Origin of the sequence: Stenotrophomonas sp. SI-NJAU-1 (genome assembly GCF_020883215.1) — a bacterium.
GTDB lineage: Bacteria > Pseudomonadota > Gammaproteobacteria > Xanthomonadales > Xanthomonadaceae > Stenotrophomonas > Stenotrophomonas indicatrix.
This window is the reverse complement of sequence record NZ_CP086598.1, coordinates 2,545,465-2,660,087: the sequence shown is the minus strand read 5'-3', so window position 1 is coordinate 2,660,087 and position 114,623 is coordinate 2,545,465. Positions and strand designations below refer to the sequence as shown.

Genomic DNA, 114,623 nt, shown 5'->3' with positions numbered 1-114,623 from the left:
CAGCCAGCTGACCAGCGCCCGGGCGATGTTCGATCTGTGGATCGAAGTGGCCGAGGAGGCCTACGCCAAGGTCGCCATGTCCGAGCCGTTCCAGCAGGTGTATGCCTCGCTGGGCAACGCACAGATGCGCCTGCGCGCAGGCCTGCAGCGCGAGGTTGAACAGATGAGTGAACGCATCGGCCTGCCCACCCGCAGCGAGATGGATGCCGCCCACCGTCGCATTGCCGAGCTCGAGCGCAGCCTGCGCCGGGTGCAGGCACAGGTGGCGGCGCTTGCCGGTACCGATGCCGTCGATCCGGTTGCCCAGCCAGCGCCTGCCAAGGTCAAGCCCGTCGCGCGCAAGCCTGCAGCGAAGAAGGCTGCTGCGAAGAAAGCTGCTGCGAAGAAGCCGCCAGCGAAGAAGGCCACCACCCGCGCGACCACGCGGAAGTCGTAAGCCATGAAAGGACCGCTGGGCTTCAACGCCGATGACCTGATGCAGGAGACCTTGGCCATGCAGCGCAAGCTGATGGAAGGGTTGAAGCTGTTGCCGCAGGTGGAGGATGTCGACTATGGCGCCACCGCCCGCGAAGAAGTCTGGCGCGATGGCAAAGTGGTGCTGTATCGCTTCGTCGGCGAGAACGCGCCGGTGCGGCGCACACCGCTGCTGATCGTGTACGCACTGGTCAACCGCCCGTACATGGTGGACCTGCAGGCCGATCGGTCGCTGGTGCAGAAGCTGCTGGCATTGGGCCAGGACGTTTATGTGCTGGACTGGGGTTATCCGGATCGTTCCGAACGCTACCAGACGCTTGAGGACTATCTGCTGCGCTACATCGATGGCGCGGTGGATGCGCTGCGCGCGCGCTGTGGTGGAACGGTCAACATGCTCGGCATCTGCCAGGGCGGCGTGTTCGCCCTGTGCTACGCCGCACTGCGGCGGCAGAAGCTGGGCAACCTGATCACCATGGTCACCCCGGTCGACTTCCAGACCGCCGACAACATGCTGTCGCACTGGGCACAGCAGGTGGATGTGGATCTGCTGGTGGATACGCTGGGCAACATCCCGGCCGATCTGATGAATGCCAGCTACCTGATGCTCAAGCCATTCCGCCTGAACGTGCAGAAGTACGTGGGCCTGCTCGACATCCTCGATGACAAGGCCGCGCTGGAGGATTTCCTGCGCATGGAAAAGTGGATCTTCGACTCGCCGGACCTCGCGGGTGAAGCCTTCCGCGAGTTCATCAAGCAGTTCTACCAGGGCAACGGCCTGGTCAACGGCACCGTGCGCATCGGCGAAGAGGCGGTGGATCTGTCGCAGGTGACCCTGCCGGTGCTGAACATCTACGCCGAACAGGATCATCTGGTGCCACCGGATGCATCGCGCGCGATGCGTGGCCGGCTGGGCACGCAGGACTACACCGAATCCAGTTTCCGCGGTGGGCACATCGGCATCTACGTCTCCGGCCGCGCGCAGCGCGAAGTGCCGGCGACCATCGACAATTGGTTGAAGGAACGCGGAGCATGAAGTACTCCCCTCTGCTCGCGCTAGCTCTGGCCCTGGTGCCAGGTGTTGCCGGCGCTGCACCGAGCGCCGATGCGCGCCGCGAGATCGCGCAGTTGATCGGAAGCCTGGATGGCTCCCAATGCCAGTTCCAGCGCAATGGCAGCTGGTACGGTCCGGCCGATGCACGTTCCCACCTGCAGCGCAAGTACGACTACCTGCTGAAGAAGGACATGGTCGACACTGCCGAGCAGTTCATCGAACGTGCGGCGAGCCAGAGCAGCATGAGTGGCAAGGCGTACCGGATCCGCTGCCCCGGCCAGCCCGAACAGACCTCTGCGGCGTGGTTCGGCGCCCGCCTGCAGGCGTTGCGCCAACGCACGCCGTAGACACGGCAGGCGCTACAGTGGCCGCAGCCAGTCAGCCGGGAGACCTCGCCATGAACGCTGTGCCGCGCACCCTGTCGCGCTCGCTGAACGACCGCATGATTGCCGGTGTGATGGGCGGCATCGCCCATCGTTTCGGCTGGAACCCGACCCTGGTGCGGGTGCTGTACGTGGTGGTCTCGCTGGCGTCGGCCGCCTTCCCCGGCATCCTGGTCTACCTGCTGCTGTGGCTGCTGATCCCCAACGAGGCGGATTGAACACCGCGTCCCGGCCCTGGCCGATCTGGCTGCGCGCGCTGCAGGTGCTGGGCGCGCTGTGGACCGTGCCCAATACCCTGATCGGCCTGCTTGGCGGTCTGGCCGGGTTGCTGGGTGGTGCGAAGATGCGCTGGAGCGGTCGTGATTGCGCGGTGGTTTTCGATCACTGGCCCTGGGGCCCGGGCGGAGCGATCACCCTGGGCAACGTGATCCTGCACACCGGCCACGATCTGGGCATGTGCTGCCGTACCTACGCGCATCAGGCGGGGTGGGGCGTGGAGCCGTTGATCCGGCTGGATGACCATGAGCGTGCGCATGTGTACCAGTATCTGGTGCTGGGGCCGCTGTACCTGCCGGTGTATCTGCTGTGTGGTGGTGTCAGCGCGCGTAATCCGTTCGAGCGTGCGGCCGATCATTACGCGCGGTTCGGGCACGGCTGGTGGCCGTAGATTCCAGCCAACGGCGCAGCCCCTCGTGGGTGGGGCGCGAAATGCGATTCATGTGATTGGGCCGGGCGGGGTGGGTTCGCGGGACACGCCGTAAACCCGTCCCTGGGGGCTCGATGGCGCCATCCATGGCGCCAACGGTCCCGCGAACCCACCCCGCCCGACCCCTGACAGCTTCCGCGCGCATCCAGCCAAGGAGAAGAAAGAGAACAGCAAGAGCGGGTCGCGCGCTGCGCTTGCTCGTATAGAGCCGAGCATGGGCTCGGCTCTACAGGAAACGGCCGGTCAGGCCGCTTTTGCTTTTGATCTTCTTTTTCTTTTCCGTGGGTGGCAGACCGCAGAAATCTGTCAGAGGGCGGTCGGGTTGGGTTCGCGGGGGTGTCCGCGGCATGGATGCCGCGGCCAAGCCTCCAGGGACGGATTCACGGCGTCCCCCGCGAACCCAACCCGGCCGACCCACCTGCGGCTTTTGCATTCCGCGACCAACCACACCCACCCACGAGGGGCTGCGCCGTTGGCTGAAAACCCTTCCATTCGTTATTCGGAAGTTAAAGATCCGTAAGCATACTGCTGCTATCCCGCAGTCATCTGCATGCAACTGATCGTCATTAGTCTTCGTGACGTTCCAGTCAGCTTGGTCGCGGTAAGCTCTATCCCGATGAGCCAACAAGTACCGCTCATCGTGTGCAGTACGCAGTAGCAATTTGGAGGAAGACATCACATGGCAATCGTTCTTTATGTCGGTGGTAGCAAGGATGGCGAGAAGGGCGTGGTGCCCTACGGCTTCAGCAAATCCCGCGCCGATACCGCGCTGGGGCCGGAGTTCTACACGGAGCGGTTCATGGAACTGCAGGGTGTCGGCAAGGTCCGCCTGATGGCGCTGGAGAGCCTGCGTGACGACATCGTCATGCAGCGTGCCGCCCGCCACTACCGCTGACCTTCGCAGTACGCGGCAGGACGCGCTCCACCATCGCGCGTCCGCGCCGGCATCCCAGCCCCGGGGCCAGTCCGAGCCCTTTTTGCCAGGATGCCGGCGTCCCATCCGGACCCGCCGCCTGAACCGCCGCTCTGTCAACGCCTTGTCCCTGCCGCCCGCGCATTGCAAGAATGGGCCTTTCCCGCAATGCGGCCCAGGCCGGAAACAATGCACGACGCCAAGCACGCCCAGCGCCAGCTCGCCCAGCAGATCGCCCAGACCATCGCCGATGAAATCGGTGCCCAGACCGCACAGGTCAGCGCCGCCGTCGGCCTGCTCGATGAAGGCGCCAGCGTTCCGTTCATCGCCCGCTACCGCAAGGAAGTCACCGGCGGCCTGGACGACACCCAGCTGCGCAACCTGGAAACCCGCCTGACCTACCTGCGCGAACTGGAAGACCGCCGTGCGGCGGTGCTGGCCAGCATCGGTGAGCAGGGCAAGCTCAGCGATGAGCTGCGCAACGAGATCCTCGCCGCCGACACCAAGAGCCGGTTGGAAGATCTGTACCTGCCGTACAAGCCCAAGCGTCGCACCCGCGCGCAGATCGCCCGCGAAGCAGGACTGGAGCCGCTGGCCGACGGCCTGTTGGGCGACCCGACACAGGACCCGCAGATCTTTGCCGCCACGTTCGTGGATGCCAACAAGGGCGTGGCCGATACCAAGGCCGCGCTGGAAGGGGCCCGCGCGATCCTGATGGAGCGCTGGGGCGAGGACGCCACGCTGGTTGGCGAGCTGCGCAGCTGGTTGAGCGAGCAGGGCGTGATCCGTGCCCGCGTTGCCGAGGGCAAGGAAACCGAGGGCGCCAAGTACCGCGATTATTTCGAGCACGCCGAGTCGTTGGCGAAGATTCCCTCGCACCGGTTGCTGGCGTTGTTCCGTGCACGCCGCGAGGAGATCCTGTTCCTGGAGCTGGACCCAGGCAAGGATGCCGAGGCCGGACATCAGTACGCCGAAGGGCGCGTGGCGCACAACGCCGGTATCCGCGATGCGGGGCGCCCCGCTGATCGCTGGCTGCTGGACGCGTGCCGCCTGACCTGGCGGGCCAAGCTGCACATGCACCTGCTGCTGGACCTGTTCAACCAGGCCCGTGAGAAAGCCGAAGCCGAAGCCATCGCGGTGTTCGGTGACAACCTCAAGGATCTGCTGCTGGCCGCACCGGCCGGCCCGAAAAGCGTGCTGGGCCTGGACCCGGGTATCCGCACCGGCTGCAAGATTGCCGTGGTCGACGCCACCGGCAAGCTGGTCGCCACCGACACCATCTACCCGCACGAGCCCCGCCGGCAGTGGGAGCAGTCGCTGCAGACGATCAAGCAGCTGTGTGCCAAGCACAACGTGCAGCTGATCGCGATCGGCAACGGCACCGCCAGCCGCGAGACCGACAAGCTGGCCGGTGAAGCCATCAAGGCGCTGGGTGACAACGCGCCGCAGAAGATCGTGGTCAGTGAAGCCGGGGCTTCGGTGTATTCGGCGTCGGAAACGGCGGCCAGGGAATTCCCGGACCTGGACGTGTCGATCCGTGGTGCGGTATCGATCGCGCGTCGCCTGCAGGATCCGCTTGCCGAACTGGTGAAGATCGAGCCGAAGGCGATCGGCGTGGGGCAGTACCAGCACGACGTGGATCAGTACCGCCTGGCGCGTGCGCTGGATGCGCGCGTGGAGGACTGCGTGAATGCCGTCGGCGTGTACGTCAACACGGCGTCGGCTGCACTGCTGTCGCGGGTTTCGGGCCTGACGCCGACGGTAGCCGAGAACATCGTGCGCCACCGCGATGACAACGGTCCGTTCAAGCGTCGCAAGGACCTGCTGAAGGTGTCGCGCCTGGGCGAGAAGACGTTCGAGCAATGCGCAGGCTTCCTGCGTATCGCCGATGGCGATGAGCCGTTGGATGCATCGTCGGTGCATCCGGAAGCCTATCCAGTGGTCGAGCGCATCGTCGCCAGCACCGCGCGCCCGATCAAGGCGCTGATCGGCGACGGCAGTTTCCTGCGCGGCTTGAAGGCCGAGCAGTTCACCGACGAGACATTCGGTGTGCCGACCGTGCGCGACATCCTCAAGGAGCTGGAAAAGCCGGGCCGCGATCCGCGCCCGGAATTCAAGGCGGCCCGGTTCGCCGATGGCGTGGAGGACATCAAGGACCTGCGCGAGGGCATGGTGCTGGAAGGCGTGGTCAGCAACGTGGCCGCGTTCGGTGCGTTCGTCGATATCGGCGTGCATCAGGACGGCCTGATCCACATCTCGGCGCTGTCTGATACTTACGTGAAGGATCCGCGTGACGTGGTCAAGGCCGGCGACATCGTCAAGGTGAAGGTGCTGGAGGTGGACGTGCCGCGCAAGCGCATTGCCCTGACCCGGCGTCTGGACGACACGCCCGGCCAGGCGACCAGCCGCCCGGGCAGCCGTGACGAACGCAGCCAGGGGCAGGCGCCGCGCCGCGACGCCGGCAACCCCGGGCAGGGACGTGGCCAGGGGCGCAACCCGGGCAACGGCGGACGCCCGGCACAGGCCGCGCCGCCAGCCAACAATGCCCTGGCCGAGGCGTTCGCCCGGGCCAAGCGCAGCTGAGTCCGCCGTCCCCCTCCCGGCGCGATCCGGGCGGGGGACTTGTCGATGTTCCCCGGCAATGCGCACACTTGCGCCGGAAGGGGCGCCTGGGCCCCTGCTGTCGCTGGGGAGGCCATGCCGTCAGCACCATCCGCCCTGTTCCGAGACCGCTGTGGCTCCTTGCCACGGCCTGCGGGCAGCTGCGTCGGCAGGGGAGGCGGCTGATGGCCGATCAGGGCAACAGCGGCAACGCACTGCTGGAGCGCCGGCTGCAGGAACTGGCCGAACAGCGCCGCCGCCTGGCGATGATCATCGAGGGCACTGCGGCTGGCACCTGGGAATGGAACGTCCAGAGCGGACAGATGCGGGTCAATGAACGGTGGGCCGAGATCGTCGGCTACCGGTTGGGCGAACTTGAACCGATCTGCCAGAAGACCTTCATCGCGCTGGTCCATCCGGATGATCTGGCGCTGTCCGATGCGGCCCTGCAGGAGCACTTCGACGGCCGCGCCGAAAACTACGCCTGCCTGCTGCGGATGCGTCACAAGAACGGCCAGTGGATCTGGATCCACGATCGCGGGCGGGTATTCGAGTGGGACGGGCAGGGTCGGCCGCTGTGGATGGCCGGTGCGCACGCCGACGTCACCGAACTGCAGCAGGCGCGCCAGGATGCGGCAGAGATGCGGCAGCGCCTGCAGGCGGTGGTCGACGCCTCCGACGAAGTGGCGGTGATCGCCACCGACACCGCCGGCATCATCACCCTGTTCAATACCGGCGCTGAGCGCCTGCTCGGCTACCGCGCCGAGGAGGTGCTGGGACACTGCGATCCCGGTATCTTCCATGATCGTGCGGAAATGGCTGCCTATCTGGCGCCGCTGGTCGATGCCGATGGCAAAGCACCGACTGTTTTCCAGGCGTTGACGGCGCAGGCACAGGGCAAGACGTTCTCGCGGCAATGGACCTTCCTGCGCAAGGATGGCCAGCGTCGGCAGGTACGCCTGTCAATCAGCCGCATGGATGGCGCCGATGGCGAGCGCATCGGCTATGTCGGCATGGCCATCGACATCACCGAGATCCTGCAGGCGCGCGCCGAGGCTCGTCTTGCGGCGGAAAAGTTCGCCGGTGCGTTCACCTCGGCGGCACTGGGCATGGCGCTGGTGTCGCTGGAAGGGCGCTGGCTGGATGTCAACGATGCGCTGTGCCGCATTCTCGGCTACACGCGGGAGGAACTGCTGCAGGTCGATTTCCAGCGGTTGACCCATCCGGCCGATCTGCAGACCGACCTGGCCCTGGTGCAGGATCTGCTGGCGGGGCGACGCACGCACTATCACCTTGAGAAGCGCTACCTGGGCCGTGAGGGCAACACAATCTGGGCACGGCTGTCGGTATCGCTGGTACGCAATGAGCGCGGTGAACCGTTGCATTTCGTGTCGCAGATCCAGGATGTCAGCGCCCAGCGCAGCAGCGAGCAGCGCCTGTTCGAAAGCGAGCAGCGCAGCCGCATCACCCTGGATGCGGTTGCCGACCTGGTACTCAGCGTGGCCCTGGATGGCCGCATCGAATATGCCAACGCGGCCGCCGTGCGAATGCTTGCCGGCGATGGAGCGCTGTCGCTGGCCGGGCATCTCGTGCAGGACGTGCTGTCGTTGACCACCGAATACGCACCGCAATCGCAGCTCGACGTCAGCGTGCTGCTGGATCCTGAAAGCAACGCCGTGGATCTGCATGCCGATCTGCTGCTGCAGATGGGCACCGCCGTGGTGCCGGTCGACCTGACCCGGGCCTGGCTTCGCGACGACGAGGGCCAGGTGCGTGGTGCGGTGTGGGTCCTGCGCGATGACACCCAGCAGCGTGCACGCGAGCGCGAGGCACGGCACCTGGCGGAGATGGACCCGCTGACCGAACTGGGCAATCGCCGCGGCTTCGAAGTGCATCTGCAGCAGGCGATCACCCGGGTTGAACGGACCGGGCAGGCGGCGTCACTGATGTACATCGATCTGGACCGGTTCAAGCCGGTCAACGATACCTTTGGTCATCTGGCCGGCGACGCCGTGCTGTGGGCCGTGGCCAGCGTATTGCGCCATGGTGTACGCGACTCGGATGTGGTGGCGCGCCTGGGCGGTGACGAATTCGCGGTGATCCTGTCCGGGTGCAGCCCGCGGCGAGCGGCGCGCATTGGCGGCGAGCTGCTGCATACCCTGGCCAACCTGTCCATTCCCTGGGACCAGCACCAGCTGCGGATCGGCGCCAGCATCGGCATCGCACCGCTTGCCGCCGGCATGAGTGTGGACCAGGCCGTCGCCGCCGCCGATGCCCAGTGCTACCGGGCCAAGGCGATGGGTCGCAACAATGTGCAGGTGCAGGGCGAAACCGGTGAACTGCCCGCTAGCTCGCCGGCGGACGGCGGCGACCTCAGCGATGGCTGATCTCAGCCTGTGAGAGGGGCGCGGCGAATACTGCGCCAACGCCCCACCTTCGCAGGAAAACAACATGACGTCCTGGAACCTGAGTGCAGTCCGTGCTTATGCGCCGGCCGTTGTCGGCTGGTCCCTGGCTCTCTCCGGCTGGCTCCGGCTGGAGCAGCTGCGCAACGACCAGCAGGCCCGGATGCTGGTCCCCGTGGTGCAGTGGGGCGTGGCGCTGATGCTGCTGGTCACCCTGGGCTGCATCGTCGCCACCAGCCTGGTGCTCTGGCGCGCTGCGCGTCGTGATGCGCGGCAACGCCCTTGATCTGCACGCAGCGCAGGCAGGCGGCGGACGGCTACAGCGCAGCCGGATCCATCAGCAGGAACGTGCCCGGACTGCGCTGGTGCGCATCGATCAAGGGGACCAGGCGGCGGAAGTGCTCGGTTGCGCAGTGGGTATCCAGCGCTGCGCGATCCGGCCATTGTTCAATGAATATGAAGTGACCGGGATCCTTCTGGTCGACGAACAGGTCGTAGGCGATGCACAGCGGTTCGCTCCGCGTGCAGGCAACCAGCTCGCGGTATAGCGGCAGGACGATTTCGACCGCTTCAGGATGTATGTAGTCCTCGGCGATGACCTTGAGCATGCTGGAACTCCCGTGCAGGAAACGCAGCATTGTAGGCGCGCGCCGCAGGGCCTCAGCGCAGCACCTCTTCGGCATCCACCAGCTGCACGTCGTGCATCATGTTGAGGTAGGCCTCGTAGTAGCCTTTGTGCGAAGCGCCAACGATGGCCAGCAGGCGCGTTCCCGGCCGCTGGCCCAGCACTTCGCGGATGTTGGCGACCATGCGCAGGTTGCGGGTTTCCCAGTAGCCCACATAGTTGCGGCCAAAGCCCTGCGGTGAGGGTTCGACCAGTGCAGCACCGAAGTCGGCCTGGTAGGCCTGCATGCCGACGCCGGGGCGGTTGTAGGCGCGGTACAGGTCCAGCACGCCATCCAGCTTGCCGATGTTGGCATACAGCGGCTCGTCGGCGTCCCGCCGTGCGTTTGCCTGCGGGTTGTCCCACGCCTTCATGAGCGCTTCGCCTGCCGCCTTTTCGTGTTCGGGTGGGGTGGGCGAATCGGCGGTGTGGTCGTCCACCGCCCACAGGCGTTCCAGCCCCAGCCGGGCGGCGAGAATGGCCGCCACCAGGTTGGTTTCATTGCGACGGGTCAGGCTCTTGTCGAGAATCTCGACCAGCGCAGCATCCAGCCCGTCGCCGGCGACGCGCTCCTGCACAGGCAGGCGCAGCCATTGCACCTGCGCCGATCCGCGCTCGCCAGCGGCCAGGAACACCGCGGCCAAGTGTCGACGCTGCGCGGCTGTCGGGCGTGCCGGCCATGCCGACAGCAGGCGTCCCATTTCGGCATTCGCGCTGGGCACGTCGAAGCCGGTGGCGACGCGGGCCGCGTCGGTGTCGAAGCAGTAGGTTTCGACGCTTTCGGCATAGCGGCTGGGATTGCGACGCATGAAGTCGCACTGCAGGCCGGACAGGTTTTCGGTGGCAATCGCCTCCGGGCGCCAACGTGCCAGGCGCTGCAACAACGGCTCCAGCATGGCCGGCTCGAAGGTCTTTGGCAGTTCCGACAGATGTGCTGTACCAAGCACAAGTACTTCGTTGCGGCGACCGGCCGGTGGCCCCTTCAGCTGGTCGGGATGGAAGCTGGGGCGGAAGCCCGCGTCGCTGGCCAATGCCCCGGCACTGCACAGGCTGAGGATGATGATGGCGCTCAAGCGTCGAAGCATGTTGCGTCCCAGGGAAAGTCCAGTCAGTGGGCGCATGCTGCCGGCAGCGCGCAGGCATGGGATGTCCCGATGGTCATTGCAACCTTCTGTGTGCCTGCCGCATCCCCTTTCCGTCGGCGCTGGTCCAGAATGGTGGCTGGAAGACTTCCGGAAGCGCGTCATGGATGAAATCGCCACCATCGCAGCTGCAGGTGCCGTGCTGGGGGCCCTGGCAGGCTGGATCGGGCAGGGCAGATGGCGGTGGCAACTGTTGCGGCTGGCACCGTTGCTGCTGTTGCCGTTCGCGCTGTACATCCTTGCCACCCGCAGCTGGATCCTGGGCGGCGGCGGGCCGCTGGCGGGGCCGTCCCTGCTGGTCGTCTGCGGCAGTCTCGGCTACCTGCCGGCGGTGCTGGCAACGATGCTGCTGCGCTGGGTTCTGCGGCGCGCTGCCGACCAGGGGCTGGCCCCCTAAAGTTGTTGGCCGTCGCGCCGTTACCTTCTCTGGAACCCGCTGCAGGCTCCCGCCGCCGGACCCGAGGCTGCCTCCGATGGGCGGCCCGTGCCGTGTGCCTCGCCGCTGTTTGATGACGATCGCAGCTGCCGTACTGTTTTCTGCCAGTCGCTCGAGTGACGCCGCTTGGCGTCTGCACGTCCCAGGCAATCGAAGTTGCCGCCGGGCATCCCGCCCGGCGGGTCGCAACCGCTACCCGGACACCGAGGATCAGACGATGCTTATCACAGGCTCCATGGAAGGTGCTCATGCGCCGGTCGAAGTGCTCACCCGTTGGTCTCCCCTGCGCGCGCTGCGGGGGGTGTTGGGCATGCAGCGCCGTGCTGCGGAGGTGGCCGAACAACATCGGCGGCACGTCGAGCTTGAGGCCCAGGTTGCCGCACTGCATCGGGTGCAGGCAGTCATCGAGTTCGCCCTCGACGGCACGATCCTGCAGGCCAATGACAACTTCCTGCAGGCAGTGGGATATCGCCTGGATGAAATCCAGGGCAGGCATCACTCCCTGTTCGTCGACCCCGAGCATGCGCGCAGTACCGGATACAGCGACTTCTGGGCGCGGCTGGGCCGCGGTGAGTTCGATGCAGGGCAGTATCGACGCTTCGGCAAGGGGGGACGAGAAATCTGGATCCAGGCCTCCTACAACCCGGTGCTTGATCAGCACGGTCGGCCGTACAAGGTGGTCAAGTTCGCCACCGACATCACCGCGCAGAAGCAGCAGGCGGCCGAATCGGCGGGGCAGCTGGCGGCCATCGACAAATCGCAGGCAGTCATCGAATTCAGCATGGATGGCCGCATCCTGGCGGCCAATGCGAACTTCCTCGCCGCCACCGGCTATACGCTGGAAGAAGTGCGTGGGCAGCATCATTCGCTGTTCGTCGAGCCTGATCACCGGGCCAGCGTCGAGTACCGGCGATTCTGGGAAAAGCTCGGCTCCGGCGAGTACGACGCCGGCCAGTACCGGCGGCTGGGTAAAGGTGGCCGCGAAGTGTGGATCCAGGCGTCGTACAACCCGATTCTCGATGCCAGCGGGCGACCGTTCAAGGTCGTCAAGTACGCCACCGACATCACCGCACAGGTGCATGAGAGCCAGGCCATGCAGCGCGCCGTAGCGCAGACGCGCGAAGTGGTGGCGTCGGCAAAGGAGGGCGACCTGACCCGGAGCATCGGCATGGCCGACAAGACGGGCCCGATCGCTGAGCTCTGCGGTGGCGTCAACGCGCTGGTCGAAGCGATGGCCGCGATCATCGGTCAGATCAAATTCGCCGCAGATACCATTGCGATGGGTGCGAGCGAGATCGCCCAAGGCAACAACGACCTTTCCCAGCGTACCGAACAGCAGGCTGCCTCTCTTGAAGAAACCGCGGTGTCGATGAAGGGGCTGGCCGAGACCGTGCAGCGCACCGCGAACAACGCGCGTCAGGCCAGCCAACTGGCGGGCGGCGCCGCCGATGTGGCCGCACGCGGTGGCCAGGTGGTGCATGATGTGGTCTCGACGATGGCGGTGATCAACGCGTCCTCGCGTCGCATCGTCGACATCATCGGTGTGATCGATGGCATTGCCTTCCAGACCAACATCCTGGCGTTGAACGCGGCGGTGGAAGCGGCGCGCGCCGGTGAGCATGGCCGTGGTTTCGCCGTGGTCGCTACCGAGATCCGCGAGCTCTCGCAGCGCTCGGCCGGTGCCGCAAAGGAAATCAAGCAGCTGATCGATGCGTCGGTTGCCAACGTCGGTACCGGAACGGCGCAGGTCGAGAGCGCCGGGCGGACCATGGACGAGATCGTGGTCGACGTGCGTCGCGTCAGCGACCTGATGACCGAGATCAGCGCGGCTGCGCAGCAGCAGAGCGATGACATCCAGCAGATGAACCACGCGGTGGATCTGATCGATCAGGGCACGCAGCAGAATGCAGCGCTGGTGGAAGAGGCCTCAGCGGCCGCGCGCAGCATGGAAGAGCAGTCTTCGCAGCTGCTGCAGACGGTGGCAGGGTTCCGCGTGCACGCGGGGGCTGGAGCAGGGCATGGCCATGGCCTGAATGCCCCGGCGCTGCGGGTGGTGTAGGGCGCCGACCCGGCCAACGCCGCGGTGGCTTGCTCTGGAACGGCAGCAAACTCCGGGATCGCCCGTCTCTGCTCAGTCACCATGTCCCTATCGGCGATGCGTGGTCGACATTCTCGACGATCTACCCAGGTACCTTGATGGCTGGGAAGGGCCTACCCAGGCACCGGACTGATTCATGAGCCCGCTCTGGCGGCCAAGGTGTGATCGCACTCGACCAAGCGGGCGTTGCTGACAGCTTGGCGCCCTCCGCATTGGGCACAAGCGAGCAGCGTACCGCCCGGTATGGATTGGAGGTCGGGGCCTGTCGAGTGAGTGACGTGCTGGCAACTGTTACACCGGACGCTGATGGCGATGACGCTTTGGATATTCCCCTGCTGATCGCGCATCGGGTCGATGTTCAGAACGTAGAAAAGACCTGTGTCTGGCATGGCCGTGTACCGAAGAGTCAAAGCATGCTGCAGGGTGGAGCGGGTTGATCTTGTGACGAGAGTGCGGATTCAGCAAGAGTCTTGGAGCTGAAGCGCTATGGATTCTGCCTAAACGGACAGGCCGAGGGCGCTGGTCGACCCTTGTGCAATCGCCGCTTGATCAACCAGGACCGGCCAATGCGCTGGACGCCCGAGCGTCAAACGTTCTTCTGCAGAAAGTCTGCGAATCTGGCCAGGCTGATAGCCTGCCGATTGGGGCACTTGGGGCAACTGAGAATTGCGCCACCGGGGAGATCGATCAGGCCTTCGTTGGGCCGCCCGGTGAACCGGCACGAGCATTCCAGACAACGACACACCACCTGGGTTACCTGCAGCAGACGGCCGCTGTCGTCTTCCTGCCCGAAAACATCGCTGAGGAGGAACAATCCGGTGTCGGCCATGCTCGAATCCTTAACGCCCGTTTTCCATGGAGTCGAAGTCTACAACTTCCTTGATGCTGGAGTTTTGCGTTATGCGCCGGCTCGCGATCACAGCCAAGCCAGGCTTCGCATTGAACCATTTGGCCGATGGCGCATCCAAGGCGGAGCGTGGACCCATGCCTTGCCCAACGGAAGCTGCCAATGTCCAGGATCTGCCGTATCCGGTTACTTGCCCTTCTCGCGGTGACTGCCCTTTGTGGGGCTCCTGCCATCTCCGCGGAGACCATCGCGGTCCCGTTCGAGCTGGGCAAGGACCATCGAATATATGCCGAAGGCACGATCAATCATTCGCCCCCCCTCCGTTTCCTGGTGGACACGGGGGCGGACGGTATGGCCGTGTCGGTCGCTACAAGCGAACTGGCTGATATGAAAATCGACGATCAATCCGAAAACACCGGCGCGGACGGCACGACGTTGGTTGACTACAGTACGAACAACACGGTTGCTCTCGGCGGTGCCAGCAGAACGTTGGGCGCCGCAGTAATCGACGTCTATCTGCGTCCCAACGGGAGGGTGGCGCTGCAGCAACTGCGGCGGTGACAGGACGATCGAGAGGGGAAGTGAGGAGGAGAATTGGCTGGAGTCGGCTGATTCACGACTCCATTACGCCATTCTCTCTGGAAGCCTCGCGTTGCAGGGCTTTGTGGTGCCGGTGAAAGGACTCGAACCTTCATGGGGTCACCCCCGGCTGATTTTGAGTCAGCTGCGTATACCATTCCGCCACACCGGCAGCAGCGGGCTAGTGTACCCGAGCCGGGCAGGCGTTCATAGAGGTGCGGGCGAACGGGGCTGAAATGGCTTCAAATTGTCGGGATCGGCCCACTGCTGTCTATACTGGCAAGGCTTAACAGGCACGGAGCGATAGCCTATGTCAGCGTTGCAGGACCTGCGGGTGCTGGTAGTGGAGAACGACGAGATGAGTGCGGCGCTGCTGCAGATGCAGCTGGTGCATTCCGGTGCTCTGGTCGTTGGTCTTGCCGCGTCCGTTGCCGAGGCACTGCGCCTGCTGGAAGAGGCCAGCCCTGACGTGGCCCTGCTGGATTACCGGTTGGCCCACAACGAGACCAGTGAACCGGTCGCTGCGGCGCTGGCCGCGCGCGGGGTGCCGTTCGTGCTCGCCACCGGCATGACCGCCGAACAACTGCCGGTCGCGATGCGATCGGGTGTGCTGTTGATCAAGCCCTATCTGTCGGCGGAACTGTCCAAGGCATTGGTCCGCGCAGTGGGGCGTTCCAGCGCCAACGCCTGATCCGACCGCTCAGGCGGCTTCTGCGTAGACATAACGGATCTCCTCGCGGTCGTCGAGGATGGCGTACTGCGCCGCCAGGTTGTCCGGGTCCGGGTTGAGCCATGCGTCCAGATGCTCGGCGCGGATCGGCAGTACGCCCCGGTCATGGCCGGCAGTGGCAACATCGATTGACGGTCCATCGGTGATGGTGGCGAACGACAGCAGGCGTCCTTCCGGGCCCTCCCATTCCGCCCACAGGCAGGCCAGCAACAAGTCGCGCGGCGGATCAGGGCGGAACTCCAGCACCACGTCCTGTTCCTGCTCGTCGTTGTGCAGGGTGCGGCCGGCAATGGCGTGGCGAGGGACGTGCTCGTAGAAGGCCTGTACCACCACCACGCCGTGGCGCAGTCCGAAGGCCCCGCGCCAATAGCCTTCCAGGCTGTCCCGCCGCGCATTGTAGGTGCCGGGGTAGAGGACATCGTTGCGCGCGGGCTTGTCCGGAAGCCGGCATTGATAGCGCATCGGCTTGATCACGCGCCGGCCATTCTCGCTGACCATCACCGGCGCGTAGGTGCCAGGAAAAATACGGTTGTCGCGTGGCAGCAGCTGTTCCCGGTGCAGGTCGTCCAGTCGCGCCTGCGCCCGTTCGATGCGGTTGCCGGCAACGCGCAGGTCATTGCGCGCCTTCTGCGTGGGTCGAGTGGCCAGGGCCGCATTGGCGATGTCGCGACGCTCAAGCTGCCGCTCCAGCTCGGCCTGCAGCTGCTGCCGCTCCTGTGCATGCCATTGCTGGATCTTCGCCACGATGTCGCGGCCCAGTTCGGTGCGCGCACCGGCAAATCCGTCGTCCATCGCTTTCGGCGTTTTCGGTCGTTTCTTGCCGGGATCATGCGCATAGAGTTCGGCGAACTCCTCCAGGGAGAGGACGGCGCCGAACTCGCGCACCAGCTTGGCGTAGTCGGCGCGGATCAGGGCGGAATAGCACATGGGACTCTGCCGGAAGAGGGGTCGCAGCAGCTGCGACGTGGATGCGGCAGGATAGCTCGACCTTACAGGAGACGCTGCATGATTGATCCAGAGACGATCCAGTTCCGTCAGGCGGTGCCGACGGTCGAGGACTATTGCCAACTGCGCGCACTGGCCGGCCTCAGTGCCAAGACAGTAGAGGCGGCGACACGGGCGCTGCCCAATACCATCTTCGGAGTCTGTGCCTACCAGGGTAACGAGCTGGTAGCGATGGGCCGGATCGTCGGCGATGGTGGTTGCCACCTGCAGGTCTGCGATATCGCCGTGCTGCCGCGCCTGCAGGGGCAGGGTCTGGGCAAGGCGGTGATGCAGCGTCTGAGCGACTGGATGCAGGGCAACCTGCCGCCGTCGGCGTATGTGAGTCTGTTGGCCGATGGCGAGGCACATCGGCTGTATGCGCAGTTTGGCTTTGCGCCGACCGCGCCAGCGTCGATCGGCATGTATCGCCGGTTCTGAAGTGCGGTCACCAGGGAATCGCAGGCAAAGAAAAACCCCGGCCGAAGCCGGGGTTTCAAAGATTGGCGTCCCCACGGGGATTCGAACCCCGGTCGCCACCGTGAAAGGGTGATGTCCTAGGCCTCTAGACGATGGGGACGCACGAAAAACTTCAAGTTGTGGAACTTTCGACGGCCTAATGCCGAAAGTGGTGGAGCCAAGCGGGATCGAACCGCTGACCTCCTGCATGCCATGCAGGCGCTCTCCCAGCTGAGCTATGGCCCCATGAAACCAGGATTCCTGCTGGGAGCAGGGTCCTCTTTGAAACTGGCGTCCCCACGGGGATTCGAACCCCGGTCGCCACCGTGAAAGGGTGATGTCCTAGGCCTCTAGACGATGGGGACGCACGAAGAACTTCAAGTTGTAGAACTTTCGACGGCCTAATGTCGAAAGTGGTGGAGCCAAGCGGGATCGAACCGCTGACCTCCTGCATGCCATGCAGGCGCTCTCCCAGCTGAGCTATGGCCCCGTGTTACCGAGCCGCCTATCATACCGGCCTGTTCACATTTGTGGAAGCTTTTTTTGAAGCTTTTCATCGAATCGTTCATCGCCACAAGGGCAGGAGCGCTCCGACGCCACAACCTGAATGCCGGTGGGCGGTGAACAAAAAAGACCCGGTTATCGGCCGGGTCCTCGTTGTTCATGATGAGTGGCGTCCCCACGGGGATTCGAACCCCGGTCGCCACCGTGAAAGGGTGATGTCCTAGGCCTCTAGACGATGGGGACGCAGATCTCATCAATGTTCTTTGCGACCTTTCGACGGCCTAATGCCGAAAGTATGGTGGAGCCAAGCGGGATCGAACCGCTGACCTCCTGCATGCCATGCAGGCGCTCTCCCAGCTGAGCTATGGCCCCACGTCGCTGAGGAGCGAAATAATAGCTGTGCCCCCGGGGGTTGGCAAGCGCTTTGTTGCACTTTTCTACACGCAACGCGCGATGGCGTGGATGCGGTTTTCGCGTGCCGGGCAGCACAGGTGTCGACGCAGACGCCAGGCGCTCAGCGATCTTCCCCAGCCAGCGCGGCCAGGATCGGGCACTGGTCGAGCGCGCCATGTCCGGGGCAGGCATCGACCAGTTGCGAGAGGGCGCCATGCATGCGCTGCAGTTCGGCCATCCGCAGTTCGATGTCCTGCAGTCGTATCCGCGCGGTGTCACGCACGCTGCCCATGTCCTGCGGAGGATGATCGCTGAGGGAAAGCAGTTCACCGATCTCGTCAAGGCTGAAGCCCAGCGCCTTTGCCCGGCGGATGAAGCGCAGGCGTCGCAGATCCTGCTCACCGAAGATGCGGTAGCCACCGGGTGAGCGTGCCGCCTTGGGCAGAAGCTGCTGACGCTCGTAGTAGCGGACGGTGTCGATGGGGACGCCGGCCTGGCGTGCCAGCTGACCAATGTTCACGGCGGACTCCTCTGGGCCTGCCGTGCATAGTCATCCCTGGACTCTGGTCCAGAGTCAAGGCACGGGTCGCATTGCCCATTCAGCACACTTTGCAACTTTCTTCATAGCCCCCGGGGCAAAGCAGTTCCTACCCTGCGCCTGAACCGGCCGCTCGACGGCCTGAACCGGAAGAGGAGGTGGGGAGTGGAGGGAATCAGCAACGAAGGATTCGTCGAGGTTGCGGTGGTTGAATACCCCGGAGGCGACCCGTCGGCTGCATCGGTGCTTGCCGAAATGGCGCACGTCGCCAATCGTCTGGCCCAGCAGCAGCGGCGGCCCTGCAAACGGGTACTGGTCACCCGCTGGATTGTGCCTGCCAGCAATACCGGCGTGCATCGCATTGCCGGCGCCGAGATGCTGGACGCGGCAATTCCCGCGGTGATCGCCTTGCCGGGCCAGGTCAGTTGCGGCGCGTCGCTGCGCGCCGAGGATGTCCTGCTGGACTGGTTGCGGGCCCACTACGACGGCGGCAGCCTGCTGGCCGCCGCAGGAGACGGGGTCAGTGTGCTGGCACGGGCCGGTCTGCTGACCGGGCGTACGGTGTCCGGCCCTGACCTCAACCGCCATCCGGCGCTGCAGGTGCAGGTCGGCGGCTGGGCACCCAGTGAGCGGGCGCTCGTCGATGATGGCGATCTGCTCACCGTGGGCGGGGCCCAGGCCTGGCGTTTCCTCGGTCTGCGCCTGCTGTACCGGCTGCACGGCCAGGGCGTGGCCAGTGCGGTGGCACAGCAGTTGGGGATAGTGGTGCCAGTGGGGATCCAGCAGGATCTCGAGCGGTTCAGTGCCAACTTCGCCCATGGCGACCGTGACGTGCTGAAGGCGCAGCGCTGGCTGCATACCACAGCTGCACGAGGGGCGACGCTCGGGGCGATCTGTGAGATCTCCGGCCTGGAGCCGCGCACCCTGCAACGTCGCTTCCTGAAGGCGACCGGGCTGCGGCCCATCGAGTACTGCCAGCGACTGCGCGTGGCCAAGGCGCAGACGTTGCTGCAGCAGGGCGCCAGCATCGATGAAGTTGCCTGGGGTGTGGGGTACGCCGATCAGAGCGCATTCCGCCGGCTGTTTCTTCGCATCGTTGGCATGACACCTGCCAACTATCGTCGGCAGGTCTGCAACAAACGCCGCGATCGTCCGCTGACGCCCGCCGTGGCCGGCAGCCTGCGGGGGCTGCGCGCCCCGCCGGTCACGCAGCTGGGGCGCAACGCCGCCTGATGAACGCTGTTGGGGGCGTCGTGCTTGCATCGCGGGCACGACGCTTTGACCATGCGGGTCTATGCAGGCGAGAGCGGGTGAGCTGATGTCGAGTGTTGGGCCGGTGCCGATGCCGGTGGTGTTGATCCTGATCTTCCTGTTGCTGGCGATGGCCATCGCGCGGGCCTGGTCGCGTGCTGAGCCTGGCCAGGCTCGGCCACCTGCAGCCGGGATGGTGCTGGACATGCTGCTGGTTGGCCTGCTGTGTGGCCGGCTGTCCTTTGTTGCCGCGCATTTCAGCCTCTATCGTGAAGCTCTCTGGAGCGTGCTGCAGATTGCCGATGGTGGGTATCACCTGCCCGTTGTAATTGGCGCTGGATTTGCCTGGGCGCTGTGGCGACTGCGCAGGCATCGCTCGTTGAGGGCGCCGGTGCTGGCAGGTGCGCTGGCCGGGCTGCTGCTGTGGGGCGGTGCAAGCCTGGGGCTCTCGTACTGGCAGGCAAAGCAGATGCCCCTGCCGACACTGCAGGTGGTCGACCTGCAGGGCAGGGCGATTGACCTGCAGCAGTTTCACGGCAGGCCGCTGGTGCTGAATCTGTGGGCCAGCTGGTGCGGCCCGTGTCGCCGGGAGATGCCGGTACTGGCGACGGCCCAGCAGAAGCATGCCGGTATCCAGTTCGTCTTCCTCAACCAGGGCGAGACCCTTGCCGAGGTCCAGACCTTTCTAGCCGCTGAACACATCTCGCTGGGCAACGTCCTGCTGGATGAGTCATCGGCTGCCTCTACCTCGCTGGACGTCCGGGCTTTCCCCTCCACGCTCTTCTTCGACGCGCAGGGGCGGTTGCAGGAACTGCATCTCGGCGAACTGACCCAGGCCGGTCTTGAACACAAACTGCGCCGGCTGCGGTAGCCTGCGCTGGCATCCCACTACGGAGTTTCCATGTTGTCGATTTCCCCGCGCATCGCGCATACGCTGATGCTGCCGGCCATGCTGGCGCTGGCTGCCTGCAGCCAGGCACAGACCCCACCGGGCAAGGGTGCCGCTGCACCGGCAACGGCTTCGGCAACGGCAGCCGCCAGGAAGGGTGAGTTGCCAGCTGTCCTGAAGGGCATCGAGAAGCATGGCTTCGAGGTGGTCTCCGAATTCGGCGCGCCGGGCGGCCTGCGCGGCTTTGCCGGCATGGTTGGTGGCCAGCAGCCGGCGGCGGCTTACGTGACCGCCGATGGCAAGCATGTACTGGTGGGCAGCCTGTTCGACGCCGAGGGCAACGAAGTTGCAGCCGAGACGCTGGAGAAACTGGTGGCCGCGCCGATGTCAGCCAAGATGTGGAGCAAGCTGGAGGCCAGTGCCTGGGTACGCGATGGCAAGGCCGATGCGCCGCGCGTGGTGTACACCTTCAGTGATGCCAACTGTCCTTACTGCCACAAGTTCTGGGAGGCGGCACGGCCCTGGGTGGACGCAGGAAAGGTGCAGTTGCGCCACATCATGGTCGGCGTGATCCGCGAAGACAGTCCGGCCAAGGCAGCGGCGATCATGGCCGCGCGTGATCCCAGTGCGGCACTGCTGGAGAACGAGCATCAGTTCGATCGCGGTGGCATCAAGCCGCTGCCCAGCATCAGCCGGGACATCGCAGCCAAACTGGATGCCAACCAGGTGCTGATGGTGGAGATGGGCTTCCAGGGTACGCCCGGCATCCTGTTCCAGGATGCGCAGGGCCAGGTGCAGCGACGTGCCGGCCTTCCGCAGGGCAACGATCTGCAGGCGGTACTCGGCCCACGCTGAGGCGCCCGGCTGCTGAACCGAGCAACAGGCCCACATGGCGACATGTGGGCCTGTTGCTTTCTGCGACAGTCCTGGCGAAGAAGGCTGCGCACCTCACGAACAGATGTCACGTCTGAATCGTGACTGACATCAAGCAATTCGCCTTGATCCCAATCAAGGCCAAAAACGACAGTAGAACTAGCCTTGGCGCATGGAATACAGCGTCACTGCGCTATGGATGCCGCACACGTCATGCCCTCGAGAGGGTATGCGCGCATTGCCATTCACGACGTTCTCACCCAGCGCTTGTTACCCAGTCCGCTGCGGTCGCCCCCCCTTCGGCAGCGCTGCCGCAGTGCAAGCGACTCCGGCGCTGTCTGGGCAGCTGGGGCGGTGTCATCGCCCTGTTGCCTGCATCGCGCAGGCTGGTGCCGCTCGTAGACGCAGTACCCGCATTTCCAGCAATGGCTTGTTGAGGCCGTGGCGGCGCACGCGCGCTGCTCGGCCAGGCAGCGGAAGTTCCAGTCCGGGGAGGATGCAATGCGCTTGGCGGTACTGAGTATGGGGTGTCTGGCGGCGATGACAGCGATGCCGTTGCACGCACAGGATGATGCGCAGGCGTTGCGTCGGGAAATCGATGCGATGCGGCAGACGCTGCAGGGCATGCAGCAGCGTCTGGACCAGCTTGAACGACGTGGGGAGCAAGCGGCTGCGGCGCCCGTTGCAGCGTTGCCGGCGAAGCCTTCCGGGGCGCAGGCAACTGTAGTGGTGCCGAACAACGACGTGCTGCACCCGACCCAGGTTCCGGGCGTGGCGCCGACCGTGCTGCCGCAGCGTGAATCGGTGGCCGATCCGTCAACGGCGGCCTCGCGCCCGGACAGCGCCGCCGGTCCGACCGATCCGGACCTGAAAGGCTTCTTCGCCATTCCCGGCACCGACACCGTGATCCGCATCGGTGGCTACGCCAAGCTCGATGCGATTGCGGATTCGCGCGGCGCCGGGGACGAGGATCAGTTCATTCCCTCGTCGATGCCGGTGGGCGGCAATCATCGCGACGTGTCGAACTTCAACCTCCATGCCAAGCAGACGCGTTTCAGTTTCGAGGCGCGGCGGCCGACCACCCATGGCAACCTGCGCTTCTATCTGGAGAACGACTTCTTCGGCAGCAGTGACGGCTACGAGTTCCGCCTGCGCCACGCCTATGGCCAGCTTGGCAACACCTATGCGGGCTACGGCTATTCCAGCTTCATGGACCCGGACAGCCTGCCCGACACACTGGATTTTGCTGGACCCGGCGGCGCCGGCTACCTGCTGGTGGCGGGCATCCATCACAGCTTTGCACTGGGCAAGGGCAACACCCTGACCCTGGCCGCCGAAGACCCGGACACCGAGCTGTCCGGCGCCAGCGATGCCATGGCGGCGGTCAATCGACTGCCGGATGTGAGTGCCATCGCGCGCACGGAGCGTGACTGGGGCCACCTGCAACTTGGCGTCGTGGCGCGCAATCTGGCCTACGACGGCGATGCCCGCCGTGACCGCGTCTTTGCCGGTGGCGCGCAGCTCAGTGGCTCTGCCTCGGTGGGGGAACGCGATCTGTTGCTGTTCGGCGCGCTGGGCGGCCGCGGCCTGAGCCGCTATACCGCCGATCTCACCGGTTCCGGTCTTGACGCCGTGGTAGGTGCCGATGGGCGCCTCGATGCGCTGGATCTGCACGGTGGCTTCGTCGGCTACACGCATTACTGGTCTGATCTGTGGCGCTCGAACCTGATCTACGGCCAGCTGACACTTGAACGCAATGCGGCACTGCCGAGCGATGCATTCCGGCAAAGCCGCTATGGCGTGTTCAACCTGATCTGGAGCCCGGCACCGTCGTGGACGATGGGCATGGAACTGCTGTACGGCCGCCTGCAGCAGCAGAGCGGAGCGCGCGGCGACACGGTCCGGGTGCAGGGCAGCCTGCAATACAACTTCATCAAGTAAGCGCCAGCGGCAGTACGCCAGCGCAGCCATTCCCCACGCCCGGATTCACCGGGCCCATGCCAGGTTCAGGAGATCGTCATGGCAGAAGCAAAGAAAATCGGGGTGGTCGGAGCCACCTTCCTCGTCGCCGGCAACATGATGGGCTCAGGGGTGTTCCTGCTGCCCTCCAGCCTGGCCAAGATCGGTACCGCCTCGATATGGGGGTGGCTGATCACCACGGCCGGTGCGCTGCTGCTGGCCTTCGTGTTCGCCAAGCTCGGCAAGCTGGCGCCCAAAGCGGGCGGCCCGTATGCGTATGCGCGCGATTGGTTCGGCCCGTACATGGGCTTTCAGACCAATACCATCTACTGGTTCGCCAACTGGATTGGCAACGTCGCCATTCCCATCGCGGCGGTGGGCTACTTCAGCTACTTCTTCCCGATCCTGTCCGAGCCGCTGGTGCGTTGCATCGCGGTGCTGATCCTGGTGTGGGCGCTGAGCTTTGCCAACGTGATCGGCCCGGCATTCGTCAGCCGCGTGCAGACGGTCACCACCAGTTTCGCGCTGGTGCCGATCCTGGGTATCGCCATCTTCGGCTGGTTCTTCTTCGATGCCGACATCTTCAAGGGCGCCTACAACGTCTCCGGCGAGTCGAACTTCGGTGCCATCTCCAGTGCGGCGGCGCTGACCCTGTGGGCCTTCATCGGCGTCGAGTCGGCCTCGGTCACGGCCGGCGTGGTTGAAAACCCGGAGAAGAACGTGGCCCGCGCCACCCTGGCCGGTGTGTTCCTGGCCGCCATCGCCTACATCGCCAGCTCGTCGGTGATCATGGGCATGGTGCCCAACAGCGAGCTGCAGGTGTCTGACGCGCCGTTCGCACTGGCGGCGGCCAAGGCCGTCGGTGGCTGGGGTGGTGCGCTGGTCAGCCTGTGCGCCTTCATCGGCGCCGCAGGTTCGCTGGGCGGCTGGATCCTGCTGACCGCGCAGAGCGCCAAGGCGGCCTCCGATGATGGCCTGTTCCCGAGCATCTTCAGCAAGACCAACAAGGACGACGTGCCGGTCAAGGGCGTGCTGATCGTGGCCGTGCTGATGACCCTGGCGGTGCTGGTGACCTCCACCTCGAAGACCGCCTCGGCCCAGTTCGACGTGATCACTTCGGCGGCGGTCGTGCTGACGCTGCTGCCGTACATCTATTCATGCGTGGCCTGTTACTTCGTGGTGGAGCGGTCGCACACGCTGGTGCATACCGGTGCGTTCTGGACCCTGACCAGCCTGACGGTCGTGTACTGCCTGTGGGCGATCTACGGCTCGTCGGGAACGATCGTGCAGTACGCCTTCCTGTTCGTGCTGTTCATCACCGTGTTCTATCCCTTCTTCAGCGAGGAGCGTCGCCAGCAGCGGCAGCGTTCCCGCGAGGCGGCGGCAATTTCGTCCGGCGCCCAGCGTTCCTGAGTCAGACAAGGAGAATCAACGTGTATTTCAAGTCCCTGGATTATCCGGTCATCGTCATTGACGGTGACTACGACTCACCGCGCATCGGCGGCATCCTCATCCGTGCGCTGGTGGAAGAGCTGCGCAGCAATGACCAGCGCGTGCTGTGCGGCCTGAACCTGGACGATGCCCGTGCCGGCGCCCGTACCTATGTGGCCGCTTCGGCGGTGCTGATCTCGATCGACGGCAGCGAGGAGGTCGATGGCGAGTTCCAGCGCCTGACCGCCTTCCTTCGCGAGCAGAGTGCGCGCCGCGCCAACCTGCCGGTGTTCCTGTACGGCGAGCGCCGCACCATCGAGAAGGTGCCGAGCAAGCTGCTCAAGTACATCCACGGCTTCATCTTCCTGTTCGAAGACACCAAGAGCTTCATCTCGCGCCAGGTGATGCGTGGGGCCGAAGACTACATGCAGAACCTGCTGCCACCGTTCTTCAAGGCGCTGATCCACCACGCGGCCGAGTCGAACTATTCCTGGCATACGCCGGGCCATGCCGGCGGCGTGGCGTTCACCAAGTCACCGGTCGGGCGCGCCTTCCACCAGTTCTATGGTGAGAACACGCTGCGCAGCGATCTGTCGATTTCGGTGCCGGAGCTGGGCTCGCTGCTGGACCACACCGGCCCGATCAAGGAGGCCGAGGACGAGGCCGCGCGCAACTTCGGCGCCGACCACACCTTCTTCGTCACCAACGGTACGTCAACGGCCAACAAGATCGTGTGGCATGGCACCGTGGCCCGTGGCGACGTGGTGTTCGTCGACCGCAACTGCCACAAGTCGCTGCTGCATTCGCTGATCATGACCGGCGCGGTGCCGGTGTATTTCACGCCCAGCCGCAATGCGCACGGCATCATCGGCCCGATCAGCCTGGATCAGTTCACCCCGGAAGCCCTGCAGCAGAGCATCGCGGCCAATCCGCTGGCCAGCCAGGCCTACCAGGCCGGTTCCAAGCCGCGTATCGCGGTGGTGACCAACTCGACCTACGACGGCCTGTGCTACAACGCCGAGAAAATCGCCGAGGAGATCGGCAGCGCGGTCGATTTTCTGCATTTCGATGAGGCCTGGTACGCCTATGCCGCGTTCCATCCGTTCTACGAGAACCACTATGGCATGGCCAAGGGCAAGCCGCGCGAGCAGGACGCGATCATCTTCACCACTCATTCCACGCACAAGCTGTTGGCCGCGTTCTCGCAGGCCTCGATGATCCACGTGCGCAATTCGGCCAGCCGCGACCTGGACGCCGAACGCTTCAACGAATCGTTCATGATGCACACCTCGACCAGCCCGCATTACGGCGTGATCGCGGCGTGTGATGTTGCCTCGAAGATGATGGAAGGGGATGCGGGGCGTTCGCTGGTGCAGGAAATGCATGACGAGGCGATCGCCTTCCGCCGGGCGATGCTGCACGTACGCGACGATCTGGGCCGCGACGACTGGTGGTTCAGCGTGTGGCAACCGACAAAGGTCGAGCGCAGCCTGGACAAGGGCGATACACCGGCGCCGCTGGTCGCCAAGCGCGAGGAGTGGTACCTGCAGCCCGATGCGCATTGGCACGGGTTCGAGAACCTGGTCGATGACTATGTGCTGATCGATCCGATCAAGGTGACCCTGTTGACGCCGGGCCTGTCGATGGACGGCAGCATGGGCAAGCTGGGCATCCCGGCTGCGGTGCTGAGCAAGTTCCTGTGGGGCCGCGGCATCACCGTGGAGAAGACCAACCTGTATTCGGTGCTGTTCCTGTTCTCGATGGGCATCACCAAGGGCAAGTGGAGCACGCTGGTTACCGAGCTGATGGCGTTCAAGGAACTGTACGACCGCAACGCGCCGCTGACCCAGGCGCTGCCGTCGCTGGCCGCCGACTATCCCCATGCCTATGCCGGCTGGGGCCTGCGTGACCTGTGCGACGCATTGCATGCGTTCAACCAGGAGTTCGCGGTGGCCAAGGTGATGCGTGAGATGTACGTGGACCTGCCGACGCCGGTGATGACCCCGGCCGATGCCTACAACCACCTGGTGAAGGGCGAGATCGAGCGGGTCGACATCGAGCAGATCAGCGGCCGCATCGCTGCGACGATGCTGGTGCCGTATCCGCCGGGCATCCCGACGATCATGCCGGGCGAGCGCTTCGGCGACCGCGACGAACCGATCATCCAGTCGCTGCGCATCGCCCGCGAGCAGAACGCGCGCTTCCCGGGCTTCGAGTCGGACGTCCATGGCCTTATCATCGAGCGCGATGGCGACGTGCCGTCCTACAAGGTGGAGGTGCTGAAGGCCTGAGCCGGTACGGTCGGCCCTTCGGCGGACGATGGATACCGCGCGCGAGCAACGCATCCTGAAGTTCTCGATCGGGGTCACCGTGGCGGTCAGCGCGGTTGGCTTCATCGGTGGCCTGCTGGTGGGATCGCAGGCCATCCTGTTCGACGGCATCTACAGCCTGGTCGACGTAGCCCTGACCCTGGTGTCGTTGTCGGTGCTGCGGCTGGTGGCGCGGGAGCACAGCCCGCGCTTCCAGTACGGTTATTGGCACCTGGAGCCGATGGTCGAGGCGCTGGGCGGAGTGATCCTGTCGCTGGCCTGCGTCTACGCACTGGCCAACGCGGTGATCGGCTTGACCACCGGCGGGCACGAAGTGAAGTTCGGGCCGGCGCTGTGGTGGGCGGCGCTGCTGAGTGCCAGCAACCTGGGCATGGCCGCGTTCGTGGCCCAGCGTGCCCGCAGGCTGCAGTCGGCATTGCTGTGGCTGGATGTACGTGGCTGGCTGCTGGGGGGCTTGATGAGCCTGGCGGTGGTGCTGGCCTTCATCCTGGCGCTGGTGCTGCATGGTGGCCAGTGGCACCACTGGGTGCCCTATCTGGATTCGATCGTACTGGCGTTGATCAGCCTGGCGGTGTTGCCAGTGCCGGCGCGCAGTGCGTGGAGGGCCATGCGTGAAGTGCTGCAGGTGGCACCCGATGACCTGGACGAGCGCGTGCAGCAGGTGATGCAGGCATTCGTGGCCGAGCATGGCTATGCCGGCTTCACCAGCCATGTAGCGAAGATGGGGCGGATGCGCTTCATCGAGATCCACATCCTGACGTCGCCGTCGACGCCGCTTGGCACGGTGGGTGAGGTGGATGCGATGCGCGATGAGATAGCAGTGCGGTTGGATGCGCGAAGCAGCACGTTCTGGCTGACGATCGATTTCACCGCGGATCCGGCGTGGACCTGATCCTGCCGATCGTTGCGTGCGTTGGACCGCTCTGTTGCATGCAATTGGTTTGACCTCAACAGCAGTTGATGTCGCAGACTGCATCGCATTCCCCACGAGGCATGCGGTATGAACCTGCTGACCACCCCGGACTTCAGCCATGGCCTGCTGGATCTGTTCGATCCGCCCGGCCTGCACGATCCCAGTGCCAACGGATACTCGCATGTGGCGGTGGTGCGACTGCCAGCGCGTGTTATCCATATCGCCGGACAGGGAGGCGAGGACGACCAGGGAAGCCTGTCGCCGAGCTTCGAGGAGCAGGTGTCGCAGGCACTGGACAATCTGCAGACCGCGCTGCGGTCGGCGCATGCGGATCTGGCCGATGTTGCACGACTGCGGATCCTGGTGGTCGACCACGACGAGGATCGCCTGGGCATCATCGCCCGCCAGGTGCGGCGACGTTGGGCCAATCGCGCAGCGCCGACCTGCACGTTGATTCCGGTGCCGCGGCTGGCGTTGGACGGTATGCTGTTCGAGATCGAGGCAGAGGCCTACAGCGCTTAGCGCAGGTAGTACTCCACCGGTACTACCCATTCCTGCGGCGCCTCCGCCAGCGCACTGCGGCGATGGAGGCTTCGCCCCTGCAGGGTCAGAAATCGCGGTACTGGATCTGCGCAGCCAGCACGCGCAGGCCATCGGCAGTGCTGGAGAGGATGCGTTCCTCGCCGATGCCCTTCTGCCTTTGCAGGGTGAAGCCTTCGGCGGCGGGCAGGCGTGCGGCGATGGCATCGATGCGTTGCAGCGCATTGGGACCGTCACAGTCGAAATGGCCCCAATGGATGCCGTTGTGCTGGATGGTCAGGCGGTAGTGCATGGGCGGGTCTCCGGCAGGTTGTGCAGCCACTGTTGGAACATCGCGGTCGCCGAAGCGGCGAGAGGCCCGCCGTAGCGGCGGGCCTGCGCGCGCAGGTCGATGGGATCGATGCCGGCCGCGGCCAGTTCCAGCGCGTGGCCGATCAGCCAGCGCTCGAACTGGCGCGCATCCAGTTCGGGATGGCATTGCAGGGCGAGGGCATGGTGGCCGATGGCGAAGGCCTGGTGGCGACAGGCGGGCGTACTGGCGAGGCGGCGTGCGCCCTCCGGCAGTTCGAAGGCTTCACCATGCCAGTGCAGCACCGGGATGCCCTGTAATGCCTGCAAAGGCGAGCGCTGGCCTTCATCGGTGAGCAGCAGCGGTGCGAAACCAATTTCCTTGCCGCCGGTGGGAGCAACGACAGCATGCAGTGCGCGCGCCATCAACTGGGCGCCCAGGCAGATGCCAAGCGTCGGCCGCTGTTGCTGCAGGCGACGCTGCAGCAACGCGATGCTGTCGGCGAGGAACGGGTAGGCCGCTCCATCGTTGACGCTGATCGGGCCACCCAGCACCACCAGCAGATCGGCATCTTCGGCAGCATCGAGTGTATCCACGCCTGCCTGCACGACCTTGACCTGCCATCCCTGTGCGAGCAGCAGCGGATGCAGGGTGCCGAGATCTTCAAAGGCCACGTGCTGCAGGGCAACGGCGCGCTTCATGCCGGTGCTCCCGGGGTGGGCCAGTAGAAGCTGTCGGGCGTGGAGCGTGCACCGAAGATCGCCTGGCCAACGCGGACGACGGTGGCACCTTCCTCGATGGCGACTTCAAAATCACCGGACATGCCCATCGACAGCTGCGACAGGTCCAGGCCCGCCGGCGCCGCCTGCTGCAGCTGGTCGCGCAGCTCGCGCAGGCGCACGAAGCAGGCGCGTACGCGTTCCACCTCGGGGGTGAAGATGGCGAGGGTCATCAGGCCACGCACGCGCAGGCGGTCGAAGGCGGGCAGCTGCTGCACGAAGTCGGCCACCGCCGCCGGCTCCAGGCCGTATTTGCTGGGCTCGGCCGAGGTGTTGACCTGTACGAACACATCCAGCGCGCGGTCCTCCAGCAGCAACCGCTGTTGCAGTGCTTCGGCCACGCGCAGACTGTCCAGCGCCTGGAACTCGCTGGCGAAGCGTGCAACGTAGCGGGCCTTGTTGGTCTGCAGGTGGCCAATGACCGACCAGTGCACGTCAAGGTCGACCATTGCTTCGGCCTTGTGCTGCGCTTCCTGCACCTTGTTTTCCCCCAGCTCATGGCAGCCGGCGGCCACGGCCATGCGGATGCGTGCTTCATCGACGGTCTTGCTGACCGGCAGCAGGCGCACGCTGGCCGGATCACGACCGGCGCGGGCACAAGCGCTGGCGATGCGCTGGCGCACGGTGGTGAGGTTGGCGGCGATCTGTTCGACGGACTGGGCGACGGGCCAGTCGGCGGGGGCGAGGGACATCGGGCACCTCCGGTGCGGGGAGGCCAGGGTGGGATACACTGGCACAGGACAAGAGATAGTTTGGCATAGGACAAAATGAAAATCACCGGGAACAGCGCCGAAGCGATCTTCGACAGCATCCGCGAGGGCATCGGTAGCGGCCATCTGGCGGCCGGCAGCGTGCTGCCGCCGGTGCGGGATCTGGCCGATCGACTGGGGGTCAACCGCAATACCGTAGCCGCTGCCTACAAGCGGCTGGACGCGGCGGGCCTGGCCAGTACGGCGGGACGTCGCGGCACTGTGGTGCGCGGCCTGCCGGCGACGATGGCGCGCGAGGGCAGTGCACCGGGATTGGCCCTGCACGATCTGGCCGGCGGCAATCCGGATCCGCGCTGCCTGCCCAGCCTGCGCGTGGCTGCGACGTCCTCGCGCCTGTATGGGGTGGAGACGGTTGATCCACGCATGCAACGCCTGGCACGGGCCTCGCTGGATGCCGATTGCCCGCCGGGCTATGCGCTGGAACTGAGCCACGGCGCGGTCGATGGCATCGAGCGCCTGCTGTCGGCGTGGCTGCTGCCGGGGGACCGCATCGCGGTGGAGGATCCCTGTTTCCTGGGCAGCCTCAATGTCCTCGGTGCGGCTGGACACGTGCCGTTGCCGGTGGCGGTGGATACGCACGGCATGCAGGTGGAATCACTACGGCAGGCGTTGGATGCGGGTGCACGCGCGGTGCTGCTGACCCCACGCGCGCACAATCCCACCGGTGCCAGCCTGGATGCGAAGCGTGCGCGTGCGCTACGCCAGTTGCTGGCCGGCTATCCGCAGGTGGCGGTGCTGATCGACGATCACTACGCGCTGCTCTCGCAGCAGAGCTATCACTCGGTGCTGCCGATGGACGGTCGGCGTTGGGCGCTGCTGCGTTCGTTGTCCAAGGCATTGGGCCCGGACCTGCGCGTGGCCTGGTTGGCCTGCGATGGGCAGACCGCGGTGCGCCTGCGCCTGCGCCTGGCGGCGGGCACCGGCTGGGTCAGCCATCTGCTGCAGGATGCAGCCAGTTCGGTATTGGAGTCGGCGCAGCAACGGGCGAAGGTGGCTGCCGCCGGTGAGCGCTACCAGCAGCGGCTGCAGGGTCTGCAGGCCCTGCTGCAGGCGCGCGGGCTGCCGACACCGATGCCGATGGAAGGCTTGAATCTGTGGCTGCCACTGCCGGCCGACAGCACGCCGCAGGTGCTGGCACTGGCGGGGCGTGGCTGGCATGTGCGTGGGGGTGAAGTCTTTGCGGTGTCTGCACCGGCGCATGGGTTGCGCATCACCTGTGCGGCACTCGGCCCGCCGCAGCAACGTCGGTTGGCCGATGACCTGGCGGCGGTGATGCGCTGAGCGTGCGCGCTCAGGGCGCAGCGCTGGCGCCGGGGCGCACGTAGTAGGACTGGCCGCTGTCGTCGAGGAACACCAGCTCCGGCTTGCCCTGCCAGGAACTCAGCATGGCGCCGGTGTTGTTCTGGTGCTTGACCATCAGGCTGGCGCCGCGGTCCGGATTTGCGACCACCTTGAAGACTTCGGTGGTGCCGGTGGCATCGTCAAGGGTCAGCAGGGCTTCGCCACCCCGGTCGCTGGTGCCGTAGCCGCCGCGCTCGGAGCCATCGGGGCCGAGCAGGATCAGGCCGGACAGGGCGGTGGCACGTGGCCCCTGCGGGCGGCCCCGGCTGAGGGGGTCGGGAACCGGGGCGCCGAGGATGACCCGCGGCTGGCCGCTGGCGTCGTGGATGATCAGGCCGCGCGCTTCGATCACGCGGTGCGGTGACTGGCTGCGATGCAGGTTCCAGGCGGTCCAGCCGGAAACGAGCAACGCGAGCATGGCGACCACCAGGGTGGTCAGGGTCAGGGCACGAGCCATTGTGTATTCCTTCCTTGGACGTGGCCGACGATAGCGGAATCCGGTCGGCCGTGGCCAGTTCGGTGTGTGACGGTGTGTATCGTCAATGGAAGTCGCGGCTGTGGCTGCGCAGTCCCTGCAGCAGTTCGTCCAGGCAGTGCATGCGCTGCACGATCACATGCTGAACGCCATCCACGCGTTCCAGCCGGCCGTCGATCTGCATCAGCTGCGTATCTACCAGGACGTGGTGCTGGCGGTCGGCCAGATGTCGCCAGACTACGGCGTTGACCATGCCGGTTTCATCTTCCAGGGTAAGGAAGGTGACACCGCTGGCGGTCTGCGGGCGCTGGCGCATGCGTACCAGGCCGGCGATGCGTACGCGCCGGCCATGACCATGGTTGGCCAGCTGCGCGGCATCCAGGCAGCCACGGGTTCGCAGCTGCGCACGCAGGAACGACATCGGATGGCGGCCGAGGGTGGTGCCGGTGCTGCGGTAATCGGCCTGCATGTCTTCCCAGGTGCTGGGCAGGGGCAAGGCCACGCGCGCTTCGGCGGTGGCCCGGGCCTGGTCGAACAACGGCAGGCGGTTCTCCACGCCGGAGATATCCCAGCGTGCGCGGTGGCGATGGCCGCTGAGGCCGCGCAGGGCGCCGGCATCGGCGAGCAGGCCCTGCTGGCGGCGATCCAGTGCGGTGCGCTGGCAGAGATCGCCGACATCGTCGAAGGGGCGCCGTGCGCGTTCACGCATGATGATCTGCGCGGCCGGTTCGCTGCAGCCATCGACCAGGCGCAGGCCGAGCCGGATTGCCGCCGCGCCCTTGCTGAAATCCAACGTGCAATCCCAGTCGCTGTGGCGCACGTCCACCGGCAGTACCGTGATGCCATGCCGGCGCGCATCCTGCAGCAGCTGGTCGGGGCTGTAGAAGCCCAGTGGCTGGCTGTTGATCAGGCTGGCGGTGAATGCAGCCGGGTGGTGGCACTTCAGCCAGCAGCTGGCATAGGTGAGCAGGGCGAAGCTGGCCGCGTGGCTTTCCGGGAAACCGTAATCGCCGAAGCCCTTGATCTGCTCGAACAGGTGCTCGCCATATTCCAGACTGAAGCCGTTTTTCAACATGCCCGTCAGCAGCTTTTCGCGGTGCGGTTCCAGGCCGCCACGACGCTTCCAGGCGGCCATCGAACGGCGCAGTGCATCGGCTTCGCCTGCGGTGTAGTTGGCCGCATCTACCGCCAGCTGCATCACCTGCTCCTGGAACAAGGGCACGCCCAGAGTGCGCGCGAACACGCGGTCGAGCTGGGGGGGATAGAGTGGGTTGTCCGGATCGTTCAACGCATCCGGGCCTTGTTCACGCAGGATCCGCCGACGTTCCAGGTAGGGATGGACCATGTCGCCCTGGATCGGGCCAGGGCGCACGATCGCCACCTCGATCACCAGGTCATAGAAATTACGCGGCTGCATGCGTGGCAGCATCGCCATCTGCGCGCGCGACTCGATCTGGAACACGCCGATGGTGTCGGCGGCGCAGATCATGTCGTAGGTTGGCTTGTCATCGTCCTTGATTGCATCCATGCGTCCTTCGTGCAGGCCGTGCTGCTGCAGCATCGCCAGGCATTTGCGGATGGCGGTGAGCATGCCCAGTGCCAGGCAGTCGACCTTCATCAGGCCGGTGGCGTCCAGGTCGTCCTTGTCCCACTGGATGACGGTGCGGTCGGCCATCGCCGCGTTCTCCACCGGCACCAGCGTCGACAGCGGATGCTCGGAAATCACGAAGCCGCCCGGATGCTGCGACAGATGGCGCGGAAAATCGATCAGCTCGGCGGTCAATGCCAGCAACCGGCGCATCAACGGTGTTTCCGGGTCGAAGCCGCGCTCGCGCAGGGTTTCCGGCAACGGAATGTTGCCGCCCCAATGGTCCATCGCCGCGCCCAGCTCGTTGACCTGGTCCATCGGTAGGCCCAGCGCGCGGGCGACATCGCGGATCGCGCTGCGGCCACGGTAGCTGATCGCCACCGCCGTCAGCGCGGCACGCTCGCGGCCATAGCGGTTGAACACGTACTGCAGCACTTCCTCGCGGCGCTCGTGCTCGAAGTCGATGTCGATGTCCGGTGGTTCATCACGCTCGGCGGAGATGAAGCGCTCGAACAGCAGGTTGCTGCGCGCCGGGTCGATCTCGGTTACACCCAGCACGAAACACACCGTTGAATTGGCGGCCGAGCCACGGCCCTGGCAAAGAATGTTCTGCTCGCGGGCGAAGCGCACGATGTCCTGTACGGTGAGAAAATAGGAGGCGTAGTTCTTCTTTGCGATCAGGTCCAGCTCGTGTTCGATCTGTTTGCGCTGGGCTTCCTTGATGCCCTCCGGCCAGCGCCAGGGAATATTCTTCTCGACCAGGGCGCGCAGCCAACTGTCCGGGTCGTGGCCTTCGGGCACCAGTTCGCGCGGGTAGGTGTATTTCAGCTGGTCCAGGGAGAAGTGACAGCGTTCGGCGATGCGCAGGGTTTCTGCCAGCAGCTCGGGCGGATACAGCTGGGCCAGTGCAGTGCGTGGGCGCAGATGACGCTCGCCGTTGGCAAACAGGCGCCAGCCAGCCTCGGCCACGCTGCAGCGGTGGCGGATCGCGGTCAGCGTGTCCTGCAAGGCACGACGCCGGCGCACGTGCATGTGCACGTCGCCACTGGCGACCAGCGGCAACTGGTGGCGCTCGCCGAAGGCCTGCAGCTGCTGCAGCCGGCGCGTATCATCGTGTTCGTGATGCAGCTCCACCGCCAGCCACAGGCGCTGCGGAAAACAACGGCGCAGCAGTTCCAGTTCGGTGGCCGCCGGTTGCCGGTCCAGCCACAGGCACAGCAGGCCCTCGGGCAGTCCCAGCAGATCCTCGCGCAGGCAGCGGTATCCGCCCTTGGCTGCCCGCCGGCGGCAGGTGGTGATCAGCTGGCACAGCCCGGCGTAAGCGGACTGGTTGGTGCACAGCAGGGCCAGCTTGGGCCCGTCTTCAACCTGGAACTCGGCACCGACGATCAGCGCCACGCCGTGTGTCTTCGCCGCCTGCCATGCGCGCACGATGCCAGCCAGCGAGCATTCGTCGGTGATGGCCAACGCGCGGTAACCCTGGCCGGCGGCGCGTGCGAACAGTTCCTCGGCGGTGGACGCGCCACGCTGGAAGCTGAAGGCCGACAGGCAGTGCAGTTCGGCGTATCCGGGCAGATCGGTGTGCATGGGGCTCAACCGAACCAGCCGTGCAGCATCCACGGCGCATGCGGATCATTGCGCGTGCGGAAGGCCCAGCCCCGCTGGCCCTGCGCGGTTTCCACCACGTAATAGTCGCGGCGTGCATCGGCCTGGTCCCACCAGCCTGATTCGATCCGTTCCGGCCCGGCGACGATGCGCAGGCGCGGATCGCGCAGCGGCTGTGGCGTCTCCAGCAGCCAGCCGGGGCGCAGCGGCCACCAAGCGGGTGGCTTGGCCGGTGGCTGGGTGCCACTGGCGCGTTCGGGGCGGTGGTCGGCCTGCACGGCCAGTGGCTGCACGGCGTCATCGCCGAGGCGGGCACGCAGGCGCTCGCGCAGCTGGGTCCATGGCATCGCCTGCGCCGGGCGGGTATCGAACAGGTCACGTGCGGCCGGTACGAACGGCGGCAGCTGCTCGGCCTGCAGGCGCAACGCACGGCTGCCGGCGGGCAGGGCGAAGGCTTCCATGCGGTTGCGTGCGATCTCGAACAGCAGCGCCGCATCGCGTTCGGGGGCCAGCAGGCCGACGGTCAGCACGCTGGCCGGCAGCAGGTCGTGCTCGAAATGCAGGTCGAAGCGCTGCACGCCGCCATCGCGCGAACACAGGAATGCGGCCAGGTCCAGCAGCAGGCGGCGCAGCGGGAACAGCAGGGCCTGGCTGGATTCGATCTCGTATTCGAATTCGATGCGGGCATCGAACCGGTCCGGCGGCTGGTAATAGCGCAGCGGCGCGTTGCCCAAACCGCGCACGGCATCCAGCTGCTGCAGTACCTCGGGGGCGAAGCGGCGGGCCAGGCTTTCGCGCGGCAGGTCGAAGGCCGCCCCCAGCGTGCGCAGGCCGGAGCGTGCCAGCACGGTCACTGCATCAACGGGCAGGCCACTACGCGCCAGCGGCAGCTGTGCCAGTGCGGCGGGCAGCTGCTGCGCATCGATGCCAAGGCCATCGTGCACATTGGCCAGCACGCGCGCGGCATGCGGGTTGGGGGCAGCGACCAGGCGATGGCGGAAGCCCAGGTCGTGCAGGCCGTTGCGCAGGCGTTGTTCGATCGTCAGCCAATCGCCGAACAGGGCACGGCTGGCACCGATCTCCAGCACCAGCGCATGCGGAAAATCAAGGCTGACCAGCGAACTGGTGGCATACAGCCAACTGGCCAGCAACTGCCGGGTGTGCTGTTCGGCGCTGGGATCGTAGTCGTGCAGCTGCAGGTCCTGCACCAGCACCTGCGCGGCCGACAGCAGCATGCCCGGGCGCAGCCCCGCTGCCCGCGCGGCAGGGCTGACCGCACGCAGCACACGACGCTGCGCCGGCCCCTGCAGCAGTACCAGTGGCCGCTGTGGATCGGGCTGCAGGCGCAGCACGCTGTCCAGCGCCAGCTGCGGCAACAACAGGCAGGCCCAGTGCATGGCGCGGCCTCAGTGGGCGATGGCCAGCGGCAACGGCTGCGCTGGTGGCAGCCCGCCGCGGCACTTCAGCACCCGCACCTGGCCATGGTCGAGCTGCAGGCGCAGGCTGGCCGGGGAGGGGTTGCGGGCGGCGCGGGCCTCGCGGAACACGAAACCCAGACACTGGCCGCTGTCGGCGGCAACCTGCAGGCGGCGCAGGGCACGATCGTCGGCCTGCTGCGGCCAGCACAGCACGGCGGCGCAGGCGGCAGAGCGCAGGCACTGCTCGGCCGCCCACAGCGCCTGCTTCGGTGCGGCGTGGATGATCTGCAGCTGGGCCAGATCGAGCCCGGCGGCGGCCCATGCCGGGGCGTGCGGGCGATAGGGTGGGGCGACCAGCACGATCGGCCGTGGGTGCTGGCTCAGCTTTGCCAGCGCCGGCCAGACCAGGGCCAGTTCACCGACTCCGGGTGCGGCCTGCAGTACTTCGCACAGCCCGCTGGCTGGCCAGCCACCGCCGGGCAGGCGCGCGTCCAGCGCCGGGTGGCCACTGGCCAGATGGTCGCTGGCCTGCCCCTGGCGTGCCGGCCCGCGCCAGACCTGGCGGCCGTCCAGCAGGCGGTCGAGGGCGACGACGGCGCCCATCAGCCGGTCCTCCGGGGGAGGCGCCGGGCTGGCGGGAAGCGGCAGAAGTGGGCGGAAACGGCAGGCATGGAGCGAGTATCGACAGGCCGATATCAGGGGCTGAGACCGGACATGCTACTCGGCTTGTGAGTAATATTACTAATGAAATCGGAGGGCGGGGTTTCAGCTTGCTGAAGGAGGTAAAGCATCCACGCATGGCGTGGATCTACTGGCGAACGGGGGCCTGGATGCGGGAAAGCCGGCCTTCGCGCAGTAGATCCACGCCAGACGTGGATCGCCCACCAAGGTGGGCATTCAACGTGAGCGGACGCGGGGTTGCGCTGTTTGTTCAAGCCTGCAGCCCGCATGCCGCGCCAGCATGCAGGCCCCTCACTGTTCAGAGCCAGCCATGAAGCACTGGATGCTCCGCCTGTATGCCCCGTTGTTCCTGCTGGGTTTTGTTGCCGCTGCCATCGCCTGGGTCGGCCACTCCCACGGTGACCCGCTGTGGCTGCTTGCCTTGCTGGCTGTGGCCATCGCGGTGTCGTTCGCTGCCGAACGGCTGTGGCCGTACGATCCGGCGTTCAACCTCGACCAGGGTGACCGCCTGCGCGACGTCCTGCATGCGCTGGTCAATGAAAGCCTGAACCTGCTGTCGATCGCCACGGTGCCGATGCTGGCGGCAATCGTGCCCTGGCACGTCTGGCCGGCAGTGGCCATTCGCGCTGCAGGTGCTGGTGGCGATCATCGCGGCTGACCTTGGCATCACCCTGGTGCACTACGCCAGCCATCGCATCGGCTGGTTGTGGCGGCTGCATGCGGTGCATCACAGCGTGACCCGCATGTATGGCTTCAATGGGTTGATGAAACACCCACTGCACCAGGCCGCCGAAGCGGTGGGCGGCGTACTGCCGCTGCTGCTGTTGGGCATGCCGATGCCGGTGGCCGCGGTGCTGGCGTTCGCCATCGCGATCCAGCTGCTGCTGCAGCATTCCAACGTGGACATGCGCCCGGGTGTGTTGGGCCGGGTGATGGCATGGGCACCGCTGCACCGCTTCCACCACATCCGCTATGGCACTGCAGGTGATGTCAATTTCGGTTTGTTCTTCACCGTGTGGGACCACCTGCTGGGGACCGCGTTTGATGCACCGGGCTATCGGTTGCGGCAGCGCGATCTGGGCATCGGCAGCCAGCCGGACTATCCGCAGGCGTATTCCGCACAACTGCTGGCCCCCTTCCGTGCGCTGCCCCATGGCGAGGTGCCGGAACTTCCGGAAGGACTGCGCAGGCGCGGGTGATCGATGCGTCAGGCCGCGTGCAGCTGCAGGCCCTGCAGTTGCGCGGCACCGATGCCGAACATGCGGCGCAGGCTGCGCGAGAGGTGGGGAAGATCGGCGAAACCGGCGGCATGCGCGCTGTCGGTCAGGCTGTGCCCGCGCAGATGATGCGCCAGCGCACTGCGCAGCCGTTGCAACAGCACCCAGCCGCGCAGGGTCACTGCCAGCTCGGACTGGAAGCGCCGATGCAGCTGGCTGGTCGACAGATGCGCGGCCTTGGCGATATCGGCGGCCGGCACCGGGCCGGGCAGGTGCTGGGTGACGCGGGCCAGCGCCGCCTGCACCCGGCGGTCCAAGGGCTGCGGGCGGCTCAGTCGCGGCAGCCACTCGTGCAGCTGCGCGGCATTGCCAGGCAACGACTGCAGATGCTGCTGGATCTGTTCGAGGTCGGCATGTGCCGGTTCGAGGAACACCGTGCAGCCGTCAGCGGGCGCCGACAGGATCGCGTGCGATTGGAAGGAGCGCAGCCACAGCCGTTGGCCCTGCTGCTGCACGCCATCGATCTCGACCTGCCAAGGGTCGCCCTCGCTCAGCAGCAGCTGATGGGCGTAGTGCGCATGCGCGGCGCTGTCACCGGCGTGGCCCTGCAGCACGGCCACGTGTGCATCCAGCAGCAGGGTGCCATTCCAGGGTAGAGCGAGGGAGGACATGGAGGAATTGTAGATCCACGCCATGCGTGGATGACCTATGCCGCAAAGGTTCATGGGAAAAACATCCACGCATGGCGTGGATCTACTGCGCGCCGGAAATCTGTCGAAGGCGGGGTGGGGCCGGTTGCGGGGGCGTGAGCGCCATGGGCCCGAGGCATGCCTCGGGCGGGTTGGGCAGGATGCCCAACCCCGGTCTTGCCGTGTGCGCAGGACAGCGCACACGAGCAAGCGGCGATCGAGGCTACATGGACGTACTTGCGCCGTCCCCCGCAACCGGACCCATCCCGCCTACCAATAGGAGCCCAGCTTTTGCTTCTGCTGTTGCATTGGCCGTTGCCTCTGCGGGTGCCGGGCGCAGCCCCCGCCACCTCACCGCCCCTGCGGGTCCGGCCGGTGGTGCACGTACTCGACCACGGTGCCATCGGGATGCACCGCATTGAACGCCGCACCGGTTGGTACCACCTGCAGCGGAAAGATGATCTCGGCGCCGGCGGCCACCAGCTTGTCGTGATAAGGCCGAACGTCGTCGACCAGCAACGTGCCCGTGGTTGACGTGAACGGCGCCAGCGCCTCGTCGCAGCCTTCGATCAGCAGGAACGCACCGACCATCGCCAGCCGCAGGCCCGCATCGGGAAACGGAAAGCCGGCATCGGCGACCACGCCCTGCAGCTGCTCGTAGAAGGCCACGCTGCGTTCCAGTTCGCCGGGGGCGACGAACACCCGGATCAGCACGCGCGGGCTGCGCTGGCTGGAGGTGTCACAGCGGTCGCGCCAGAGATGGTCGAAGTCGCGATGTACGGTCATGGGCTCGATTCGTCGCCGGGGAGAACCATTATCGGCAGCGCCGTGCAGCCCGTTGATGACCGCCGGTGATGGGCTGATAACCAGTCCGCACAACGCGCCTGTGACTTAGGTCCTGTTGACAGCGATGAACGCCCTCGCACACTCTTCACATGATGGGTCGCCCTGCGCGGCCCGGACAGGCAGGTTGTCACGCACGGGAGGAGGGTCCCGCGCGCAGACCGGCCCGTCCTCTGGCCTGCAAGGCGTTGCCCGGCAACGCATGCGCGGCATGACGCTGCACCCTTCGGCGGCACTTTCCCTGGACCGATTGCCTTGGCAACGGAATTACGCCCGCCGATGAAAACGTTTACAAAGCCGCTCGCCCTGTCCCTGGCCCTGTCTGCCGCACTGGCCACCCCGGCCTGGGCCGACTCCGCCGCCTTCACCGTGCTGACGCTGGAACAGGCGCCGACCGCGGACGCGATGCCGGCCCTGGCTGCCCAGTTGAAGACCCTGCAGGTGGATGCGGTCAGCGTTCGCCAGGTACAGCGCGGCATCGGCCAGGTCGATCCGCTGCAGCTGCTGGCCGATGGCCTGGGCTACCAGTACCGCTTCATCGCCGCCGGCAAGGATGACGGCCAGACCCAGCACGGCCAGGCCGTGTTGACCCGGCTGCCGATCGCCGCCGAATCCGGCCCCGACCAGCCGGGCCTGAACTACCTGCGCCTGGATGACGGCCGCCATGCGGTGGCGGTGTACACCGACGCTGGCGCCGGTGCTTCCCAGTTGCCGGCACTGGTGTCGCGTTCGCGACTGGGCGCGCCGGCGGTGCTGCTCGGCGCGGTGGCCGGTGAATCGGCCAAAGCGGCCGGCTTCGATCCGGCACGCGTGGCCCTGGAGGCCGATGCCAGCTATTTCAGCGATGGCTTCCAGGCCGCCAGCAGTGCGCCGTTCAAGGTTGAAGGCAGCGCGCTGCGTGCAACCCTGCTGACCCTGGCCTATGCGGCTGACAAGGGCGGCGAGCAGCCGTGGATGGATACCACGCTCACCGCCGATGTGCGCGCTGCGCTGCTGCTGAAGGCGATGACCGAGGACGAGAAGTTCCAGATGCTGCACAGCTACTTCGGGCTGGGCAAGGACGGTGGCAAGCTGCCGGAAGGTGCGGTGGGTTCGGCCGGTTTCGTGCCGGGCGTAGCGCGCTTGGGCATTCCGTCGCAGCAGTCGGCCGACGCCGGCGTGGGCGTGACCAATCCCGGTGGCATCCGCCCGGGCGATTTCGCCACCGCCATGCCGTCGGGCCCGTCCACGGCGTCCACCTGGAACCGCGGTGTTGCCTTTGCCGGTGGTGCGACGATGGGTCGCGAAGCCTGGCAACAGCGCTTCAACATCCTGCTGTCCGGCAGCGTCAACCTGCAGCGTGACCCGCGTAATGGCCGCAACTTCGAATACGCTGGTGAAGACCCGCTGCTGGCCGGTTCGATGGTCGGCGCAGTGATCCAGGGCGTGCAGAGCCAGCACGTGATCTCCTCGATGAAGCACTTCGCGCTGAACGACATGGAGACCCGCCGCAACTTCCACGACGTGCGCATTGGCGAGCAGGCCATGCACGAGTCGGATCTGCTGGCGTTCGAGATCGCGCTGGAAGCTGGCCGCCCGGGCGTGGCGATGTGCTCGTACAACAAGATCAACGGTACCTACGGCTGCGAAAACGGCTACCTGATGAACCAGGTGCTGAAGCAGGAGTGGAAATTCCCCGGTTTCGTGATGTCCGACTGGGGCGGCGTGCACAGCGGTTCGAAGGCGGCGCTGGCCGGCCTGGACCAGCAGTCCGCCGGTGAAGTGTTCGATGCGGCGGTGTTCTTCGATGAGCCGCTGCGCCTGGCCGTGCACGGCGGCGTGGTACCGCAGGCGCGCCTGAACGACATGGTCGCGCGCATCCTGCGCACGATGTTCCTGCACGGCAATTTCGACAACCCGCCGCAGCACCAGAAGGTCGACGCTGAAGCCGGTTTCGCCGTGGCCCAGCGCACGGTGGAAGAAGGCAGCGTGCTGCTGCGCAATGAAGGCAGCCTGCTGCCGCTGGCCGACAGCGCCAAGCGCATCGTCATCATCGGTGGCCATGCCGACAAGGGCGTGATCGGTGGCGGTGGTTCGTCGATGGTGGGCGTCACGGCCAAGGGCACCAACGCGGTGCCGGGCGTGCTGCCGACCACCTGGCCGGGCCCGGTGATCTTCCATCCGTCCTCGCCGTTGGAATCGCTGCGTGCCGCGCGTCCGGACGCCACCATCACCTATGTTGACGGCACCAATGCCGCCGCTGCGGCCAAGGCTGCTGCACAGGCGGATGTGGCCATCGTGTTCGCCACCCAGTGGGCGGCCGAATCGGTGGACCTGCCGGACATGCAGCTGCCGGACAACCAGGATGCGTTGATTTCGGCGGTGGCCAAGGCCAACCCGAAGACCGTGCTGGTGCTGGAAACCAACGGCCCGGTGCGTACGCCGTGGCTGGCGCAGGTGCCGGCGGTGCTGCAGGCCTGGTACCCGGGTATCCGTGGCGGTGAAGGCATTGCCGCACTGCTGACCGGCCAGGCCAATCCGTCCGGCCGCCTGCCGGTGACCTGGGTGGTGGACGAATCGCAGTTGCCGCGCCCGCACATCGATGGCCTTGGCTTCAAGCCGGCCAAGCCGTTCGGCGATGTGTTCGATTTCGATATCGAAGGCGCCAACGTCGGCTACAAGTGGATGGCGGCCAAGGGCCTGACCCCGACCTTCGCCTTCGGCCACGGCCTGTCCTACACCTCGTTCGCCTATGAAAACCTGAAGGTGAGCGTGGAGGGTTCGCGCCTGGTTGCCAGCGTCGACATCCGCAACACCGGCAAGCGTGCCGGTGCCGACGTCGCCCAGCTGTACCTGAAGCTGCCGGCCGGCAGCGCCACGCCGATCCGCCTGATCGGCTACGACAAGGTCGAGCTGCAGCCGGGCGAACAGCGCCGCATCCGCATCGAAGCCGAACCGAAGACCCTGGCCCATTACGATGCGCAGGCACGCCAGTGGAAGATCGCCGGCGGCACCTACCAGGTGCAGTTGTCGCGCAACGCCGCCGAGCCGCTGCAGACGGTGGACGTGCAGCTGGTGGAGCAGGTGCTGCGCTGATCCGCTGCGGTACTGATGGTTGAAGACACGGCCCCGCAAGGGGCCGTGTCTGTTTACGGGGTGCCGCTGCGCTGGCCGGGCATGGCCCGGCGCCACCCGATTACGGGCATCCCGGTAGCGCCGGGCCATGCCCGGCGGGCGAAGGATTCAGCTGGCGTCGTCACCAAACCACCCGCGCAGGAAATCGATCAGCTGCCGCACCTTCGGCGAGGGCTGGCTGCTGTGCGGGTACACCGCGTACACGCTCTGCTGCGGGAAACGATGCTGGCGCAGCACCGGCCGCAGGCGGTCGTGGGCGAGATCTTCCTCGATCAGCCAGCGTGGCAGCACGGTCACTCCTGCACCGGCCACGGCGAACGCGCGCAGGCTGCTGGCCCCATCCACGCGTATCACCGCGTTGCCAGGGTTGGTGGCGAACAATGCATCGCTGCCATCCGGCGCGACCACTGGCACATCGGCCAGGCGCGGATAGCCGAGGCGGGGCAGGGTGCCCAGCAGTACCGGATCATCCACCGCCTCGGCGGACCCCAGGCGCGCCAGCAGTGCCGGAGCGGCGACCGCGCACAACGGGTGACGTTCCAGCTCGGTGGCATGCAGTTGCGAATCGGGCAGACGGCCGAGGCGGATCGCCAGGTCGAAGCGCTCGGGAATCAGGTCGGCCGGTGCCGGCGAGGTCGATAGATGCAGCACCAGCGCTGGATGCTGCGCGCGGAAGGCTTCCAGTGCTGGAATCAGCCGCAGCTGCGCGTACTCCGGGGTGGTGGTCAGGCGCAGTACGCCCTGCAGCTGGTGCTGGTCGCGGCGCGCGGCATCGATGGCGGCCTGCGCGGCATCCAGTGCCTGCACGCAGTGCTGCAGGAACTGTTCGCCGGCCTCGGTCAGCGCCAGGTGGCGGGTACTGCGCAGCAGCAGGGTTACCCCCAACTCCTGCTCCAGCCGCTTCAGGTTGAAGCTGACCACGGCCCGGCTCAGGCCCAGGCGCTCGGCGGCGGCGGTCAGGCTGCCGGCCTCGACCACGGCACGGAAGATATCGAAGCGATCGAGGCTGACCATGGTGGCTGATTGTCAAAACAGGTTTGACAGTGTTGCAGCTGCCGTCGTGTTTTTCCAACAACGCTGGTCCGCGATGCTGTCGCCTTCGCTGCTGGAGCCTGCTGATGCCTTCCCCACGCCTGCGCCATGAGGCGATCTTCCTGCTGGTATTCGCCCTGGACCTGGTCAACATGTTCATCGCCACCGTGGCCTACCCGGCGCTGGCGGCCGAGCTGCATGCGGACATCGGCACGCTGGCCTGGGTGGGCACGGCCTACATGCTGGGCCTGAGCGTGGTGATTCCGCTGGCCCCGTGGCTGGCCGCGCGCTGCGGCGAGCGTCGCCTGCTGCTGGCTGCCTTGTTGCTGTTCGCAGTGGCTGCGGGCCTGGCCGGCGCCGCGTCGTCCATCGGCTGGCTGCTGGGCTGGCGGCTGCTGCAGGGGTTGGCTGGCGGGCTGCTGATTCCGGTGGCGCAGGCGGCGGCGTACCGGCAGTGCACGCCTGAGCAACGCGGTGCGCTGACCCGGCGCATCCTGCTGGTGGCGTTGCTGGTGCCGGCACTGGCACCGGCTCTTGGCGGCCTGCTGGTGCAGTGGCTGTCCTGGCGCGGCGTGCTGTGGGCCAGCCTGCCGCTGGCAGTGCTGGCGATCGCCCTTGTGCTGGCGTGGATGCCGGCCGATGGCCTGCGCAGTGCGCCACGCCTTCAGGGCTATGCACTGGCCACCGCGATGTCTGCGCTGGGCGCGCTGCTGCTGGCATTGACCTGGCTGGGTGAGCCCGGCCATCGCTTCGCCGGCGCAGGGTTGCTGCTGCTGGCAGCAGTGCTGGCCGTCGCCCACCTGCGTAATGCACGCCGGCAGCCGCAGCCGCTGCTGCGCTGGTCGCTGCTGTCCCATCGAGGCCTGCGCATGGCGATGCTGGTCTATCTGGCGGTGCCGGGTGTGTTCATCGGCAGCCAGCTGGCCAGTACCCTGCAGTTGAACCACGCCGGTTACAGCGCCGCGCAGATCGGCGCCTTGATGTTGCCGTGGGCGCTGGCCTCGGCACTGGCAATCACCGGCAGCCGGCGATTGCTGGCGCGCTTCGGGCCGGGCGCGGTGCTGCGGCTGGGCATGGTCCTGCAGGCCAGCGGTCTGCTGCTGATGGCGCTGCAATCGCAGCCCCCCTTCGCGCTGGCCGCCATGCTGTTCGCCCTGATGGGCGCTGGCGGCAGCCTGTGCAGCAGCACCGCGCAGACGCTGGCGTTCAATGGTGTGGACGCCGAGGCGCTGGGCGATGCCAGTGCACTGTGGAACCTCAACCGCCAGCTCAGCTTCTGCCTGGGCACCGCCGCCATTGCTCTGCTGCTGGCCTTGGCCATGCAGTGGTGGCCGGCGCATGCCACCGGCGTGGCGCTGGGCCTGGCGGCCGTACTCACCCTGTTGCCGCTGGCGCTGCTGCGCCGGTCGCAGCTGCATTCCCTTTCCACTCCGGAGGCTGCTTGATGGACATGACCGCCGAACACGAAATCCACCTGCTGCACGACACGCTGCAGGCCTGGTTCCGCGCAGAGATCGAGGCCGATGCACTGGCTGATCTGATGGAACATTTCTGCGCGGACTTCAGCATGGTCGGCATCTCCGGTCGCAGGTTGGACCGCGCCGCCGTGCAGGCGCTGTTCGTGGGCGGACACGGCGCCCGGCCGGGACTGCGGATCGCCATCGAGGCCGTGCAGGCGGTGGAAGCGTCGTCGCCGCTGGCGGTGCTGCGTTATCGCGAGGGACATGCCGTGGGTGCGGGAGAAACCGCGTGGCGGGAATCGCTGGCAGTGCTGCGGCAGGAAGGAGGGCACTGGCGCTGGCTGGCCCTGCAGGAAGTACCGGTGGCGTGATGGATCCGCCGGGCATGGCCCGGCGCTACCGTGGTTGGCCGTGAACGGGTAGCACTGGGCCATGCGCGGTGAGCGCAGCGGCAGCAGACTGCACATGTGCCATCAGTCCTGCCTGTAAACGCCGCAGAATGCAAAGCAGGCACACGCTTTGCCGGGGGCTGTGGGAGTAGGCTGGGGCCTTTCCTGCCGGGAGGTGATGTCCATGCGTGTGCGTGCCGTTGCTGTTGCCGTAGCCCTGAGCCTGTCCAGCGCCGTGCTGGCCGCCGACACGCCGCCGATGACCCCGGACATCAGCGGAAAACCCTTCGTCGCCCCCGATGTGGGCCGCGACTATGACAAGCGCGTGGTGATGGTGCCGATGCGTGATGGCACCAAGCTGTACACGGTGATCGTGGTGCCCAAGGGCGCCCGCAATGCACCGATCCTGCTGACCCGCACACCGTACGACGCCGCCGGCCGCGCCAGCCGCAGCGATTCGCCGCGCATGCGCGATCTGCTGCCGCAGGGCGATGAAGTGTTCGTCGATGGCGGCTACATCCGCGTGTTCCAGGACATCCGTGGCAAGTACGGCTCCGAAGGCGATTACGTGATGACCCGGCCGCTGCGTGGGCCACTGAACGGTACCAAGGTCGATCATTCCACCGATGCGTGGGACACCATCGACTGGCTGGTCAAGCACCTGCCGGAAAGCAACGGCAAGGTCGGCATGCTCGGCTCGTCGTACGAAGGCTTCACCGTGGTGATGGCGCTGACCGATCCGCACCCTGCACTGAAGGTGGCCGCGCCGCAGAGCCCGATGGTCGATGGCTGGATGGGTGACGACTGGCTCAACTACGGCGCCTTCCGCCAGGTCAATTTCAACTACTTCGCGATGCAGACCGAGAAGCGGGGCAAGGGCACGCCGCTGCCGTCGCTGGGCTACGACGATTACAGCACTTTCCTGCGCATCGGCTCGGCCGGTGACTACGCCCGCTTCACCGGCGTGGACCAGCTGACCTGGTGGAAAAAGCTGGTACAGCACCCCGCTTACGATGCGTTCTGGCGGGGCCAGGCGCTGGATGCGGTGATGGCGAAGACGCCGCTGAAGGTGCCGACCATGTGGCTGCAGGGCCTGTGGGACCAGGAAGATATGTGGGGTGCCAACCACGCCTACCAGGCGATGGAAGGGCGCGATACCGGCAACACCCACAACTACCTGGTGATGGGCCCGTGGCGGCACAGCCAGGTGAACTATGACGGCAGCCAGCTTGGGGCGCTGAAATTCGATGGCGATACCGCGCTGCAGTTCCGTCGCGACGTGCTCAAGCCGTTTTTCGACCAGTACCTGGTGGATGGCGCGCCGAAGGCCGATACGCCACCAGTGCTGGTGTACAACACCGGTGAAAACCACTGGGACCGCCTGCAGGGCTGGCCGCGCAGCTGCGAGAAGGCGTGCGCGGCAAACAGCAAGCCGCTGTACCTGCGTGCCGGAGGCAAGCTGGCGTTCCAGGCGCCGGCGGCAGGCGAGGGCGACTTCGAGGAATACGTGTCCGATCCGTCCAAGCCGGTGCCATTCGTACCGCGTCCGGTGCGCTTTGGCGACCGCGACATGTGGACCACCTGGCTGGTCAAGGATCAGCGCTTCGTCGATGGCCGCCCCGACGTGCTGACCTTCATCACTGAGCCGTTGACCGCACCGCTGCGCATCGGAGGGACGCCGGTGGTGAACCTGCAGGCGTCCACCAGTGGCACCGACAGCGACTGGGTAGTGAAGCTGATCGACGTGTATCCCGACCAGGAAGCATCGACACCGGAGATGGGCGGCTATGAGCTGCCGGTGTCGCTGGCGATCTTCCGTGGCCGCTACCGCGAGAGCTTCAGCGACCCCAAGGCGCTCGCGGCCAACCAGGTGCTGCCGTACCGTTTCGACCTGCCCAATGCCAACCACACCTTCCAGAAGGGCCACCGGGTGATGGTGCAGGTGCAGTCCAGCCTGTTCCCGCTGTACGACCGCAACCCACAGACCTACGTGCCGAACATCTACCTGGCCAAGCCGGGTGACTACCAGAAGGCCACGCAGCGGGTATGGCACAGCGCCGCGCAGGCCAGTTACATCGAACTGCCGGTGTACTGAGACAGAGGGGATGACGCCGGGCACGGCGCGGCGCTACCCCGGTCGCGCGATGTCGGTAGCGCCGGGCGTGGTAGTGCCGGCCGCTGGCCGGCAACGCGGTGGCGCGAAAGCGTGTCGACCAAGGTCGACACCTACCGGGACAGATCGCCTGCAGGACCGATGTGGTAGTGCCGGCCGCTGGCCGGCAACGCGGTGGTGCGAAAGCGTGTCGACCAAGGTCGACACCTACCGGGACAGATCGCCTGCAGGACCGACGGGGTAGTGCCGGCCGCTGGCCGGCAACGCGGTGGTGCGAAAGCGTGTCGACCAAGGTCGACACCTACCGGGACAGATCGCCTGCAGGACCGATGTGGTAGTGCCGGCCCCTGGCCGGCAACGCGGTGGTGCGAAAGCGTGTCGACCAAGGTCGACACCTACCGGGACAGATGGGGTAGTGCCGGCCGCTGGCCGGCAACGCGATGGTGCGAAAGCGTGTCGACCAAGGTCGACAGCTACCGGAACAGATCGCCTGCAGGACCGATGCGGTAGTGCCGGTCGCTGGCCGGCAACGCGGTGGTGCGAAAGCGTGTCGACCAAGGTCGACACCTACCGGAACAGATCGCCTGCAGGACCGACGGGGTAGTGCCGGCCGCTGGCCGGCAACGCGGTGGTGCGAAAGCGTGTCGACCAAGGTCGACACCTACCGGAACAGATCGCCTGCAGGACCGATGCGGTAGTGCCGGTCGCTGGCCGGCAACGCGATGGTGCGAAAGCGTGAACAGATCGCCTGCAGGACCGATGTGGTAGTGCCGGCCGCTGGCCGGCAACGCGGTGGTGCGAAAGCGTGTCGACCAAGGTCGACACCTGCCCGGGCAGATGCGCTTCAACCAACCTTCGAAGGACCGGTGCGCCAGCGGCTGGGCACCAGCCCGAAGCGCTTGCGGAATGCGGCAGCGAAGTTGCTGGGATGCCGATAGCCGGCATCCGCCGCCGCCTGTTCCACGCTCCAGCCGGATTCGCGAAGGCCCTGCTCGGCATGTCGCATGCGTTGTTCGTGCAGGTAGTCGAACACCGAGCAGCCATACGCCTGGACGAAGTGTCGGCGCAGTGCGCTGGGGCTCATGCAGGCCAGTTGGGCAAGTTCCAGCAGGCTGTGCGCATGGCCAGGGTCGTCGTGCAGGAACGTCCGTACGCGTTCCAGCCGCGCCCGCTGGCCACTGCGCAGCGCACGCGCACCTTCGGCGTGCAGATCATCGGCCTGCAGGCCCGTGGACAGCAATTGCAGGGCAATGCCCTCGCGCCACAGCGCGTCCAGGCCGTCCTGCCAGGGGCTGTCGAACAGCTGCGCGAGAGGCGGCAGCATCGCGTGCGGAATCGCCCAGTGCCTGCATTCCATGTGTGAACCCAATGCCCGCTGCAATTGCGGTTGCCGCAGCAGGTCCGGGTCCAGATCGGCTGGCACCATCAGGCTGATGCCACGCAGGCGCATATTGCCGGGATGGACGCCGACCATTGCCACATGGTCGCGGTGGCTGGTGGTCACTGCGGTGCCTGCGCGCAGGCTGAAGTCACTGCGGTTGGGAACCTGCACGTCGACCTGGCCCTGCAGCATCACGCGGATGACCAGGCCGGGCCGTTCGTGCGCTGTGGCGGTGTAGGCGATGCGGTTGTGCACATCCGATGCGAGCAGGCTCATGCCGCCGCGCAGGGTCTGTTCGTGCAGGTCGCCGTGACCGGCCCACTGTTCTTCGCGCAGGTGGCCTGGATCGGCACGGTAGTCATAGCCGTGTCGCTGGCCAAAACGGCGGTAATCGGCAAACGTGAAATATCGGGACATCGCTCGGCGCTCAACCATGGATGATGGGTGCCGGCGACGAAGTGCCCGCACGTTCCATCGTGCACCTGCAGCGCGGATCGGTCCTGCGCTTTCAGAGTTGGAAATAGATCCTTGTCATTTTCTCGATCCCCAGTACGAATGCGATGTCCAGAGGGTCAATCGATTTGTATTTACGGCCAACTTTCGGGTTGCGCCGCGTGTTCGTCACAGGCGACGGCGTACTGTTTCTTCGGACGGAAGTGTCCGTATCGAATGACCCCACAAGGAGACCACAGATGATTGACTACCAGCTCAACGGAAAAACCGCGATCGTCACCGGCGGTGTATCCGGTATCGGCCTGGCGGTAGCGGAAACGTTCGCTGCATCGGGTGCGCGCATTTCGGTGTGGGACCTGAAGCAGGATGCGGTGGATGCCACGGTGGCCACGCTGCGCAACCAGGGTGCCGAGGCCATCGGTGTCGCGTTGGATGTCACCGACGAGGCGGCGGTGGAAGCGGCGGTGCAGCGCACGGTGAAGGAACTGGGCGGCGTGCATGTTGCAGTGAATAACGCTGGCATCGGCGGGCCAGCGGCAAGCAGCGGCGACTATCCCATCGATGGCTGGAAGCGCGTGGTCGATGTGAACCTGACCAGCGTGTTCCTGTGCCAGCGGGCGCAGATCCAGGCGATGCGCACGGCGGGCAGCGGCGGAAGCATCATCAACATGGCCTCCATCCTGGGCCAGGTCGGGTATGCCGGTTCGACCGCCTACGCGGCGGCCAAGCACGGCGTGGTCGGCCTGACCCAGACGGCTGCATGGGAGCACGCTGCCGATGGCATCCGCATCAATGCGGTGGGCCCGGGCTTCATCAACACGCCGTTGCTGGAAAAGATGGACGCCAACGTGCGTGCCACCCTGGAGGGCCGGCATGCACTCAAGCGCTTGGGAACGCCGCAGGAAGTGGCCGCGCTGGTCGCCTGGCTGGCCAGCGACGATGCCTCGTTCGCGACGGGTGCCTACTACGCCATCGACGGTGGTTATCTGGCGCAGTAGTGCCGGCCGCTGGCCGGCAACTGCCGTTGCATGGAACAAGGCGGCATCGCCCGGTGAAGAGCGCGTTCCATCGCCTTCACCCCCGTCCCACGGCCGCCGGGCAACGCTCCGGGAAACTTCCGGAGCCTCCCCATGGAACTTACCCAGGACATGTCCATTCTGCTGCGCGTGGCCGCCGCCATGGTTTTTGGCGGCGTGCTGGGCGTTGAACGTGAGATGGGCAAGCACGCTGCCGGCCTGCGCACGCACATGCTGATTGCCGGTGCCGCTGCGCTGATCGTCGGCCTCGGTGATTCGGTGGCCGAACACTTCCAGCAGGAACGCTACCGCGATCTGCTGCAGGTCGACCCGGTGCGATTGATCGAAGCGGTGGTGGCCTGCGTGGGCTTCGTTGCCGCCGGCACCATCCTGCGCGGCAATCGCGAAGACCAGGTCAGCGGGCTCACCACGGCCAGTTCGCTGGTGATGGCCGCGGCCATCGGTATTGCCGTGGGCATCGGCAAGTACGTGATCGCGCTCGGTGTCAGCGTGCTGTGCGTGTTCGTGCTGGCGTTGATACGGCGGGTGGAAAAGAAGCTGTAATCGCTAAATGGTACTACCAATAATTCCGTATAGCCCTATGGTCTAATAGGCTGTCGGCAGGATTGGAGGTTCAATTCGCGCCTGCGGTCCGCATGTTGGTCAATGTGGTACGACCAATATATGGCGGGCCCGACGCCCCCACCCGGTGGGGAACCTCCTGTTCCTGTCGAGAGCCCTATGCAGCCCTGGCAACACGTGTACGACCCCGCCGGCAACCTGTGGTTGTCGAGCCTGATCGCGCTGCTGCCGATCGCCTTCTTCTTCATCGCCCTGGCCGTGCTGCGCATGAAGGGTTGGATCGCCGGCACCCTCACGGTGGCCATCGCCCTTGCCGTGGCGCTGCTGTTCTATCGCATGCCGGTGGCGCAGGCGCTGGGCGCGGCCGGCTTCGGCTTCGTCTATGGCCTGTGGCCGATCGCCTGGATCATCATCGGCGCGGTGTTCCTGTACAAGGTTTCGGTCAAGACCGGCCAGTTCGACATCATCCGTGCCTCGATCCTGTCGGTCACCGAGGACCAGCGATTGCAGATGCTGATGGTCGGCTTTGCCTTCGGCGCCTTCCTGGAAGGTGCAGCCGGGTTCGGTGCGCCGGTGGCGATCACCGCCGCGCTGCTGGTCGGGCTGGGCTTCAAGCCGCTGTATGCGGCCGGCCTGTGCCTGATCGTCAACACCGCCCCGGTGGCGTTCGGCGCGATGGGCATCCCGATCATCGTGGCGGGGCAGGTGACCGGCCTGGATGCCTTCGAGATCGGCCAGATGGCCGGCCGCCAGCTGCCGTTCCTGACTGTCATCGTGCTGTTCTGGATCATGGCGATCATGGACGGCTGGCGCGGCATCAAGGAAACCTGGCCGGCGGTGCTGGTGGCCGGCGGTTCGTTCGCCATCGCCCAGTACCTGACCTCCAACTTCATCGGCCCGGAACTGCCGGACATCACTGCCTCGTTGGCGTCGCTGGTCTGCCTGACCCTGTTCCTGCGCCGCTGGAAGCCGGTACGGATCTTCCGCTTCGATACCGAAACCAGCGCTGAGGCGGCCGCACAGGCAATGGAGGCGCCGCGCCACAGCGTCGGCCAGATCGCCAAGGCGTGGTCGCCGTTCCTGATCCTCACTGCGATGGTCACTGTGTGGAGCATCAAGCCGTTCAAGTCGCTGTTCGCAGCCGGTGGCCCGCTTGAAGGCTGGGTGCTGAAGATTCCGGTGCCGGGCCTGGACCAGATGGTGCAGAAGATGCCGCCGATCGTCGATGCGCCGCTGAGCTATGAGGCGGTGTACAAGTTCGACTGGTTCTCGGCCACGGGTACCTCGATCATCCTTGCCGCAATCATTGCGATCATCGCCCTGCGCATGCCGGCGCGCTCGGCGCTGCAGACCTTCGCTGAAACCGTGCGCGAACTGCGCATGCCGATCTTTTCGATCGGCATGGTGCTGGCGTTCGCCTTCATCGCCAACTATTCGGGGCTGTCGGCAACGCTGGCGCTGGCACTGGCGCACACCGGCAAGGCGTTCCCGTTCTTCTCGCCGTTCCTGGGCTGGCTGGGCGTGTTCCTGACCGGTTCGGATACCTCGTCCAATGCGCTGTTCTCGGCGCTGCAGGCGACCACCGCGCAGCAGATCGGCGTGTCCGACGTGCTGCTGGTAGCGGCCAACACCACCGGCGGTGTCACCGGCAAGATGATCTCGCCGCAGTCCATTGCCATTGCCTGCGCGGCGGTGGGCCTGGCCGGCAAGGAGTCGGACCTGTTCCGCTTCACCGTCAAGCACAGCCTGATCTTCACCACGATGGTCGGCCTGATCACCTTGGCCCAGGCCTACTGGTTGACCTGGATGATTCCCTGAGCCATGCAGTACAGCCCGACCAACAGCGGCGTGCTTCGGGCCACAATGGCGCCATGAGCACACAACGGGTTTCGGACAAGGTGGCCGCGCAGCTGCGTGCGCTGGTGCAGGAACAGCAGTTGCAGCCGGGCGACAGGCTGCCGGCCGAGCGCACGCTGGCCGTTCAGCTGGGGGTCTCGCGCACCGCGCTGCGCGAGGCCATCGCGCAGTTGTCCAGCCATGGTCTGCTGACCGCGCGGGTAGGCGGTGGCACTTACGTGAGCGAGCCCGCCGCACGTGCGCGGCAGGCGCTGGATGAACCGCTGGTGCCGTACCTGCCGCTGTTCCAGGGGGACCCGGAATACCGCTTCGATGTGCTGGAAATCCGCCACGCGCTGGAAGGCGCCACGGCCTGGCACGCCGCGCTGCGCGCCACCGACGAGGACCGCGCGCGCATCGCCCAGGCGTTCCAGACCATGATGGATGCACATGGCAAGGACGACCCCGCCGGTGAGGCGCAGGCCGATGCGGCCTTCCACCTGTCCATCGCCGAGGCCTCGCACAACCTGGTATTGCTGCAGGTGATGCGCGGCCTGTTCGAACTGCTGCAGACCAATATCTCGCAGAGTCGCGAAAAGCTCTACACCTCGGCCAGGACCTTCTCGCCGCTGTCCGACCAGCATCGCGAAATGATGGATGCGGTGCTGGCCGGCGACCCCGAACGTGCGCGCGCCGCCGCCCATGCCCACCTCGAGTTCGTGCACACCACGCTGCGCACCCTCGATGACAACGAAGCCCGGCGTGCGCGGGCGTCGCGTCTACCTTCCCCACACGGTTGACCCCATGATCATCTCCGCCTCCACCGATTACCGTGCCGCAGCGCAACGCCGGCTGCCGCCGTTCCTGTTCCACTACATCGATGGTGGCGCGTATGCCGAGCACACGCTGAAGCGCAACGTATCCGATCTGTCCGACATCGCGCTGCGCCAGCGCGTCCTGCGCAACATGTCCGACCTGAGCCTGGAAACCGAGCTGTTCGGCGAGAAGCTGGCGATGCCGGTGGCACTGGCACCGGTCGGCCTGACCGGCATGTATGCCCGTCGCGGCGAAGTGCAGGCCGCGCGCGCAGCCGACAGCCGCGGCATTCCGTTCACGCTGTCCACGGTGTCGGTGTGCCCGATCGAAGAAGTCGCCCCGGCGATCCAGCGCCCGATGTGGTTCCAGCTGTACGTGCTGCGCGACCGTGGTTTCATGCGCAATGCGCTGGAGCGGGCGCAGGCCGCTGGGGTGACGACGCTGGTGTTCACCGTGGACATGCCGGTGCCGGGCGCGCGCTATCGCGATGCACACTCCGGCATGAGTGGTCCGAACGCTGCAATGCGCCGCATCGGCCAGGCCATCACCCATCCGTGCTGGGCGTGGGACGTAGGCCTGCGCGGACGCCCGCATGACCTGGGCAACATCTCCACCTACCGTGGCAACCCGACCGGCCTGGAGGACTACATCGGCTGGCTGGGCAGCAACTTCGATCCGTCCATTTCGTGGAAGGACCTGGAGTGGATCCGTGAGTTCTGGAAAGGCCCGATGGTGATCAAGGGCATCCTCGACCCGGACGATGCGCGTGATGCGGTCGCGTTCGGCGCCGATGGCATCGTGGTCTCCAACCATGGCGGCCGCCAGCTCGATGGCGTGCTGTCCACCGCACGGGCGTTGCCGGCCATCGCCGACGCCGTACAGGGTGACCTGAAGATCCTCGCCGATTCGGGCATCCGCACCGGCCTGGACGTGGTGCGCATGCTGGCGCTGGGCGCCGACACCGTGCTGCTGGGCCGCGCGTTCGTCTACGCTCTTGCCGCGCAGGGCGAGGCCGGCGTGGCCAACCTGCTGGACCTGATCGCCAAGGAAATGCGCGTGGCGATGACCCTGACCGGCGCGCACCGCATCGCCGACATCGGCCGTGATTCACTGGTGCGCCTGCCATGACTGATCGCAACAAGGTGCTGGAACAGTTGCGTGCCGCGGTGGGGGACCGCCACGTACTGACCGGCGACAAGGCCACCCGTCGCTTCCGTCGCGGCTACCGCTTCGGTGACGGCCCGGTACTGGCGGTGGTGCGCCCGGGCACGCTGCTGCAGCTGTGGCACGTGCTGCAGGCCGCAGTGCAGGGCGGGGCCGCGATCATCCTGCAGGCAGCCAATACCGGCCTGACCGGCGGTTCCACCCCGGACGGCGATGACTACGGCCGGCCGGTCGTACTGATCAGCACCCTGCGGCTGACCGGCATCCAGTTGTTGAACGAAGGCCGCCAGGTGCTGTGCCTGCCCGGCGCGACGCTGGACCGGCTGGAGCAGGCGCTGGCACCACTGGGCCGCGAGCCGCACTCGGTGATCGGCTCGTCGTGCATCGGCGCCTCGGTGCTGGGCGGCATCTGCAACAACTCCGGTGGCGCGCTGGTGCGCCGTGGCCCGGCCTATACCGAACTGGCGCTGTATGCGCAGGTCGATGCGCGGGGGGGGCTGCAACTGGTCAACCATCTGGGCATCGCGCTGGGCGATACGCCCGAGCAGATCCTGCAACGCCTGCAGAGCGGTGACTACAGCGCTGCCGATGTCAGCGACGGTGATGGCCGCGCCGCCTCCGATCCGCGCTACGCCGAGGAAGTGCGCAAGGTCGATGCCGATACCCCGGCACGCTTCAACGCCGACCCCAGCCGCCATTTCGAGGCGGCCGGATCTGCCGGCAAGCTGGCGGTGTTCGCCGTGCGCCTGGACACCTTCGAGAAGGAGGCCGCCGAGGTCTTCTATATCGGCAGCAACCGCACCGACAGCCTCACCGCGATCCGCCGCCAGCTGCTGACCGGCTTCGAGCGCCTGCCCATCGCCGGCGAGTACATCCACCGTGATGCCTATGACATCGGCGAGCGCTACGGCAAGGACAGTTTCCTGCTGATCGACAAGCTCGGTACCGCGCGCGTTCCGGCCGCATTCGCACTGAAGAGCCGAGTTGATGGCTGGTTTGAACGGCTGGGCCTGCGCGGTGTCACCGACCGCATGATGCAGGCGCTGACCGGCCTGCTGCCCTCGCACCTGCCCAAGCGCATGGGCGAGTTCCGCCAGCGCTACGAACATCATCTGCTGCTGAAGGTGTCCGCACAGGATGCGGCTGCCACCGAGGCCTGGCTGCGAGGCTTCTTCAACGACCACGAAGGCGGCTACTTCCATTGCACGGCGGACGAGGGACGCAAGGCCTTCCTGCATCGGTTCGCGGTGGCCGGTGCGGCGGTGCGCTACCGCGAAGTGCATCGCGACCAGGTGCAGGACATCGTGGCGCTGGACATTGCCCTGCGCCGGGACGACGCCGACTGGTTCGAGCAGCTGCCGGCCGATATCGATGGGCGCCTGCTGCACAAGCTCTACTACGGTCATTTCCTGTGCCATGTGTTCCACCAGGACTACATCGCGCGCAAGGGGGAGGACCCGATGGCCATCGAGCATGCGATGTGGGCGTTGCTGGACCAGCGAGGTGCGGAGTACCCGGCCGAGCACAACGTCGGCCACCTGTATCCGGCCAAGCCGGCGCTGGCCGGCTTCTACCGCACCCTGGACCCGAGCAATACCTTCAACCCCGGCATCGGCCAGACGTCGAAGGCGAGGGGCTGGGGCGGCTGCGACTGCGACGGGCATTGAGCCGCAACGGGGCGCCTGCGCTACCATCGGCGTCTCGCAAGGACGTGCCGGAGCGCACAGGATGATCATGGTTTGCACGCGAATTGCTTACGCGGTGCTGTCTGTACTGCTTCTGGCATCGTCGCTGCCTGCAGCGGCGGACGCTGCACCCGTTCAACGGGACGCGGCAGGCAACCGGCTGGAGACGCTGCTGCTGCAGGGGGGGCAGGGGCCGGACCGCACGGAGCGCTACTGCACTGCTGATGGCCAGTGGTGCGTGCAGGCGCTGCCTTCAGCGGGCGACGACCAGCCGGCCTCGCTGGAAGTTGCCGAGCGCGCGGATGCTGAAGGCGAGCCGCAGATGCGCTACGTGCCCATCGACGTGGTTGACGATGGCGACCTGCGGGTCTGGCCCTTCATCGTGCGCCTGGCTCCCGGCGCCGGGGCAGACCAGGCCGTGGCCGATCCACAACAGGCCGCATTGCAGAACGTGCTTGTCGGCGGTCTGGTGGAGGCCCGTGCGATGTATTCCGGCGGCGGTGCCAGCGCATCGACCCTGCACCTGGCGCGCATCCGTCATCTCGACGATGGCATCCAGGTGGACGCCGACGTGCTGTCCGTTGCGTGGTCGGCCAACAAGATGATCCGGGCCTGTTTCAGCGAGCGCGATTTTGATCAGCGTGCCGGCGCCTGCCATGACGAGTACAGCTTCGATGCGGAACTTGCGCTGGCAACCGAAGCGCAGGACATGCCCGTACTGCGCTACCAGACCGGGGCCACCAACTATCCGGCCGGGGCATCACCGCAGAGAGACTCGCTGGCCAAAGGGCGGTTGACGAAGAAGGACCTGCGCACCGAACAGGATGCGCAATGCAGCTACACGCGTACCTTCCGCTTCACGTCAGGGGCGTACCAACCGGACCGGCCGCTGCCGGAGTGCTCGGCCTACACCGAGCCCTGAACCATGGAGCCGGGCGCATGCCCGGCTCTGAGCAACGGCCGTGACGCGCTTACTCGCAGCGGGTGGCAGTGATGACGTTGTCCTTGTCCACGAACACGCGCAGGCGGTCCTGGCGGATGTCCTTGGTAGTGATGGTGGCCGGGCCGATGGGGTTGACCATGCCGGCGCCGCTTTCGCTGGACAGGCGGCGGATGTTCGGTTCGTTGGCGGGCTGGCCGATGGCCCAGCCCAGCTGGCTGGCATCGCAGTGGCCGGTACCCTTCACCTGCGGGCCTGGCGTGCTGACACAGGCGGCCAGCAGCAGGGGGGACGCGAGGGCGGCGAGGGCAAGGCGGGCAGGGGCGAGTCGGATCATCGGGAAGGCTCCAGGGGGCGTGATGGCGCCACCATAGCACCGCCTCTGAACTGGCGGCATGCGTTGGATCAAGACACGGTGTTCACGGCGCGCCGGCGTCGCCGCGCTTGATCGCCTCCCAGACCCTGTCCACGTGCGCGCGCAGCGCTGGCGCAGCCGATGCCAATGCGGGATCGTCCTGGCGCTCGCCACCGAAGGGTTCGTCGCCCTGCACTTGCACCAGCGACTCGCCACGCACTTCGTAGTACTGCTCGCCCTGGCGAAGGCCGATGCGCAGTTGCTGCGGGTCCACCCCGCCGCCACAGAAACTGTGGCTGGCCAACGTCAGCTCGGCGCGGCCATCGTTGTCCAGGTCGGTTGCGGTTACCTGGTCCAGGAAATAGCCGGCGTCCAGGTCCAGGCCTTCGCATTGGACTGGGTCGTCCACGGCCCAGCGCGATGTCCAAGGCGTCCTTTGGTCCGCACGCCGGTACAGCTCCGCACGCAGGGTGACCTGCTCCACCGGATCCTCGTCACCGTCGGCAGGCATTGTGCTCTCGCTGCGGGAAAGCAGCAGCAGGCCTGCGCCGTCGATGTCATTGAACACCACCTGCTTCAGCAGCGTGCCCGAGTAGAGGCCTTTCACGCCCGCTTTGGTCAGCGAGGGGGCGACCATGAACGCTGATGGTGCGTGCTGTGAACCGCAGCCGATTGCATTCAGCACGAGCACGAACAGCACCGTGATGCGTAGAGCGGCCGTCGGCTTGACTGTGAACTCAGCATGCGCGATCACGCCCTGGACCAGAGTCGATCTCATAAGGGAGGCTCTCATAGCGACGATCATCGACTCGGAAGTAGTTGCTGACAGATATGAATCGGCCATCCATGCGGATATCCATGCAGAGATTCATGTCACGGCTGCAGCCGATGCCTAGCCGATCGCTGCTCGTGCACGCGATGTCCCGCCCCTGGTGCAGATGTTCATTATCACACCATTGATTGGGATTAGCTCCCTGTAGACTCGCCGCGGGACCATCATCTCCACTGGGTGCAATGCGGGCTTGCGGGTATTCGGCAGGCGTCGAGATCCGGCCGGTGCTCCTGTCGACCTGTGCCAATGTAGCTGCCGTCGATGTCCTCGAACTCATCGAGGACGGGTTCGACGAAATACCATTCGCAATCCTGAAAATCGAAGGCAGAGACCGCGATCTGTGATGGTGCCAGCTTCGCCAGATCGGGCTGGACATCGGACCAGCCATAAGGATCCAGATGCCGGTTTGCATCAAGGAAGCGATACAGCGCTTCGGTATCTCCCCACAGTCCGTCGCGTCCAACCTCCTTCAGAGCCGCTCTTCCAACGTCATTGAGGGTCATGGCCGGGCATAGCTCTCCGTGTCCACCGGTCCATGCAAACTGAAGTGACGCCATAGGGTCGTCTTTTGCGACGTAGATTCCAGTGCGCGGCGGAACTTGATTGGTTCGCACGACAATGTCGGTGCGGATGCGGAATATTGGAACTCGATGCGTGTCTATGACGCCCTCGTTCCAGAGAAACCAGTGAATATAATCGTCCATGGTCGACGGACGAGCAACGATTCGCGAGAGTTGACGAGCATAATTGAACACTCTTTCTGTAGCTTCGCGGAAGACGGATTCCTGCTCCGGCGTCGCCCAGACCATCTGGTAGGCGTATTCCTCCAGCATACGAGCGCATTGGTGCTCGCCGGCAACGCTATACTGCTCGATTGAGCGCAGCGCTATGTCCTTGACGATGCCTTGACGAAATTCCATCAGTGCAGGGTAGGCGTACGTCGAGAAGTGCGATGCCGTATTTTGGGAGCTCCAGCCGGCCAATGCTCTGCCTACCGCATCCAGATGCGAGCGCTCATCGAGCATCTGGTCGGTCAGGGCCAGAAGGCTGTCAATCTGCGGCAGCAGGGCCTTCAGGTAATCCATCGAGGTGAAATGATGGATGAGGGCGGCCTGGCGCTTGTGCCACGGATTCAGTTCCATAGGGGGCGGCATGCTTCTGATCGGGCAGCTCCAGAAAGAGCAGGGTGGGGGATGAGGTGTGCTTCAGCCCATCGTCGGCGGCGTCTGATCCTGGGCCCAGATCCAGAAGGTATCGCCCCAGTCGCTGTTGATTGTGGGGAAGACATCACCTTGTTTGAAGTAACGTCGGCTGCCCTGGGCAGGGGTGTACCACCAGCCATCCTGGGGGCACAGTTCGCCAGCGGCAACACGGCTGATGCGCGTTTCGTCGGCTGTCGCTGATGTAGCTTGTCGGGCGTAGTCAGCAAGATCCTTGGGATAGAACGCCATGTCGCGATAGCTTGAATCGTCGATGCCGAGAACGATGGTGGTCGCTGCGGCCTCCCAGGACCAATACCCGTAGAAGGAGATATCGCCTTCTCCGTGCTGGTCGATGTAGGGTTCACGTCGGCTGGCGTGGTACCACTCGTCCAGGTAGGTCGCCATCAGCGCCGGGCGCTTGTCGGGCGTGGCATCGAAGACTTTGAACAGCTTGCGGTAGGGCAGATGGCGGGTTGCCGTATCGGGGATGGGTCTACCTGGAGCCCACGGCGCGACCAATCGTTCCAGCAGGCCGTCGTGGATGCCTAGTTCGGCGTTGACGTAGTCCAGGAATGCCATCACACGCGGCAGGTCGTTGGCATTGCCTGTAAGAATTCCAAAGCACACCATCCGCAGGGCAACGATCCAGTAGCTTTCGCTGACCAGGGGGGCGTGGGGAATACGCTCACCTGAAGTGTTCTCAGGCGAGTCATCATAAGCTTTGTCAAAGGATCCATACTCTTCTGCCCATTGCATAGCGTATGGCCAGATCTCAGCAAGCTGGTCAATTGGCGCACCTGCTGAGTACTGCAGGCTCATGAAGTCCAGCGTGTCCCAAAGACGTTGCTGTGTGGACATCATCAGGCCGGACTTTCTTGCCTTCGCAGCATGTTTTGGCAGATCCAAGGTAACCATGGCAATACCGCTCACAGTGTCCTTGAACTGAGCAAGATAGGTGCCGTAGCGCTGATTGGGCTCTCGTCGGTGTTCGAAGCCATCCTCACTGACCCTGCGGGCCATCCACTTCTTCCAATCAGGACTTTCAAGCTGCATGCGGGGTCTCACTTCAGAAGCGGATGTCAGGACGTTAGTCAGCAGCGCGATCTCCGCGCTCGGGGCGTTTCCGTCCACTTGTGCCAGGGCATCAATTCCATACAGGGGGGCGTACTTCGCATCGGGCAGCTCCAGAAAGAGCAGGGTGGGGGATGAGGTGTGCTTCAGCCCATCGTCGGCGGCGTCTGGTCCTGGGCCCAGATCCAGAAGGTATCGCCCCAGTCGCCGTTGATCGTGGGGAAGACATCACCTTGTTTGAAGTAGCGCCGGCTGCCCTGGGCAGGCGTGTACCACCAGCCCGCCACAGGTACCGGTTTGCCAGCCGCGACTCGATCCGGTCGACGATCCTGTCGACCCGTGCCAATGTAGCTGCCGTCGATGTCCTCGAACTCATCGGGGACGGGTTCGACGAAATGCCACTCGCAATCCTGCAGATCGAAGGAGGAACCGGCGATCACTGACGGTGCCACCTCGGCAACATCGGCTTGGGTGTCGGACCAACCATAGGGGTCCATGTGCCGGTTTGCATCGAGGAAGCGATACAGGGCCTCGGTATCTCCCCACAGTCCCTCGCGACCGATGTGCTTCAGAACTGCTCGTCCAACATCATTGAGGGCCATGGCCGGGCACAATTCTCCGTATCCCCCTGTCCATGCAAACTGAAGAGAGGCCATGGGATCGTCTTTCGCGACGTAGATGCCGGTGCGCGGCGGAACTTGATTGGTTCGCACAACAATGTCGGTGCGGATGCGGAATTTTGGAATTCGATGCGAGCTGATCACGCCCTCGTTCCAGAGCAGCCAGAATGAGAAGTCATTTGCGACGGGCGGGCGTGCGACTAGCCCGGAGAGTTCGCGGGCATAACTGAATACTTTTTCTGCAGTTTCGCGGAACAATGCTTCCTGCTCCGGCGTCGCCCATGCCATCTGGTAGGCGTACTCCTCCAGCATACGAGAGCATTGGTGCTCGCCGGCCCGGCGGTAGCGCTCAATTGAACGCAGGGCGATGCTCTCGACAACAGCCTCTCGAAATTCCATCAGTGCAGGGTAGGCATAGGTGGAAAAGTGCGATGCCGTATTTTGGGAGCTCCAGCCAGCCAAGGCTCTTCCTGCCGTATCCAGATGCGAGCGCTCATCGAGGATCTGGTCGGTCAGGGCCAAAAGGCTGTCGATCTGCGGCAGCAGGGCCTTCAGGTACTCCATCGAGGTGAAGTGATGGATGAGGGCGGCTTGCCGCTTGTGCCAGGGATTCAGTTCAAGGTATTGGATTTTCATATTCAGCGGTTCAGTTTCTGACCAGAGATGTTTGGCAGGCCCAGCTTCACATCGTTCAATTGAGTGCCAAAATCGGTGGTGCCCCAACCTGTGTCGAGGGGGCCAAGAATGCGAGGATTATTGATCTCGGTCCGGAGACTGACGTACTTCACCTGCTCATGTGGAGGCAGCAGCTTCCACTTGTCATAGGTCATGCTGCTCTTGGTCATGGCACCGGTCGTTTCATTGACCGCGTAGTACTCCGAGCTGTCGGCCAGAGTTCTCTTTCCTGGGGTGCCGACGGCATCGTATTCAAAGGCAGCATCGAACTTGATCTGTTCGTAGCCTCCTTCGAGGTAATGGCCCGACAGAGTGTCTTTTGTCTGCGCAGAGGCCGGGCCACGCCATACCTTCAACTCTTCGCCTGCCTTGAGTTCATAGATCACGAATTGTCCGTTGGGGTTCCAGTCAGGCCAGACGGCCAGGTACTTTCGCCATGTGGCCCTCGGGCTGGCTGACTTCATGATCGTATTGAAGACCTCTTCGCTAACCCAGTCCGCGCCTGCGCTGAAGTTCGCCGGTGAGACCACTCGATACAGCTTTGCTGGACCCTTGATCGTATCGGCGCGCATGCCTTTGGCGAAGCTCTCGATCTGACCATTGGACAATTTCGGGAAGCCCTTTGCTGCCATTGCATCGACACGCGAACGATAGTCGGAAACCTTCAGCGGCATATTCTTTGTCGGCTTTCCCTTGCCAAGCCACGACGGCGACGGATCGATCCGCTTCATCAACGTCACCGCATGTGCCTCGGGTAGCGTACCGGTGAAGTGGAAGTTGCCCGCGTTGACGATGCCACGGCGCTGCACCATGTCTTCGAATTCGAGGCGCTTGATGATCGTGTCAAGGATTCGCTGTACGGGCGCGAGAACCTCACCGATGTAGTTGTCGGCGATCTTGCGGATGCCAACGACGAGGTCGATCGTTGCCTGCGCACGACTGCCCACCAGCGGAATGTCAGCAACCTTGCCCAAGAGGTTGCGCATCAGCAGCACTGCACGATCAAAGGCCTTCAACAGCTCTGCCTTGGTCACCAAGCCACGCACGATGCGGGTCTGCTTCGCCAGCTCATGGAACACGCGATCCCAGCGCATGGCTTTCCAGTACTTGGCAACTTCACGCCGGCGCAGAAGGGTGATGACCCAACTCATGGCCTCATCGACAGCACGCACAAGGTGGTTCAGGCCGAAGCGGCGGACGAAGAGGAAGAAGATCTTCAGTACACCCTTCAGCAGGGAGCCGAGGGTAGGGATCAGGCCGATGAGGGTCAGGACCAGTCCGATCCATGCCCAGGAGTTGCTCTTGTCCTCGTTGATCTCTTTGCAGTTGGCAATGATGTCGCGGACATCGCAGACCTGGTCTACACCGGGAATCATGGAAATGGCAGTGTCGAACACGATCTGCCCGGTGGTGCGCTCCTGGTTGAAGTCACCTTGGATCGACTCCCACAGCCATACGAAGACATTCTTGCCGCCATCGACAGCGCTCTTGTACTGCTCGCTGATGAATGCAAGGGCTTCGCGAAGCTGCTGGAGTGAAACGGGGGCTGCCTGGTTGGGGAGATCGGCGCGTGGATCACCCATGGCGAGGATCCTGTTGGGGATTGGCGATCAGCTCCAGGTCGGGCCACTTGTCTTCCGGATCAGGTTGGCGAGGTTCGTAGACGACCTTTTCCACTTCCTGCTTCGGGATGGGCTCGTGATGGGCCTTGCCGGCATCGTCCAGCTTTCCCTTGATGACTGAGCCGTTCTTGAAGTGAATTTCATAAGGGGTGCCTGCCATGGCTTGCAGCGTCTCCACGTCGCGATAGTCCAATGCGATCCAGTCGGGAATGCTCTGGAGTCCTCCAGGAAGCGGAGGAATGAACGGGGCGAAGCTCTCTCCCCCCATGAACGGATGCTCTCCCGCCTTCACCTTGAACTCGCCCGGGCAGCTGAAGGTGATGTTGCCGCCCTCCAGCGTGATCGCGCTGCTGCCGGCCTGCAGCACTACCTTGGTCTGCGCCAGCACGTCGATGCGGTCGTCAGTGGCGGTGATGGTCAGCGCCTGATCGCTCAGCAGCTCCAGTTCGCCGTCGTTGGCCTGCAGGCTGACCGGGCCGTTGGCGGCGATCACCCGCAGCGGACCGCTCTGCGCGAACAGCGAGACATGCTCGCCGGACACGGTCGCAATGGTCTCACCGGCGCTGACGTGCAGGTCCTGCTGCACCGTCATCTGCAGGTTCTGCCCGGCGTAGGCCACCGCGCTGGCCGGCGTGGTCCAGACCACATGGTGCGGCGCCTCGGCCAGCAGCAGCGGTTTGCCCAGCCGTTCCACCGGCTGATCACCGGGGCTGCGGCCATCGCTGCCGGGTTTCATCGCACTCTGCCCGTTCACCTCGCCCTGGAAGCGGCCTTGCGCCTGTGGGTCGATCTGCTCGCGCAGCTGCTTGGTGCGCTGGTACTCGGCCAGCCCCGGCACCTGCTGCTGGGCCAGGGTCTGCTGCATCTGTTCCAGGCTGCGCTCGGCGCCTTTCAACTGCGCCACCACGCTGGCGTTGTCCATCACCGTGGACGCCGCGCGCGCCTGCAGGCTGGCCGACAGCAGCAGGCCTTCGCCGGCATGCACGTTGCCCCAGCCCTGGGTGGCCAGTTCGAAACCTTCGCCGCGCAGCGCGCCGCGGGCGGTGTCCTGGTGCGCGATCAGGTAGCCCAGCTCCAGGCGGCTGTCGGCCAGCGAGCTGTGCAGGCGGGTGCGCAGCTGCCCGGGCGTGTCGTCGATCACCCATTGCTGCGTGCCGCTGCCGTCATGGGCCTGGGTATGCAGGCCGCTGAGCACGCCGGGGTGGCGGGCGTTCTCGTCGATGCCGCCGCCGAAGGGCGGGGCGACCTCGCCGTTGTACAACTGGCCGGTGATGCGCGGCTGGTCGATGTCGCCGTGCAGGAACTCCACCAGGACTTCGCTGCCCACGCGCGGCAGGAAGGCGGTACCCCAGTTCGGGCCGGCCACCCATTCGGCCACCGGCACCCAGCTGCCGCTGGTGTGGTCGCCGGGGGCATGGCCGTGCTGGGCGCTGCCGGTATCGGTCAGGCCGCCGGGGTTGGGCTTGCTGCCACGCTGCCAGCCGAACTGGATGCGCACCTGGTGCTCGCGGTTGGGCGTCACCGCGGTGTCGGCGATGCCGACCACGCGCGCGGTCTGCGGACCGTGCAGGGTTGGCCGGTCCTGCGGCAGGGCACGCAGCGGCACGCCGGCGCCGGTGGCCAGGAACCGGTTGCGGTAGGCGCCGCGCTCCAGCCCGGTGCTGCCCAGCAGCTCGGCGATGCCCTGGTCCAGGTTGTTCAGGGCCACATGCTGTACTGCCAGCAGCTGGAAGGCCTGGCCTTCGTGCTGCGGGTGCTGGGCCAGGGTGAAGGTGTTGCCGGCACCGAGCTGGCGCTCGCTGCCGCCGCCGCTGTAGAGCACCTGGCCCACGCGCAGCGCGTCCAGCCGTGCCTGTGCTTCGGCGTCGGCCCAGCCCGGCTGGGCGAAACGGCCGGCGCGCGGCTGCACGTAGACTTCCAGGGCGGGCAGGCTGCCGGCCTCGGCGCTGGACTGCGCGGCCACGGCACCGACCTGCTCGCTGTGCCAGCTGGCCACGGTGCTGGCGTTGGGCACCAGCTGCTGGCGCTCGGCGAAGGCGGTGATGCCATCGCTGGCCTCGGCCATGTCGGCGCGGTGGAAGCGCACGCGGCCTGCGTCCGGCAGCTCGGCCCCCGGCTCGAACACCACCAGGGTATGCCCGGCCTCATCGCCCTGTGCCTGCTCGATGCGCCAGGCCAGGCCGGCCTCGGCCAGCAGGCGGGTGACGAAGGCCCAGTCGGTTTCGCGGTACTGGGTGGTGATCGCGCGTGCCGGCAGATCGGCCTGCACGTCAAAGCGGAACACCGCCTGCGGGTAGTCGGCGAAGATCTGTTCGCAGATGGCGCGGGTATCCAGATCCTGGAAGATCACCGCATTGCGGCGCAGGCGCAGCAGCGCCGTCCACGGCTCGAGGATCAGCCGGTAGCGGGCCAGGCCGCCATCGCTGCCCAACTGCGCGGCCTCGGTGCACAGTCCGTGCCATTGCCGCAGTGAACCGTCGGCCTGGCGCAGCTGCAGGGTCAGCGGCTGTTCCAGCCACGGCTCCAGGTCCAGGAACGCGTCGGTGGACAGGCAGTCGATCTGCAGGCGGTTGTCGCCGCAGACCGATTCGATGCCTTCGAAGCGCTCGACCACCAGGCCTTCATCAGGCCCCTTCAGCTGGATCAGGCGTTCGCGATGGGACAGCGAAGCGAGGGATGCGAGCAGTGAGGAGCTTGGGATGTCCATATCATCAGGCTCATGGCAGGGTGATCGTGATGTGGGCGGTGCGCTCGGGCATCTGCACCACGTCGTTGTAGGCGGCCAGCTGTTGGCGTGTTTCGTGGCCGAGGTAGGTCCGCACGCCGAAGAAGGCCACGATGCCGAAGCAGCCCACCACTACCGCCGGCAGCCACAACGGCACCACCCGGCGCAGGCTGTGGCGCACGTTGTCCGGCGGCAGCGCGTGCGGTGCGAACCCATGGCGCTTGCCCTTCAGGTAGACGATCTCATCGCCCAGGCGGGCGGTCAGGTAGCCCAGCTTCTCGGTGCCTTCCAGCCGGTACTTGCCTTCGAAGCCCATCAACAGGCAGTAGTGGTAGACCTCCAGCGAGGGCAGGCGCGCGGCACCCTGGCGGCGGAGTTCTTCCAGGCGGTCGAAGAAGTGTTCGCCGGCCAGATGCTCGCCGAACAGGCGCAGCTGCAGCGGGTTGCGTTCCCAGGTTTCGTGCAGCGGCGAAGGCTGCGACAGGATCGCCTCGTCCACCGCAGCGCAGAACGCGTACTTGGCCGCGTAGACGTCTTCCGAAGCCACGCCCAGGCGCATCGCATTGCGTTCCACGCCATCGAGGAACTTCTGCACCGTCTGCACGAAGCTCTCGGCATCGTGCGGCAACTGGCCGCGCTTGAGCAGCAGCAGCAGGTAGAAGCCGTCGGACATCAGGTCCTGCAGGCTCTGCGGATTGGCCGCCTGCGGCGTCGGGTTGACCATCGCGCCGTTGGCGGTCAGCGACGGCATCGGGCCCGGGGTCGGGGGCAGGGGAGAGTTCATCATGAGGTCACCGCCACAAGTTCCATCTTCAGTTCGGCAATGCCGGCCGGCACGTAGATCATCACCGACTGCGCCTTGAGCATGCGCTCATACAGCGCACCACGCGCGTCGAGCTCGAAGTAATGGCTGCCAGGACGCACCGGGATTGCTGCCGGCACCTGCGCGGCGTGGGTCAGCTTCACGCCGGGCAACGCGGACAGTACGCACTTTTCCACGTCGTCCGGCGCGCCGACCTTGAAACGCACCGGCACGCTCTGGATCAGCTCCTGCGCCGGCAGCGACGCGGACACGGACAGGTAGAACGAGGCATTGCCGTCGATGCGCTGCGAATCGAGCCGGCCGAGGTGGTAGGACGGCTTGATCTCGTTCAGCGCGATCTTGAAATAGCGCGTGGAGATCACGGTATCCAGCAGGGCGCGTACGATCTCCAGCAGCTTGCGGAAGGAGGCTTCCGGTTGATCGTGGCGATACACCGGCAGGTCGCCCAGCTGGTAGGCGTTGGAGAAGGTCAGCAGCGCGCCAGCCATGCGCAGCAGCTCCTGGTGCAGGCGCTCGGGGTGCAGCTGCGGATGGTGCAGCAGATGGGCCAGCGCACTGAAGGAGCTGTTGATGGTGTGCAGCAGCCAGAACGAGGCGATGTCGCCAGAACGGAATTCGATGATGTTCTGCGAGGTCTGCCGGTGCAGCCCGTACAACGCATCCACTTTGGCCTGCAGCGCATCGAGCACCGCGCGCAGCTCGCGATGCAGGAACGGTGAGGCCTGCAACTGGGCACATGGCGGAATGAACTCATCGTCCAGTTCGAAGCCACCGCTGGAAGTGCGTCGTACGCGCGCGATCGGCACCGTGGCGTAGGCGTCGCGCGGCTGGTCGTCGGTGAGCAGCTTCACCGCCTTGCTGAGGAACGCGAGCTCGGCTTCGACCGCATCGGTGAACAGGTCCTGCGTATCGCGGTTGGCCTGACGATAACGCGCCAGTACCGTGCCTTCGGCGTCGGCGCAGTTGGCGCCATCATCACGCAGCAGCGGCAGTGCCAGGTAGACCAGTGTGGACTGGACGCCCGGCGGCAGCTCCTGCAGCGAAACGGCATCGGGGAGGCTGTCGTGTGCGGGCGCGTCATAGGTCTCGCCGTCGGGGAACACGGCCGACAGGTCAAGCGGGCGCAGCGTGCCACCAGACAGTGCATGAGGATCGAAACGCACCCGGCGTGCGCCCCATGCGTAGGGGTGCAGGGTCTGAGAGAGATCCTGCAGCCGTGCTTCGTGATAGGCGTCCTGGCGCTGGAAGTGCTGGGGACGCAGGAACAGGCCTTCCCCCCAGAGAACCTTCGACATCCTGCTTACATAAGCCACGTTCTATCCTTGGAAATAGCTTGAAAAAGTCGCTGTTGGAGGCCGTTCCGCGCTCCTTGCGATCGCAGCGGCGCAAGCCGTTTCAGTAATGTGAAAATGTGATTCTCATCGCACATTCAAATGCATCGCGCGATCGCTGCACCGGGGGATACTATCGCATCGATGAAATCCAGTGCCAGAATTCCGGCGCGATACTACTTCGAACCCGCACAACGAATGGATGCAAGACTGCCCGGGTCGCCGGAAATGCGTGTCAACAGGGCTTTGCTGTCGCTGGTCAACGCGCAGGCGTGGACGCCGATGGTGACGCCATCCTGTGGCAGCGTCTTGCCCTTGGTATCGAACGCCAGCCGCCAGCGGTTCTCGGCCGGCGCGCGGAACAGGGCGACAACGCCGAGCACTGCACTTCCTTCACTCAGCTGTTCGGACAATTCCTGGCGGGCACCGGGGGTCAGTACCACTTCGTTGACCGAAAGCAGGTCCGCGCCGAGTGCAGCCTGCTCGCCGGCCTGGTCGAGGAATGCATTGAAGGGCGCCTGCTCGAAGCGTTGCAGGCTGCGCAGATGGTAGATCTTGACCACGGCAGCCGTGGCGCGTTTGTCGTTGCCGGCGTTGAGGTTGCTGCCGGCATACAGCCGCAGCGGAATGACGGGAGGCGCTTCGGGCTTGTCCTCGCGGATGCCCACTGCCTGGAGAGTCTTGTCCATTGCCTTGCCCAGCTTGCTGTCGCTGGCGCAACCTGCCAGGGACATGGACATGATCAGAGACAAAATCGTGACGGATATCACGCGTTGGAATGAGAAGAGTTGCGCATTCATGTGCGGTCGGTCGGCTCGAGGGCGGGGCGAAAATTGAGCGTATGAGTGTTTTCTGCTCGCGGGTATCACATTGGGATGTGAAGACTGTGTCTATCGGATTCGCCGTTTTCTTGACGAAATCCACTATACCGACGCGTATTCGCGAATGTACACTGCCGCCGGACAGGGGCAGGAATCCCGTGCGTTGTAGCGGCGGAGATTCTGTTTCCTTGAGGAACCAATTTCGACGAGGGATCACTATGGAAGTGAAGGCAATGGGGAAGGCTGTGTACCGGCCGATGTTCGCACTGATGTTGCTGTCGGGCCTTGCGGCCTGCTCATCGGCGCCGAAGAAGGCCGAGGTCGTGCCGTTCGAAACGACGCTGAGCGAAGCCGAAGCGCAGGTCACCACTGGCGGTGCCGATGCAGCGATCAGTGCGTTCGAACTGGCGGCCAAGGCCGACCCGACGCGCAAGGAACCGTGGGTGCGCATCGCACAGCTGCAGTTCGACCAGGGCCAGTATGCCCGCGCGATCGTGGCTGCCGAGGAAGTGCTCCAACGTGATCCGAATGATCTCGTTGCCGATGGCGTGATCACCGTGGCCGGCTTCCGTGTGGCCAACCAGTCGCTGACCCGTCTGCAGGGGCGCGGTGCACTGGCTTCGGATACCGCACGCAAGGAAGCGCAGACCCTGGCCACCACCCTGCGCAACACCATGGGTGATGCCATTCTCGATCCCACTCCCAAGCCCAAGGCCCCGCGCACCCGCAGCCGTGGCAGCCGCGCCGCAGCCCAGCCTGCCGCGCAGCCCGCCGCCCAGCCGGCCAAGCCCGCTGCCCGATCGAACAACGCCGATCCGTTCCAGAACATCGGCAACTGATCCGGAACCGGCCCCAGTCAGGAGACACTCATGGCCAAGAAGGAAAGCATCCAGAAGCGGCTGCAGAAGATCCGCCCGCCGCGCGTCCAGCTCACCTACGATGTGGAGAAGGGTGACGCGATCGAACAGAAGGAATTGCCGTTCGTGGTGGGCGTGATGGGCGATTTCAGTGGAAATCCGGAGCAGCCGCTGCCGAAGGTCAAGGATCGCAAGTTCGTCAACGTCGATCTGGACAACTTCGACGAAGTGATGGAAGGCGTGGCGCCTCGTGCGGTCTATCGCGTGCCGAACAAGATCAGCGACGATGGCGGCGAGTTTGGCGTCGAGTTGAAGTTCAACTCCATGGACGACTTCCGCCCCGAGGCGGTGGTGCAGCAGATCGAGCCGCTGCGGCGCCTGCTTGAGTCGCGCACCAAGCTGGCCGATCTTCGCAACAAGCTGGCGGGCAACGAGAAGCTGGAAGATCTGTTGACCGATGTGCTCAACAACACCGAGCAGCTCAAGAAGCTCGGCGTGACCAAGGAGGACTGATCGATGTCAGCCGAAGCCAGCCAACTGGCCCCCCAGGCCGCCGTCGCCGAAGAGGTGGGCCTGCTCGACCAGATCGTCGAGAAGAGCAAGGTCGCCAAGTCGCAGACCGAGCACGATCGTGCCAAGGACATCATCGCCGAACTGGCGAAGGAAGTCCTGGACGGTACCGTGGTGGTCTCCGACAACCTCAACCTGACCCTTGATGCCCGCATCGCTGAGATCGACCGGATCATTTCCGAGCAGCTCAGCGCGGTCATGCATGCAGAGGCGTTCCAGAAGCTGGAAGGCAGCTGGCGCGGGCTGCACTACCTGTGCCAGCAGACCTCCACCGGCCCGAACATGAAGATCAAGGTCTTCAATTCGCCGCAGAAGGATCTGGTCAAGGATTTCAAGTCGGCCATCGACTTCGACCAGAGCGCGCTGTTCAAGAAGGTCTATGAAGAGGAATTCGGCACCTTCGGTGGTGCGCCGTTCGGCGCCCTGATCGGTGACTATTTCCTCGGTCGCCAGCCGGAGGACATGTACTTCATCGAGCAGATGTCGCACGTCGCTGCCGCGGCCCATGCACCGTTCATCTCCGCTGCAAGCGAAGGCATGTTCGGCCTGGAGACGTTCACCGACCTCGGCAAGCCGCGCGATCTGGCCAAGGTCTTCGATACGGTCGAATACGCCAAGTGGAAGTCGTTCCGCGAGAGTGAGGACAGCCGCTACGTTGGCCTGACCATGCCACGCTTCCTGGGGCGCCTGCCGTACAACCCCAAGGACGGCACCACCGTCGAAGGTTTCAACTTCGTCGAAGAGATCGAAGCGGCCGACCACAGCAAATTCCTGTGGTGCAACACCGCCTATGCGATGGGTGCGCGGCTGACCCAGGCGTTCGAAAGCTTCGGCTGGTGCGCGGCCATCCGTGGCGTGGAAGGCGGCGGTCTGGTCGAGGATCTGCCGACTCACACCTTCCGTACCGACGACGGCGAAGTGGCGCTGAAGTGCCCCACCGAGGTGGCCATCACCGACCGTCGTGAGAAGGAACTCAGTGACCTCGGCTTCATGCCGCTGGTGCACTGCAAGAATACCGACTATGCCGCATTCTTCGGCGCACAGTCGGCACAGAAGCCGAAGAAGTACAACACCGATTCGGCCAATGCCAACGCGATCCTGTCTGCCCAGCTGCAGTACATCTTCGCGGTCTCGCGTATCGCCCATTACCTCAAGGCGATGATGCGCGAGAAGATCGGCAGCTTCGCTTCGGCGGGCAACGTCGAGGAATTCCTCAACCGTTGGATTGCCCAGTACGTGTTGCTGGACGACAACGCTTCGCAGGAAGCCAAGGCGCAATTCCCGCTGCGTGAAGCTTCTGTGCAGGTTTCGGAGGTGCCGGGCAAGCCCGGTGTCTACCGCGCGGTGGCCTTCATCAGGCCGCATTTCCAGCTCGATGAGCTGTCTGTTTCGTTGCGTCTGGTCGCCGAACTGCCGGCGTCCGCAAAAAAGTCGTAAACGATTTGCTGTAACTGAAGCGTCCAGGGGAGTCCGCTCCCCGGATTGCAGTGACGCTTATTTCAAGAGGGCGTAGCCCCCCTTAACCGCCAGGCCCGCGCCTGGCACATCAAATCTCACGGAAGAACGGAATTTAGGAGACCAGATATGCAGCACGCTTTCCTCTCGATTGACACCATCAAGGGCGAGTCGCACGACGACAAGCACAAGGACTGGATTGAAATCCAGTCGTTCTCGCAGGATCTGTTGCAGCCGCGTTCGGCCACCGCGTCGACCTCCGGCGGCACCACCGCTGCCCGCGTGAACCTGTCCCCGATCGAAATCACCAAGTCGATCGACCTCGCCTCCACGGCCCTCAACCAGGCTGCCTCCAACGGCACCACCTTCCCGAAGGCGCAGATCCAGTTCATGCGCGCCGACAAGGACGGCAACGCGATCAATTACTACACGGTCGAGCTGCTGAACGTGCTGGTCCACCGCGTCACCACCACGGTGGACAAGGAAGGCATGCCGCAGGAAGTTGTTCAGTTGAGCTTCGGCGCCATCAAGTGGACTTACCAGCAGCAGAAGCCGGAAGGCGGAGTTGGTGGCAAGACCGTGGCGCAGTGGAGCGCAACCAAGAACATCCCGAACTACACCGTGTGATGTTGTGTCACTGCGATGGCGCCTCGTGCGCCATCGCAGTCTGATCGCCGGGCGGGGCCAGGAACGGCCCTGCCTTTGCTGCACCGCTGCCGCCCGCACGGATGCCGAACCTGAGTGGAACATCAATGAAGGGACTCGAACCCAGCCTGCTGGAAAAACTGTTCGACGACGCCCCCAAGCAGCCAGGGGCCGGGCAGGTATTCAAGTCCGTATCGCTTGAGCAGTACAAGGAATCCATCGCACGTGACCTGGAGGGGTTGCTGAACTCGCGCGCCGCGTTCCAGGAAGGTGACATGAAGGAATTCCCCAATTGCCGGCAATCGCTGCTGACCTACGGGTTGGCCGACTTCTCTGCGATGAGCCTGGCCAATGCCTACGACCGCGCTGCCATCTGCCGCTCGCTGGAACAGGCCGTGGCCCGCCATGAGCGGCGCCTGCGCAACGTCAACGTACATCTGGACGCCGGCAACCAGTTCGCCGGCGGCCTGCATTTCACCATCCATGCGCTGCTCGACCTGGAGCCGGCGCGTGAGCCGGTCAGCTTCGACGCGATGCTGCAGCCCTCGACCCTGCAGTACCAGGTCACCCGCGCACGTCGCACGCAGGGCGCCTGATGCAGGACCTGCTGCCTTACTACGAACGTGAGCTGGGCTACCTGCGCCGTTACGGGCGCGAGTTCGCCGAACGCTATCCGAAGATCGCCGGTCGCCTGCAGCTCTCCGCCGAAGGGAGCCAGGACCCGCATGTCGAGCGCCTGATCGAAGCCTTCGCGCTGCTCAGCGCGCGCGTGTCCAAGCGCATCGAAGACGACTATCCTGAGTTCACCGACGCGCTGCTGGATGTGCTGTATCCGCATTACCTGCGGCCATTTCCGTCCTGTTCGATTGCCCATTTCGATCTGGATGGCGTGGCATCCAAGCTGAGCGCGCCGGTGCGGGTGCCGCGCGGCACTGCGCTGCAGAGCCGCCCTGTGCGCGGCGTGCCGTGCGACTTCCGCACTGCCTACGATGTCGTGCTGGCGCCTGTCGGCGTGCAGCAGGTGGTGTACCGCGGCGTCGCGGATGCGCCGATGGCCACGACGCTGCCGGCAGGGACCGGCGGCCAGATCTCGATGGGATTCCAGCTGCTCTCCGACCAGCTGGGCTTCCACCAGTTGGGCACCGACCATCTGCGGCTGTTCCTCGACGGCGAGCCTTCAGTGCGCGCGGCCCTGCGCGATGCCCTGCTGCTGGGCGTGAAAGCGGCGTATGTCGAGTCCGATGGTGACGGTCGCTGGCGGCGCCTGGACAAGGTGCCGCTGAGCGCGGTCGGGTTCGCCGATGACGAAGCGCTGATCGATTTCCCGGCGCGCTCGCATCCTGCCTACCGCCTGTTGACCGAGCTGTTCGCCTATCCGGAAAAGTTCGGCTTCGTCGACCTGCACCTGCCGTCGGTAACTGCCGGTGCCAGCCGCCGTTTCACCCTGCATCTGGTGTTGCAGGCGCAGGGCCAGGATCGCGGCAACATGATGGTGCTGGACGAACTGGGCGTGCACAACGTGCGGCTGGGTTGTACGCCGATCGTCAACCTGTTCCGCACCAGTGGCGAGCCGATCCGTGTCACCCATCGTACGGTGAACTATCCGGTGCTGGCCGATGCACGTCGCGCGTTCGCCTATGAGGTGCATTCAATCGATTCGGTGCATCGCATCCGGCAGACACCGCAGGGTGAGCTGATCCAGGCCTTCCGCCCCTTCTATTCGCTGCACCACGGTGAAGACCCCGAGCGCACCGGCCAGTACTGGGTGGCGCGTCGTGACGAAGACATTGCGCGGCAGAGCCCGGGTTTCGAGACCGAGATCAGCTTCGTCGACCTGTCGTTCAATCCGGTGCTGCCGCAGACCGATACGGTCAGCCTGGAACTGACCTGCAGCAACCGGGACCTGCCCAACCAGCTCGCCTTCGGCGTGGCCGGCGGCGACCTGAACATCGAGGGTGGCAGCCCGGCCAAGGCGATCAGCCTGCTTCGCAAGCCGACCAAGCCCCTGCGCTTCCGCCACGGCCGCAATGCCCAGTGGCGGCTGATCTCGCATCTGTCGTTGAATCAGCTTTCGCTGACCGCCAGTGGCCTGCCCGCACTGAAGGAGATGCTGCGCCTCTACGACCTGTCTGGCAGCAACGTCTCGGCGCGCCAGATCGATGGCATCCTCGAGCTGCAGCAGACGCCCGTGACCACCTGGATGCATGGCCGCCAGTTCGCCTCGGTGGTTCGCGGCCTGGAGATCCGCCTGACCATCAATGAAGCCCATTTCGTGGGTACCGGTGTGGCTGCCTTCGCCCAGGTGATGGACCACTTCTTCGCACTCTACGTGCATGCCAACAGCTTTACCCGACTGGTGCTGGTTTCCGGCGACAGCGGGGAGGAGATCGTCCGATGCCCAGCGCGCAGCGGCGAATCGATCCTGGCGTAGCCCAGCAGCTGCTCACCGAACCGCACCGCTTCCAGTTCTTCCAGGCGGTCCGGTTGCTTGAGCAGGTGTTCCAGCGACAGGGCGTCAAGCCCGGCCAGGCGGTGCCGATGCGCGTGCGGTTCCGCAACTCGCTGTCGCTCGGGTTCCCGGCCACCGAGTTGTCGGCCGAGGCGGGAGTGTATTCGCTCAAGGGTGAGCGGCTGCAGGACCGTGAGGCCATCGAGCAGGCCCTGCACGGCGAGGAACTGGCCGAGGTCCACCTGACACCGCAGTTCATGGGCCTGCTCGGTACCGCTGGCGCCTTGCCGCTGCACTACACCGAGACGCTGCAGCTGCGCGAGCTTTACCAGCGCGACCGCACGGCGCGCGCGTTCCTGGACATCTTCTCCACCCGCGCGGTATCGCTGCACTACGCCGCATGGAAGAAACATCGCCTCGCATTGCAGTACGAGCTGGATCGGCGCGAGCGTTTCCTGCCGCTGGTGCTGTCCCTGCTTGGCATGGGCATGAGCGAGCTGCGCGACCGGCTGCATGAAGGTGAAGGCGAGATCTTCGACCAGGCCGTGGCCTATTACGCCGGTGCGGTACGGCAGCGGCCGGTGTCGGCGGCACTGATGCAGCGCGTGCTGTCGGATTACTTCCAGGTGCCGTTGCACTTGGAGCAGTTCGTGGGCGCGTGGTACCGGGTTCCGTCCGGCCAGGCGACGCGGCTGGGCCAAGCCAATGCCGTGCTGGGTGCCAGCGCGCTGGCCGGTGATCGTGTATGGCAGCGCGACCTGCGCCTGCGGCTGCGCATCGGCCCCCTGCGCCGCGACCAGTTCGATGCATTCCTGCCGGGGGGCAGTGCTGCCGAAGCGCTCTCCAAGTGGTTGTCGCTGCTGACCGGCGGCATCCTCGAATACGAAGTACGCCTGGTCCTGCGTGGCGAGGATGTGCAGGGCAGTTCACTCGGTGCGGGCGGCGGTGTCCGCCTGGGCTGGGACAGCTACCTGTGCACCGCGCCCCAATCCACCCCGCGTGAGGACACCACCTATGGCATCCACACGCTGCAATGACACTGTGCCGGTGGTGTTGCTGCCATCGGCTCCCGAACGGTTCCAGCAAGGAGTGCGCGTTTCCGCATGAGCATCAACCTCAAAACCCTGATCAGCAAGCTGGACGACACCTGCCGCCAGGCGGCCGAACGGGCTGCGAACCTGTGCATGGCGCGCGGCAATTACGAGGTCGACCTGGAACATCTGTTCCTGGCGCTGCTGGAGCAGCCGCAGAGCGATTTCGTGTTGATCGCGCGCCGCAGCGGCATCCTGCCCGAATCGCTGGAGCGCGATCTCAATGACGAGATCAGCCAGTTCAAGACCGGCAACAGCCGCACGCCGGTGTTCTCCCAGCACATTCCCAAACTGTTCGAGCACGCTTGGCTGATTGCCTCGCTGGACTCGGAAACCACCCGCATCCGCAGTGGTCACCTGCTGCTGGCGCTGCTGACCGAACCGGATCTGGCCCAGCTGGCCTACCGCGGCTCGAAGCTGTTCGTGCGTTTCAAGCGCGATGAGCTCAAGCACGACTTCGCCAAGCTCACCGAGGGTTCGCAGGAAGCGGTGCAGACCCTGCGTTTCGCCGATGCGTCTGCAGGCGACGAGGTCGGCGAGGGCGCCGACGCAGTGCCGGGCGAGGCCAAGGGCGGTCTGTCGAAGACGCCGGCGCTGGATCAGTTCACCACCAACCTGACCCAGCGTGCACGCGAGGGCAGGATCGACCCGGTCATCGGCCGCGATGGCGAGATCCGCCAGGTGATCGATATCCTGATGCGCCGTCGCCAGAACAACCCGATCCTCACCGGCGAAGCCGGCGTCGGCAAGACCGCAGTGGTCGAGGGCCTGGCCCGTCGCATCGCCGACAAGGATGTGCCCGATGTGCTGCAGGGCGTGGAGCTGCATACCCTGGACATGGGCCTGCTGCAGGCCGGCGCCAGCGTCAAGGGCGAGTTCGAGAACCGCCTGAAGAACGTGATCGACGAGGTCAAGAAGAGCCCGCATCCGATCATCCTGTTCATCGACGAAGCGCACACCATGATCGGTGCCGGCGGAACCGCCGGCCAGAACGACGCGGCCAACCTGCTGAAGCCCGCTCTGGCCCGTGGTGAACTGCGTACCATCGCCGCCACGACCTGGAGCGAGTACAAGAAGTACTTCGAGAAGGACGCCGCACTGGCCCGTCGCTTCCAGGTGGTGAAGGTCGAGGAGCCAAGCGAGGCATTGGCCGCGGCCATGCTGCGTGGCATGGTCGGGCTGATGGAGTCGCACTTCAACATCCGCGTCCTGGACGAGGCCGTGACCGAGGCGGTGCGCCTGTCGCACCGCTACATCAGCGGTCGCCAGCTGCCGGACAAGGCGGTCAGCGTGCTCGATACCGCCTGCGCCAAGGTCGCGTTGGGGCAGAGCGCCACGCCGGCCATCATTGAAGACACCCGCAAACACCTGGACCGCCTGCAGGCCGAGATCGGCGCACTGCAGCGCGAGACCGCCGGCGGCAGCGACCAGCACGGCGAACGCCTGGCGGAACTGCATGCGCAGCAGGCCGAAGCACAGGCCGTGCTGGCCAGCAACGAAGAGCGCCTGGGGCGCGAACGTGACCTGGCCGGCCGCATCGCCGCACTGCGCCAGCAGATGGAGCAGGGCGAGGCTGCGGCGAGCGATCCCGAGCCGACTGCTGACGAGGGGGACGGCGATGTCGCCGTGGCCAAGCCGGCCGCCAAGCGTGGCAAGGCAAAGCCGGAACTCTCGCCGCAGCACGCTGAACTGGCGCGGTTGCAGGCCGAACTGCGCGAGCTGCAGGGCGAGACCCCGATGGTGCCGCTGCAGGTTGATGGCACCGTGGTAGCCGAGATCGTCTCGGCCTGGACCGGCGTGCCGCTGGGCCGCATGGTCAAGGACGAGATCCGCACCGTGCGCACGCTCGGCAACCTGCTGGTCGAGCGCGTGATCGGCCAGGACCATGCGCTGGATGCGATCGCCCAGCGCGTGCGCACCGCCACCGCCAAGCTGGAGGATCCGAACAAGCCGCGCGGCGTGTTCATGTTCGTCGGCCCCTCGGGTGTCGGCAAGACCGAGACCGCGCTGGCGCTGGCCGACATCCTGTATGGCGGCGAGCGCAAGCTGGTCACCATCAACATGAGCGAGTACCAGGAAGCGCACAGCGTGTCCGGCCTGAAGGGCTCGCCACCGGGTTACGTCGGCTACGGCGAAGGCGGCGTGTTGACCGAGGCCGTGCGCCGCAATCCCTACAGCGTGGTGTTGCTGGACGAAGTCGAGAAGGCCCATCCGGACGTACTGGAGATGTTCTTCCAGGTGTTCGACAAGGGCATGATGGACGATGCGGAAGGCCGTGAGATCGATTTCCGCAACACCCTCATCATCCTCACCTCCAACATCGGCTCCTCGCAGATCATGCAGGCCTGCCTGAACAAGCCAGCCGAAGAGATCCCGGATGCGGAGGCGCTGTCGGAGGCGCTGCGCCCGGTGCTCATGCGCACCTTCAAGCCGGCCTTCCTGGGGCGCCTGAAGGTGGTGCCGTACTACCCCATCAACGATGACGTGCTGGCGCAGATCATCACGCTCAAGCTCGGCCGCATCCGCGACCGCGTCATTGCCAATCACAAGGCCACCTTCAGCTGGGACGACAGCCTGGTGGAGGCCGTGCTTGCACGTTGCACCGAAGTGGACTCGGGTGCGCGCAACGTTGACCACATCCTCAACGGAACCCTGCTGCCGGAAATCGCCGAGAGCGTGCTGGCGGCAATGGCCGAGGGGAACCGGATCAACGCCATCAAGGTCACCGCTGGCAAGAAGGGTGACTTCAAATACAAAGTGTCCTGACACTGAGCAAAAGGAGAACGCTATGGAATTCTATGGATTTGACCGCGAAGCCGCCCTCAACCACTGCGACAGCCTGGAACTGGGCCTGGGTCGTGAACTGGACCGTGTGCGTGCCTGGAACCGGCTGCGCCCTGAGCACGTGATCGAGCTGCTGGACACCGCCGTGCCGGCCGCTCGCCAGGATGCGCGCAACATCGCCGCGCAGATCAGCCGCGGTTCCTGGCGCATCCACATGGATGCCCCGGTAGTCGGCAAGCCACAGCTGGTGAGCAACGCGCGCGAACTGCAGATCACTGCCGGCGGCCGCGATTACCGACTGAAGATCAGCGAGGGCGTGCGCCTGCAGCTGGAAGAGATTGTCCAGGCCGCCTGATGGCCGTGCGAGCCTGTCGCCCCTGCAGGGGCACAGGCCGCGTGGAAGCGGGAAGCGGAGTACACCGATGCGCACGTCGCATGCAGACCACCTTGAAGTTCGGGACGTCGGGGAACCACCATGGAACTGGTAAACAACCTGCGGGCGGCACTGGCTGGCCCGTCGCACGCTCAGCGCTTCCTGCGGCTGCACACGTCGCTGGGGAGCGATGCGCTGGTGGCCGAAACCCTTGATGGCGTCGAGCAGATCGACGGCATCGGTTTCCAGTGGACGATCACCGCCCTGTCGCTGGACGCCGGCCTGGCGCTGGCGCCGCTGATCGGGCAGGGCGCGCTGCTGCAGCTGCAACAGGCCGACGGCAGTGTGCGCCCCTTGCATGGGCGCATCACCGCCGCCGAGCGGCTGGGCAGCAACGGCGGCCTGGCCCGCTACCGGCTGCGCCTGCAGCCGTGGCTGGCATTCCTGTCGCAGCGGGTGGACAGCTACGTCTTCCACGACAAGACCGTGGTCGAGATCGTCGAGGACCTCTTCGCCGACTACGGCACGCTGGCGCCGGCCTGGCGCTGGTCGCTGGCGGACGCCAGCCAGTACGCGCGGCGCAGCCTGACCACCCAGTACCAGGAAAGCGACCTGGCCTTCGTCCAGCGCCTGCTGGCCGAGGAAGGCATCTATTACTGGTTCGAGCATGCTGGCGAGCCCGGCGGCGCGGACTTCGGCACGCACACGCTGGTGCTGGCCGACCACAGCCATGACACCGCCGACCTGGGCAGCGTGCGCTTCCATCGCCGCGACGAGAGCGAGCGCAGCGACAGCGTGCAGCAGTGGTCCACCGCGCACCGCTGGCGGCCGGGCAAGGTCGAGCGCGCCACCTGGGATTACCGCACCCTGGAGTGCCGCCAGGCCAGTGCCGAGGCCGGGCAGGGCAACGATCTGGGCATCGTCGACCGCGATACCTGTGGCCCGTATGGTTGGCAGGACAATGCCCGCGGCCAGCGCCGCGCGCAGCAGCACCTGGATGCGCTGCGCGTGCGCGCGCACACCATCGAGGGCGCCGGCCAGTGGCGGGCACTGGCCCCGGGCGCACGCTTCGGCCTGTCGCAGCATCCGCAGGTGGGCGAGGACGCACAGTTCCTGTGCCTGTCGGTGCGGCACCAGGCCCGCAACAACCTGGATGCCGACGTATTCGATGCGCTGGAGCAGACGCTGGGACCGGCCAGCGTGGCCGCACCGGCGCTGCCTGGCGCGCTGTCCGGGCTGGCCTACGGCGATGCGCCCGGCGAGGTGTCCACCGCGTTCTACGACAACCGTTTCGTGGCCATCCCGTCCGAGGTGACCTACCGGCCGCAGACCGAGGACGGCCACGGCGTGCACCTGCATCCGCGGCCGACCATCACCGGCACACTCAGCGCGATCGTGGTCAGCGATGGCGATCCATTGCTGTCCGACCGCGACCACCGCATCAAGGTGCAGTTCCCGTGGCAGCGTGGCGGCAACGCCAGCAGTGGCCTGGCCCATCCCGGTGGTGACGACAATGCCCCGGCCAACGGCGGCGCCTGGACCTGGGTGCGGGTGATGACGCCCTGGGCCGGCGACAACTGGGGCGGCGTGGTGCTGCCACGGCGCGGGCAGGAAGTGCTGGTGGCGTTCCTGGAAGGCGACATCGACCGGCCGGTGGTGGTCGGTGCGGTCTACAACGGCCGTGGCCAGCAGGATGCGCAGCACAACCAGATCAACGGCGGCGGCGCCAACGCCACCGGCAACGCGGCGGCCTGGTTCGAGGGCAACGACCACGCGGCGGTGTACACCGGCTTCAAGAGCCAGGCGCTGGCCGACAGCCAGGGCGGTACCGGCGGTTACCAGCAGCTGCGGTTCGACGACACGCCCGGGCAGGGCCGCGCGCAGCTGTCCACCACCCAGCACGAGACCACGCTGACGTTGGGCCACCTCAAGGGCGGCCAGGACAACGTGCGCGAAGGCGAGCGCGGCTTCGGCGTGGAGCTGGCCACGCAGGCGCAGGGGGCACTGCGCGCCGGCCGCGGCCTGCTGCTCACCACCGAGCAGGGCACGCCGCAGCTGGCCGCGCCGCAGGCACTGGGCCAGCTGCAGGAAAGCCAGCAGCTGCTGCAGCAGCTGGCCGAGTCCGCAGCCAACCAGCAGGCGCAGCTACCCAGTGACCCGACCGAGCTGCCGGCGGATACCACCCTGACCGAACTGCAGGAGGCGCTGCGCGCCACCCACAGCGGCAGTGCCGCGGGCAGCATCGCCGGCGGCGATGGCGAAGCGCCCGGCTGGAGTGCGCCGGTGCTGCTGGGCAGTGGCGTGGCCGGTGTGTTGAGCCTGACCCCGGCCGACCAGGTCTGGGTGAGCGGCACCCACACCACCCTGGCCAGCGGCGTGGCGCTGAACTGGATGACGCAGGGCTCACTGACGATGGCCGTGGCCGGTGGCCTGGTGCTGTACACCGCCGGCGTGCAGCCCAGCGCCGAGAGCCCGAACCAGGAACGCGGCATCGCGCTGCACGCAGCGCAGGGCAAGGTGAGTGCACGCGCGCACAAGAACCAGGCGATCGTGGCGGCCAAGACCCAGGTGCGTATCGCCAGTACCGAGGCGGACGTGCAGCTGTCGGCACCGAGCAAGCACCTGCTGGCGACCGCGGCCGGGGCCTACATCCGGATTGAGGGCGACAACATCGAGCTGGGCGCGCCGGGGAAAGTGGAGTTCAAGGCGAGCCAGCGGGAGTGGGTGGGGCCGGCGAGTGTCAACGCACCGCTGGTAATCCCTAATCCAGCTGACGCCTACAAGCTCAAGTACGTGCTTCGCGACTTCGCAGGACAGCCGATGCCGAACTCACCGTACGTGTTGGTAATGCCCGATGGCAGCACGCGGGAAGGAACCACCAATGCGCAGGGTGAAACCGAGCAGGTAGTGACCAAGGGCCCGCAGAACATCCATCTCTTCGTCGGCGACGGTGAAACCAAGCACGAAGGCTATTACCTCAACGACGAAGCGTAAGCGCGCAGACGACCGCCGCGCGACAAGGAAGACACCATGGCAACCGGAAATTTCAGACTCTACTACCTGGCCGACAACGGCCAGCAGCGTCCCGCCTCGAAGGTCCGCTACCGGATCCTGCAGCTGCCTGATCGCAACGAAGTCGTCAATGGAACAACTGACGCGCAGGGTCTCACCAAGTTCGTGAGCACCACGCCGAATCCGCTACTGAACCCATTGGACAAGGGCGTCAAGCCTGCCACCCAGGTTCCGTTCCTCGCACCCACGACCATCCGCTTCCAACTGGAAGTCTGGGACTTCGACCAGCGCCGGTGGACGCAGCCGGATTTCGCGGGCCGCCAGAAGAAGGCGGTCTCGCATGATATCGAGCTTCAGCTCAACAGCACCATCATGACGATGGTGCCGATCCAGTGCGCGCTCGAGCTGCAGCCTTACTTCCGCGTGAAGTTCCAGATGCAGGCCGACCAGAAGGCGCTCGTGAATGCGCCCTATCTGGCCTATGGCGTGGATGCGAAGGGGCGTGAAGTTGCCGGTAACGACGCCGCGGGCCGCCCCATCAAGGGGAACACCGACAAGAGTGGTATGACGCCACGCATCAGTTGCAACGGTCGTCGCCGGTTCCACTTCAATCTCGCGGGGACCAAAGTAGGCCGTAGCACAGACATGCTGGAGCCGCTGATCAAGGGTCAGTCTACTACCCTGTACGTACTTGGCATGAAGAGCCAGGTTGCGATGAGCGAATCCGGACAAGGTCGCACCGCGAGAGTTGACGGAAAGATCAGCGCGCCAGCGATCCTCAACGCAGAGGCACAGGAGTTGCTGCTGCTCACACCGGATGTCTGGAGTGAGTTTGAAGAGCTCAGCGGCATGATCGAGAACACCATGGCTGGCCTGCATCGATCGCGTGCCAATCTCGACAATGCACTTCAGGGCCGGGATGCAAATGCGGTCGCAGCCGCAGAGAAGGCGTTGGGTATTGCCGAGGACGACGTGGCGAAGATGCTCAATGAGAATTTCTCGAAGCTGACCGACCTCAAGGAAGTCGTTACCTTCGAGACGTACGACAAGGGGCGTCATGCAGGAAGTAACATGGCGGAGCGCTCAGGACTGCGCCGTCGATACATCCCTGCCAGGAAATACGAAGAGATCAAAAAGCGTCGAATCATGGGTATTCCGACGGCGGTGAATACCTCCGTCGGTACCAAGGTCAAGGGCGGTCCGGTCAGTGGCTCCAGCGAGGGAAAGCACGAGGTCACAGGAACCAAGCCATTCGATGCGGCGGACTTCAAGAAGTCGCTCCGTACGATCACGCTCTCTGCGAAGGCCGAGACGAAGATGGATCCGTTCGTCTTCGACATCATCGAGTCAGGCGGAAATGAGTTCGTCGAGCACGTGAAGAAGAGCGATTCCTACGAAGTTGCAAGTGCTTCGCAGTGGCTTCGCTTTGTTGCCGGTGCCGGTGCCAGCAGTGCTGCAACATGGGATCCCTCAAAAGGTGTTGCTTCGGCAAAGGCCGAGGCCAGTGCATCGGCCAAGTTGATTCTCTTTGAGGGGAAATGGACACATAGCTATTCCGTGCCCAGCATCAAAGGCTGGCAGATGCAGTTTGGCGATGTGGATCTTGGCGCCATTGTGTTTGTCCTGTCCTGCGACCTGTACGGATTCGTTGGCGCGAAGGGAACCTTGGCTGGCTCCGCCGAAATCAAGTATGTGCAGAAAAAGCCTGTCGCCACTGCGGTTCAACGTGATCGCTCTGATTCGTTGGCAGAAAATTTCGATACGCAACGTGGGTTGCCGCGGGCGCAGATGGACCCCAGGCGGGTCCGCATGCTCGGCATGAACGAATCTGCAGGAAAGCAGAGCGGTGTCGGCGTTCACATCAACGCGGAAGTCTTTGCGGGTGTTGAAGGCGGAATTACGCCGTCAGGGGATCTGCGCTGGTTACCGCCAGACCGCAAGGAACCTGTGAGCTTCGCCAAGATTGCATTGGATGTCGCGGTCAATGCGGGCGCGGGCGCAAGTGCGCAGCTGAACATCTTTTTCAACAGCGGGAAGTTCCGCATTCGTGCGTCTGCACGACTCTGCTGGGGCGTCGGTGCCAAGGGCGCCGTTGATTTTGCGGTGGATGCGGGTGGCATGAAGGAATTCGTGAAGTGGGTCTTCTATCAGTTGGCCCACTCTGGATTCATCAAGCTCACCTACATCGCGCAGGATGCGTTTAACGTTCTCTCCAAGTTGTTGTTCATGGTCGTTGCAGAGGACAGCCCAATGGGGGTGCTTCTCTCCGAGAACATTGCTGCCGTCAACTTTGAGTTCAACGCACTTCAGAATCGGCTGAAGAAGGCCGCTGCCCGTGATGCTCTGGTCAACCGGATCAATAGTAAGCCTGATTGGCTGATCTACGCGACACCAGAGGCCAGGGGCATGTTGCTGTACGCCGTAACTCGACACTATCCCGAATCACATGCGCGCAATCTTCCCGAGTTCTCTCCGGGTTGGGGGGATGTTGAGATTCACGCTTTGCCTGGGCATAAGCAGGCGGTGCTGAACATTCTGCAGCCTGTCACGTCCAGGCCAGAGTGGATGAATGTCATGCAGCACATGACGATCGATGGTGCGCGTCGAGCGGATGCAGGAAAGGCGGAAGGCGATGTGGTGCGCTTCCTCGACTACGGATACTCGTTGAACAATGATCTCCCGAATGTGTTCGGAACGATGAACAAGCGCTCCCGCGACAAGATCGGGGATGTGGGAAATTCATATCTGCAATCGTTCCTCGAGAAGCGATCGAAGCTTCTTAACGAATTCCCGAAAGGATATGAGGTAGCCCAGATCATGACGATCGATGACCCGGTCCAATTGGCTGCGCTCGACGGCACTGAGGCACCGACGTTCGCGATGATGGATCCGCCGGGGCTGTGGCTTGATCGGGATGATAAAACGATGATTGCCTGATGGCTGAGGGAGTGCGCTTCGCGTACTCCCTCCGATGGCGCATGCTCAATCGTGAACTACGCATCGGAACCCATATCCATAGTTCTGATTGGCCTCAATGTCCCTGCCTTTGGGATCCTTCCGCGCGGCCATATCAGGCGCGCGGGACGCACGCGTGAACGTCATCGACACAAGTGCGAGTGAATCCCCACCTTGGTTGGTGCTGCTGCGAATGACCTTTTCGCTCCCACTCTTTGGACCTTGCGGGTCGCGTAGGTCCTTTCCCGTATAGCTGGCTTCATACCAGTCCTGAACCCATTCATGGCCGTGATCGATCATGTCGTAAAGTCCTGCGGGATTGGGTGGATACTTGCCCAGAGCAACACCACTTCCATCCATGTTCTGATCGAAGCTGGCCACATTTCGACCATCGTCGATCCGACCGTTGTCAGTCGCATAAATTTCCATCTTCCCGCCTGAGCGTGCGGCATACTCCCATTCTGCCTCGGTTGGAAGTGCGGCTCGCTTCCCCGTCTTGCTTCCCAGCCAAGCGCAGAATTCTTGTGCCTGAGTCCAGCTCACCCCCGCTGACGCCTTTACGTCCTTTCGATAGAGGCCTGCATCGATCTCGGAAGTTCCGATCCGGGGTTGTCCGGTGCTATCGGAGAACGCATCGTACTGTTCAACCGATATCTTGTGAGCAGTTATCGAGAAGTCACTCAGCGTGATCTTGCGAAGAACATCGTCGTTGGTCTCACCGCTGTAAGGAAGCTTATCGGCATTGTGTACTGGACCAAAGTCACCCATTAGAAAGGTTCCACCCTTCATTCGAACCAGGTCCTGGATGATCTGCTCCTGAAGACTTGCGCCTGCATGTTCGCGCTCTTGAGCTTGGTGGGCGCTGTTGGCGGGTTTACCAGCGCATGCGCTAGGGGCAAGGGGAAGGAGGGCGAGAATCCCAATGGGCCACAGTCGATAACTACGCACATTCAGCTCCTTCTTGGTGTGTGCAGATGTTAGCAGCGTTGGGCGAATCTTTGAGTGAACCCTTGTTTCAGCCTTGCCATCGTTGAGCTTCGATCAATGGCGGGGCCCGGGGGCGGGGGCATGTAGAGGGGGCATGTAGAGGGGGGCTGTGCAGGGCCGCGCAAGCGCCAGCCTACACACATGCCTCCGGAACAACACCGAAAAGAGCGTGCCGTCGCCAGAACTCGATCACCGTCCCCGGCATGACAGCCGCCAACAACACGGTTGAGGGATCAATGCGCTGCCGGTGGACGCCACCCTGACCGAACTGCAGGAGGCGCTGCGCGCCACCCACAGCGGCAGTGCCGCAGGCAGTATCGCCGGCGGCGATGGCGAAGCGCCCGGCTGGAGTGCGCCGGTGCTGCTGGGCAGTGGCGTGGCCGGTGTGCTGAGCCTGACCCCAGCCGACCAGGTCTGGGTGAGCGGCACCCACACCACCCTGGCCAGCGGCGTGGCGCTGAACTGGATGACGCAGGGCTCACTGACACTGGCCGTTGCCGGCGGCCTGGGCCGGCGTGGAGCCCAGCGCCGAGAGCCCGAACCAGGGGCGCGGCAACGTGTTCGAGACGATGAACAAGCACTCCCGTGACAAGGTCGGAGATGTGGGGAATTCGTATCTGAAATCGTTCCTCGAGAAGCGCTCGAAGCTGCTCAGTGAGTTCCCGAAGGGGTATGAAGTGGCCCGGATCATGAGTATCGACGATCCAGTCCAATTGGCTGCGCTGGACGGCACTGAGTCGCCGACGTTTGCAATGATGGATCCCCCAGGGCTCTGGCTGGACCGGGACGATCAGACAATGCTTGCATGAATGCAGACGAGCGGCCGCACTCTGCCGCCCGCCTGCTACAAGAGTACTCGGCGCTCAGTCCTGAGTGGCGCAGCGGAATCCAAAGGTTCGATTCTGATTGACATCGATCACTTCACCATTGGGGTCTCTGCTCTTCTCAGGATTCGGAGGTCGGTGATCACGTGCAAAAGTCATTGAGGTGTGCACGAGAGAATCGCCGCCGCGTTTGCTGCTTCCGCGCAAGACTCTCTCAGCGCCATTCTTGGGGCCTGTAGGATTCCGAGTGTCACCGCCGGAGTAATTCTCCTCATACCAATCCTGCACCCATTCGAAGCCATGGTCTGTCATGTCGTAAAGTCCAGCAGGATTTGGAGGAAATTTGCCTAAAGCGGTCCCGACTCCGTCATCGTACTGCGAATAAGTTGCTACGTTCCGGCCATCATCAATGATGCCCGTATCGGTCGCAAAAATAACCATTTTACCGCCAGACCGTGCGGCGAACTCCCACTGCGCTTCCGTGGGCAGCACCAGCTTCCGGCCTGCCTTCTTTCCAGCCCAAGCGCAGAAATCAACAGCGTCCTGCCAGCTCACTCCGGCAGCGGCCTTGGAGTCGGCGCGATAAAGCGTCGCGTCAATCTTCGAACTGCCTACCCTCGGGCGACCAGTCGCGTCCGTGAAAGCATCAAAGTCCTCAATCGATACCTTGTGAGCCATGATCGAAAAATCGTCCAAGGTGATCTTGCGGAGGACGTCATCATTCATGGCGCCGCTGTAGGGCAGCTTGTCCTCGTTGTGCACGGGGCCGAAATCGCCCATGAGGAACGAGCCGCCCCTGATCGGCACCAGGTCCGATATGATCTTTTGCTGCGTAGCTGCGCCGGAATCGTGCTTCACCTGGCCAGCTCCTTCCTCCTTGGCGCAGGCGGAGGTGGTAAGCGGCAGGATGGCTAGCAGGATAGCTGTCCGAAGTGAAAGCATAGGCATGAAGGTTTCCTTTGGCCCAGCACTGCATACTAGCAGCGGATGAGACGTGCTAAGTGAGTGCCCCGTCGCGGCAGGAAGACTTCGTTCGTCGCGCTACAGGTGGTCCTATCCAGTTTGTGACACTCTGCCCATCTGTTCGATACGCATGTCGCGGTGGACGCGATTTTTTTGCCCGACTCCGTGGTAGCTCGCGGATTTTTCTGTCGCTCGGTGCACTACAGATTCTTGGTCCAAACCCGGTTTTGGTCGCGAGCGGGTCCTACGACAATCGCTTCGTTGCCATTCCGTCCGAGGTGACCTACCGGCAGCAGACCGAGGACGGCCGCGGCGTGTGAACTCCAGTGGTTGAACGTCATGCAGCGTATGACGATCGATGGAAAACCCAGGCCCGATGCAGGCAAGGCGGAAGGCGATGTTGTACGCTTCCTCGACTATGGCTACTCGTTGAACAATGATTTCCCGATTGATGATCCGGTACAGTTGGCTGTCTTAGACGGCGCCGAGGTGCCGACGTTCGCGATGATGGACCCATAAGGCTTGTGGCTGGATCGACATGATCAAACAATGCTTGCATGACAGCCGCAGGGCGGCGATTCTTCGCCGCCCTTCTAATCAGCTCAGCGGAATTTCTCAATCCTGAGTGGCGCAGCGGAATCCGTGGCTCCCGTTTTGATTGGAATCGATCTCACTCCCATCGGTGTCTCTAAACTTTGGAGGATTCGGCGGGCGATGGTCTCTCGCAAACGTCATGGCAGTGAACACAAGTGAATCACCGCCGTGACTATCGCTTCCTCGAATCACCTTCTCCGTTCCTTTCCTCGGGCCAAGAGGGTTTTTGGTGTCTCCGCCAGTATAGTTTTCCTCGTACCAGTCCTGTACCCACTCATAGCCGTGGTCTGTCATGTCGTACAGTCCGGCCGGATTGGGAGGGAACTTCCCCAAAGCGGTCCCGCTACCGTTTCGGTACTGGGAATAAGTCGCCACATTGCGACCATCATCGATGGTGCCTGTATCAGTAGCGAACACAACCATTTTGCCACCCGATCGAGCCGCAAACTCCCACTGAGCCTCGGTCGGAAGCGTGAGCTTTATGCCTGACTTCTTTCCAGCCCAAGCGCAGAAGTCAACAGCATCCTGCCAGCTCACTCCAGCTGCCGCTTTGGAATCGGCGCGATATCGCCTAGCGTCGAGATCGGAAGTACCCACCCTCGGGCGACCAGTCGCGTCCGTGAAAGCATCAAAGTCCTCAATCGATACCTTGTGAGCCATGATCGAAAAATCGTCCAAGGTGATCTTGCGGAGGACGTCATCATTCATGGCGCCGCTGTAGGGCAGCTTGTCCTCGTTGTGCACGGGGCCGAAATCGCCCATGAGAAACGAGCCTCCCTTGATTGGCACCAGGTCCGCCATTATCTTTTGTTGCGTAGCTTCACCGGAGCCACGCTTTGCCTCGGGAGACGGTTCTTTCCCCAGGGTGTATGTGGACGTAGCGAACAGCAGGATGACCAAGAGCGCCGCAGTCGGGGGCAAAAACCTAGACATGGGAAATTCCTTTGACCGAGTGTCGCATGCTAACGCGCTCGCCCAGCCGGCGCATCCGTACCGAGCGGCGGTGCGATGCGACATATGTCTCGCTCTGACGGCTCTGACCCCCCGAGTAATCACATTCCATGTCATCCTCCCCAAGGTGACGTGACAGGAGGTCGGATGTATACCGGATGGATGCGGGAATTTTCCGTGGGGCGTGCGCTCTCTGCCAAGGAAAGCGCGTCGCGTTTGGATGTGCATGCAGTGCAACCCGTAGCGCCTGCCGAGCGCGCCTGCCTGGTCCGCTTCAACTCGACCTATATCGATCTGATCGATCGTCGTTTCCGGCTGCGCGGCATGGTGTCGACCACCGTGGTTCTGCTTGGCACGTTGGGGCTGTTCCTGCTCGGCTTCTTTCTTCTCTTCACTCTGGTCATCCCCAACCTGGAGGGAGACGGCTGGGACTGGGTGATGTATGCGATGGTGGCTGCGTGCGTGATCGGCGCCCCCGTACTGTTCTGGCAAATCACCCTTCGATACGAGTTCTTCACCTACGTCTGGTACCCGACGAGGTTCAATCGGCGTAACCGCACGGTCTGCTTCTTCACCGGCGGGAAGGAGGGGGCCGTATCCGTTCGCTGGGATGAGGCCGTGTTCTACATCGGGCGAGGAACCAGCGAGGAGTTCCTGCGTGATCTGCGTTGCAGCATCATTGAGGATCACGTCGTCAAGCGGACCTTCGCTGTCGGCCACTACTTCGATGACGAGCTGAAGATACGGGCGATCTGGGAGTTCCTTCGTCGCTACATGGAGGACGGTCCTGCGGAAGTGGTCGACACTATCGACGGTCGGCAGATGAACCTGTCCGTGGTGCCTTCATTGCGCAACTGCTATCTGTTTGTGGTGGCCAGCCTTGGGCCAGCCATGCTCAGTGCCAGATTCATCCTGATGCCGCTGCTGTTGCCCCTGGTGTTCTGCCGGTGGCTGGTCCTGCGATCCTGCCGCATGCCTGTTTGGCCGCAGTGGGTAGAGGAAGAGTGTGCGGTTGATGCGGATGACCCATTTAGTCTGGTCGAGGCGGACGTCATGGCACAGGAGCAGGCCGATGCATCATCTACATGATCGAGCGCTCGTCAGGATGATTGTCGATCAACACAGAGCGGAGCAGCGGGTGCCGTTCAGCTGCGACTTCGCCTTCATGCACATGGGAGATAGGCGATGAGCCAGTTTGCTGGCTGGCTTGCCCAGCGGTATCGCAACAATCGTCCCCTAACTGGGTACGAAAAGGCTGCCGATGTGCGCAATTTCGACTCATCCACGTTTGCGCCGATCGATAAAGGAATCATCGCCATTGATGACGATTGCATCGATTTTGTTGATCGCCATTTCTTGTATCGGGGTTGGGCGCTGATGGGGGCGAGCGTCTTCATCACGCTGGGGCTGTTGTTTGTCATTGCGATGCTGCACGCAACTACGTCGCTGGTTGATCGGGCTGGGCCGCTCGAATCGAGTGAGGCGTATGCAATCGCAGGCTTGATCACCCTCGTTATTGCGTTCTTGGGGTTCATTCTCTGGAAGCTGCTCTTACGAGATGTTCTGCGTTACAGGTACTACCCCATCCGCTTTGATCGCACTACGCGTCAGGTGCACGTCTTCACGGGTGGTCGCAACAAGGTGGTGTCGGCGCCCTGGGCGGATGTCCACTTCATCATCGGAAGGGACAAGCCGACGGGGCCCGGCGAGGGCTACACGTACGACCTCAGAGGACTGGTGATCCGCGGCGATCAGGTTGTCCACACTTTCGCAGTAGGGTCGGATTGCGGCTCGAACCCCGCCATCGTTCTCGCCCACTGGGAAATGATCCGGCGTTTCATGGAAGAGGGCCGTTCCGCACTTCCGTTCCCGCCATTGCAGCTATACACCTCGGTGGTACCGAGCTTCCGCAATGCATTCATCATTCATGTGTCTTCGGCCGGCTCAGGGCTGATGTGGATCGCGATGCCGCTCACCTTGCCCTGGGCGCTGTTCCGCTTCCTGGCGATGAAGCTGTGCCGGAAGCCCGTCTGGCCGGCATCCATCGTCAGGGGCAGGGCGGCGGCTTCTGCTGGTGCGCCGCCACTCCGCGCCCCACTTGTGTACGGGCGGGTCGATCATGCAGGAGGGCGCGCGGAGGAGATGGAGCGCTTCTGGAAGGACTCGATAGCTGCAGCGAAGGCCCGCAACGACGAGGTGCGGCAGCAGCTGCTGCGGGCAACGGACGGTACCTGACCAAGCAGGTGGTGGTTGTGGAGCTGCACGGCCGCAGCGTGTGCGGACCGGGAAGCGTCTACGGGGAAAGCTGGGTCGAGCATGGCTCGACCCTGCAGAAGCACCTTACATCGCCGGGCAGGCCGGATCCTTGCCGCTCACCGCTGCGCAGATCCGTCGGCGGCAATCCACGCCCTTCAGTGAGGTCGGGCTGGGGCAGCTGCGCAGCTGTGCCTGGATGTTCGATTCGGTCGACGCGGACTTCTTGCTGGCCACGCGCTCGAAGGCGGCACGCTCGTCCTCGGCACGCTTGCGCTGGTCGGCTTCGATCTGCGCGATCAGGTCGTCCATGCTCTGCGGCTGGGCGTTGGCCTTCGTCTTGGCCTTGGCCTTGTCTTCTTCCTTGATGATGCCGAGCAGGGTGCCGAGCAGGTTTTCATCTCCCTTGCCCTGGCTGCCGGCCCGCGCCGCGTCACGCGCGCTGCGTGATGCCGTCGCCGTGCTGCGTGCACCGGTGCCCGTTGTTGCTGCGGCGGGTGCTGCGGTTGCGGCGGCTGCATCAGCCGGAGCGGGCGCTGCGTTCTCTGCAGGTGCAGGCAGCGCAGGCTCGCCCACCGCAGGCGGCGCATCCACGATCATGGCCGCACCGTCGCGCGACGACGTGGCGGGAACATCCGGGTGTCCTGTTGCCTGAGCCGGATCCGGATCGGGGGTCAGCGAATACTCGCTGGGCTCGGGATAACCGGCACTGCCGGACAGGCCCCACGCCGCAAGCCCGGCAATGGCGACCACGGCGGCACCGATGCCCAGCCACAGCCCGAGGCGACGGCTGCCGCCAGACGATACGCGCGCAGCACGAGGGGAGGCGGTTGCCTGCCGGCCCTCCATGTCTGCCAGAATACGGCCCGCATTGGGGGCCTGGCCTTTGTTCTGCGCTCCCCCTGAGAGCAGACTTGGCCGGTTGATTCCGCCATTATTCAAGTGCTTCCAGCCCTTGGTTTGAGTCGGCAACCACTGCCGAAGCGAATTTCCGCATTCTTAGTGAAAGCGGTGGGGGGCGTCAACCAGATCGCGTGTCAGGGAGGACCAGTGTTGCCAATCGTGGTTGCCGCCATTGCCGTCGTGCTGCTTGTGGCACTTGTGTGCTGGGTGTTGTTGTTCCCCGAGACGGTCGAGGCGTTGCGCCAGGCGTTGGCGCGCCGGCTGGGCGGATTCCGCCGCAAGGCGGGGCGGATGGGCGACAAGGTCGGTCACGGCGTTACCCGGGTGCGGAGTGGGGTTCGTGAAGAGGCGGGTGCGGCGCATGGCGCGATCCGACGCCATTGGCCGATCCTGGCGATTGCTGCAGCCGTCCTGCTGATTCCTCCAACTGTGATATTGGTCACACGCCAGACGGTGGTGCTGGAGGACTTTCGCGGCGATGATCTGGCCGAATCCAGTTCGATGGTGGCGCAGTTGTTGCGGGGCGAACGCCTGGCGCCGCCACCGCCGCCGCCGCCGGAGGTATTCACCACCGCTGAGGTGCGCCGTCTGCGGCCTGAAATTGTGACGGCGGACCGCAAGTGGAACCAGATCGATCCCGATCTGCAGCAGCGTGTGCTGGCCATTTACGAGGTGATGCGGCGCCAGTACGGGTACGAAATGGTGTTGATCGAGGGCTATCGCAGTCCGGAGCGGCAGGCTGAGTTGATGGCCGGCGGCAAGGCCACCCGCGCCGGTGCGTGGCAGAGCTGCCACCAGTATGGCCTGGGCGTGGACAGCGCCCCGATCCGTGATGGCAAGCTGCAGTGGGACATGAATGACGAATGGACCAAGCGGGGCTACTTCCTGTACGGCGAGCTGGCCCAACAGGCGGGGCTGGACTGGGGCGGCAACTGGCGCAGCATCAAGGACTACGTTCACGTGGAAATGACGTCGCGCTGCCGCGCAGCGCGTGCTGCCAAGCGCGAGGAGCTGTCACGCCAAGGGTGATAACCACAGGGCGGTACTGGTATCGTTAGGGCGATGAACTGGGTCGCCGGGGAGCAGGAGGCGATGGAGCGCCAGGTCAAACAGGATCAAGGAGCATGATGGATGGCACGACCATTTATTGTCGTCGGTGACAAGCTCAGCCACGGTGGCAGCGTGGTGGCAGGTACCGGCGAGACCGACATCAATGGCAAGCCGGTGGCGCGCGTCGGTGACCGCGCGGTGTGCGCTCTGCATGGGGCGACCACGATCGTCAGCGGCGATGCGACCGTCTTGATCGACGGCCAGCCGGTGGCGCGTGACGGAGATCGTACCGGTTGCGGTGCGACACTGGTGGCGTCGCAGGCCGCTACCGGCCTGCGCTGAGCGGCGCGGTCGACGGGAGCAGGGCATGGAGCAGGGCAACTGATGGCAGGATGGCTGGGCAAGGCAGCGTCGGTGGTGATGGTGTTCATCGCTACCTGGGGCGCAACGATTCTCTACTGGCGCAACAGCGGCACGGTACCGACCGGCATGCAGATGCTGGCCTACCTGGGCCTGCTGCCTGTTGGGCTGAGCAGCGCCGGTTTCATGCTGCGCGGTGCGCTGCAACGTGGCGCAGCGTCTGCGCTGGACAGGGCCGCGCCTGATGACGGCAGGGCAGGAAGTGCAAACCATGAGGCGGGCACTCCGGCGTCCGTGGCCCCACCTTCGGTCGCGCTGCTCGCCGGCACCCTGCGGTTGGGCATCGACCTGGATGCCCCGTCACTGCTGGCCATGGCTGCCGTGCCGCCGCGCCCATCGCTGGATGGCCGCTTCCGTGACAACTACAACCTGCCGGTACGGATGAGCGCGGCCAAGGACCTGGATGAGTTCGAGGTGGTGCAGGTGCGGCAGGATGGCATCGATACGGCGGCGCATGAGCGGCGCGCGCTGGCGCTTCTGCGCCCTGTGCTGGAAGAACTGCTGGAAACGGTGTTCACCACGCTGCCGGAAGTGGTGGCCTCTGAAGAAGTGGTGGTGGCCGGCCTGCGTCGTCGCGACGAACAGCGCGTGGAGAACGTGCTCACCATCGAACTGCTGGTGTCCGGCAGCTGGTCCGATCCGTTGCGCCACTGGGCGCAGGAATGGCTGCTGGACCAGGCGCGCCGGTCGGGCCTGGATGCACGCCGCTTCGATGCACGCATCACCATGCTCGATGGCGCGCGCGAGGTATGGCCGCATCTGCAGCGGATGATCGATGCGCTGGCGACGGACCAGCCGCGCTGGCATCTGGTACTGGCGGCCTCATCCTCCATCGATTCCGCCGTTGTCGCGGCCTGGCAGGCGTCCGGGGTGCTGGCCACCGCGCAGAATCCCGATGGCCGGGTGCCGGGCGAAGGCGCTGCCGGCGTGCTGCTGTCCAGCGCGGCGCTGGCGCATGAGGGGGCTGGCCGCCTGTGGCGCCCGCAGCTGGTGCGTGCCGAGCAGATCGAAGGCCAGCGTCCGGCTGAGCAGCGCCGTCAGTTGGCGGCGTTGGCCACGAATTGGCACGCGTCGCTTTGCCAGGACCCGGTGCAGCCGCAGTTCGTGCTGCACGATGCCGATCACCGCGGCGATCTGATGGTCGATGCCGCAGCCATCGCCGCGACATTGGCGCCCGATCTCGATTTCAGTCCGCAGAGCCTGGCGCTGGCCGTCAGTGCCGGCGAACTGGGGCCGGTGCTCCCGGTTGCCCAGCTGGCATTGGCCCACGCACAACTTCAACGCCAGGCCGAGCCGGTATTGCTGCTCGGCGTCGCCGACAACCAGCAGCGCTTGTTCGGCCTGGTCGACCCTCTTCCTTCCCCGACGCTGCCGGCCGACGTGCCGTCGGCCACCTGACCCCTGGATCCCTGCATGAGTTTGAGCAATTTCAGCTACTACCTGCGCGATTACCGTCTGTGGATGGTGATCGGCCTGGTCGGTGCCGCGGCGCTGGCCCACTACGGTGAAGCCGAGGCGCGGCAGATAGGCATCTGGGTGGCCGTGGTGCTGGCGGGCCTGTTGCTGCTGGCGCTGCTGGTCTGGGGCATCAAGCGGATTCTCGCCCGTCGCGCGGCCAAGCGCGTGGAGGCGATGGTCAAGGACGAGGCAGACAAGGCGGTGGCCTCGTCGCAGCCGGCGCAGCGGGCCGACACCGAGGCGCTGCGGACCCGCATGCTGGATGCGGTCAAGCAGATCAAGTCTTCCCGGATGGGCATGCTGAAAGGCAACGCGGCGCTCTACGAACTGCCGTGGTACGTGATCATCGGTAATCCCGCGGCGGGCAAGAGCACGGCCATCCTCAACTCCGGGCTGCAGTTCCCTTTCGAGGACAACCGCGGCAACGTGGTGCAGGGCATCGGCGGCACCCGCAACTGTGACTGGTACTTCACCACCAACGGCATCGTGCTCGATACCGCCGGCCGTTACTCGGTGAGTGTCGATGACCGCATGGAATGGCTGACCTTCCTCGGTCTGCTGAAGAAGAACCGCCCACGCGCGCCGATCAACGGCGTGATCATCGCCGCCAGCCTGGCCGAGCTCTCGGGCAGCAAGCCGGAGTTCGCGATCGAGCTGGCCAAGAACCTGCGCCAGCGCGTGCAGGAGATCACCGAGCGCCTGGAAGTGTTCGCGCCGGTGTACGTGCTGTTCACCAAAGCCGACCTGATTGCCGGTTTCAGCGAGTTCTTCCGCAACCTCGACCCGGGCGAACGCGAGCATGTGTGGGGGGCGACGTTGCCGTTCGACGTGCAGCAGCAGGGCGATGCGCTGGCTGCCTTCGACAGCCACTTCGACGAGCTGGCCGAAGGCATCAAGGAGATGAGCCTGACCCACATGGCAATGCAGCGTGGCCGTGAAGTGTCGCCGGGCCTGCTGTCATTGCCGCTGGAGTTCGTCGGCATCAAGCCGGCGCTGCGCACGTTCATCGCCACGCTGTTTGAAGACAATCCATACCAGTTCAAGCCGGTGTTCCGCGGCTTCTACTTCTCCAGCGCGCTGCAGGAAGGACGCTCGGTACACCATGCTTCCGAGCGCGTCGGCCGCCAGTTCAGCCTGGAGCGCGGCTCCAATGTCGATGAGGCGCCGACCGGCCATACCGCGTTCTTCCTCAAGGACCTGTTCCGCAAGGTGATCTTTGCCGACAAGGAACTGGTGCGGCAGTACTCCAGCCCCCACCAGAACCGCCTGCGCTATGGCGTGTTCCTCGGCGCGGTGGGCGTGCTGGCGTTGGCGCTGGGCCTGTGGACCTGGTCGTATACGACCAACGCGCAGCTGGTAGCCAATGCGACCAAGGACCTGGACCAGGCCGTGCGCGTACAGAAGGATCGCATGGACCTGAAGTCGCGCATCGACGCGCTCCTGCTGCTGCAGGATCGCATGGAGCAGCTGGACCGGTACGGGAGCGAAGGCGGCATCACCACCCATCTGGGCCTCTACCAGGGCACGGCGATCCGCGAGAAGCTGCTGCGTGAGTACAACCACGGCATGCAGCAGGTGATGCTGGCGCCCACCGTGTCGAACCTGGAGAACTACCTGGGCCAGGTGGTTGCCGAGCGCGACAAGCTGGGGCAGGGCAACAGTACTGCCGCCGAGAGCGAAGTGCTGTACCAGAATGCCTCGCCGACCAGCACCAACGATGCCTACAACGCGCTCAAGACCTACCTGATGCTGGGCAATCCCAAGTACGTGGAAGGCGCGCACCTGTCACAGCAGCTGACCCTGTTCTGGCGTACCTGGCTGGAGGCCAACCGCGGCCAGATGAGCCGCGAGGAAATGGTCCGCGCGGCCGAGAAGCTGATGACGTTCTACGTGGCGCAGGCGGGCAAGCCGAGCTGGCCGCAGGTACAGAACAAGGTGACCCTGGTCTCCGACACGCGCCAGGCGTTGGGCCAGGTGATGAAGGGCCAGCCTGCGATGGAACGCGTGTATGCGCAGATCAAGGCCCGTGCCGGTGCGCGCTTCACCACCACTACGGTCGACAACCTGATCGGTGTCGAGCGCAATGGCCGGATGATCAACGGCAACTACGCCATCTCCGGCGCCTTCTCGCGCAAGGCGTGGGAAGAGTACGTGCAGGATGCGATCAAGGAGGCCGCCAATACCCAGCTGAGCACCACCGACTGGGTGCTGGGTACGACCGAGCAGAGCGACCTGTCGCTGGCCGGCAGCCCGGAGCATGTCTCGCGCGAGCTGGTGAACATGTACAAGAACGACTACGCCCGCGAGTGGACCAAGTTCCTGCAGGGCCTGAGCGTGGCCGAGTTCAGTACCTTCGATGAGGCTGTCGGCCGCATCAACAAGCTGGGCGACGCCAGCAACTCGCCGCTGCGCGTGCTGCTGGAGCGCATCAACGAGGAGACCGTGTGGGACAACCCGCAGGCGCTGGCGCGCTCCAGCAAGGCGCGCAAGGGTTTTGTGGCCTGGTTCCAGCGCACCATCCTGCGCAAGGACCCGGCAGCAGCGGCAGCGGCGCAGCCGGTCGGCCCGATCGGCAAGGCCTTCGAGGGGATCGCGCGGCTGACCAGCGAACGCGGTGACCAGCCTGCGGTCATCACCGCTTACTTCGAAACACTGGCCAAGCTGCGTGCGCGCCTGAACGCGATCAAGAGCCAGGGCGAAATCGGCGTTGGTACCCGCAAGCTGATGCAGGACACCTTCAGCAACGAGGGTTCGGAACTGAGCGTAGGCCTTGCACTGGTGGACGAGCAGGTGCTGACCGGGCTGGACGAGAAGCAGCGCGAGGCACTGCGTCCGCTGCTGCTGCGGCCGCTGACCCAGACCTTCAGCACGCTGATCGCACCGACCGAGGACGAGGTGAACAAGACCTGGAAGGCGCAGGTCTACGATCCGTTCAAGGCGCGCATCGGCCAGCAGTACCCGTTCAACCTCAACTCCGATGTCGACGCCGCACCGAGCGACATCGCCGGCATCTTCGGCGCCAACGGCAGCATCGCCGCCTTCAACAAGGAGGCGTTGGGCACCCTGGTGATCCAGCGCGGTCCGTTGCTGGAGACCCGCCGCTGGGCCGGGCAGGGGGTGAACCTGTCGGCCGAACTGGTGGCAAATTACGGCAACTGGGTGAGTGGTTCGGCGGCCGGTGCGGCGCAGGACACCACCATCTTCGAGATCCTGCCGGCGCCGGCGGCCGGAGCGCTGGAGTACACCATCGAGATTGATGGCCAGGTCCTGCGCTACCGCAATACGCCGCCGCAGTGGACCACCATGCAGTACCCCAATGCCGGCCAGGTACCGGGTGTGAAAATCACCGCGGTGACCGGCGATGGCCGCACGGTGGAGGTGTTCAGTGCACCTGGCGCCAACGGCTTCAACCGCTTGATGGCTGAAGGCGAGTACGAGCGCCTGGACGACTCCAGCCGCATCACCTGGAACGGCAATGGCGTGGGGGTGACGGTGGAAATGCGCATCGTGCGCCGTGCAGGCAGCGGTGGTGCCGAAGGCGGCGGCGACTGGCAGCGGGGGCTGCAGCTGCCCGAACGTGTGGCCGGTGGTACGCCGGTCGCTCCGGCACCGGCAGCCGCGCCTGCAGCACCGGCACCGGCACCGGTCACTGGAGGTGCCCGATGAGCCGAGTCGTCAGCGCCGGGGTGTCTTACTTCGGCAAGGTGCCGTCGCGTGGCGATTTCGTCCGCGCGGCCGAAAACCACCAGTTGCTCGGCTGGCTGGACCGCTGGGCCGGCGAGAGTCTGGAACTGCTGAGCCAGAGCCCTGACTGGAAACAGCGCTATGACGAAGCGCCGGAAATCCACTACGCGTTCCTCGGTTCGCGCAGCAAGATGGTGCTGTGCGGTCACTTCCTGGCCAGTCGCGACGCGTCCGAGCGACGCTTCCCGCTGTTGTCGGCGCTGCGCCTGGATGCGCCGGAGCCGCTGCCCTTCATCGGGCGCAGTCCGCTGGCGATGTCCAACGCATGGTCAGGCCTGGCGCGTCTGGCCCGCCAGGCCTACCAGGACAGTGACGCCGCACAGGCACTGGCGCAGCTGGCCGATGCCCGTTTCAGCATCAGCACCGACCCCGGTGATTACAACGGCAGCTTCCAGGATTTCCTGGAAAGCACCACGGTGGCCGATCTCGAACAGCGCCTGCGCGATTCCGGCCACGGCGATGTAGCACTGCGCCAGGTGCTGCCGGCACTGGGCCTGCTGTTGCAGCCGGTGCTCAGTGGCGGTGACGTCAACATCGACAAGGCACTGGTGTTCCCGCTGGTGCGCGATCCGGCCTATCGCCCGCTGGTGGCGGCGTTCTGGCTCGACCTGCTGTCCAGTTTCGTCGCCCGCGGCGACTTCGAACTGGCCGTGCTGATCCGCAATGACGCCGCGCCGAGCATGATCGTCGGCTTCAACGGCGCCGACCGCCAGGTGCTGCGCGCGGTGCTGGATCCGGCCGAGGCCGGTGACTTCCTGATCCGCATCCAGCACTCCGAATGGGTGGATGACTACATGCGCGGCGACTACAACCTCAACCGCTTCGGCAGCTTCCTTGATCGTGACGACCTGGCCCTGGCCACCGCACGCAAGCTGTTCGGCGAGACTTTCCTGGGAACCTGACGATGCGCCTGTGCAATTCTCTCTCTCTCGTGCTGCCGCTGCTGCTGGCTGCCGCGCCCCTGTCGGCGCAGAACACGCCGGCAGCAGCCCAGGCGACCGCGGAACGCCCGGTGGTGATCGAAGGCGTGGTGCCTGACCAGGCGACCAAGGCCAAGCTGCTCAACAACCTGCGCGCGGTCTACGGTGCCGACCGTGTGGTAGACCGCGTCCAGGTCGAGACCATCGCCACCCCGCCGAACTGGGGCGATTACGTGTCCGGCATGATCAATCCCGGCCTGAAACGGGTATCACCGGGCAAGCTGGAAGTGAACGGCCAGGCAGTGAAGATCAGTGGTGAGGTCGGCAACGAGGCCCTGCGCCAGCAGGTCGCCAGTGACCTGAGCCTTGCCAGCAACACCAGCTATACGGTCACCAACGCACTGAAGGTGGGTTCGCAGCAGAACGTGCTGGACCAGACCCTGGCCAACCGCATCATCGAGTTCCAGAGTGGCAGCGCCCGTCTCACGCCGTTCGGCATGAGCATCCTTGATGAGATGGTGGCCAAGATGGCGCAGATGCCGGACAGTCGCTTCCTGATCATCGGCCATACCGACAATGTCGGTCAGCGCGAATCCAATCTGACGCTGAGCCATGCGCGCGCGCTGGCGGTGAAGAACTACATGATGTCCAAGGGGATCCCGGGCAGCCACATGGATGTGCTGGGCAAGGGGCCTGACGAGCCGGTGGCGGACAACACCAGCAACGATGGTCGTGCACGCAACCGTCGTATCGAGTTCAAGATCCAGTAAGTACGGCGGAGAGCGGGCGATGCCCGCTCTCCGTCCTGCGCCCGGAAATGCTCAGTCTTCCGGATTGACGTCCAGCATCTCTTCCATCTGCTCCAGCGTGCCGTGGTCCTTGATGACCCGCTTGAGCCAGACGTGCAGCGGCATCTCGCCCCAGCGCGCGGCCTTTTCGGCCAGGTAGGCCACCGGGCTGTGCGGCTCGGTGCGACGGAAGAACTCCGCTACCTGGCGCAGCTGCTGCAGGGCCTCCTTGCGCGAGCCTGGCGCACCGGATGCACCACGGGGGACGGACGTGGCCGGGGCGGTATCGAAAGCGGGTGCGTCCTCGGCGAAGCCGGCGCCGCTGAGCGTGTCCTCTGCCGGCCCGGTCTCACCATCGAGCAGTACCCCTGCCTCGCGCGCGAAGCGCAGCACGGTACGCTGCAGATGCTCGAGCTGCTCGCGAACCGCGCTGAAGCTGGGGCCGTCCAGGCCGAGCCGGTTGTCGACCGCCGCCTGCAGCTCGGCCAGGGCCTGGCTGCAGTCCGGCAGGTCGTCGGCCAACTGGCGATAGAACCCGTGCTGGGTATCGCGGCGGGCGGCATTGAGGATATCCAGGCCCGGCCGGCCGTCATCATCCTCGCCACTGTTGGCGCGGGCATGGGCGTGCTCGAAGTCGGCCAGGCTGAAGCGGCCCTGCGGCGCGGCGACGATCGGTACTGCGCGCAGCCACTGCAGTGAATTGGTCAGCAGCCAGCTGAGGTTGCCGATACGCTCCTCGAAGTCGCCGTCCGGCGCCTGCGGGTGGACGTCGTCCCAGAACCGGTCGCACAGGCCGGCGGTGACCCGGTAGCCCGCCGCCAGGCCCTGGAATCCCTCCAGCTGGGTGGCGGCTTCGCTGAGCCAGCCGGCCAGGCGCAGGTCCTTGGTGCGGGCCTGCAGCAGGTCGGTGGCATCACGCAGCACACTGGTCCAGTCGGCGTACTTGATGTCGGTCTGCCAGGCACCCTGGTCCAGGGTCGGGTCGTCGGCACGACGGTTTTCAATGATCCGATCGAACTCGGCCGAGAACGACAGGTCTTCACCGGTCGGGGCGTGGTCCGAAATCGGGGCCAGCAGGGCTTCCTGATCCAGCATGGCAGGTCTCGTTGGGGACTGGAGGTCGATTCTAGCCGTTGAACGTGAATGCAGTTACTGGATCATGACCACCCGCTCTGGCTGAATACGATATGGCGCCGATTGTGTGACAAATGCCACAGTTCATCGCCGCATGTCGCGCCGTCATTTTGACGAACATCCCGATCTGGTAGATTTGGCGGCTGGAAACCGACGCAAGGTGCCTGTGAATTGGGCGTCTTTCACTCTGGATATGGCATGGATCAGCTGAACAACCTGATGACGCAGCTCGCTGGCCTCGGCGATGCCCAGCGTCTGTATCGCTTGCAGTCCGAGGCATTCGCGGCATGCACCGTGGAGCGCTGGCGTGGACGCGATGCCCTGGGCGAGCACGCGTGGACCGAAGTGGACGTGCTTTCCACCGACGCAGGCGCTGCACTGGACGCAGTGCCTGCAACACGCGCAACGCTGATCACGCAGCTCGCTGACGGTGGCCAATCGCAGCGCAGTGGCCTGGTGGCCGATGCCGCGCGGATCGGGGGTGATGGCGGGCTGGTGCGCTACCGTCTGCACCTGGTGTCGTGGACCTGGTGGCTGCAGCATGCGCGCCACAGCCGTGTGTTCCAGGAGCAGAACATCCGCGCCATCGTCGACGCAGTCCTGGCGGCACACAGCGACATCGCGCGCTGGCGCTGGGGCGAGGGCGTCGACGACTTCCTTGGCGGGCGCGTGCGCAGTTACTGCGTGCAGTATCGCGAAAGCGATCTGGACTTCCTGCAGCGCCTGCTCGCCGAAGAGGGGCTGGGCTGGCGGCTTTACGCCGACGAAGAGGCGCCCTGCGGCAATGTCATGGAGATCTTCGCCGACAGCGTTGCGCTGCCCGAGGATGCAACCAGTGCCGGCACCGGCGTGCGCTTCCATCGCAGCGATGCCACCGAAGCCAGCGACAGCGTGCAGGCCATCGGCATGTGCCGGAGCCTTTCCAGTACTGCGGTCAGCCTGCAGAGTGATGACTATCGCCAGGTCCGTGCGCTGGCCGGTCAGTCGCCGATGGACGGCGGTGGCAGCGGCTCGGCGCGCGAGGATTTCGACCCCGTCGGTGCCTATGCCTTCAGCGATGGTGCCGCCGCTTCGCGCCACGCCCGGCTGCTGGCGCAGGCGCGCGAAGCACATAGTCGACGCTGGCGCGGCCACGGCACCGTGCGCGGCCTGCGATCAGGGTGCTGGCTGCGGCTGCAGCAGGCTCCGGGGGCGACTCCGCCGGAGCTGCTGCTGGTTTCGGTGGACCACGCTGGCATCAACAACCTGCCTACCGATCTGCGGCGCAGCCTTGAAGATGCGTTCGGCATCGCGCCTGGCGGAAGCGAGGACGCGACGCTGTGGCAGCAGGCCGACGCGGTCGGCTATGGCAACCGGTTCGAAGCGGTGGAGCGCAGCACGCCATGGCGGCCGCAGCTGCTGGATGGCACCGGCGCCCGCCTGAATCCCCGCCCGACCGTGCCGGGCTATCAGACGGCAGTGGTGGTGGCCGGGCAGGGCGGCGCCAGCAGGGACCTGCATGCCGACAGCCACGGCCGCGTGCGCGTGCGCTTCCATTTCCAGCAGGGACAGGGTGAGGGGGGCAACGACAGTGCGTGGTTGCGCGTGGCACAGCGCTACGCGGGCCCGGGCGTCGGCAGCCAGTTCCTGCCGCGCATCGGCCAGGAGGTGCTGGTCGGGTTCCTGGACGGCGACATCGATCGGCCATTGGTGCTGGGGACGCTGTACAACGGGCGTGGCGAGGCCGGCGTAGCGCCGACGCCCGCCGGCGCCAGCAGTGAGGGCGACGTGTCTGCCTACGGCCAGGCCGGCGATGCACGCAACAGCGCGCAGGCCAATCTCAGTGGTGGCCAGGCGCCAGCGTGGCACGCCGCTGGCGCGGGCGAGCAGGCCCATCGGCAGGGCGGTGCACTATGGGGTATCCGCTCGCGCGAATGGGATGGCGGTGAAGGCAGCAACCATCTGCTGTTCGATGACTCCGACCAGCAGCTGCGCGCGCAGCTGGCCAGCAGCCAACAGGTGTCACAGCTGACGTTGGGCCATCTGCGGCACCAGGCCGACAACTATGTCGGCAGCGTGCGTGGCACCGGCTTCGAACTGCGCAGCGATGCGTGGGGCGCGGTACGCGCGACGGCGGGCGCGTGGTTCACCGCCTATGGACATCAGCCATCCGCACCTGCGGGCGAAGCGGTGCAGCCGTCAGCGCTGCTGGCCCAGCTGCAGACGCTGGGCGAGCGCTTCACCCAGGCTGCGCGCACGCATGTGACCAGCCCGCTGGCGATGCAGGAGGGGGCCAAGGCCAAGCAGCGCTCCGCATTGATGACTGATCAGTCTCCTCTGCCGGGCATTCTCAAGAGCGTCCGCACGGCCTTGACCGGCGAGGCATTCGACCCGGCAACGGAACAAGCCAGGAAGCGTGATCCCGCGCCTGGTGAGACGCGCGTGCCACACAGCGGCGACCCCCTGCTGGGCATGGCCGCGCCGGATGGCGTCGTGCAGGTCGCCGGACAATCGTTGCAGTGGTCCAGCGGTGAAGGGCTGCTGTTGTCCAGTGGCGGCCACAGTGACATGACCGTGATGGGGCAGGCGCGCCTTCATGCGTCGCAGGCACTGGGCATGCTGGCCACCGCCTCCACCGGGGCGGGCGCGGATGGTACCGCGCTGGCCGCTGTCGCCGGTGTGGGCGAGCTGGATGTGCAGGCGCAGGCCGATGCAATCCATGTTCAGGCCCGGCAAGCGCTGCAGGCTGCCAGTGCTCAGGGTGTGGTCGAGGTCGAGGCGGGCAAGGTGGTGCATGTCGCAACCAGTGGTGGCGCCAGTATCACCCTTGAAGGCGGCAACATCACGTTCGCATGCCCCGGCGTGATCACCGTGCACGCAGGAACGAAATCCTTCCTGGGCCCCGCCCAGTTCAAGACCGAACTGCCGACCTGGAGCCAGAGCGATACATCCAGCTGGAGACTGACCGGATTCTCGGGGTGATCCAGCGCGTGCCCCGTTATCACTCCTGGGATTCTTCGACAAGGCATCGAACCATGAATCAGAGCAAGCCGCTCTACCGTCACCCGCACATCGCGCTGCATCCACTGCTGCTGGCGACGCTGCTGTTGCCACTGTCTGCGTGCGGGAAAGTGACGCCTCAGGATGCCGTGCAGGAGAACGCCCCGCGTTCGGCGCAGGCCGCCATCAACGCGCAGATCGCGGCCGACGCGCGCGCCGCGCAGGGGCAGGCGCCTCTGCCGGGTGACCCGGACAGCACCGAAACGCTCTTCGACGGATTGCTCGACTGCCAGCCGAAAGGCTGGTACCTCAGCGCTGAATCCGGTCGGCCCGCCAATCCTTACCTGGCCCGGCACGCTCCGGAGCCATGCGAACGCGATGAGGAGTTCGGGATCGCGTACTTCTGCGTCAAGGCTGATTTCCATGGCTTGCCGGTGGAGAGGGTGGTCGCCCATCTGGGGACCGCGCCCACACCCATCGGCATCCTGATCGATCTGCCGCTTGACCAGGCGCGCGCACGCGCACGCAAGTCGCTGGGGTCCGATTTTCCCGATGATGGGCACAGCCAGGGCGGCGCAAGGCCGACGCTCGGCCCACAGGGTGACAACGCGCAGAAGTCGCAGCTGATATGCACGCCCGATTGGGCTTGATCAAGGATAGAGAAGCACGATGCCGACGTATAACCCTGGCCCGCCGTTCCGCGTAAGCAGCAACTGGTCGCAGGCCCGCAAGCATCCGACGCTGGGCACGGTGAAGCGCCACGAAGGACAGGACTGGGCCGCGCCTGCGGGCACGCCGATTCCAGCCGCCGCCGACGGACATGTGATCTATGCCGGTTGGATGAATGGCTACGGCAACACGATCGCCGTCGAGCACATGATCCGCGGACAGGTGGTGCACACGATGTATGCACACATGTCGGCTGCTTCGCCGCTGAAGGTGGGGGACAAGGTCAAGAAGGGTGATCCGTTGGGGCCGGTCGGGATGACGGGCGGCGTGAGCTCGGGCAATCACCTGCATTTCGAGGTGCACCCGTTCGCCCAGTCGGGGAAGCTTGGCCTGCACAAGACCGTTGATCCATCGACCTTCGATTTCCCCGGCAGCGAGGCCGTTTCCGGTGCGTTCGGATATCCGTTCCTGCTGAAGGACGGCGAAGCGGCGCGGAGTGTCGCGGCGTACATGCACGCGATGCGCGGTGCGGAGGACGGGTTCTATCCGGTGGGTGGCAACAGCCTCTGGCACGGTGGCATCCATTTCGGCGATGGGACGGCGAGCGAGCTGGCGCAGGGGCCAACGCAGCTCGGCGAGAAGAGTGGTGTGCGCTGCATTGCTGACGGCGAAGTGGTGGCCTACAAGCTTGACTCAACCTATCCAGCGGTGCAGTTCCGCGAAAAGCAGCTCAAGGCCCTGTATTCCACCGGTTTCACGCTGGTGCGACATACACTTGTGCTGCCGGAGAGCACCCAGCTCAAGGCGTGTCAGCCAGAGAGTGAAGCGGCGGATCTTGAAGAGCAGACCCGCGCAGCGCAGATGCGTTCGACGATCGCGGTGAAGATGCAGGCCGAAGACAAGAAGGCTGCAGCAGATGCCAAGGAGGCGCAGAAGGCAGCAGCGGCCGAGGCGGCCAAGAACGCGAAGAAGGGCACGAAGATCGAGGTTCCCAAAGCCGAGCCCACGCCGGAGCGGACCGAGAGCAAGCCGGAAACGCTGGTCCTTTTCAGCCTGTACATGCATCTGATGGATTGGCGAGGGTATCGACAGGACGAGAAGATTCCCCGTGCGAAGTACTGGAAGGGCGACAGCACCTATCGTGTGACCGCCTCTGCCGCGGAGGATACGCAGAAGGTACCGCCACCACCGCCACCGCCACCGCCGGAGGAGCCGGCGGCTGACCCGTTCGCGTTGCCGCGTTCTCCGTTCTCCAGTGATCGCGGCTTCGGCCTGGGCGAGTCGCCGCTGGGAGGCGGTTGGGGCCAGGGGCGCGCGGGCGATCAGGCCAGCATCGAGCAACGTGGTTTCGGGCTGGAGGCGGCCGCAGAGCAGGCCACGCCACAGCGGGTACCTTACGGTAGCCTGCCGACGCCGGGTGCATCGATGCCGGCCTCCGACGATGCCAAGGCGACGGCGGCAAGCGTGCCGGCCGCACCCGCCATCAAGGGACGCAGGGGTTTGAACATCCGTTCCGAGCCGAACGGAAAGCTGCTCGGCATGCTGGCCCAGGGGGCGCGCGTGCGCTTCACTGAAACGAAGGCGGTGGGCAGGGGCGTGTGGGGCCACATCGGTGAGCTGCTCGAAGGCGAGATCATTGCTGCCGAAGCCGTCGATGGGCAGGTCAAGCCCGGGGCGGAGACTGGCTGGGTTTACCTGTCGCGCATGGAGGCTGTGTTCGACAAGCCCGATCCGGTGGATCAGGTGGTGGTGCTGGACAAGCCGTTCCCGGTGAAGGCTGGCGATGTTATCGGCCAGATCGGCGAGTACCAGACCTTTGGCGTGGCGCGGGCATCGCCCTCGCCGGGAATGCGCAGCATGCTGCACCTGGAGATGTTCAGCGGCGGCGATGTGCCCGGTTTCATCGGACGCAGCCGTGCATATGCCGCCACCCGGCCTGAGAACGAACGCAACATGCTGGTGCTGGAGGCCGGCGTGAAGCTGGCCACGCCGGTGGCAAGCGATGCCACGCTCCCCGCAGGCTCGATGGTGGTGGTTGCCGCTGACAGCCCGAAGGGGCCATGGGCGAAGGTGCACAAGTGCATCGCAAAACAAGCGTCACGCAAGGCACTGGGAAAGTTCAACGAGAAGACCCGGCGATACGCCGGAGGCGAACAGTTCACCGGGTGGTACATCAGCAGCAAAGGCGAGCGCACGCAGGATGCGAAGACGGGGGGTGGCTGGCCTGATCGTGAAGTGCTGGTCCAGCTTGCCGACGAGTTGTGGGTCGAGCGCGCGCGCCTGGCCACGGTCGCGGCGGGAACCGCACTGCCTGCCGATGTGCCCGCGTGGAATGCCTATCCCCTGCGGACCGACAATCTGACGACCGCTGCAAGCAAGCTGCCCCGTGTAATGGCTCGGGTCGAGCTGGACGCGCTGGAAGGCAAATCGGTGGCCACCGACAGCAAGGGCAACCGGTGGTGGTGGGTGTCCACCGACCAGGCGAGCGGCTGGGTCTGTCAGAAGGACCACCCGTCGACTCGATGGGAGTCTCCCTGGGCATGGCCTTGTTTTGAGTATGTCGAAGAGGGACAGCTGACCCCGATGGATCTGATGGCCTGGAAGTTGTTCCAGATGGCCCGGTCGCAGCCTGCCGAGCGGGCCGAGCACAGGATGCGTGCCGACCGGGTAAGGGGCAGTTCGCTTCATCGCAAGATCTACCAGCTGCTGGACTCCAACAACGATGGCGACCTGACCCCGGCCGAGCTGAAGCAGGCGCAGCAGAACCCATTGCTGGCCCGTTACCTGCAGAGGCTGATCGCGCGCTATGAGAGCGAGTGGGGCGGCGGCATGCAGAAGTGGGATGAGCTCGATACCCTGATGCTGCGCGCGCAGGGCAATGAATGGGCCGGCGAAAAGGTGCGCATCCGGAACCTGCAATGGTGGGACGCACTCAAGGGAGTCAAGGACTTCCCGTCCTCGCTTGAGGTGTTCCATTTCCATCCACTGGCGATGATCAGCAATTTCATGGGGCTGGGCACCAAGGTCAGTGGCGGCGGCTTCATTCGCCGGCTTGGCGACATCATTGCCCACGGTGAAGGTGGCTACGAGTCGTACAACACCGGTACCAAGAACGTACCGGGTGACAAGGTTGGTTTCAGCTTCGTGCGTGCTCCTGCGGGCACGGTGACCGGCAAGACCATCGACCAGATCCTCGCGACCGATGCGTTGGATGGTACCGATCGGAACCGCATGTTCGCGACCGGCAAGTACCAGACCATCATCAAGACGCTGCGCGCGGCCAAGGACGCGATGGGCCTGACCGGCGCTGAAAAATATGATGAGGAACTGCAGGAGCGGGTGTTTGCCGAGTACCTGCTGGAGAAGGCCGGTGGCGGTGCTCTTGCGAGCTTCGTGCGCGATGGAGTCGGGACCGTGGATGATGCACAGTACGCGGCGGCAAAGGAATGGGCGTCGATCGCTGCACCCAAGGGTTACAAGACCAAGAAGGACAACGTGTCCGATGGCAACCTGTCCTACCATGAGGGTGCCGCCAACAGCGCCAATGCAGGTTCGACGCGTGGGTTGAGGGAGCTATTGATGGAAATTGCGGAGAGCCGGAAGTGAGCCGTCCGAACATGGTCTGGAACGTGCATATGGCCGTCTGCGCGGGCATGATGAGCCTGTTGGCAGCGTGTACCGGCTCCGGCTCAGCCAGCGCCGTTGCTGAAGCGGCTGCACCGACCGTTGGAACTGCTGCGCCGGTTCCCGCCGCAGCATCAGCGGCCACGGCAACTGCAACTGCCGGTAATGCACCCTATGCCGGCGTTGTGATGAGCTACCCACACTCCGGATGCGCTTACCAGTACAGCCCCGTGGACTTCTGTGACGCCGGGCATCGCGCGCAGATCGATCAGGCGATCCGCACCCAGGCGCCGAACTTCAACAAGCACTTCATCCTGGCCCAGCTGGATGAGCGCAAAGAGTACTTCCAGCGCTCCATCGTTCTGATCGACAGCCGCGACGGGACGGTGTATCCATTGCCGATCGACGCGTTCTCCGGTCCCTTGGAGGACAGGAATGAGGCGCGCACGTACGGCAGGGTGGAGACGTCGGCGGAAAGCGATACGTTCTGCGTCAGCGGTGCATTGCTGGTGTACCGGGCGTTCGAAGAGGGGCGGTTCTGCTTCGGATTCGATGGTGTGCGCTTCACTGGGCACCAGACTGCCTACATGGCAGCCGAAGAAGGGCAGTGAAGCGTTCACCGCTGTGCTGGCGCAGACGAATCAGCCGGATTGGCCTTGGCAGCGGGATGCATGGCAACCGTGTCACCTTCATGGCATTCTCACAAAACTGATTGGCCTGACGCCACTGACGGATGAACGAGATGCAGAACTGGATCGGACGCACGACGGCCGGACTTGCGGTGGCGCTCTGCCTGGCGGCACCGCTGGCAAGGGCCGCCGAACCGACCTTCGGCGGCTGGCGTAATCTGGGCTCCCGTGATGGGGCCGAGCCAGCGTTGCGTGATGTCCCGTTCGCATTGTTGCCAACGCCCGCAGCCCGCGACGCGCGCTTCTCGATCTACGACCGCGAGAGCAAGCGCCTGGTGTGTTGCCTGCAGGTGGCCAGTGCCGAGCTCGACGACACGGCGCTGCGCAAGGTCTACCAGCTGCCGGAGCAGTGGGTGACCGATCTGCGCAATGGCCGCAGCGCGGCGCGCCCGTGGCAGACGCGGGTCTATGAAATGCGTCGCACCGATGAGCTCATCGACTACGGTTTCAGTGATGCTCCCGAGGCTTACAGCGATCTGGGCGGTCTGCTGCTGCCGGCTGATGCGCGGCTGCTGCCCGATGGCAGCGTCCAGGCCGGGGCAACCTATCGGCTGCAGTTCCGCAGCACGTCGCTGGGCGACGACAGCAGCGCGCTGGACCGCTTCATCCTGCAGCCGGTACAGGGCGAGGGCAAGCCCGCAGTGGTGGAAGTCTCCTACGGAACCTATTGATCCGGGAAGTTAATCCGGTGTGACGGCGCGGGCGTGCGCCGCGGTTTTGCATCTGCTACCGTCGCCCTACAGGGGAAGGACCTGCTCTCCGGCCAGGGGGGCAGCAACGGTAGGAACGCCATGGAAGCAATCCGCAACCTCTTGGTTCACGCCGCAGGCCTTGATGCCGGCAGCCGCCTGTATCGGTTGGACCTGCCCGGCATGCCGGCGGTCGTTGTCGACCATTGGCAGGGACATGATGCCCTGTCGCAAGGGCGGGAGCTGCAGATCGATGTGCTCGCGCTGGATGCGTCGCTGCCCCTGGCTGAGTGGCCGGGCCAGCCTGCCTGTCTGCATGCGCGGCTCGATGATGGCCAGGACTGGATGCGCCACGGCGTCATTGCCGACGCGCAGTGTGCAGGCAGTGATGGCGGGCTGGTGCGCTATCGGGTAACTCTGCGTGACTGGACGTGGTGGCTTGGCCAGGCGCGACGCAGCCGCGTGTTCCAGGAACAGAGCGTGCGCGAGATCGTGGATGCGGTGTTCCAGATGTACCCGCAGCATGCCCATTGGCGCTGGAGCGATGAGGTGGACGGGATGCTCGCCGGTTCACGACCCCGCAGCTACTGCGTGCAGTACCGTGAAACCGATCTGGCCTTCGTGCAGCGGTTGCTGGCCGAGGAAGGGCTGGGCTGGTGCGTGCAGGAGGCGGAGGAGGCAACAGCAGGGCATGGCGTGCTGCTGTTCGCCGATTCCACCCTGTTGCCGGAAGCTGCTGCGTCCCAGGAAGCAGGCGGTGTCCGCTTCCATCGCGCCGATGCCGCCGAGCGCCGTGATGGCGTGCAGCAGCTGGGGCAGCTGCTGCGCCTGCAGAGTACGCATGTGCAGCTGCACAGCAGCGACTACCGAAGCGTACGCTCGCTCGCCGGCCAGCTGCCGGTACAGGACGCCTCGCAGGGCGGCAGGGAGGACTACGATCCGGTGGGCGCACACGCCTTCGCCGATGCCGCCGAGCTGCAGCACCACGCACGGCTGGTGGTGGAAGCGCTGGAGGGGCAGGCGCGGCAGTGGCGCGGGCGCGGCAGTGTCCGCAGCGCCGACGCGGGGCAGGCATGGGTGCTGACCGGCATCCCGGGAGCATTGCCGAAGGAGCTGCTGCTGCTGGCGGTCGAGCATGCGGGGGTGAACAATCTACCGGTGGACCTGCGCCACGGGTTGGCAACCGATGACGCAGCGCTCGATGCGTCCGGCACCTTGCTTGACCAGGCACGTAAGCAGGGGTACGCGCAGGATTTCATTGCCCTCGAGCGGAACCGCCGGTGGCGGCCGATTCTCGACGATGGCACCGGTGCACGACGCAATCCGCGACCGCTTGCACCGGGCTATCAGACCGCGGTGGTGGTGGCGGGTGAACGGAGCAGCGGCGGCGATCTGCATGCCGACGCGCTGGGGCGGGTCCGGGTGCGCTTCCACTTCCAGGGCGAGCAGGGCGATACCGGCAGCGCGTGGTTGCGCGTGGCGCAGCGCTATGCCGGGCCCGGCGTCGGCAGTCAGTTCCTTCCGCGCATCGGCCAGGAAGTGCTGGTCGGATTTCTCGAGGGCGATATTGATCGCCCGCTGGTGATGGGTGCGCTGTACAACGGGCGCGGGGAGGCCGGGATCGCACCAACGCCGGCCGGAGCCGGCGCGGAACAGGACACGTCTGCCTATGCACAGGCGCGGGACGGCGGCGGCAGCGCGCAGGCCAACCTGGGCGGCGGCCAAGCGCCTGCCTGGCACGCGGCGGCGCCTGGCGAAGCGGCGCATCGGAACGCCGGGGCGCTGTGGGGCGTGCAGTCGCGCGAGTGGCAGGGCGAGGGCTGGAACCGGCTGATGTTCGACGACAGCGACCGGCAGCTGGGTGCGCAGCTGGCCAGCAGCCAGCAGGCTACCGCCTTGGCGCTCGGTCACCTGCGCCACCGCGCGGACAACTATCGCGGCAGTCTGCGCGGCATCGGTTTCGAGCTGCGCAGCGACGCCTGGGGCAGTGTCCGAGGGCAGCGCGGGCTGTGGATGGATGCCTACGCCCATCGCAATGAAGAGCCTGCGGGTGCGGCGCCGCAATCGGTGGCGTTGCTGCAGCAGCTGGTGACGCTGGCCGAAGGCCAGGCCCGGGCAGCGGGAATCCACCAGACCGTGGGGCCGGCTGCGCAGCTGGGCGTGCAGTCGCCGCAGCGCTCGCGGCTGGACGGCGCGCATGCGCCACTGCCGGTGTTGTTGGCAAGCCTGCGCAGCACGGTGCCAGGCGGCGGCGTTGAGGAGGCCAAAGCCGACGCGGCACGACGCAGCCCTGAGGCTGGCGAGCGACGCGTGCCGCATAGCGGTGATGCAGTGCTCGGACTTTCCGCACCTGCAGGCGCCCTGCTGGTGGCCGGGCAGGGGCTGCACTGGGCGCAGGGTGAAACGTTGCTGCTGGGCAGCGGACAGCACAGCGATGCGACGGTGATGGGGCACGCACGCTGGCACGGCCGGCAGGCGATCGGTGTGCTTGCTGCGAGCATGACCGGTACGGACACCGCGACGGCGACGTTGACGCTGGCCAGCGCAACGCAGGCGCTGGATATCCAGGCCCAGCAGGATCAGGCAAGCCTGCAGGCGCGGCAATCGCTGCGCGCCGCCAGTGCCCAGGCCGGCGTTGAACTGGGGGCGGGCCGCACTGTCCATGTGGCGACCTCGGAGGGATCCAGCGTCACCATCAGTGGCGGCAACATCGTCTTCAATGCGCCCGGACGCATTACCGTGCACGCAGGGCGAAAATCGTTCCTGCCCGGCGGTGGCAGCCGCTATCCGCTGCCGGTGTTCCCGCAGTCGGTGTGCAAGGAGTGCCTGCTGCTGGCGGCGCAACGCGCGGCGCCGTTGACGCCGAAGGGCGGCCCGGCGTGATCCGGGACTGGGATTTTCCTCCCCTCGCGCTGCCGCCACTGGAAGCGGACATGGGCCGTTTTGTGTT

General features: G+C 65.2%; 97 protein-coding genes and 7 tRNA genes (2 of these 104 only partly in view). 66 read left to right on the top strand and 38 right to left on the bottom strand.

Annotated elements, in window-relative coordinates:
- The 9 genes from phaE to LMF57_RS12135 form a co-directional block, all read left to right on the top strand.
- Positions 1-436 carry the end of a class III poly(R)-hydroxyalkanoic acid synthase subunit PhaE gene (gene phaE, locus LMF57_RS12175; RefSeq protein WP_229289946.1) on the top strand. 623 nt of this gene lie to the left of the window's left edge, so the window shows 436 of its 1,059 coding nt (coding positions 624-1,059); the start codon falls outside the window, past its left edge; it ends in the stop codon at positions 434-436.
- 3 nt (positions 437-439) lie between these two features.
- On the top strand, positions 440-1,507 hold the full coding sequence (locus LMF57_RS12170; RefSeq protein ID WP_229289945.1) for a class III poly(R)-hydroxyalkanoic acid synthase subunit PhaC: 1,068 nt from the start codon (positions 440-442) through the stop codon (positions 1,505-1,507).
- A complete protein-coding gene (locus LMF57_RS12165) occupies positions 1,504-1,872 on the top strand; it encodes a YfeK family protein (protein ID WP_117310709.1) in 369 nt (122 codons plus the stop codon). Before LMF57_RS12170 ends, LMF57_RS12165 begins: the two co-directional genes overlap by 4 nt.
- A 50-nt stretch (positions 1,873-1,922) precedes the next feature.
- Positions 1,923-2,126 (top strand): PspC domain-containing protein, encoded by a 204-nt coding sequence (locus tag LMF57_RS12160; protein ID WP_025879254.1) that lies wholly within the window; start codon positions 1,923-1,925, stop codon positions 2,124-2,126.
- On the top strand, positions 2,123-2,575 hold the full coding sequence (locus LMF57_RS12155) for a hypothetical protein (RefSeq protein ID WP_025879253.1): 453 nt from the start codon (positions 2,123-2,125) through the stop codon (positions 2,573-2,575). The genes LMF57_RS12160 and LMF57_RS12155 overlap by 4 nt, the downstream gene beginning before the upstream one ends.
- A 718-nt stretch (positions 2,576-3,293) precedes the next feature.
- A complete protein-coding gene (locus LMF57_RS12150) occupies positions 3,294-3,509 on the top strand; it encodes a hypothetical protein (RefSeq protein ID WP_025879252.1) in 216 nt (71 codons plus the stop codon).
- A gap of 207 nt (positions 3,510-3,716) precedes the next feature.
- Positions 3,717-6,110 carry a Tex family protein gene (locus LMF57_RS12145; protein ID WP_229289944.1) on the top strand — a complete coding sequence of 798 codons (2,394 nt, stop codon included), beginning with the start codon at positions 3,717-3,719 and terminating at the stop codon, positions 6,108-6,110.
- Between the two features lie 203 nt (positions 6,111-6,313).
- The gene (locus tag LMF57_RS12140) at positions 6,314-8,515 is read left to right on the top strand and encodes a PAS domain S-box protein (RefSeq protein ID WP_117310707.1); all 2,202 of its coding nucleotides are present in this window, start codon (positions 6,314-6,316) and stop codon (positions 8,513-8,515) included.
- A gap of 64 nt (positions 8,516-8,579) precedes the next feature.
- Positions 8,580-8,819, top strand: a complete 240-nt coding sequence (locus LMF57_RS12135; RefSeq protein ID WP_100436483.1) for a hypothetical protein — start codon at positions 8,580-8,582, stop codon at positions 8,817-8,819.
- 31 nt (positions 8,820-8,850) lie between these two features.
- Here LMF57_RS12135 and LMF57_RS12130 read toward each other — a convergent pair whose 3' ends face one another.
- A complete protein-coding gene (locus LMF57_RS12130) occupies positions 8,851-9,141 on the bottom strand; it encodes a putative quinol monooxygenase (RefSeq protein WP_229289943.1) in 291 nt (96 codons plus the stop codon).
- 52 nt (positions 9,142-9,193) lie between these two features.
- A complete protein-coding gene (locus tag LMF57_RS12125) occupies positions 9,194-10,282 on the bottom strand; it encodes a DUF5694 domain-containing protein (RefSeq protein WP_229289942.1) in 1,089 nt (362 codons plus the stop codon).
- A gap of 160 nt (positions 10,283-10,442) precedes the next feature.
- Here LMF57_RS12125 and LMF57_RS12120 point away from each other — a divergent pair, with 160 nt between their 5' ends.
- The 3 genes from LMF57_RS12120 to LMF57_RS12110 all read left to right on the top strand — a co-directional run bounded on the left by LMF57_RS12120 (position 10,443) and on the right by LMF57_RS12110 (position 13,310).
- A complete protein-coding gene (locus LMF57_RS12120) occupies positions 10,443-10,736 on the top strand; it encodes a hypothetical protein (protein WP_208082345.1) in 294 nt (97 codons plus the stop codon).
- Positions 10,737-10,992: 256 nt separating this feature from the next.
- Complete coding sequence (locus LMF57_RS12115) at positions 10,993-12,834, top strand: methyl-accepting chemotaxis protein (RefSeq protein ID WP_208082346.1); 1,842 nt, start codon at positions 10,993-10,995, stop codon at positions 12,832-12,834.
- Positions 12,835-13,142: 308 nt separating this feature from the next.
- Complete coding sequence (locus tag LMF57_RS12110; protein ID WP_229289941.1) at positions 13,143-13,310, top strand: hypothetical protein; 168 nt, start codon at positions 13,143-13,145, stop codon at positions 13,308-13,310.
- A gap of 149 nt (positions 13,311-13,459) precedes the next feature.
- Here LMF57_RS12110 and LMF57_RS12105 read toward each other — a convergent pair whose 3' ends face one another.
- Entirely contained in the window at positions 13,460-13,702 is a 243-nt protein-coding gene (locus tag LMF57_RS12105; RefSeq protein WP_032976177.1) for a hypothetical protein, read from the bottom strand.
- A 180-nt stretch (positions 13,703-13,882) separates the two neighbouring features.
- On the opposite strand from LMF57_RS12105, the gene LMF57_RS12100 reads away from it, so the two are divergent.
- Positions 13,883-14,281, top strand: coding sequence for an aspartyl protease family protein (locus tag LMF57_RS12100; protein WP_208082347.1), 399 nt, complete (start codon positions 13,883-13,885; stop codon positions 14,279-14,281).
- 104 nt (positions 14,282-14,385) lie between these two features.
- On the opposite strand, the gene LMF57_RS12095 is transcribed toward LMF57_RS12100, so the two are convergent.
- Positions 14,386-14,471: transfer RNA gene (locus LMF57_RS12095), tRNA-Leu, on the bottom strand.
- Positions 14,472-14,609: 138 nt separating this feature from the next.
- Between LMF57_RS12095 and LMF57_RS12090 the strand changes: the two genes are divergently transcribed.
- Complete coding sequence (locus LMF57_RS12090; RefSeq protein WP_025879243.1) at positions 14,610-14,990, top strand: response regulator; 381 nt, start codon at positions 14,610-14,612, stop codon at positions 14,988-14,990.
- A 9-nt stretch (positions 14,991-14,999) separates the two neighbouring features.
- Here the strand turns inward: LMF57_RS12090 and LMF57_RS12085 are convergent, their stop codons facing one another.
- The gene (locus LMF57_RS12085) at positions 15,000-15,956 is read right to left on the bottom strand and encodes an SOS response-associated peptidase family protein (protein ID WP_208082348.1); all 957 of its coding nucleotides are present in this window, start codon (positions 15,954-15,956) and stop codon (positions 15,000-15,002) included.
- Positions 15,957-16,034: 78 nt separating this feature from the next.
- On the opposite strand from LMF57_RS12085, the gene LMF57_RS12080 reads away from it, so the two are divergent.
- On the top strand, positions 16,035-16,451 hold the full coding sequence (locus LMF57_RS12080) for a GNAT family N-acetyltransferase (RefSeq protein ID WP_208082349.1): 417 nt from the start codon (positions 16,035-16,037) through the stop codon (positions 16,449-16,451).
- Between the two features lie 63 nt (positions 16,452-16,514).
- Here the strand turns inward: LMF57_RS12080 and LMF57_RS12075 are convergent.
- The 7 genes from LMF57_RS12075 to LMF57_RS12045 all read right to left on the bottom strand — a co-directional run bounded on the left by LMF57_RS12075 (position 16,515) and on the right by LMF57_RS12045 (position 17,886).
- A tRNA-Glu gene (locus LMF57_RS12075) sits at positions 16,515-16,590 on the bottom strand.
- 49 nt (positions 16,591-16,639) lie between these two features.
- Positions 16,640-16,715: transfer RNA gene (locus tag LMF57_RS12070), tRNA-Ala, on the bottom strand.
- 43 nt (positions 16,716-16,758) lie between these two features.
- Positions 16,759-16,834 (bottom strand) — tRNA-Glu (locus LMF57_RS12065).
- A gap of 49 nt (positions 16,835-16,883) precedes the next feature.
- A tRNA-Ala gene (locus LMF57_RS12060) sits at positions 16,884-16,959 on the bottom strand.
- Between the two features lie 181 nt (positions 16,960-17,140).
- A tRNA-Glu gene (locus LMF57_RS12055) sits at positions 17,141-17,216 on the bottom strand.
- A 53-nt stretch (positions 17,217-17,269) separates the two neighbouring features.
- Positions 17,270-17,345, bottom strand: a tRNA-Ala gene (locus LMF57_RS12050).
- 142 nt (positions 17,346-17,487) lie between these two features.
- Entirely contained in the window at positions 17,488-17,886 is a 399-nt protein-coding gene (locus LMF57_RS12045) for a heavy metal-responsive transcriptional regulator (protein WP_117310698.1), read from the bottom strand.
- A 183-nt stretch (positions 17,887-18,069) separates the two neighbouring features.
- On the opposite strand from LMF57_RS12045, the gene LMF57_RS12040 reads away from it, so the two are divergent.
- From LMF57_RS12040 to LMF57_RS12005, 8 genes are all read left to right on the top strand, one after another.
- The gene (locus LMF57_RS12040; protein ID WP_117310697.1) at positions 18,070-19,137 is read left to right on the top strand and encodes a helix-turn-helix domain-containing protein; all 1,068 of its coding nucleotides are present in this window, start codon (positions 18,070-18,072) and stop codon (positions 19,135-19,137) included.
- Between the two features lie 85 nt (positions 19,138-19,222).
- A complete protein-coding gene (locus LMF57_RS12035) occupies positions 19,223-20,026 on the top strand; it encodes a TlpA disulfide reductase family protein (protein WP_208082350.1) in 804 nt (267 codons plus the stop codon).
- A 30-nt stretch (positions 20,027-20,056) separates the two neighbouring features.
- Positions 20,057-20,899, top strand: coding sequence for a thiol:disulfide interchange protein DsbG (gene dsbG, locus LMF57_RS12030; RefSeq protein ID WP_229289940.1), 843 nt, complete (start codon positions 20,057-20,059; stop codon positions 20,897-20,899).
- A 519-nt stretch (positions 20,900-21,418) separates the two neighbouring features.
- Positions 21,419-22,858: a DcaP family trimeric outer membrane transporter gene (locus tag LMF57_RS12025; RefSeq protein WP_117310695.1), complete on the top strand. Its 1,440-nt coding sequence runs from the start codon at positions 21,419-21,421 to the stop codon at positions 22,856-22,858.
- Positions 22,859-22,936: 78 nt separating this feature from the next.
- Complete coding sequence (gene adiC / locus LMF57_RS12020) at positions 22,937-24,289, top strand: arginine/agmatine antiporter (RefSeq protein WP_117310694.1); 1,353 nt, start codon at positions 22,937-22,939, stop codon at positions 24,287-24,289.
- Between the two features lie 20 nt (positions 24,290-24,309).
- Positions 24,310-26,598 (top strand): Orn/Lys/Arg decarboxylase N-terminal domain-containing protein, encoded by a 2,289-nt coding sequence (locus LMF57_RS12015; protein WP_229289939.1) that lies wholly within the window; start codon positions 24,310-24,312, stop codon positions 26,596-26,598.
- A gap of 28 nt (positions 26,599-26,626) precedes the next feature.
- A complete protein-coding gene (locus LMF57_RS12010) occupies positions 26,627-27,529 on the top strand; it encodes a cation diffusion facilitator family transporter (RefSeq protein WP_229289938.1) in 903 nt (300 codons plus the stop codon).
- A 108-nt stretch (positions 27,530-27,637) separates the two neighbouring features.
- The gene (locus LMF57_RS12005) at positions 27,638-28,072 is read left to right on the top strand and encodes a RidA family protein (RefSeq protein WP_025879232.1); all 435 of its coding nucleotides are present in this window, start codon (positions 27,638-27,640) and stop codon (positions 28,070-28,072) included.
- An 85-nt stretch (positions 28,073-28,157) separates the two neighbouring features.
- Here the strand turns inward: LMF57_RS12005 and LMF57_RS12000 are convergent, their stop codons facing one another.
- Genes LMF57_RS12000 through LMF57_RS11990 form a run of 3 tightly spaced genes read right to left on the bottom strand, consistent with a single transcriptional unit; the run spans position 28,158 to position 29,850 of the window.
- Complete coding sequence (locus tag LMF57_RS12000; protein ID WP_093819170.1) at positions 28,158-28,382, bottom strand: hypothetical protein; 225 nt, start codon at positions 28,380-28,382, stop codon at positions 28,158-28,160.
- Entirely contained in the window at positions 28,367-29,080 is a 714-nt protein-coding gene (locus LMF57_RS11995) for a glutamine amidotransferase (RefSeq protein WP_229289937.1), read from the bottom strand. The genes LMF57_RS12000 and LMF57_RS11995 overlap by 16 nt, the downstream gene beginning before the upstream one ends.
- Positions 29,077-29,850 (bottom strand): YggS family pyridoxal phosphate-dependent enzyme, encoded by a 774-nt coding sequence (locus tag LMF57_RS11990; protein WP_229289936.1) that lies wholly within the window; start codon positions 29,848-29,850, stop codon positions 29,077-29,079. The genes LMF57_RS11995 and LMF57_RS11990 overlap by 4 nt, the downstream gene beginning before the upstream one ends.
- Positions 29,851-29,925: 75 nt before the next feature.
- Here LMF57_RS11990 and ptsJ point away from each other — a divergent pair, with 75 nt between their 5' ends.
- Positions 29,926-31,209, top strand: a complete 1,284-nt coding sequence (gene ptsJ / locus LMF57_RS11985; RefSeq protein ID WP_117310690.1) for a transcriptional regulator PtsJ — start codon at positions 29,926-29,928, stop codon at positions 31,207-31,209.
- A gap of 10 nt (positions 31,210-31,219) precedes the next feature.
- On the opposite strand, the gene LMF57_RS11980 is transcribed toward ptsJ, so the two are convergent.
- From LMF57_RS11980 to imuA, 4 genes are all read right to left on the bottom strand, one after another.
- Positions 31,220-31,726, bottom strand: a complete 507-nt coding sequence (locus LMF57_RS11980) for a hypothetical protein (RefSeq protein WP_025879224.1) — start codon at positions 31,724-31,726, stop codon at positions 31,220-31,222.
- 82 nt (positions 31,727-31,808) lie between these two features.
- The gene (locus LMF57_RS11975; RefSeq protein WP_229289935.1) at positions 31,809-34,919 is read right to left on the bottom strand and encodes an error-prone DNA polymerase; all 3,111 of its coding nucleotides are present in this window, start codon (positions 34,917-34,919) and stop codon (positions 31,809-31,811) included.
- 5 nt (positions 34,920-34,924) lie between these two features.
- Entirely contained in the window at positions 34,925-36,334 is a 1,410-nt protein-coding gene (locus LMF57_RS11970; RefSeq protein ID WP_229289934.1) for a DNA polymerase Y family protein, read from the bottom strand.
- Between the two features lie 9 nt (positions 36,335-36,343).
- On the bottom strand, positions 36,344-36,958 hold the full coding sequence (gene imuA, locus LMF57_RS11965; protein WP_025879221.1) for a translesion DNA synthesis-associated protein ImuA: 615 nt from the start codon (positions 36,956-36,958) through the stop codon (positions 36,344-36,346).
- Between the two features lie 388 nt (positions 36,959-37,346).
- Here imuA and LMF57_RS11960 point away from each other — a divergent pair, with 388 nt between their 5' ends.
- Positions 37,347-37,694 carry a hypothetical protein gene (locus tag LMF57_RS11960; RefSeq protein WP_229289933.1) on the top strand — a complete coding sequence of 116 codons (348 nt, stop codon included), beginning with the start codon at positions 37,347-37,349 and terminating at the stop codon, positions 37,692-37,694.
- Positions 37,675-38,235 carry a sterol desaturase family protein gene (locus LMF57_RS11955; RefSeq protein ID WP_229289932.1) on the top strand — a complete coding sequence of 187 codons (561 nt, stop codon included), beginning with the start codon at positions 37,675-37,677 and terminating at the stop codon, positions 38,233-38,235. The genes LMF57_RS11960 and LMF57_RS11955 overlap by 20 nt, the downstream gene beginning before the upstream one ends.
- Before the next feature lie 8 nt (positions 38,236-38,243).
- Here the strand turns inward: LMF57_RS11955 and LMF57_RS11950 are convergent, their stop codons facing one another.
- Complete coding sequence (locus LMF57_RS11950) at positions 38,244-38,948, bottom strand: helix-turn-helix transcriptional regulator (RefSeq protein WP_324255940.1); 705 nt, start codon at positions 38,946-38,948, stop codon at positions 38,244-38,246.
- A gap of 345 nt (positions 38,949-39,293) precedes the next feature.
- Complete coding sequence (locus tag LMF57_RS11945) at positions 39,294-39,728, bottom strand: glyoxalase/bleomycin resistance/dioxygenase family protein (RefSeq protein WP_025878496.1); 435 nt, start codon at positions 39,726-39,728, stop codon at positions 39,294-39,296.
- A gap of 336 nt (positions 39,729-40,064) precedes the next feature.
- Between LMF57_RS11945 and LMF57_RS11940 the strand changes: the two genes are divergently transcribed.
- Positions 40,065-42,860 (top strand): glycoside hydrolase family 3 C-terminal domain-containing protein, encoded by a 2,796-nt coding sequence (locus LMF57_RS11940; RefSeq protein ID WP_229289930.1) that lies wholly within the window; start codon positions 40,065-40,067, stop codon positions 42,858-42,860.
- Between the two features lie 147 nt (positions 42,861-43,007).
- Here LMF57_RS11940 and LMF57_RS11935 read toward each other — a convergent pair whose 3' ends face one another.
- Positions 43,008-43,913, bottom strand: coding sequence for a LysR family transcriptional regulator (locus LMF57_RS11935; protein WP_117310684.1), 906 nt, complete (start codon positions 43,911-43,913; stop codon positions 43,008-43,010).
- A gap of 104 nt (positions 43,914-44,017) precedes the next feature.
- Between LMF57_RS11935 and LMF57_RS11930 the strand changes: the two genes are divergently transcribed.
- From LMF57_RS11930 to LMF57_RS11920, 3 genes are all read left to right on the top strand, one after another.
- Positions 44,018-45,376, top strand: a complete 1,359-nt coding sequence (locus LMF57_RS11930; RefSeq protein ID WP_229289929.1) for an MFS transporter — start codon at positions 44,018-44,020, stop codon at positions 45,374-45,376.
- Complete coding sequence (locus LMF57_RS11925) at positions 45,376-45,762, top strand: DUF4440 domain-containing protein (RefSeq protein ID WP_229289928.1); 387 nt, start codon at positions 45,376-45,378, stop codon at positions 45,760-45,762. The genes LMF57_RS11930 and LMF57_RS11925 overlap by 1 nt, the downstream gene beginning before the upstream one ends.
- Positions 45,763-45,964: 202 nt before the next feature.
- A complete protein-coding gene (locus tag LMF57_RS11920) occupies positions 45,965-47,875 on the top strand; it encodes a CocE/NonD family hydrolase (protein WP_229289927.1) in 1,911 nt (636 codons plus the stop codon).
- 862 nt (positions 47,876-48,737) lie between these two features.
- Here the strand turns inward: LMF57_RS11920 and LMF57_RS11915 are convergent.
- Positions 48,738-49,691, bottom strand: a complete 954-nt coding sequence (locus tag LMF57_RS11915) for an AraC family transcriptional regulator (RefSeq protein WP_229289926.1) — start codon at positions 49,689-49,691, stop codon at positions 48,738-48,740.
- Positions 49,692-49,966: 275 nt separating this feature from the next.
- On the opposite strand from LMF57_RS11915, the gene LMF57_RS11910 reads away from it, so the two are divergent.
- From LMF57_RS11910 to LMF57_RS11880, 7 genes are all read left to right on the top strand, one after another.
- Entirely contained in the window at positions 49,967-50,725 is a 759-nt protein-coding gene (locus LMF57_RS11910) for an SDR family NAD(P)-dependent oxidoreductase (RefSeq protein WP_229289925.1), read from the top strand.
- A 132-nt stretch (positions 50,726-50,857) separates the two neighbouring features.
- On the top strand, positions 50,858-51,307 hold the full coding sequence (locus LMF57_RS11905) for an MgtC/SapB family protein (RefSeq protein ID WP_033831372.1): 450 nt from the start codon (positions 50,858-50,860) through the stop codon (positions 51,305-51,307).
- Positions 51,308-51,484: 177 nt separating this feature from the next.
- Positions 51,485-53,143 (top strand): L-lactate permease, encoded by a 1,659-nt coding sequence (lldP, locus tag LMF57_RS11900; protein ID WP_229289924.1) that lies wholly within the window; start codon positions 51,485-51,487, stop codon positions 53,141-53,143.
- A 53-nt stretch (positions 53,144-53,196) separates the two neighbouring features.
- Entirely contained in the window at positions 53,197-53,961 is a 765-nt protein-coding gene (gene lldR / locus LMF57_RS11895) for a transcriptional regulator LldR (RefSeq protein ID WP_032975263.1), read from the top strand.
- A 4-nt stretch (positions 53,962-53,965) separates the two neighbouring features.
- Complete coding sequence (lldD, locus tag LMF57_RS11890) at positions 53,966-55,105, top strand: FMN-dependent L-lactate dehydrogenase LldD (protein WP_117310677.1); 1,140 nt, start codon at positions 53,966-53,968, stop codon at positions 55,103-55,105.
- The gene (gene dld / locus LMF57_RS11885; protein WP_229289923.1) at positions 55,102-56,808 is read left to right on the top strand and encodes a D-lactate dehydrogenase; all 1,707 of its coding nucleotides are present in this window, start codon (positions 55,102-55,104) and stop codon (positions 56,806-56,808) included. Before lldD ends, dld begins: the two co-directional genes overlap by 4 nt.
- 94 nt (positions 56,809-56,902) lie before the next feature.
- On the top strand, positions 56,903-57,748 hold the full coding sequence (locus LMF57_RS11880) for a hypothetical protein (RefSeq protein ID WP_229289922.1): 846 nt from the start codon (positions 56,903-56,905) through the stop codon (positions 57,746-57,748).
- Between the two features lie 49 nt (positions 57,749-57,797).
- On the opposite strand, the gene LMF57_RS11875 is transcribed toward LMF57_RS11880, so the two are convergent.
- The 10 genes from LMF57_RS11875 to tssJ form a co-directional block, all read right to left on the bottom strand.
- Positions 57,798-58,103, bottom strand: a complete 306-nt coding sequence (locus tag LMF57_RS11875; RefSeq protein ID WP_229289921.1) for a hypothetical protein — start codon at positions 58,101-58,103, stop codon at positions 57,798-57,800.
- Positions 58,104-58,185: 82 nt separating this feature from the next.
- Positions 58,186-58,899 carry a hypothetical protein gene (locus LMF57_RS11870; RefSeq protein ID WP_229289920.1) on the bottom strand — a complete coding sequence of 238 codons (714 nt, stop codon included), beginning with the start codon at positions 58,897-58,899 and terminating at the stop codon, positions 58,186-58,188.
- Between the two features lie 218 nt (positions 58,900-59,117).
- A complete protein-coding gene (locus LMF57_RS11865; RefSeq protein WP_229289919.1) occupies positions 59,118-60,095 on the bottom strand; it encodes a hypothetical protein in 978 nt (325 codons plus the stop codon).
- Positions 60,096-60,158: 63 nt separating this feature from the next.
- Complete coding sequence (locus LMF57_RS11860) at positions 60,159-61,208, bottom strand: PoNe immunity protein domain-containing protein (protein WP_229289918.1); 1,050 nt, start codon at positions 61,206-61,208, stop codon at positions 60,159-60,161.
- Between the two features lie 164 nt (positions 61,209-61,372).
- Positions 61,373-62,482 carry a hypothetical protein gene (locus tag LMF57_RS11855; protein ID WP_229289917.1) on the bottom strand — a complete coding sequence of 370 codons (1,110 nt, stop codon included), beginning with the start codon at positions 62,480-62,482 and terminating at the stop codon, positions 61,373-61,375.
- 2 nt (positions 62,483-62,484) lie between these two features.
- Complete coding sequence (locus LMF57_RS11850) at positions 62,485-64,104, bottom strand: hypothetical protein (protein WP_229289916.1); 1,620 nt, start codon at positions 64,102-64,104, stop codon at positions 62,485-62,487.
- Positions 64,097-66,850 carry a type VI secretion system Vgr family protein gene (locus LMF57_RS11845; protein WP_229289915.1) on the bottom strand — a complete coding sequence of 918 codons (2,754 nt, stop codon included), beginning with the start codon at positions 66,848-66,850 and terminating at the stop codon, positions 64,097-64,099. Before LMF57_RS11845 ends, LMF57_RS11850 begins: the two co-directional genes overlap by 8 nt.
- Positions 66,851-66,860: 10 nt before the next feature.
- Complete coding sequence (gene icmH / locus LMF57_RS11840; RefSeq protein WP_205420709.1) at positions 66,861-67,655, bottom strand: type IVB secretion system protein IcmH/DotU; 795 nt, start codon at positions 67,653-67,655, stop codon at positions 66,861-66,863.
- On the bottom strand, positions 67,652-68,986 hold the full coding sequence (tssK, locus tag LMF57_RS11835) for a type VI secretion system baseplate subunit TssK (protein ID WP_229289914.1): 1,335 nt from the start codon (positions 68,984-68,986) through the stop codon (positions 67,652-67,654). Before tssK ends, icmH begins: the two co-directional genes overlap by 4 nt.
- A 212-nt stretch (positions 68,987-69,198) precedes the next feature.
- Positions 69,199-69,762, bottom strand: coding sequence for a type VI secretion system lipoprotein TssJ (gene tssJ / locus LMF57_RS11830; protein WP_229289913.1), 564 nt, complete (start codon positions 69,760-69,762; stop codon positions 69,199-69,201).
- Positions 69,763-70,076: 314 nt separating this feature from the next.
- Between tssJ and LMF57_RS11825 the strand changes: the two genes are divergently transcribed.
- From LMF57_RS11825 to LMF57_RS11775, 11 genes are all read left to right on the top strand, one after another.
- On the top strand, positions 70,077-70,682 hold the full coding sequence (locus tag LMF57_RS11825; protein ID WP_229289912.1) for a tetratricopeptide repeat protein: 606 nt from the start codon (positions 70,077-70,079) through the stop codon (positions 70,680-70,682).
- A 30-nt stretch (positions 70,683-70,712) separates the two neighbouring features.
- The gene (gene tssB, locus LMF57_RS11820; RefSeq protein ID WP_117310666.1) at positions 70,713-71,213 is read left to right on the top strand and encodes a type VI secretion system contractile sheath small subunit; all 501 of its coding nucleotides are present in this window, start codon (positions 70,713-70,715) and stop codon (positions 71,211-71,213) included.
- A 3-nt stretch (positions 71,214-71,216) separates the two neighbouring features.
- The gene (tssC, locus tag LMF57_RS11815; RefSeq protein WP_117310665.1) at positions 71,217-72,707 is read left to right on the top strand and encodes a type VI secretion system contractile sheath large subunit; all 1,491 of its coding nucleotides are present in this window, start codon (positions 71,217-71,219) and stop codon (positions 72,705-72,707) included.
- A gap of 147 nt (positions 72,708-72,854) precedes the next feature.
- The gene (locus LMF57_RS11810; protein ID WP_006465355.1) at positions 72,855-73,352 is read left to right on the top strand and encodes a type VI secretion system tube protein Hcp; all 498 of its coding nucleotides are present in this window, start codon (positions 72,855-72,857) and stop codon (positions 73,350-73,352) included.
- Between the two features lie 125 nt (positions 73,353-73,477).
- Entirely contained in the window at positions 73,478-73,966 is a 489-nt protein-coding gene (gene tssE / locus LMF57_RS11805) for a type VI secretion system baseplate subunit TssE (protein WP_117310664.1), read from the top strand.
- Positions 73,966-75,801, top strand: a complete 1,836-nt coding sequence (gene tssF / locus LMF57_RS11800; protein WP_117310663.1) for a type VI secretion system baseplate subunit TssF — start codon at positions 73,966-73,968, stop codon at positions 75,799-75,801. Before tssE ends, tssF begins: the two co-directional genes overlap by 1 nt.
- Positions 75,765-76,856 (top strand): type VI secretion system baseplate subunit TssG, encoded by a 1,092-nt coding sequence (gene tssG / locus LMF57_RS11795; RefSeq protein WP_208082489.1) that lies wholly within the window; start codon positions 75,765-75,767, stop codon positions 76,854-76,856. The genes tssF and tssG overlap by 37 nt, the downstream gene beginning before the upstream one ends.
- Before the next feature lie 66 nt (positions 76,857-76,922).
- Positions 76,923-79,676 carry a type VI secretion system ATPase TssH gene (gene tssH, locus LMF57_RS11790; RefSeq protein WP_229289911.1) on the top strand — a complete coding sequence of 918 codons (2,754 nt, stop codon included), beginning with the start codon at positions 76,923-76,925 and terminating at the stop codon, positions 79,674-79,676.
- 22 nt (positions 79,677-79,698) lie between these two features.
- Complete coding sequence (locus tag LMF57_RS11785) at positions 79,699-80,049, top strand: hypothetical protein (RefSeq protein WP_208082487.1); 351 nt, start codon at positions 79,699-79,701, stop codon at positions 80,047-80,049.
- 120 nt (positions 80,050-80,169) lie between these two features.
- Positions 80,170-83,061 carry a type VI secretion system Vgr family protein gene (tssI, locus tag LMF57_RS11780; RefSeq protein ID WP_229289910.1) on the top strand — a complete coding sequence of 964 codons (2,892 nt, stop codon included), beginning with the start codon at positions 80,170-80,172 and terminating at the stop codon, positions 83,059-83,061.
- A gap of 36 nt (positions 83,062-83,097) precedes the next feature.
- On the top strand, positions 83,098-86,016 hold the full coding sequence (locus LMF57_RS11775; protein ID WP_208082486.1) for a DNA repair protein: 2,919 nt from the start codon (positions 83,098-83,100) through the stop codon (positions 86,014-86,016).
- A 45-nt stretch (positions 86,017-86,061) separates the two neighbouring features.
- On the opposite strand, the gene LMF57_RS11770 is transcribed toward LMF57_RS11775, so the two are convergent.
- Entirely contained in the window at positions 86,062-86,823 is a 762-nt protein-coding gene (locus tag LMF57_RS11770) for an SUMF1/EgtB/PvdO family nonheme iron enzyme (RefSeq protein ID WP_208082485.1), read from the bottom strand.
- Positions 86,824-87,268: 445 nt separating this feature from the next.
- On the opposite strand from LMF57_RS11770, the gene LMF57_RS11765 reads away from it, so the two are divergent.
- Positions 87,269-87,610 (top strand): DUF2345 domain-containing protein, encoded by a 342-nt coding sequence (locus LMF57_RS11765; RefSeq protein ID WP_229289909.1) that lies wholly within the window; start codon positions 87,269-87,271, stop codon positions 87,608-87,610.
- Positions 87,591-87,830: a hypothetical protein gene (locus LMF57_RS11760; RefSeq protein ID WP_229289908.1), complete on the top strand. Its 240-nt coding sequence runs from the start codon at positions 87,591-87,593 to the stop codon at positions 87,828-87,830. The genes LMF57_RS11765 and LMF57_RS11760 overlap by 20 nt, the downstream gene beginning before the upstream one ends.
- Before the next feature lie 54 nt (positions 87,831-87,884).
- Here LMF57_RS11760 and LMF57_RS11755 read toward each other — a convergent pair whose 3' ends face one another.
- Positions 87,885-88,793 carry an SUMF1/EgtB/PvdO family nonheme iron enzyme gene (locus tag LMF57_RS11755; RefSeq protein ID WP_229289907.1) on the bottom strand — a complete coding sequence of 303 codons (909 nt, stop codon included), beginning with the start codon at positions 88,791-88,793 and terminating at the stop codon, positions 87,885-87,887.
- A 354-nt stretch (positions 88,794-89,147) separates the two neighbouring features.
- Between LMF57_RS11755 and LMF57_RS11750 the strand changes: the two genes are divergently transcribed.
- Positions 89,148-89,327 (top strand): hypothetical protein, encoded by a 180-nt coding sequence (locus tag LMF57_RS11750; protein WP_229289906.1) that lies wholly within the window; start codon positions 89,148-89,150, stop codon positions 89,325-89,327.
- 96 nt (positions 89,328-89,423) lie between these two features.
- On the opposite strand, the gene LMF57_RS11745 is transcribed toward LMF57_RS11750, so the two are convergent.
- The gene (locus LMF57_RS11745; RefSeq protein ID WP_229289905.1) at positions 89,424-90,335 is read right to left on the bottom strand and encodes an SUMF1/EgtB/PvdO family nonheme iron enzyme; all 912 of its coding nucleotides are present in this window, start codon (positions 90,333-90,335) and stop codon (positions 89,424-89,426) included.
- Between the two features lie 165 nt (positions 90,336-90,500).
- Here LMF57_RS11745 and LMF57_RS11740 point away from each other — a divergent pair, with 165 nt between their 5' ends.
- Positions 90,501-91,442 carry a DUF6708 domain-containing protein gene (locus LMF57_RS11740; RefSeq protein ID WP_229289904.1) on the top strand — a complete coding sequence of 314 codons (942 nt, stop codon included), beginning with the start codon at positions 90,501-90,503 and terminating at the stop codon, positions 91,440-91,442.
- A gap of 96 nt (positions 91,443-91,538) precedes the next feature.
- Positions 91,539-92,588 (top strand): DUF6708 domain-containing protein, encoded by a 1,050-nt coding sequence (locus LMF57_RS11735; RefSeq protein WP_229289903.1) that lies wholly within the window; start codon positions 91,539-91,541, stop codon positions 92,586-92,588.
- 105 nt (positions 92,589-92,693) lie between these two features.
- Here the strand turns inward: LMF57_RS11735 and LMF57_RS11730 are convergent, their stop codons facing one another.
- A complete protein-coding gene (locus LMF57_RS11730) occupies positions 92,694-93,455 on the bottom strand; it encodes a hypothetical protein (protein WP_229289902.1) in 762 nt (253 codons plus the stop codon).
- Between the two features lie 213 nt (positions 93,456-93,668).
- Here LMF57_RS11730 and LMF57_RS11725 point away from each other — a divergent pair, with 213 nt between their 5' ends.
- The 6 genes from LMF57_RS11725 to LMF57_RS11700 all read left to right on the top strand — a co-directional run bounded on the left by LMF57_RS11725 (position 93,669) and on the right by LMF57_RS11700 (position 101,871).
- Positions 93,669-94,538: a M15 family metallopeptidase gene (locus tag LMF57_RS11725; RefSeq protein WP_229291389.1), complete on the top strand. Its 870-nt coding sequence runs from the start codon at positions 93,669-93,671 to the stop codon at positions 94,536-94,538.
- Between the two features lie 102 nt (positions 94,539-94,640).
- On the top strand, positions 94,641-94,901 hold the full coding sequence (locus tag LMF57_RS11720) for a PAAR domain-containing protein (RefSeq protein ID WP_208082475.1): 261 nt from the start codon (positions 94,641-94,643) through the stop codon (positions 94,899-94,901).
- 42 nt (positions 94,902-94,943) lie between these two features.
- Positions 94,944-96,377, top strand: a complete 1,434-nt coding sequence (locus LMF57_RS11715) for a hypothetical protein (RefSeq protein ID WP_229289901.1) — start codon at positions 94,944-94,946, stop codon at positions 96,375-96,377.
- Positions 96,378-96,392: 15 nt separating this feature from the next.
- Positions 96,393-100,103, top strand: a complete 3,711-nt coding sequence (gene tssM, locus LMF57_RS11710; protein ID WP_229289900.1) for a type VI secretion system membrane subunit TssM — start codon at positions 96,393-96,395, stop codon at positions 100,101-100,103.
- Positions 100,100-101,083, top strand: coding sequence for a type VI secretion system-associated protein TagF (tagF, locus tag LMF57_RS11705; protein WP_117310644.1), 984 nt, complete (start codon positions 100,100-100,102; stop codon positions 101,081-101,083). The genes tssM and tagF overlap by 4 nt, the downstream gene beginning before the upstream one ends.
- Positions 101,084-101,085: 2 nt before the next feature.
- Entirely contained in the window at positions 101,086-101,871 is a 786-nt protein-coding gene (locus LMF57_RS11700; RefSeq protein ID WP_205420707.1) for an OmpA family protein, read from the top strand.
- A gap of 51 nt (positions 101,872-101,922) precedes the next feature.
- On the opposite strand, the gene tssA is transcribed toward LMF57_RS11700, so the two are convergent.
- Positions 101,923-102,984 (bottom strand): type VI secretion system protein TssA, encoded by a 1,062-nt coding sequence (gene tssA, locus LMF57_RS11695; protein WP_208082473.1) that lies wholly within the window; start codon positions 102,982-102,984, stop codon positions 101,923-101,925.
- Positions 102,985-103,221: 237 nt separating this feature from the next.
- Here tssA and LMF57_RS11690 point away from each other — a divergent pair, with 237 nt between their 5' ends.
- From LMF57_RS11690 to LMF57_RS11660, 7 genes are all read left to right on the top strand, one after another.
- Positions 103,222-105,984: a type VI secretion system Vgr family protein gene (locus LMF57_RS11690; RefSeq protein ID WP_229289899.1), complete on the top strand. Its 2,763-nt coding sequence runs from the start codon at positions 103,222-103,224 to the stop codon at positions 105,982-105,984.
- Positions 105,985-106,037: 53 nt separating this feature from the next.
- A complete protein-coding gene (locus LMF57_RS11685) occupies positions 106,038-106,652 on the top strand; it encodes a hypothetical protein (protein WP_229289898.1) in 615 nt (204 codons plus the stop codon).
- Positions 106,653-106,752: 100 nt separating this feature from the next.
- Positions 106,753-110,277: a M23 family metallopeptidase gene (locus LMF57_RS11680; protein WP_229289897.1), complete on the top strand. Its 3,525-nt coding sequence runs from the start codon at positions 106,753-106,755 to the stop codon at positions 110,275-110,277.
- The gene (locus LMF57_RS11675; RefSeq protein WP_205420706.1) at positions 110,274-110,906 is read left to right on the top strand and encodes a hypothetical protein; all 633 of its coding nucleotides are present in this window, start codon (positions 110,274-110,276) and stop codon (positions 110,904-110,906) included. Before LMF57_RS11680 ends, LMF57_RS11675 begins: the two co-directional genes overlap by 4 nt.
- A 131-nt stretch (positions 110,907-111,037) precedes the next feature.
- The gene (locus tag LMF57_RS11670) at positions 111,038-111,655 is read left to right on the top strand and encodes a decarboxylase (protein ID WP_208082470.1); all 618 of its coding nucleotides are present in this window, start codon (positions 111,038-111,040) and stop codon (positions 111,653-111,655) included.
- A 120-nt stretch (positions 111,656-111,775) separates the two neighbouring features.
- Positions 111,776-114,556 (top strand): type VI secretion system tip protein TssI/VgrG, encoded by a 2,781-nt coding sequence (tssI, locus tag LMF57_RS11665; RefSeq protein ID WP_208082469.1) that lies wholly within the window; start codon positions 111,776-111,778, stop codon positions 114,554-114,556.
- Positions 114,557-114,606: 50 nt separating this feature from the next.
- Positions 114,607-114,623, top strand: the beginning of a protein-coding gene (locus LMF57_RS11660; RefSeq protein ID WP_117310637.1) for a DUF4123 domain-containing protein. Its footprint extends 793 nt past the window's final position; 17 of the gene's 810 nt are visible here — the first part of the coding sequence; its start codon is at positions 114,607-114,609; its stop codon lies beyond the right edge, outside the window.

What these genes read in the sequence shown, in the direction of transcription:
- LMF57_RS12170 (WP_229289945.1), top strand. Translation starts at nt 440, where the DNA reads ATGAAAGGACCGCTGGGCTTCAACGCCGATGACCTGATGCAGGAGACC.
- adiC (WP_117310694.1), top strand. Translation starts at nt 22,937, where the DNA reads ATGGCAGAAGCAAAGAAAATCGGGGTGGTCGGAGCCACCTTCCTCGTC.
- LMF57_RS12035 (WP_208082350.1), top strand. Translation starts at nt 19,223, where the DNA reads ATGTCGAGTGTTGGGCCGGTGCCGATGCCGGTGGTGTTGATCCTGATC.
- LMF57_RS11850 (WP_229289916.1), bottom strand. Translation starts at nt 64,104, where the DNA reads ATGGGTGATCCACGCGCCGATCTCCCCAACCAGGCAGCCCCCGTTTCA.
- tssJ (WP_229289913.1), bottom strand. Translation starts at nt 69,762, where the DNA reads ATGTCCATGTCCCTGGCAGGTTGCGCCAGCGACAGCAAGCTGGGCAAG.
- tssE (WP_117310664.1), top strand. Translation starts at nt 73,478, where the DNA reads ATGAAGGGACTCGAACCCAGCCTGCTGGAAAAACTGTTCGACGACGCC.
- LMF57_RS12100 (WP_208082347.1), top strand. Translation starts at nt 13,883, where the DNA reads ATGTCCAGGATCTGCCGTATCCGGTTACTTGCCCTTCTCGCGGTGACT.
- LMF57_RS11855 (WP_229289917.1), bottom strand. Translation starts at nt 62,482, where the DNA reads ATGAAAATCCAATACCTTGAACTGAATCCCTGGCACAAGCGGCAAGCC.
- LMF57_RS11870 (WP_229289920.1), bottom strand. Translation starts at nt 58,899, where the DNA reads ATGAGATCGACTCTGGTCCAGGGCGTGATCGCGCATGCTGAGTTCACA.
- tssG (WP_208082489.1), top strand. Translation starts at nt 75,765, where the DNA reads ATGCCCAGCGCGCAGCGGCGAATCGATCCTGGCGTAGCCCAGCAGCTG.
- tssM (WP_229289900.1), top strand. Translation starts at nt 96,393, where the DNA reads ATGAGTTTGAGCAATTTCAGCTACTACCTGCGCGATTACCGTCTGTGG.
- LMF57_RS11700 (WP_205420707.1), top strand. Translation starts at nt 101,086, where the DNA reads ATGCGCCTGTGCAATTCTCTCTCTCTCGTGCTGCCGCTGCTGCTGGCT.
- LMF57_RS12025 (WP_117310695.1), top strand. Translation starts at nt 21,419, where the DNA reads ATGCGCTTGGCGGTACTGAGTATGGGGTGTCTGGCGGCGATGACAGCG.
- tssF (WP_117310663.1), top strand. Translation starts at nt 73,966, where the DNA reads ATGCAGGACCTGCTGCCTTACTACGAACGTGAGCTGGGCTACCTGCGC.
- LMF57_RS12165 (WP_117310709.1), top strand. Translation starts at nt 1,504, where the DNA reads ATGAAGTACTCCCCTCTGCTCGCGCTAGCTCTGGCCCTGGTGCCAGGT.
- LMF57_RS12160 (WP_025879254.1), top strand. Translation starts at nt 1,923, where the DNA reads ATGAACGCTGTGCCGCGCACCCTGTCGCGCTCGCTGAACGACCGCATG.
- LMF57_RS12080 (WP_208082349.1), top strand. Translation starts at nt 16,035, where the DNA reads ATGATTGATCCAGAGACGATCCAGTTCCGTCAGGCGGTGCCGACGGTC.
- LMF57_RS11690 (WP_229289899.1), top strand. Translation starts at nt 103,222, where the DNA reads ATGGATCAGCTGAACAACCTGATGACGCAGCTCGCTGGCCTCGGCGAT.
- tssB (WP_117310666.1), top strand. Translation starts at nt 70,713, where the DNA reads ATGGCCAAGAAGGAAAGCATCCAGAAGCGGCTGCAGAAGATCCGCCCG.
- LMF57_RS12005 (WP_025879232.1), top strand. Translation starts at nt 27,638, where the DNA reads ATGAACCTGCTGACCACCCCGGACTTCAGCCATGGCCTGCTGGATCTG.
- LMF57_RS11940 (WP_229289930.1), top strand. Translation starts at nt 40,065, where the DNA reads ATGAAAACGTTTACAAAGCCGCTCGCCCTGTCCCTGGCCCTGTCTGCC.
- ptsJ (WP_117310690.1), top strand. Translation starts at nt 29,926, where the DNA reads ATGAAAATCACCGGGAACAGCGCCGAAGCGATCTTCGACAGCATCCGC.
- LMF57_RS11970 (WP_229289934.1), bottom strand. Translation starts at nt 36,334, where the DNA reads ATGCACTGGGCCTGCCTGTTGTTGCCGCAGCTGGCGCTGGACAGCGTG.
- LMF57_RS11945 (WP_025878496.1), bottom strand. Translation starts at nt 39,728, where the DNA reads ATGACCGTACATCGCGACTTCGACCATCTCTGGCGCGACCGCTGTGAC.
- LMF57_RS11730 (WP_229289902.1), bottom strand. Translation starts at nt 93,455, where the DNA reads ATGGAGGGCCGGCAGGCAACCGCCTCCCCTCGTGCTGCGCGCGTATCG.
- LMF57_RS11845 (WP_229289915.1), bottom strand. Translation starts at nt 66,850, where the DNA reads ATGGACATCCCAAGCTCCTCACTGCTCGCATCCCTCGCTTCGCTGTCC.
- LMF57_RS11720 (WP_208082475.1), top strand. Translation starts at nt 94,641, where the DNA reads ATGGCACGACCATTTATTGTCGTCGGTGACAAGCTCAGCCACGGTGGC.
- tssK (WP_229289914.1), bottom strand. Translation starts at nt 68,986, where the DNA reads ATGTCGAAGGTTCTCTGGGGGGAAGGCCTGTTCCTGCGTCCCCAGCAC.
- lldR (WP_032975263.1), top strand. Translation starts at nt 53,197, where the DNA reads ATGAGCACACAACGGGTTTCGGACAAGGTGGCCGCGCAGCTGCGTGCG.
- dsbG (WP_229289940.1), top strand. Translation starts at nt 20,057, where the DNA reads ATGTTGTCGATTTCCCCGCGCATCGCGCATACGCTGATGCTGCCGGCC.
- icmH (WP_205420709.1), bottom strand. Translation starts at nt 67,655, where the DNA reads ATGATGAACTCTCCCCTGCCCCCGACCCCGGGCCCGATGCCGTCGCTG.
- LMF57_RS12130 (WP_229289943.1), bottom strand. Translation starts at nt 9,141, where the DNA reads ATGCTCAAGGTCATCGCCGAGGACTACATACATCCTGAAGCGGTCGAA.
- LMF57_RS12140 (WP_117310707.1), top strand. Translation starts at nt 6,314, where the DNA reads ATGGCCGATCAGGGCAACAGCGGCAACGCACTGCTGGAGCGCCGGCTG.
- LMF57_RS12150 (WP_025879252.1), top strand. Translation starts at nt 3,294, where the DNA reads ATGGCAATCGTTCTTTATGTCGGTGGTAGCAAGGATGGCGAGAAGGGC.
- LMF57_RS11860 (WP_229289918.1), bottom strand. Translation starts at nt 61,208, where the DNA reads ATGCAGCTTGAAAGTCCTGATTGGAAGAAGTGGATGGCCCGCAGGGTC.
- LMF57_RS11760 (WP_229289908.1), top strand. Translation starts at nt 87,591, where the DNA reads ATGAACAAGCACTCCCGTGACAAGGTCGGAGATGTGGGGAATTCGTAT.
- imuA (WP_025879221.1), bottom strand. Translation starts at nt 36,958, where the DNA reads ATGGGCGCCGTCGTCGCCCTCGACCGCCTGCTGGACGGCCGCCAGGTC.
- LMF57_RS12090 (WP_025879243.1), top strand. Translation starts at nt 14,610, where the DNA reads ATGTCAGCGTTGCAGGACCTGCGGGTGCTGGTAGTGGAGAACGACGAG.
- tssI (WP_229289910.1), top strand. Translation starts at nt 80,170, where the DNA reads ATGGAACTGGTAAACAACCTGCGGGCGGCACTGGCTGGCCCGTCGCAC.
- LMF57_RS12125 (WP_229289942.1), bottom strand. Translation starts at nt 10,282, where the DNA reads ATGCTTCGACGCTTGAGCGCCATCATCATCCTCAGCCTGTGCAGTGCC.
- LMF57_RS11935 (WP_117310684.1), bottom strand. Translation starts at nt 43,913, where the DNA reads ATGGTCAGCCTCGATCGCTTCGATATCTTCCGTGCCGTGGTCGAGGCC.
- LMF57_RS11775 (WP_208082486.1), top strand. Translation starts at nt 83,098, where the DNA reads ATGGCAACCGGAAATTTCAGACTCTACTACCTGGCCGACAACGGCCAG.
- LMF57_RS11875 (WP_229289921.1), bottom strand. Translation starts at nt 58,103, where the DNA reads ATGATCCGACTCGCCCCTGCCCGCCTTGCCCTCGCCGCCCTCGCGTCC.
- LMF57_RS11980 (WP_025879224.1), bottom strand. Translation starts at nt 31,726, where the DNA reads ATGGCTCGTGCCCTGACCCTGACCACCCTGGTGGTCGCCATGCTCGCG.
- tssC (WP_117310665.1), top strand. Translation starts at nt 71,217, where the DNA reads ATGTCAGCCGAAGCCAGCCAACTGGCCCCCCAGGCCGCCGTCGCCGAA.
- LMF57_RS11975 (WP_229289935.1), bottom strand. Translation starts at nt 34,919, where the DNA reads ATGCACACCGATCTGCCCGGATACGCCGAACTGCACTGCCTGTCGGCC.
- LMF57_RS11770 (WP_208082485.1), bottom strand. Translation starts at nt 86,823, where the DNA reads ATGAAGGGTGGAACCTTTCTAATGGGTGACTTTGGTCCAGTACACAAT.
- LMF57_RS12145 (WP_229289944.1), top strand. Translation starts at nt 3,717, where the DNA reads ATGCACGACGCCAAGCACGCCCAGCGCCAGCTCGCCCAGCAGATCGCC.
- LMF57_RS12010 (WP_229289938.1), top strand. Translation starts at nt 26,627, where the DNA reads ATGGATACCGCGCGCGAGCAACGCATCCTGAAGTTCTCGATCGGGGTC.
- tagF (WP_117310644.1), top strand. Translation starts at nt 100,100, where the DNA reads ATGAGCCGAGTCGTCAGCGCCGGGGTGTCTTACTTCGGCAAGGTGCCG.
- LMF57_RS11825 (WP_229289912.1), top strand. Translation starts at nt 70,077, where the DNA reads ATGGGGAAGGCTGTGTACCGGCCGATGTTCGCACTGATGTTGCTGTCG.
- LMF57_RS11995 (WP_229289937.1), bottom strand. Translation starts at nt 29,080, where the DNA reads ATGAAGCGCGCCGTTGCCCTGCAGCACGTGGCCTTTGAAGATCTCGGC.
- LMF57_RS11755 (WP_229289907.1), bottom strand. Translation starts at nt 88,793, where the DNA reads ATGCCTATGCTTTCACTTCGGACAGCTATCCTGCTAGCCATCCTGCCG.
- tssH (WP_229289911.1), top strand. Translation starts at nt 76,923, where the DNA reads ATGAGCATCAACCTCAAAACCCTGATCAGCAAGCTGGACGACACCTGC.
- LMF57_RS11715 (WP_229289901.1), top strand. Translation starts at nt 94,944, where the DNA reads ATGGCAGGATGGCTGGGCAAGGCAGCGTCGGTGGTGATGGTGTTCATC.
- LMF57_RS12115 (WP_208082346.1), top strand. Translation starts at nt 10,993, where the DNA reads ATGCTTATCACAGGCTCCATGGAAGGTGCTCATGCGCCGGTCGAAGTG.
- LMF57_RS11990 (WP_229289936.1), bottom strand. Translation starts at nt 29,850, where the DNA reads ATGTCCCTCGCCCCCGCCGACTGGCCCGTCGCCCAGTCCGTCGAACAG.
- LMF57_RS11925 (WP_229289928.1), top strand. Translation starts at nt 45,376, where the DNA reads ATGGACATGACCGCCGAACACGAAATCCACCTGCTGCACGACACGCTG.
- tssI (WP_208082469.1), top strand. Translation starts at nt 111,776, where the DNA reads ATGGAAGCAATCCGCAACCTCTTGGTTCACGCCGCAGGCCTTGATGCC.
- LMF57_RS11960 (WP_229289933.1), top strand. Translation starts at nt 37,347, where the DNA reads ATGAAGCACTGGATGCTCCGCCTGTATGCCCCGTTGTTCCTGCTGGGT.
- LMF57_RS12120 (WP_208082345.1), top strand. Translation starts at nt 10,443, where the DNA reads ATGGATGAAATCGCCACCATCGCAGCTGCAGGTGCCGTGCTGGGGGCC.
- LMF57_RS11735 (WP_229289903.1), top strand. Translation starts at nt 91,539, where the DNA reads ATGAGCCAGTTTGCTGGCTGGCTTGCCCAGCGGTATCGCAACAATCGT.
- LMF57_RS12000 (WP_093819170.1), bottom strand. Translation starts at nt 28,382, where the DNA reads ATGCACTACCGCCTGACCATCCAGCACAACGGCATCCATTGGGGCCAT.
- LMF57_RS11920 (WP_229289927.1), top strand. Translation starts at nt 45,965, where the DNA reads ATGCGTGTGCGTGCCGTTGCTGTTGCCGTAGCCCTGAGCCTGTCCAGC.
- LMF57_RS11905 (WP_033831372.1), top strand. Translation starts at nt 50,858, where the DNA reads ATGGAACTTACCCAGGACATGTCCATTCTGCTGCGCGTGGCCGCCGCC.
- LMF57_RS11745 (WP_229289905.1), bottom strand. Translation starts at nt 90,335, where the DNA reads ATGTCTAGGTTTTTGCCCCCGACTGCGGCGCTCTTGGTCATCCTGCTG.
- LMF57_RS11685 (WP_229289898.1), top strand. Translation starts at nt 106,038, where the DNA reads ATGAATCAGAGCAAGCCGCTCTACCGTCACCCGCACATCGCGCTGCAT.
- LMF57_RS11915 (WP_229289926.1), bottom strand. Translation starts at nt 49,691, where the DNA reads ATGTCCCGATATTTCACGTTTGCCGATTACCGCCGTTTTGGCCAGCGA.
- LMF57_RS12105 (WP_032976177.1), bottom strand. Translation starts at nt 13,702, where the DNA reads ATGGCCGACACCGGATTGTTCCTCCTCAGCGATGTTTTCGGGCAGGAA.
- dld (WP_229289923.1), top strand. Translation starts at nt 55,102, where the DNA reads ATGACTGATCGCAACAAGGTGCTGGAACAGTTGCGTGCCGCGGTGGGG.
- LMF57_RS11750 (WP_229289906.1), top strand. Translation starts at nt 89,148, where the DNA reads ATGCAGCGTATGACGATCGATGGAAAACCCAGGCCCGATGCAGGCAAG.
- LMF57_RS11910 (WP_229289925.1), top strand. Translation starts at nt 49,967, where the DNA reads ATGATTGACTACCAGCTCAACGGAAAAACCGCGATCGTCACCGGCGGT.
- LMF57_RS12085 (WP_208082348.1), bottom strand. Translation starts at nt 15,956, where the DNA reads ATGTGCTATTCCGCCCTGATCCGCGCCGACTACGCCAAGCTGGTGCGC.
- tssA (WP_208082473.1), bottom strand. Translation starts at nt 102,984, where the DNA reads ATGCTGGATCAGGAAGCCCTGCTGGCCCCGATTTCGGACCACGCCCCG.
- LMF57_RS11865 (WP_229289919.1), bottom strand. Translation starts at nt 60,095, where the DNA reads ATGGAACTGAATCCGTGGCACAAGCGCCAGGCCGCCCTCATCCATCAT.
- LMF57_RS11785 (WP_208082487.1), top strand. Translation starts at nt 79,699, where the DNA reads ATGGAATTCTATGGATTTGACCGCGAAGCCGCCCTCAACCACTGCGAC.
- LMF57_RS11740 (WP_229289904.1), top strand. Translation starts at nt 90,501, where the DNA reads ATGTATACCGGATGGATGCGGGAATTTTCCGTGGGGCGTGCGCTCTCT.
- LMF57_RS11950 (WP_324255940.1), bottom strand. Translation starts at nt 38,948, where the DNA reads ATGGCGTGGATCTACAATTCCTCCATGTCCTCCCTCGCTCTACCCTGG.
- lldP (WP_229289924.1), top strand. Translation starts at nt 51,485, where the DNA reads ATGCAGCCCTGGCAACACGTGTACGACCCCGCCGGCAACCTGTGGTTG.
- LMF57_RS11930 (WP_229289929.1), top strand. Translation starts at nt 44,018, where the DNA reads ATGCCTTCCCCACGCCTGCGCCATGAGGCGATCTTCCTGCTGGTATTC.
- LMF57_RS12135 (WP_100436483.1), top strand. Translation starts at nt 8,580, where the DNA reads ATGACGTCCTGGAACCTGAGTGCAGTCCGTGCTTATGCGCCGGCCGTT.
- lldD (WP_117310677.1), top strand. Translation starts at nt 53,966, where the DNA reads ATGATCATCTCCGCCTCCACCGATTACCGTGCCGCAGCGCAACGCCGG.
- LMF57_RS11810 (WP_006465355.1), top strand. Translation starts at nt 72,855, where the DNA reads ATGCAGCACGCTTTCCTCTCGATTGACACCATCAAGGGCGAGTCGCAC.
- LMF57_RS11670 (WP_208082470.1), top strand. Translation starts at nt 111,038, where the DNA reads ATGCAGAACTGGATCGGACGCACGACGGCCGGACTTGCGGTGGCGCTC.